Here is a 115,343-nt window from a genome sequence, read left to right as displayed (position 1 = left end):
TGGACACTTTCAAGAGCATTTAGGAAGAGGAATTTATGACGGAATTTGGGTAGGGAAAGATTCAGAGATTGATCATGTTGAGGGGATTCGTACTGATGTGCTAAAGGCCCTTCAAGCGTTACATATCCCGGTGCTTAGGTGGCCGGGTGGCTGTTTTGCAGACGAGTATCATTGGGCAAACGGCGTCGGGGATCTGAGTGAACGAAAGCCGATGGTGAATACTCATTGGGGTGGCACCGTTGAATCAAATGCGTTTGGTACACATGAATTTATGAGACTGTGTGAATTACTTGAATGTGAGCCTTATATTTGTGGAAACGTTGGAAGCGGCTCTGTGCAAGAATTAGCAGAATGGATTGAATATATCACATTTCCTAAGGGGACACCTATGTCGGATTGGCGCATTCAAAATGGAAAACAAGAACCGTGGGAGCTGACGTATGTTGGTGTAGGCAATGAAAGCTGGGGATGTGGTGGAAATATGACGCCAGAGTATTATGCAGACTTATATAAACGCTACCAAACGTATGTGAGAGAATTTGCTGGTCAGCGCATTTACAAAATCGCATGCGGTGCGAATTCAAATGATGTGAATTGGACAAAAGTATTAATGGAGCGTGCAGCGCCTTGGATGGATGGGCTCAGTTTGCATTACTATACGGTCCCAGGAACATGGGAGAAAAAAGGGTCTGCGACCGATTTTGATGAGGATGAGTGGTTTACAACGCTGAAAAAGGCGTCTGAAATGGAGCGGCTTGTCGTGGAACACGGAAAAATCATGGATCGTTATGACCCAGACAAGCGAATCGGGATGATTATTGATGAATGGGGGACATGGTATGATCCAGAACCGGGGACAAATCCAGGGTTTTTGTATCAGCAAAACACATTAAGAGATGCTCTAGTCTGTGCCTTGCATTTTCATATTTTTCATCGCCATTGCCAGCGGATTCATATGGCGAATATTGCCCAGACCGTCAATGTGCTGCAAGCGATGGTGTTAACGCAGGACGAAAAGATGCTTCTGACACCTACCTATCATGTATTTCACATGTTTCAAGTACATCAAGAAGAAGAAGCGCTTGAAGTAGAATTGAATGCGCCTTCGTATGAACGCCGGGGTGAAAAAATCCCTCAAGTCAGTGTGTCAGCCTCGCGGTCATCTGACAAGATGCATATTAGTTTCTGTCATGTGAATCCCCATGAAAAAGCAGACGTATCTCTTGCGATAGAGGGAATCGATGCAAAAACGAAGGTCACTGGCCTTGTGCTGACAGCTGATCGGATGAATGCGCACAATACGTTCGATGATCCTCAATCCGTTCAGCCTGCGGACTTTCGGCAATTTGCTGTTAAGCACGGCGAGCTGACTATTGATCTGCCGCCTATGTCGGTTGTCATGTTGACCGTCGATCTGGCTTGATCGCATATTTCAATGTTTGATGAGAAGAATGTTGGGGCATCATACATTGTAAATGAAGCGGAAAGGGAGTTATGTCATATGCTTAGAACCATTCTGATGATCATTGGTGCGATTGTTGTTATTGGTGCGATTATACGGTTTGTTTTTTAATTCATTTCATAAAAAATGATTCGTAAGCATTTCATTCGCAAGTCACTTTGGTAGATGCTATACTAAAAAGCATAATTTACATTGGAGGAATGAATAATGGCAATCGTAAAAGCTACTGACGCAACATTTTCACAAGAAACTGCAGAAGGTGTTGTTCTTGCAGATTTTTGGGCACCTTGGTGCGGACCTTGTAAAATGATTGCTCCAGTTCTTGAAGAACTTGATCAAGAAATGGGCGACAAAATGAAAATTGTAAAAATTGATGTAGACGATAACCAAGAAACTGCTGGTAAATACGGCGTTATGAGTATCCCAACACTTCTTGTTTTAAAAGACGGTGAAGTCGTCGAAACGTCTGTTGGTTTCAAACCAAAAGAAGCACTAGCTGAGCTTGTAAACAAACATCTATAAACCGATCTATGCCCGCGTGGCATGATCTCAAAAAGCGGTTCTCGTATAGAGAGCCGCTTTTCTTTCATCGTGGTATAAAACAAATGTTCGTGATACACTAGAAGGAGTGAACGAGGAAAACAAGGACGGATGAAAATATGAACAAATTGATCAAAGAAAAGCTGTCAGTCTTACCTGATCAACCAGGCTGTTACTTAATGAAAGATAGACAAAATACGATCATTTATGTGGGAAAGGCAAAGGTATTAAAAAATAGGGTCCGCTCTTATTTTACAGGATCTCATGATGCCAAAACGCAGCGGCTTGTCAGTGAAATCGAAGACTTTGAATACATTGTCACCTCTTCAAATATTGAGGCACTTATTTTAGAGCTGAATTTAATCAAAAAATATGACCCGAAATACAATGTCATGCTCAAGGATGACAAAACGTACCCTTTTATTAAAATTACGAATGAACGTCACCCTAAGCTGATTGTCACCCGCAATGTGAAAAAGGATAAAGGGAAATACTTCGGTCCATATCCGAACGTACAAGCAGCAAGAGAAACGAAAAAGCTGCTCGATCGTTTATATCCACTTAGAAAATGTGCAACACTCCCTGACCGAGTCTGTCTTTATTATCATCTTGGACAATGTCTTGCTCCGTGTGTGTATGACATTTCTGAAGAAACGAATAAACAGCTCGTCGATGAAATCACAAGATTTCTAAACGGAGGTCATCAGCAAATCAAGAAAGAATTAACAGAGAAGATGCAAGAAGCGGCCGAACAATTAGAATTTGAGCGGGCAAAAGAACTGAGAGATCAAATCGCTTATATCGACTCAACGATGGAAAAGCAAAAGATGACGATGAGTGACTTATCCGATCGCGATGTATTTGCCTATGCTTATGATAAGGGCTGGATGTGTGTCCAAGTCTTCTTCATCAGACAGGGAAAATTAATCGAACGTGATGTCAGCCTATTTCCGATGTATCAAGACCCTGAGGAGGAATTTCTCACGTTTATGGGGCAGTTTTATGAAAAAAACAACCACTTTTTGCCGAAGGAAATTTTGGTGCCAGACAGCGTCGATCAAGAGATGATTGAGCAATTGCTTGAAACGAATGTTCATCAGCCGAAAAAAGGAAAGAAGAAGGATTTGCTTTTACTTGCCCACCAAAATGCCAAAATTGCACTCAAAGAAAAATTCTCGCTCATAGAGCGCGATGAAGAACGGACAATTGGTGCAGTGAAGCAGCTTGGTGATGCACTTAATATTTATATGCCATACCGGATTGAGGCATTTGATAACTCCAATATCCAAGGAGCAGACCCCGTATCCGCTATGGTTGTCTTCCAAGACGGGAAGCCGTATAAAAAGGAATACCGAAAATACAAAATTAAAACCGTTGAGGGGCCCGATGATTATGCTTCCATGCGTGAAGTCATTAGAAGGCGGTATACCCGTGTGTTAAAGGATGAACTGCCGCTTCCTGACTTGATTTTAATCGACGGAGGAAAAGGACAAATCAACGCGGCCATAGATGTGCTCGAAAATGAATTAAATCTGTCTGTTCCTGTGGCAGGTCTAGTGAAAGATGAAAAACACAGGACATCGAATCTGATGATGGGTGATACGCTTGAAATTGTTGCGCTGGAACGGAATAGTCAGGCCTTTTATTTATTGCAGCGTATTCAAGATGAAGTGCACCGATTTGCGATTAGTTTTCACCGGCAGCTGCGCGGGAAGAATGCATTCCAGTCTATTCTAGACGATGTCCCAGGTATCGGGGAAAAGCGCAAAAAGCAGTTACTTAAACATTTTGGCTCTGTGAAAAAGATGAAAGAAGCCTCTATCCAGGATTTTCAGGACGCTGGTATTCCGAAACAAACGGCTGAACTTTTAATGGAGGCATTAAAAAAATAGATTGTACTTTTTCCAAAAGTCTGTTAAGATGTGACTAATTTAATAAATGAACGTGTTGTTTGTTGAAGATAGAGGTGCGAACTTCAAGAGTAAGCCTTCAGAGATCGAGGGGATCTAGGAAGAGGGCTGAAAGGGGAGCGTCGCCGAAGTGAATAAAATCCACTCATTTTATTCGCTGGCTGTACATTGAAGAAATGTAGGGCTGTCAAGAATGTATTTCTTGGAGGGCTATCTCATTGTTTGCATCGTTTGATGATGATTTTAAAGCAATGGGAGATTTGTTCTCTCATTGCTTTTTTATTTGCAGTGACGAGAGCAGTCTCCGCAGCCTCTTCTCTCACACGTGATCTTTTGAAAAAGGGTGGTAGACATGGGACTAATTGTACAAAAATTTGGTGGAACATCTGTTGGATCGACAGAAAAAATTCGCAATGCCGCAGAGAGAGTCATCGCTGAACGCGAGGCAGGAAATGATGTGGTCGTGGTTGTGTCTGCGATGGGAAAATCAACGGATGTTCTAGTAGACCTAGCGAAAGAACTCACAGATGATCCAAGCAAAAGAGAAATGGATATGCTACTGACAACTGGTGAGCAGGTGACCATTTCATTATTAGCGATGGCACTGCAAGCAAAAGGTTATGATGCCATTTCCTTTACAGGCTGGCAAGCTGGGATGAAAACAGAGAAGGTGCACGGAAATGCAAGAATCGTGGACATCGATGAAGCAAGAATCAAAGAAGAACTGAGTGCGGGAAAAGTCGTCGTTGTAGCAGGTTTCCAAGGAATTGCGGATGATCTACATATTACAACACTTGGGCGTGGTGGATCAGATACGACAGCAGTGGCACTAGCTGCGGCACTCAAAGCGGACAAATGTGATATTTATACGGACGTACCAGGTGTGTTTACAACAGATCCTCGTTATGTGCCGTCTGCGCGAAAACTTGCAGGAATTTCATACGATGAAATGCTTGAGTTAGCCAATTTAGGAGCAGGTGTGCTGCATCCGAGAGCGGTCGAATTTGCGAAAAATTATCAAATCCCACTAGAAGTCCGTTCTAGTATTGAAAATGAATCGGGTACGTTAATTGAGGAGGAATCATCCATGGAACAAAATTTAGTTGTAAGAGGCATTGCATTTGAAGATCAGATGACACGCGTGACGGTATGTGGCCTTTCAAGCGGTTTAACAACGCTATCGACGATTTTTACGACACTTGCAAAGCAAAATATCAATGTCGATATCATCATTCAGTCTGTCACAAGCACCAATCAGACCTCCATCTCTTTCTCTGTGAAAACGGATGATTTGTCTAAAACAGTTGAAGTATTAGAAGAATACAAAGGTGCGCTTGGTTATGAGCAGATTGAGACAGAAAGCAAATTAGCCAAAGTATCTATCGTTGGCTCTGGTATGGTTTCAAACCCAGGCGTTGCGGCTGAAATGTTCGCTGTGTTAGCTCAAAAAGACATTCAAGTGAAAATGGTCAGTACGTCTGAGATCAAAGTCTCAACAGTCGTTGATCGTGAAGATATGGTGAAAGCGGTAGAAGCCCTTCATGATGCGTTTGAATTATCAAAGGTGAGCGCCGCTGCTCATTCTTAAATCTTTAAAAGAGGTGTATCCCATGAAAAGATACACCTCTTTTTTATATTGGAAATCATCAGCATATGAAGAAAGAAAAACATGCGTAAACCGGTACGCCAACTGTGCTATGATAGAAGGGTATATAAAAAAGGCGTGACACAAAGTCCTCGCCTTTCATAAGCAGTGTTAGCTAGGGTCTCTTAAATCCCATTTAACGGTTAAAATGACTTTATCAGCACGCTTTTTTACTTGTTCATAGGATTCAGCCACGTGCTCGTTGAGAAGCTGAATCTGTTCAGCGATAAAACCTGCTTCCATTTGAAAGCATGGCTCCTTTTGATAGCTGAGTCGATTCGATACAAGTGGACCTTCGAGCTCAAACTCAATTTCCTGTTTTTTAGAATGAACCATCGTGAGAGTTCCCCATCCGGCATCATGGAAAAATTCGGGGATCTTTTCCCATGACTCTTGAGGAAATTTACGAGCAAGCAGTTTACCCGCAAAATACATCATAGATGAATGATCCTGACCAAGAATGTCAGGCAGCAGAACTTCGCGTATCAGCTCGTAGGCAAATCCATTGACTTCAATTTCTTTTAGCTGTTCTAAGTTAGATTCGAATTTATTCATTGTATGGCTCCCCTCTTTCAACAATTTATTATAGCTTATGTGGGCATATGATGACAGAGTTTTCCCTGAAGTCTAAGAAATTCTTATTGTAGTAAAACGAATTTTGATTTAAAACTTTTAAATTTCGGAAAATTTTAATTTATGTACGCGGTTTCTTGACGCTTTTTTGACATAGGAGTAAAATGAAATTGTCAATAAATTTGAATAAAGTGCTTACAATTGAAAGAAGCGGGGGTAAGACAATTTTCAAGCAATTGCACTTTTTTTACTAGGGGGTAAAGTAATGTCGGGGAACAAAGAATTTTTTTATCGGAGATTGCATTCTTTGCTTGGCGTCATTCCGGTCGGTCTATTTTTAGTACAGCACTTAGTGATTAACCACTTTGCGACGAATGGACCAGAGGCGTTTAACAAAGCTGCACACTTTATGGAACAGCTTCCATTCAGATATGCACTTGAGCTGTTCGTGATTTTCTTACCACTGATCTATCATGCTGTTTATGGGGTGTACATAGCCTTTACGGCACAAAACAACACGTCTCGCTTCAGTTACTTAAGAAACTGGTTGTTCAGACTGCAACGGATTACAGGTATCATCACATTGATTTTTGTCACTTGGCACGTATGGGAAACACGCATTCAAGCGCAGCTTGGAGCTGAAGTAAACTATGACATGATGGCGAATATTTTAAGCTCTCCATTTATGCTAGGTTTCTATATTGTCGGCGTTTTATCTACTATTTTCCACTTTGCTAATGGCTTGTGGTCATTTGCTGTCAGCTGGGGAATTACAGTTTCACCACGCTCACAAAGAATCTCCACATATGTGACATTAGGTATATTTATAGCGCTTTCATATGTAGGGCTAAGAGCAATTTTCGCTTTTGTTTAAGAGGAAATAGATTAGTAGAAGAGGGAGAGGGGCTACAATGAGTAATTCTAGCATCATCGTTGTCGGAGGCGGCTTAGCTGGTCTCATGGCAACTATCAAAGCAGCAGAAGCGGGAACAGCTGTTAAACTATTTTCAATCGTACCTGTGAAACGTTCGCATTCTGTTTGTGCACAGGGCGGAATTAACGGAGCGGTCAATACAAAAGGTGAAGGAGATTCACCTTATGAGCATTTTGATGACACGGTATATGGCGGAGACTTTTTAGCTAATCAGCCGCCAGTAAAGGCAATGTGTGAAGCAGCGCCGTCCATTATCCACTTACTTGATCGTATGGGTGTAATGTTTAACAGAACACCAGAAGGATTACTGGACTTCCGCCGTTTCGGGGGAACACAGCACCACCGTACAGCATTTGCTGGTGCGACAACAGGTCAGCAGTTATTATATGCACTAGATGAGCAGGTTCGCCGCTATGAAGTAGCAGGGCTTGTGACGAAATATGAAGGCTGGGAATTCCTTGGTGCTGTCTTAGATGACGAGGAAGTATGCCGAGGCATTGTCGCGCAGAACTTGACGACAATGGAAATCGAATCCTTCCGTTCAGATGCTGTCATCATGGCAACAGGCGGCCCTGGTATCGTATTCGGTAAATCAACGAACTCCATGATTAATACCGGATCAGCTGCATCGATCGTTTATCAGCAAGGTGCGCATTATGCTAATGGAGAATTCATTCAAATTCACCCAACAGCGATCCCAGGAGATGACAAGCTGCGTCTCATGAGTGAATCAGCTCGTGGTGAAGGTGGACGTGTTTGGACATATAAAGACGGGAAGCCTTGGTACTTCCTTGAAGAAAAGTACCCAGCATACGGGAACCTTGTACCGCGTGACATTGCAACGCGTGAAATTTTCGACGTATGTGTGGAGCAAAAGCTTGGCATCAACGGAGAGAACATGGTGTACCTAGATCTTTCTCACAAAGATCCAAAAGAGCTTGATATTAAGCTTGGTGGAATCATTGAAATCTATGAAAAATTCATGGGTGATGACCCGCGTAAGCTTCCGATGAAAATTTTCCCGGCTGTTCATTATTCAATGGGCGGATTATGGGTTGATTATGATCAAATGACGAATATCAAAGGCTTGTTTGCTGCCGGAGAATGTGATTACTCTATGCACGGCGGAAACAGACTTGGTGCAAACTCATTGCTTTCTGCGATTTACGGCGGAATGGTTGCTGGACCAAATGCTGTGAAATACATTAGCGGTCTTGAAAAATCTGCAGAAGATTTATCATCGGCAACATTCGACAGTGCCGTGAAGAAAGAGCAGGAGAAATGGGACAACATCCTTAGCATGGATGGCACAGAAAATGCATATGTGCTTCATAAAGAGCTTGGAGAATGGATGACGGACAACGTGACAGTCGTTCGTTACAACGAGAAGCTCTTAAAAACAGATCAGAAGATCGAAGAACTAATGGAGCGCTATAAGCATATTAACATCAACGATACAGCTTCATGGAGCAACCAAGGCGCTGCCTTCACGCGTCAGCTTGACAACATGCTTCAGCTGGCACGCGTGATTACGATTGGGGCTTACAACCGGAATGAAAGCCGAGGCGCACACTATAAACCGGAATTCCCAGAAAGAAACGATGAAGAATTCCTAAAAACAACGATGGCTACGTTCAAAGGGAAAAACCAAAAACCTGCATTCCACTATGAGGACGTCGATGTATCGTTAATTGCACCTCGTAAACGAGATTACTCGAAGAAAAAGGTGGAGAAATAAGATGAGTGAAAAAAACACGATTCAATTTATTATCACACGTCAAGATACAGCAGATGGCAAGCCTTATGATGAGGAATTCGAAATCCCTTACCGTCCGAATATGAACGTCATTTCCGCACTCATGGAAATCAGACGTAACCCGGTCAATAAAAAAGGTGAAAAAACAACGGCTATTAACTGGGACATGAACTGTCTTGAAGAAGTATGCGGCGCTTGTTCCATGGTCATTAATGGAACGCCCCGCCAGTCATGTACAGCACTAATTGACAAGCTAGAGCAGCCGATCCGTCTTCAGCCAATGAAAACGTTCCCGGTTGTGAGAGACTTACAGGTTGATCGAAGCCGTATGTTCAATTCATTGAAAAAAGTCAAAGCATGGGTGCCGATCGATGGCACATATGATCTTGGACCTGGACCAAGAATGCCTGAGAAAAAGCGTCAATGGGCGTATGAGCTTTCGAAGTGTATGACATGTGGTGTCTGCCTTGAAGCTTGTCCAAACGTGAATGATAAGTCTTCCTTTATGGGCCCTGCACCGCTTTCACAAGTTCGTCTATTTAACGCACATCCGACAGGTGCAATGAATAAGTCTGACCGTTTAGAAGAAATTATGGGTGATGGCGGTCTCGCAAACTGCGGGAACTCTCAAAACTGTGTGCAGGCTTGTCCGAAAGGAATCCCGCTCACAACATCAATTGCAGCACTTAACCGAGATACAACATTACAAGCTTTCCGTAACTTCTTCGGAAGCGATCACGCAGAATAACATTACATTCAGTCCTCCTTGCCAATCATGATGAGTGTTTACAAGAGGCTGGATGCAAAAACATAACAAACGCCTCTTCCAATACGGGAGAGGCGTTTTGTTTGCGAATAAGGAGTGGATCAAATGAGGCTGCCGTCATATATTGAAGAACCGTTTGAAGAGTGGAGGGCATCGTTTCGATTTTATGTGGAAACAACCGTCCGTTTTTCAGAAACGGATATGTTTGGTCACATGAACAATGTCACCCCGTTTGTGTATTTTGAAGAGGCGCGGATTGCCTTCTTTCAAAAAACGGGAATTGTAGATAAACGAATGAAGCGAGCGAGAGAGACGATTACGGTCGTGGCAAACCTTCAATGTGATTACATCAAGCAAGTGGAAATCGGTGAGAGGCTGCGTGTGTATGTAAAGCCAGAAAAGGTTGGATCAAGCTCTCTCATCCTTCATTATTTAGGAGAAAATGAACAGCAAGAACCGTGTTTTACAGGCTCAGTCACGATGGTGCAAATAAGTAAAGACACCGGTGCCCCTGTACCGTTTACAGAAGAGGAAAAAGAGACTTTTCAGGCCCAGCGACATTAAAGAATCACGGGTAGATGCTTCATTTTGTTATAATAAAAGAATCATAATGAAGAAGAAACAAAAGGAGAGCACATGAAGATTTTTCAATACGACACCATTGATAGTACAAATAATGAAGCGAAAAGGCTTATTCAGCAAGGAGAAACCCCTTCATTTGCTGTGTATGCCCGGCAGCAGACAGCAGGGAGAGGCAGGCTTGGCAGACCGTGGGAAACGCCTACAGGGAATGTAGCTGTCACGATGACAGTAAAACCGCCAGTAGATATCTCCACCCAATCAACGATTGCCCCGCTGACGGCACTCGCCATTTATGATGTACTCAAACCACTCATGAGAGCAGAGGATCAACTGGCAATCAAATGGCCAAATGATCTATTGATTAATGAAGCGAAAGTATCTGGCACATTAATTGAAGCAGACCGCAGCGCCATTTACATCGGTGTGGGCATCAATGTAGAGACAAAGCCGGAGCACGTTCCGTATAAAACCGTTTGTCTATCAGAACTCACTGAGGTGAAAGCGGACCAGCTAGTGAAAGATCTGGTAGCGGCCTTTGAAAAATACCATGCACGCTGGCAAATGGAAGGATTTGAAGCCCTCACTGCCCTTTATAACAAACGATTATATCGGCTGAATCAACCGCTTCGTATTTCATTAGATCGTGAAAAGCAAACATGGCAGGAAGGAATTTGCTGTGGTGTGAACCGTTATGGTCATATTCAGTTAAAAGATGATCAAGGACATATAAAAGCCCATTCAGCAGGAGATATTGATGCACCGCCCAAGTAGACAATTTCTCGTTCGATTAGTGTCTAGAAAACCGTTACATTCGATGTTAGAACGGAGTGCTTTAAGATCTTTACACTGAAAAAAAGACAAAGAGCTAAAATCAGTTCATTTTAGCTCTTTGTCGACAAGATGACGTCTCATTTATGCTTCTTTTTTTATTTGAGGTTGAACCATGTAGTCTTTTTTTGTAAAGACCACTCCATCTAGGATTTCTCTTGCGGTTCGAATAACTTTGACTCTGTTTTCAGAGATGTCAATTTCAGTTTGCATAATACCAGCAGGATGCCCAATACGGAGGGTGTCATCTTTTCCTTGAAACAGCTGAGCTGGAAGCGTTTGATCCATGAAACAGCTGGCTGACACACAGACAGATCCGGTAATGGCAAGTGCTTGGTGCGGTCTTTGCATCGATAGCATCCGAACGATGATGTCCATATCTGCTGCTCTTCTCAATATTCCATTTGTATCTACATAATCAGCAGGCTCGCTAATAATTGCAAGCTTAGGAACAGCTGGAGACTGTAATGTGGCCAGTTCTTTTGGTGCGAAGTGACACATTTCAGCAGCGATGGAACGAATCTCTTCTAAATCATCCAGCAATTCGTCTGTAAACTCCTCAGGCAATTCAGTTCCTTTTAATTGAATATCTTTGGCACGGACAAAGGCGATTGGATTTGCAATGTCAACGATTGAGATCGGAATCTCTCCAAACTTTGTCTGGATCGTATCCATTTTGTTTCCAGTCGGAAAGGTTTTACCTGTGACAGCGCCTTCAGGTTTCTCAAAGGATAAATAAATGGGAGAACCTGTTCCTTTCACTCCTGGAATTTCTGCCTGTCCTTCAAATTTTACTTCTCCGTTCTCGACTTCTACCTCTGCCACAATGATTTTATTCGTGTTGGTATTCAGAATACGTACCGTTGTGACAGGTTCAACTGCTTGGACAAGTCCTTTAATGATGGCATACGGTCCAACTGCTGATGAGATATTCCCACAGTTTCCTTTAAAGTCGACAAATCTTTCATTGATGCTGACTTGTGCAAACGTATAGTTCACATCCACATCTGGACGAGTGGCTTTATCGATAATGGCCACCTTACTTGTTAAAGAATTACCGCCCCCGATTCCATCAACTTGCAGCCGGTCAGGGCTGCCCATAATGTCTAATAGAAATGCTTCGAGCTCATCGTGTTCGTAAGGTGCATCATTTGCTTGAATGAAGACCCCTTTGCTTGTACCGCCTCGCATGATTGTGATTGGAACTTTTCTCATTGCTCTCACCCTCAATTGTTTAGTTACTATTTATCTAATCAAAATGGTAAAGTATAATAAGAAATAAGTTAAATACATTATTTTAAGAGAAACCGATAAAATATTTTTATAACAAGGTCAAAAGGAGGGCACACAATGGATGAGAAAGATTGGCGGTTTTTAAAGGTGCTATATGAAGAGAAGAACATCACAAAAGCGGCAGAAAAATTATTTGTATCGCAGCCTGCCTTAAGTTATCGATTGAAACAGCTTGAAGAGGAATTTGACATGAAGCTTTTCTTTAAAAGAAAACGAGGCATTGAATTTACATCAGAGGGCGAATACTTGGCTAAATACGCAAATGACATGCTCAAGCAGCTCCAGCAAACGAAAGATGGCATGCTCAATATGCAAAAAAAGGTCAAAGGAACGATCAGGTTAGGGGTGTCGAGTAACTTTGCTCAATATAAACTGCCGGAAATTTTAAGAGAGTTTTCTAAGCAATATCCACATGTTCAATTTATGGTGAACACAGGATGGAGCACAAAAGTCATGGATTTATTAGGGACATCAAGTGTACATTTAGGGATTTTAAGAGGAGATTACGACTGGAATGGAGAGCGATTTTTGCTTGATAAAGAACGGCTTTGTATCATTTCAAAATCAGAAATACAGCTAAAGGACCTTCCGAAACTGCCGCTCATTGACTATCACACGGATAGTTCATTAAAACGATTGATTAACAGATGGTGGCAGGAGACGTTCACGATGCCTCCGCTTGTGACAATGGAGACAGACAGGCAAGATACATCAAAAGAGATGGTGAAGCATGGTTTAGGTTATGCCATTGTCCCGGAAATTTGCCTCAGACCAAGTGATGAGCTATTTGTAAAAGGTCTTTCGTATAAAGATGGACAGCCTGTTTTAAGAGATACATGGCTCATGTACCAACCGGATTCGCTTCATTTGTCTGTTGTGAAAGCATTCATTGAGTTTTTAAGAAGTCAGCAAGGCTAATTATAAAAAAAATTTATTGAATAGACGAAAAAATCGATATTTTCATTATAAAAAAAGCTATTATATCCTTGAAATAGAAAGCGCTAACATTTCGGGCCGCAAGTGCAAAAGGGGCGCTTGTGGATCGTGTAAAGAAGAGGATGGAGGGATATGAAGTGCTAGCTATTTTAGGGATCTTGATGGTCGTGACTTTTACATTTCTTATTATGACAAAACGTATGCATCCGGTGGTGGCTCTAACCGTTGTGCCAATCATCTTTGCATTAATTGGTGGATTTTACAGCGGATTAGGGGACATGATGCTTGATGGACTCAAGACCGTTGCACCATCTGCTGCTTTATTGTTATTTGCCATCTTATTCTTCGGTGTCATGCTGGATGCTGGATTGTTTGACCCGTTGATCAAACTGATTTTACGCCTTGTGAAAGGCGATCCGGTCAAAATTGCTTTTGGGGTAGCGATTTTGTCTATGCTTGTTGCATTAGATGGTGATGGAACGACAACGTACATGATTACCGTATCAGCTATGCTGCCACTTTTCTTAAGAATTGGGATGAACCCACTGATTTTAGGAACGATTTCATTATTATCACTAGGCATTATGAGTGGAATGACGCCTTGGGGCGGTCCAGCTACTCGTGCGATTGCTGCACTTGGTTTAGATGCAGCGGAATTCTTCATTCCATTACTCCCGACGATGATAGGGGGCGGTCTTTTTATCCTTTTTACAGCGTATGTTCTTGGAAAAAAAGAACGGAAGCGCATTGGGGTTGCCGAGATTCAGTATAAAGAAGAGGTCTCGATCTCTCCTGAATTGGCGGCATCAATTGAAGATGGCGTTGCAGATATGAAGAGACCAAACTTGATTTGGGTCAACTTCTTCCTGACGATTGCTGTCATGGTCACACTTGTATTGGATATCGTACCGATTCCTGTACTCTTTCTCATTGGCTTTGTCATTGCGCTTATGATCAACTATCCAAAAGTGGAAGATCAGCGTGAGCGGATTTTATCGCATGCAGGAAATGCTTTAACGGTCATTACCCTTGTGTTTGCAGCAGGAATTTTCACAGGCATTTTTTCGGGAACAAAAATGGTGGAGTCCATTGCTCACTTGGTCATTTACATGATTCCAGATTCATACAGCTCATTTTTTCCACTCATTGTCGCGTTGACGAGTATGCCATTTACATTTGTTCTTTCAAATGATGCGTATTATTTCGGGGTGCTGCCAATCTTAGCTGAAGCCGGCGCAGCTTACGGAATTGATCCAGTAGAAATTGCGCGCGCTTCTATTATCGGACAGCCTGTCCATTTACTGAGTCCGCTTGTGGCTTCCACATTACTACTTGTGAGTATGCTGAATAAAGATATCGGTGATTTGCAAAAGTACGCACTGTTATGGACCGTATTAACAGCCCTGTTTACAACACTTATTGCTCTTTTAACAGGAGCCATTTCGATATTTTAAAAGCTTGTTTGATCAAGGACGATGTCTCTATAGGGGACTCGTCCTTTTTTGTGCGGTTTGAAGGGGAGGAAATTGGACGCTCATCTACGGGAATTCTCGATTTTAACGTCACCTACCTCAAGTACCCGGCATATGATATCTCGACTATACAGAATCCCATTCTATAGAGACTAGAGCTCTCACCTTAGCAAGGAGGGTTACAATACTTGAAGGAGAAAGAGTTTCAATCCAAGCCGCTATTAACCAAAAGAGAAAGAGAAGTATTCGAATTGCTCGTCCAAGATAAAACAACAAAAGAAATTGCAAGCGAGCTTTTTATTAGCGAAAAGACTGTTCGAAATCATATTTCGAATGCCATGCAAAAGCTAGGAGTCAAAGGTCGTTCACAGGCCGTAGTCGAGCTTCTGCGTATGGGTGAGCTAGAGCTCTAACGTCAGCCGGTTTTCCTTCCGCACCAGGGAGGAGCCGGTTATTTCTATATCGTTTCCATGAGTCTCTTCTTGCAATTTCTTTGAAAAACGAGGAAAATAGGAATGTACGTTTTAATCAAAGTGAGATGCTATAGTGAGGTATCAATGAAATGGAAACGAATGAGTCAGGCCATGTTGCAGAAATTGAAAAATCATTGCGCCATATTGCTGCAATCATTAAGCAAAAAGGTAGAGAAATTCTGAATCAATATACGATTACACCTCCTCAATTTGTAGGGCTTCAGTGGCTTTATGAATTCGGAGATATGACAATAGGTGAGCTATCACAAAAGATGTATTTGGCTTGCAGCACGACAACCGATTTAATTGACCGAATGGAAAAAAGTGAACTTGTTGAACGGGTGAAAGATCCGTCTGACCGCCGCGTGGTTCGCATTCATTTATTACCTGAAGGTGAGCGGATCATTCAAGAAGTGATTGTCAAACGCCAAGAATACGTCAGTGAACTTCTAGGGGCTTTCTCAGAAGAAGAAGCCATCGTTTTCAACCAATCTTTAACGAAACTACAGCAGCAAATGAAAAGAAAATGAGGCGATTTTGTTGGATCAACCCATCGGCGTGATTGATTCCGGTGTAGGCGGTTTAACCGTTGCGAAGGAAATCATGAGACAACTGCCAAAAGAAAAGATTATTTATGTAGGCGACACAAAACGATGTCCATACGGCCCTCGAGCAGAAGAAGAGGTTCTTCAATATACATGGGAAATGGCACACTACCTATTAAGACATCACCATATTAAAATGCTTGTCATTGCGTGTAACACTGCGACGGCGATAGCACTTGATGAAATTAAAGCAACACTTGATATCCCGGTCATTGGCGTAATCCAGCCCGGAGCCCGCACAGCGATCAAGGTGACAAACAATCAGCATATTGGCGTCATCGGCACAGTCAATACGATCAAAAGTGAGGCCTATAAAGAAGCACTGCTTTCTTTAAAAGCAGGACTAACTGTTCAAAGTCTGGCATGTCCATTGCTTGTGCCATTTGTGGAAAGTGGTACGTTTTTAGATCATACAGCAGATGAAGTCGTAAAAGCTTCTCTTGAACCGATGAAAGAAACAGGCATTGATACGCTTATTCTTGGTTGCACACACTACCCGATTTTAAAAGAACCGATTCAGCGCTTTATGGGCAGTGGCGTCAACATCATTTCTTCAGGAGACGAGACAGCGAGAGAAGCGAGCACCATTCTTTCATATAAAGGGCTGTTAAATAATTCGAAGGAAGAACCTGTTCATACGATTTACACAACAGGGCAGCAACAAAACTTTCAAAACATCGCTCAAGACTGGTTCGGCTACCTGCCAGGAAAGGTCGAAACGGTTTCGCTTGAACACGTATATCAGCAATAACCTACTTCTCATGGAAGTGGGTTATTTTTTTATGAAAAGGGTCTAATCCTCTGAGGGAGCTCGTATACATACTAGTACAAACCACTAGAGGAGGGTGAAGTATGCTGAAAAAAGGAACTACAGCAGCTGTTACGTGTATTGCGTCAGCCATGCTTTTATCAGGATGCGGATTGTTTCAAACAGACCAAGCGAAAACAGAGATTGATCCACCACAAAATGTCACGTTTGTGAAAGAAAATAAAGAAGAGAAACAAACAGCGAAAGAAGGAAAAGAAGAGAAGCAAGCAGATACCGTCATGAGAGAATTATATTTAATTGATAAAAATGGATATGTTGTGTCTCAATCCATTCCGCTGCCGAAAAACGAAGGAAGTGCGAAACAAACACTTGAATACCTCGTAGACGGGGGACCGATTTCTAACCTGATGCCAAATGGATTCAGAGCCGTGCTGCCGGCGGACACGAGCGTATCTGTCGATATTAAAGATGGCACCGCGGTTGTTGATTTCTCAAATGAATTCAAAAACTATAAAAAAGAAGACGAACAGCGCATTTTGCAATCAGTCACTTGGACATTAACGCAGTTTGATTCGGTAGCGAAAGTCAAATTAAAGATGAATGGCCATGAATTAAAAGAGATGCCTGTGAATGGGACACCGATTTCAGATGATTTAAGCAGAGAGGACGGCATTAATATTCAGCACGAGGCTGCGGCTGATATGACATCAACAAAGCCTGTGACCGTCTACTATTTAGCTGAATCTGATGAACAGACCTACTATGTCCCGGTGACCAAAAGAGCACCAAAAGACGAGGATGATCCAATTATAGCAGCCATTGATGAGCTCGTCTCTGGGCCAAGCAAAACAAGCCAATTGCTGACAGACTTTGATCAAGATGTGAAACTCAATGATGTTCCGAAAGTAAAAGACGGTCATGTGACCCTTGATTTCAATGAATCCATTTTTGGCAGTGCAGATGAAAAGAAAAAAGTCATTTCACAAAAAGTTCTTGATAGCATTGTGCTGACATTAACAGAGCTGCCAGATGTGAAAAGCGTGTCTGTGAAGGTAAACGGAAAGGCAGAGCTTGTGAACGAAAAAGGAGCAGAGCTCACAAAGCCAGTTTCAAGACCAGAACAAGTGAATACAGGTAGTTTTTAACGTCACACATTGATATAATGGAGAAAAAGAGGCATGCACATTCGCTGCCTCTTTTTTATTCCAAGCGATTAGAACGGATCGAGGTTGTCAAAGTTAATAGGAGAACCCCGCTGACACCCGCGCGGAATGTATATTGTAACGGAGGTAAAACATGAGATTAGATGAAAGACAATACGACGAATTAAGAAAAATTGAAATACAGGCAGGCTATATTACGCACCCAGAAGGCTCTGTCTTAATCTCAGCGGGAAATACGAAGGTGATTTGTAACGCATCTATCGAGGACCGCGTACCTCCTTTTTTAAGAGGAGAAGGAAAAGGCTGGATTACAGCAGAATATAGCATGCTTCCAAGAGCAACAGCTCAAAGAACGATAAGAGAATCATCTAAAGGAAAAGTCACAGGACGTACAATGGAGATCCAGCGTTTAATTGGACGAGCTCTGCGCGCTGTCGTTGATTTAGAAAAGCTTGGTGAACGCACCATTTGGATTGATTGTGATGTTATTCAAGCAGACGGCGGAACACGCACAGCTTCTATCACAGGTGCATTTGTGGCCATGACACTAGCGATTCAAAAGCTTCAATCAGAAGGCGTTTTGAAAGAAAATCCGATCACTGATTATTTAGCTGCGATATCCGTCGGAATTGATTCTAAACAGGGACTTCTGTTAGATTTAAATTATGAAGAAGATTCTTCAGCTGAAGTGGATATGAATGTCATTATGACAGGCGCTGGACGCTTTGTTGAACTTCAAGGCACTGGCGAAGAAGCGACATTTTCAAGAGAACAGCTAAACGGACTGCTTGATTTAGCCGAAAAAGGCATCAAAGAATTAATTGAAAAGCAAAAAGCAGTGACAGGAGAAGTTACCGAATAAAGAGAAGGGTTTGATCAAGATGAAAACTGCCATCATCGCAACGCACAATGCGGGCAAAGCGAAAGAATTCAAAGCCATTCTTGAGCCAAAAGGATTCACGGTCAAAACACTAGCGGACATCGGATTTACAGAAGAGATTGAAGAAACAGGACATACCTTTGAAGAAAATGCGATCATCAAAGCTGAGGCCATTCAAGCCAAAGCAGGTGAAATGGTCATTGCAGACGACTCGGGTCTGTCGATTGATTACCTTGGCGGAAAACCTGGCGTCTATTCAGCGAGGTATGCGGGCGAGCATAAAGACGATGCCGACAACGTGGAAAAGGTGCTGAATGAGCTAAAAGGCATCGAAAAAGAAGACCGCACTGCTAGATTTAGATGTGCCCTGGCTGTCAGTATACCGGGCAAAGAGACTCAAACGGTAGAAGGATCAGTAGAAGGCTTTATCGCCGAAGAACCGATCGGCGAAAACGGCTTCGGATACGACCCAATTTTCATCGTCAAAGACAAAGACCAGACGATGGCGGAGTTATCACCAGAGGAAAAAAACAAGATCAGCCATCGAGCGGTCGCGCTTCAAAAGCTTTCATCACTGCTAGACGCAAATGAATAAGGGGGAATGAAGCCATGAAGATACTCATCATTAGTGACAGTCATGGACTCACAGACGAACTTCAAACCATTGCCAAACGGCATGCGGCTGAAGTGGACATGATGATTCACTGCGGAGATTCAGAACTCGAAACGAACCACCCAGCACTCGAAGGATACAAAGTCGTCAAAGGAAATTGTGACTTTATGGGCGATTTTGAAGAAGAGCTCCTGCTCCCACTCGACGGAGGCGGAAAACTATTTCTCACTCACGGACATCTGCATGGCATCAAACAATCCTTGCTCCAAGTCTACTACCGTGCAGAAGAGCTAGGCGCAGACATTATCTGCTTTGGCCACTCGCACATCCCAGGCAGTGAGCTGCTAAGAGGAAAACTGCTCATTAACCCAGGCAGTGTGCACCTGCCAAGAGTGCGCAAAGAGCGCAGCTATGCTATACTGACACTAGATGGAAGCGAAGCAAACGTACAGTTTTTCACGGACGAAGGTCACGTCATACAAGACCTCGAAAACACTGTCACATTGGAAGGTATTTCATAAGGGTGCACAATTTGCCCCTTATGAAAAAACTTTCGAAAAACCGTTGACTTTAAAGAACAATAGTAATATAATAAATCTTGTCGCTGAGGTAATACGCCACAGCACACTACATAACAACATGTCCCAGTAGCTCAGCAGGATAGAGCAACGGCCTTCTAAGCCGTCGGTCGGGAGTTCGAATCTCTCCTGGGACGTACTATAAAAAACCGTTGTTGATAATTAATGTCTACGTTTAAAATAAGCGCTGACCTTAATACATCAATAGCGGTTTTTTTGTCTATTCTTTTCAACAAAATGTATTAGAAACGTGAAATTGACTGTTAATAGACCTGATGTTAGCCACCAGATCTATTGATAATTAGAATTGAAAAGACAACTCGTTATTGTTATTAAGTTTAAGGTTATCATTTGCTAATAATACATTTTGAATAGATTGGGCAACATGCCAACCTAATACAGGGGGTACAGCATTTCCTACTTGTTTATACGTATATGTTCCAGCGCCTAGAAATTCAAAACTATCAGGGAAAGATTGTATTCTTGCACATTCTCTTACAGTTAATCTTCTCCAATAGGCCATATTTTCTGGTTCATCTTCATTAGTTGTTCTATAATGCGCTTCGATATTTCCGTGATGTTCTGCGCGGATTGTAATTGAAGGTGCATCAGCTTTTATCTGGGAGTTTCCTTGCATTCTTCTTCCAGGATAAAACTTAGCTTTTGATATTTGTGAATGATTATAGATTGTTTGATCTTCTTGCTTGTCCCATAAATCGTCAATCGCTTCTTTGGCTGTGATCCACCTATCTGTATGTGTAGGACAAGGTGGAATGTAATTTGCCTCTATATCTTCCCTTATACCCACAATAAATACACGTTTTCTAATTTGAGGAACACCATAGTCTGCTGCATGTAGGAGATGATGAGTGACATTGTAGTTAACTTGTGTGTCACCATCTGATATACTACTTAAATCATTTTTGATTGTATTTAAAACAATGCCTTTTTCCATATTCACTAACCCTTCTACGTTCTCTGCAACGAAGACTTTAGGCTGTATGTGTTCAATAACTCTTTTCATTTGAAGATAAAGTTTTCCTCGTTTAACAGTAATTCCACCTCTCTTACCGGCTACACTAAAATCTTGACAAGGAAAACCGCCAATCACCACGTCGGCTTCGGAAGGAATTGTTGTTTTTTCATTATCTAAAACTTCTTCTATTTTTCCGACATGAATATGATCACCGATATTTTTAGCATAAGTTTGTGTAGCTTGTAAAAAGAAATCATTTGCCCATATGATATCGAACATATTTTTTTCATAATTATTACCTAAGAAAGTGAAATCACCTTTAAAGCCTAAATCTAGACCTCCGCATCCACTAAAAAGTGATACTACTTTATACATATTCCCACCATCTTAAATTCAAATTTTTGTTATACTATTGTGTAAAGTGTATTTAGTATGTTTATATACAAATAGGCACCATAAATATATTTTATAACTTCTGTAGTTATAAAGCAAGGGGAAAATGGATAGCACTATGATTTATTTTAAATTAGACAACTTACTTAAGCAAATAGGATGTTCTAGGAATAATTTCGCTAATACATCAGGAATAAGACCTAATACTATAAATGACATGTGTAACAATAAAACTAAGAGAATTGAAATTGAAACACTTATAGCTATTCTAAAAACTTTAAATGATATTAGCGATATACCTATCGTAATTGAAGATCTAATGGAATACAGGGAGTTGTAAAAATATGAATGTTGAGAAATTAATACATGAAACATGTAAAATTATCACAGAAGCAGATGACTTGAGTGAATACCAATCAGGTGATGAATTTGAAAATTATGTATATCACATAATGAACTCAATCTCTAGTGAATTAACTGTGGAACAGACCGGGAAGCAAACATTTCCTGATATAGTTATAAATGGATCGTACGGTGTGGAAGTAAAGTTTTCAAAAAATAAAAATTGGCAATCAGTAGGTAATAGTATCTTCGAAGGTACTTTAAAATCAAATGTGACTGATCAAATATATCTTGTTTTTGGACAGATGAATGGGAATAGAATAAATGTACGGTATAAAAAATATGAAGATGTTTTAGAGGATGTAAAGGTAACACACTCACCAAGATTCTTTATTAATATGGATATGCAAAAAGAAAATTCAATCCTACATAAAATTAATATGACCTATGATGAATTTAAGGTATTAGATTCAACTGATAAATCAAATAGAATAAAGGAATTTGTACGTTCCAACTTGAGGGAAGGTGAAGACTTATGGTGGCTGGATTCGAACGAAAATGAGGATATGGTTCCGAAGATAGTACAATTTAATTCATTAACAACAGAGGAGAAAAACAATAAAATTGCGGAATGCATGGTGCTTTTTCCAGAAATATTTATAGAAGGTAATAAAAATTATAAAAAAGGTTTCCCGAAGTATAGAAGAACCGTTTCTTATTTATTAACTAAATACCAGCTCGTTAGTCCCTCTATGAGAGATGAATTTTCAGCTGGTGGTACATCAGAAATATTAATTGATGGCCATGAATATAATTTGTCAAAGGTTCTAATGCTTCTTAATAAGAATGCAATTCTTATTAAAGAAAAACTACAAGAACTAGATATAGGATTATTATGTGAAAGTTGGGGAGTACAAAAACCTGTTACAGGAGATGAAATAGAAAGCATTTGGTTGAAAGAAATAAATAAGTATGGATATAGAAAATGTATGAACAATTCAATAAAACCTGAAGATGTATATAAGAATGGTTTAATTTAATAAATGTTTGTATAAAGCAAACCTATATGTTTTCCTTGAAAGGAATGATCACATGTATAACATAAATCCCGCACCACCTACTATATAAAGGTAAAGAGACAAACTTCTCAGAAGGTGACCAATTATTTGCAAAACAGTTAGGCTATATCGAGATCACGAGCTGTCATATCGTTGCTTGTGACCCTTTTGTTTCAGAGGGAGATCAATCTTTTTCTAGGAAAGTTCATCTAGCGAAATATCCTATTCTACTTATGGTTAAGCGGTTAGAAAGCGACGACGAACGCATAGCCTATGCAATGATCAAGTTTACAAACGAGCAAGTAGTAGAATGGGAGCTTGTCACAAGAGCGGGGCAGGAACTCAAACATTTGAAAGAAGACGAGTTTTACGGCTACGGTGTAAATACGGGTATGGGCTCTTTCATGGATGCGGAAGCAGCACTATATTTACAAGCTTATGAGGATAAGCGCTATAAAGAGGACAATGATTTCTATCTTTATGAGGAATTTGCAGAAGCGCTTGAGCAAAACTACAAGCACACTTGGGACTGGCTTGTCACCCGTTTTCATGACAAGGTGGACATTGCCATGTTTACAACAGGCTTCGATGATGGGATGTATTCAAGCTTTTGGGGGCTGGATGAAAACGGGGATCCTGCTTGTCTTGTGACGGATTTTCTTATAGTGGACTGATGAGAAACCCATGAAACTATGGGTTTTTTTATTTGTTTCTGAATATCGTGTCTTTATAGAAATCGTGAAGGAGATAAAGTTGAAATAAATAAAAGTTGAACGGAAGAAAAATAGATAAACATACAACGATTAGTGAATCGGTATTAGATAATAAAGTGTTAAATTATTAAAAATATAACAAAAGTATGAAGAAAGTCATGAAAAAACCGATAAATGTTGAGTACACAATTTTAAGGAGTGATTTTCTTGAAAAGATTAGGATTAATATTCTTCCTATTAATCTCGTCATTAATTTATCCGTTACATTCAGTAAAAGCAGACACAGTAGAATGGAAAGAACAAGCAGATTTGCCAGAGGCACGTGTTGGTGCTAGTAGTGGCGTAGTTGACGGCAAGATATATATCATAGGAGGTCAGGGGCCAACTCAACGACAAGGTGCAGATCAAACTTTTGTTTATGATCCTGAGAAAAATGAATGGTCAAGTAAAACATCAATGCCAACTCCTAGATATGGGGCTGCTACGGCAATTTTAAATGACCAAATATATGTCATAGGTGGAATGTCTACAGATGGAGTAGTAAAGACAGTAGAAGTTTATAATACTAAAAATGATTCGTGGGAAAAGCTTGAAGATATTCCGTTGGAAACAAAAGTCTCACCATATAGAATATATGCGAGCAGTGTAAAAGGGAAAATTTTAGTTGTCGCAAAAGAGGGTAACTATCAAATGAAAACATACAGCTATGACCTAGACACGAAAAAATGGGAAAAGAAAAGTTCTTTAGATTATATTGTGACTGCCGGAACGTTAAATGAGATAGATGGTAAGTTATATTTATCTGGAGGGACAGAGGCTTTAAATAAAATGATCGGTGAATACGATCCTGACACAGATACGTGGATGAAAAAGCAAGGTGGTTGGTCAGCGGGGTATTATGCGACAGCTGTTTACAATAATAAAGTTTTACTTACAGGTGGAACTGCTAGATTATCGGTACATGATGTAATTTTAGGAACAAGGTATAGCGTTCAAACACCTAAAACCTTTTATAGAAAGGGACACTCCGCTGCTATTGTCAATGATAATCTTTATATCATTGGGGGAGAAGAAAACACAAATGGTGATATGCCTCGCGCAAGAGAAAAATTTAAATCTGTCATATCACTTTCTCTAAAAGACGCATTACCTCAAGAAAACAACACAGAAACCCCAGGCGACAAAGACCCAGAACCAACCACACCACCAAAAGACGATAAAACAGATGAAGACGGCGATGCTCTTCTCATCATCACAATGGTCAATGGTTTGCAAAAAGAGTATGACCTTTCAATGAAAGAAGTCAACGCCTTTCTATCCTGGTACAAAAAACGTGATGCCGGCGAAGGTCCTGGGTTTTATGAAATTGACGAGCATGACAACAACAAAGGCCCTTTTGAAAGCAAAAAGGACTATGTGGTATTCAACAACATTCTCATGTTCGAAGTGAATAAATATAAAAAGTAAATAACATCAAAGCCATCTAGTCTAACTAGGTGGCTTTTGCGTTTGTTCGACAGCTTTCACCAATTTTAAGGCAAATTTAAGCTTCTATTTCATTTCAATTACATTAAATCTTTGTTACAATAAGACAGCTTTGCCTGAAGACACGTTCATACTTTGGACATCTTTTTTTCATCAATTCTTAAAATTTTTATGTTTTGATATGAAACTCTTTTGATGATCCATGCGTCTTTATAAGTGTCAAAAGAAAAGAGGTTATCAATATGCTATTCAAAAAGCTATCAGAAAATAAGTCTGTAAAATGGATAGGATATACAAGCTTTTACTTACTTATTTTGCTATTATTGTTCTTTATTTACGGATTCCATACAGCAAATACGGGATCATTCATTTACAACGATTTTTAATTGGAGATTAAACTATGAAACTATTACACACGATTCATGAATACCAACAAACGAAACCGACACAGCCAGCATTTGTTTCTCAACATGCTTCGATCACATATGATGAGCTTTGGCGTCTATCAGACCAAATGGCTGGTGCGATCGATGCAGTCGCAGCTGGCAGTGAACCTGTCATTGTCTACGGTCATATGGAGCCAGAGATGCTGATTTCTTTCTTAGGTACTGTGAAATCAGGCAGACCCTATATTCCGGTCGATATCTCCATACCTGTCGAGCGCATCGTCTCAATCATTGAAAGCTCAAAAGCCAGTCTATTGATATGTGCAAATGAGCAGAATGTATTAGATGTAGAAGAACATATTGAAGTGAAGAGTGCGGCATCGCTTTTAGCACTTGAAAAAGAAGCACCCCCATCCACGCAGTGGGTTCAACAAGATGATGTTTTCTACATTATTTACACGTCTGGCAGTACCGGAAAACCGAAAGGCGTTCAGGTAACAGCCAATAATTTAGAAAGTTTTACAGAGTGGATGTGCCGCGATTTCCCAATTGGTGAGGGGCGCACGTTCTTAAATCAAGCGCCGTTTTCTTTTGACTTATCAGTGATGGATCTCTATCCAACGCTTCAATCAGGCGGCACGCTTTACTGTTTAGTGAAAGATCTTGTGAATAAGCCGAAGGATATGTTTGCAGCGCTTGGTCAATCTGACGTTGAAGTGTGGACATCCACACCTTCCTTTGTGCAAATGTGCTTAATGGATCCTTCCTTTACAGGGGAGCTTTTACCAAAGCTAAACGTTTTCCTTTTCTGCGGTGAGGCACTTCCTGTCTCTGTAGCAAGTGCGCTTCTTGAGCGTTTTCCTAAGGCGCAGGTCTTTAATACGTATGGTCCAACTGAAGCAACTGTTGCGATTACATCGATTGAAGTCACGCAGGAGATTCTTGATCAGCACGATTCTTTACCAGTGGGTTATGCCAAACCGGATACAGATATCGTCATTTTAGATGAAGAAGGCAAGACACTCCCTGATGGGGAAAAAGGGGAAATTGTCATCGTGGGGCCAAGCGTCACGAGAGGCTACTTAGGTGAACAAGCCTTAACGGATAAAGTGTTCTTTGAATACGAAGGACGCCCTGCTTACCGCACAGGTGACGCAGGTGTGGCGCAGGATGGTTTGATTACGTGCCACGGTCGTCTGGACTATCAAATTAAGCTACATGGATACCGCATGGAGCTTGAAGAAATTGAATATCATGTAAGCGAGACAACCTATGTCAATGCTTGTGTGATTGTGCCGTTTCAGCCAAACGGGCATGTGGAGTACTTAATTGCAGCAATTGTCCCAACTGAGCATTCCTTTGAAAAAGAATATCAGCTGACAAGTGCGATTAAGAAAGAAATGGCGGATTCACTGCCTGCGTACATGATTCCAAGAAAGTTTGTTTATCTTGAGCAGCTGTACATGACGCCAAACGGGAAGGTTGACCGTAAAAGAATCGCGAAAGAGGTTCTTCTATGATTCCGTTTAGTTCATTCTTTTTCTTCATTCTAATTGGTATTCTTCTTTTGCCGACGATGATTCTTGGTCTTCGCGGCAAAAGAATGCAGGGCTACAACATGTTTGCAACGGTTGTGGCACTCGCGCTTATTTTCTCAAAGGATGCACATGGCGCTTTGCTGCTGTTCTTGTTTACAGTATGGCAAGTCTTGATCATCCGCCTATACCTTGCGTACCGGTTGAAGGCGAACAAGGCGTCTGTCTTCTATATGGCAGTGGTGGCATCTATTTTGCCGCTTGTGCTATCAAAGGTTTTACCGTTCTTTTTAACTCATCAGCCGCATCAACCGCCACCAATGAACTGGCTGAGCTTTTTGGGGATCTCGTACTTAACATTTAAAGGTGTTCAGTTAATTATCGAGACGAGAGACGGCTTGATTAAAAAGAAAATCCCGATTCACCGTTTGGTCTATTTCATCGTCTTTTTCCCGACGATTTCGTCAGGTCCAATTGACCGTTACCGCCGGTTTGAAAAGGATATGGATACACCGCCTGAAAAGGAAGTGTACAGTGATCTTTTATATGCAGGGATTCATAAAATTTTTATCGGGTTCTTATATAAGTTCATTATTGGTTATCTCATTCACACATATATTCTCATGAATATTCATCACATTAGCAGCAGTCACTTTGTTCAACAGTTAACGTATATGTATGCGTACAGTATGTATTTGTTCTTTGACTTTGCTGGTTATACAGCGTTCGCTGTTGGTGTGAGTTATATCATGGGCATTAAATCACCAGAAAACTTTAATAAACCGTTTATCAGCCGTAATATTAAAGACTTCTGGAATCGCTGGCACATGTCGCTATCCTTCTGGTTCAGAGATTATGTGTTTATGAGATTTGTGTTCTTTATGACAAAGAAGAAGTGGATCAAGAACCGGATGGCTGTATCAAATATTGGGTACTTTGTCCTCTTTCTATTGATGGGTGCTTGGCATGGTCTCGCCCTTCAATATATTATTTACGGACTATACCATGCAGTTGTGATGTCCGGTTACAATTTATTTGAGAAGTGGAATAAAAAGCACAAGTGGTGGCCGGATAATAAGGTCACAATGGTTGTGTCGATCATTATTACATTCCACGTCATTTGTTTCGGTTTTTATATTTTTTCAGGAAAACCATTTCATCATTAATGGATAAGGGAGTAGAAAATTATGGAATTTAAAAATCAAGTATACGGTATTATTGCAGAGGTTTGTCAGGATGACGTTGTGAAAGAAAATCCAGAGATTGCGATTTTTGAAGAAGGTCTTCTTGATTCATTTGGTACAGTTGAATTGCTCATGGCAATTGAAAGTCAGCTAGGAATTATGGTTCCAATTACAGAATTTGATCGTGATGTGTGGGATACACCGAATCACATTGCTGAGCAGCTGGCAGAGATGAAGTAATGAAAAAGCGTTTTTTTGGGCCGCTTATTTTAGCGGCTGTTCTATTCATTGGTGTTCTTCTTGTACCAAATACATGGCTCTCACATCTGATCCCAAAAGACAAATTACAAAAGTCAGCCACAGAATTAGATCCAGGGATGTTCCAAGGGCTTTATTTACAAGATGAAATGCTAAAAGATCCAACTTATTTGCCGATCTATGGGTCTTCTGAACTCTCACGTTTTGATCCATATCACCCTTCGAATTTCTTTCATGAAAATCCTCAAGGGTTTACACCTTATCTTGTTGGAAAAGGTGGATCGCAATCATTAATTCATGCCATGAACTTTGCAGCGCATATGGATGAATTAAAAGGGAAAAAGCTTGTGTTTATCGTGTCCCCGCAGTGGTTTGTCAAATGGGGATCAGACGAGAATCACTTTGCTCCTAACTATTCAGCGCTTCAGGCGCTTGATCTCGCTTATAATAAAGAAATTGATCCAGCTGTGAAAAAAGAGCTCATCAAAAGAATCATGAAGTTTAAGGCAGTAAAGAACGACATGGTCATCACAGAGCTTTTTAAAGCAGAGCTTTCTGGGAACAAATTCGCCTATGGCGCGATTTCTCCTATTGCAAAAATGTATTATGGCATGCTTCAAAAGAAAGACATGTACTATACGATCGGGTCTGGGCATGAGCGCAAGCTTCGTCCGTCTCCTTCAGTGAAAGGGAAAACATGGACTGAGCTTGAAAAAGAAGCGAGCGTATTAGGATCTGAAAAAGCAGGGGACAACCCGTTTTATATTGATCAGAGACTGTTTGACCGCAAGCTGAAGCCGATCATGAAAAAGATGAAGGATTCTCGTCGCGACAATTCTTATGCAGAATCACCTGAATATAAAGATTTCCAGATCATGCTGGATATTTTAAAACAGGCAGGGGCGAAGCCTTTATTTGTGACGATTCCCGTCAACGGAAAATGGTATGATTACACTGGTTTTCCGAAAGAGGGACGTACAGATTATTATCAAAAAATCAATCGTCAAATTCGAGATAATGGGTATGAAGTCGCAGATTTGACTTCTCATGAGTATGACCCATATTTCTTTAAGGATACGATTCATGTGTCGTATAAAGGATGGGTATACATCGATAAGGCGATCGAAAAATTTTACAAAGAGCAGTAGATTGCAGCAGCTTTCTGCTGCTTTTTGTTTGTCGAATGAGTGGATTTCTTGTATAAATAAGGTGGAAGGGCTATGCTGAATATGGAGGCGATACGATGAATCGTTCTGAGAAAAAAGAACTATTAAAGCGTTCAAAGAAGCATTTTAATGATCATGCCTTTTGGAAAAAGTTAAAAAAGACGGCACAAAAAGCTGGAGTTTCTCTTGTCTATGCTGTGTTATTACTTTATTATACATTGCAAAAACCCGAAGTACCGGTTAAAGCGAAAACCCTCATCATTGGGGCGCTAGGGTACTTTATCCTTCCGATTGATCTGATCCCTGATACATTGGTGGGGATCGGCTACACAGATGATCTAGGCGCCATCACATTTGCTCTGCTTCAAGTGGCAATGTACATTGATGACGATGTCAAAGGAAAAGCGAAAGACAGGCTTGGAAAATGGTTCGGTGAAAAAAGCGATACGTCTTTCATTGATCAAAAGCTTGAAGATGGCGGTATGCCGTCTGCTTAAAGAAAAGCCTCCTAACCGGAGGCTTTTTTCATTATCCTAAAAATTTCACGCAAACCGGATGCGGAACGGTGATGTCTGATTGTAAGACAGTGAGTCTACCGGTTTCTTTGTCACGTTTGTATAACACAAGGTTGCTAGATTCTTGGTTTGAACCAACGAGAAATTCTTCTGTTGGATCAAGGACAAAGTCTCTAGGCCAATTTCCTTCAGATGAAGCAATTTCAACGAGGCTTAGTTTGCCGTCATGATCTGCTTTGAAAATGGCAATGCTGTCATGTCCACGATTTCCTGCATACACAAATTGACCGTCAGAAGACACATGAATGGCGCTGCCTTGATTATTCTCTGTGAAGTCATTAGGAATGGTTGCGATCGTTTGGATCTCTTCGAAATGACCATCTTCAAAGTAACGAAGTACAATGACCTCTGAGCTGAGCTCTGTCATGACATAGGCCACAGGTTTCGTTGGGTGGAATGTGATATGACGAGGGCCGCTGCCTGGTTTTGTTTCAAATGTATGGGCAAGCTCAAGTTTGCCGTTTTCTTTCTTATACGTATAAATACCGTCTGTGCCAAGGTCAACAGCCACTGCAAATTGTTCATCAGGTGTCAAACCCATAAAGTGAGTGTGCGGTTTTTCTTGACGGTCTTCGTTTGGTCCAGTGCCTTCATGCTGCGCCTGTGACAGCGTGCGGATCACTGAGCCGTTTTCAGCATCAATTTCGTACATCTCTGCTGTTCCTTTATGATAGTTTGCTGTAAACGCTATTTTCGTTTGGCTGTCCACGCTGACGTGACAAGGAGAAGCCCCATCGGCAAGCTCTTGGTTGATGAATCGAAGTGCGCCGGTGTCGGCATCAATTTGATACGCAGCAAGACCGCCTTGTGCTCCTTCTTTCACAACAGCATACACAAACTTTTGAGAATCTGAGACAGTTAAATATGTAGGATTTTCAAGTTCTGCAGCCACTTCTACTTGTTCAATCTGCTGCTTGTCCGTATTTAAAGTAAAAGAATAGATTCCTTTGCTGTCTCCCTTTGTATACGTTCCGATATAACCTCTGATGTTAGCCATGTATTGCCCTCCTTCTATTAGATGCTCTCATTCTATCACAAATTCATAGGAAAACGCTTTAGAAAGGCATGCTGAAGGAAAAAACAAACGCAATAAAATCTCACAATACTCTTCAAAAACCGTGTGAAAAAATCTCACAAAAGCTTGTTCAAAAGAAAACCGTTCATGTAGAGTAAATAAATTGAAGAAAAAATACAAAAAATTTTAAGTTTTTTCATTCCTTGTCTAGCAAAGGTGTAAGCGTATACATTTTATTTTGATTAGTCTAAATTGTCTAATAATTTTAAAAATGCTGTTGACACTGTATGGAAAGCGGCGTAAGATGGGTTCAACAAAAGCAAACAGACACGCAGAGTAAGCGTGAGACACTTCAATATAAAGTGTCTGAAAATTCAACTACTTTTTGTTTGAAAGAGAGGGTGCTCACTGAAGATGGAAGACCAAAAGGAACAGTGGATCTTTTTAAACGATGAACTCGTGAAAAAAGAGGATGCGAAAATTTCAGTTTATGATCATGGCTTCTTATATGGTGACGGTGTGTTCGAAGGAATACGTGTATATAACGGAAATATCTTTCGAATGAAAGAACATTTAGACCGCCTGTATGATTCCGCTAGATCGATTATGCTGAACATTCCATATTCACTTGAGGAGCTCACTGAAAAAATGATTCATACAGTTGAAAGGAACGGCCTAAAAGATGCCTATATCCGCCTTGTTGTCTCAAGAGGAGCCGGTGATCTTGGCTTAGATCCAAACAACTGCGGGAGAGCCAACACAGTGATCATTGTAGAGCCGCTGGCCATCTTTCCAAAGCACCTATATGAAACAGGTATTGATATTGTGACAGTACCAACGAGGCGAAATCGTCCTGACGTACTAAGTCCAAAAGTGAAATCATTAAACTATTTGAATAACATCCTTGTCCGAATCGAAGCCCATATGGCCGGTGTGAGTGAAGCGCTGATGCTGAACGATCAAGGGTACGTGGCAGAAGGTTCTGCAGACAATGTGTTTATTTATAAAAAAGGTAAGCTCTATACACCGCCAGGTTATATCGGCGCTCTTGAAGGCATCACAAGAAATGCCATCATGGAGATTGCAGAAGACTTAGGCTACGAAGTGAAAGAAGAACCTTTCACAAGACATGATGTGTATACAGCTGAAGAAGTCTTCCTGACAGGAACCGCTGCCGAAGTCATTGCTGTTGTAAAAGTTGACGGTCGTATCATTGGCGAAGGAAAACCAGGGTTCCACACAAACAAACTTCTTGAACAATTCCGCGAGCGAGTCGTTGAAGAGGGAGAAAAAGTAGTCTTTACCGATGAGAACATTCACGCAAGCTAAATAGATATCGATAAACGTTGAAGAGGACTAGTAGCTTTAGAGTCAGTATCTACAGAGAGCCGGTGCTAGCTGGAAACCGGTGTTACTTTCTAAAGTGAACTCACCTCTGAGTGTCTGCTTGAAATGATAGTAGGGCAGACCGAGTGACATTGCATCACTCGTTACCAAAATGGATGAAAGATGTCCATGAGACGGCAGCATGATTTGCCGTGAACAAGGGTGGTACCGCGAAAAACAAAGCTTTTTCGCCCCTTTGACCTAGTGAAAAGTAGTGTCATTGTGGGGTGAGAAGGCTTTTTTATATGGTCTCATATCTCTATCTTGAATGGAAAAGGGTGAAAGGACTTGACTGAAGCAAGACAAAGAGGAGGAAATCAAATGGGGACAAATGTACAAATGGAGACGGAAAAATCAAATGCACCACAAACGATGAACGGTGCACTCATGTTAATTGAAGCACTCAAAAGAGAAAAAGTAGAAGTCATTTTTGGTTATCCTGGCGGAGCCGTTTTACCGATCTACGATAAAATTTACGATTCTGGTTTATTTCATGTCCTGCCAAGACATGAGCAAGGAGCGATTCACGCAGCGGAGGGATACGCAAGAGTATCTGGTAAACCAGGCGTTGTAATTGCCACATCAGGACCGGGGGCAACCAACCTAGTCACAGGAATTGCAGATGCGATGATTGATTCACTACCAATGGTTATCTTCACTGGACAGGTGGCAACTTCAGTCATTGGATCAGATGCATTCCAAGAAGCAGATGTACTTGGTATCACAATGCCAATCACAAAACACAGCTATCAAGTGAGACGTCCAGAAGAGTTACCGGGTGTCATTAAAGAGGCATTTCACATCGCAACAACCGGCAGACCTGGTCCAGTCTTGATTGATATTCCAAAAGATGTCGCTGGCATTGAAGGGACATTTGAATACGATCAGCCAATCGATTTGCCAGGTTATCAGCCGAAAATTGAGCCGAATTATTTGCAAATTCGCAAGTTAGTAGAAGCTGTAAGCAGAGCAAAGAAACCAGTTATTCTTGCAGGAGCTGGCGTTCTTCACGGCAAAGCGTCGGAAGAATTAAGGCAATATGTAGAGCAGCAACAAATCCCTGTCGCTCATACATTGCTTGGGCTTGGTGGATTCCCGGCAAAGCATCCTCTTTTCCTAGGAATGGCGGGTATGCACGGCACATATGCAGCGAACATGGCACTACATCAATGTGACTTACTCATTTCAATCGGAGCGAGATTTGATGACAGGGTAACCGGCAACCTCAATCATTTTGCAAAGCATGCGAAGGTGGCTCACATTGACATCGACCCAGCGGAAATTGGTAAAAACATTCACACCCATATCCCAGTTGTTGGTGACAGTAAGCTAGTGCTTCAAGAACTGATCAAGCAGGACGGGAAACAAGGTGAATCAGACGAGTGGAAGAGCCAGCTAAATCAGTGGAAGGAAGAATATCCACTCTGGTATGTCGAAAACGAAGCTGAAGGCTTTAAGCCTCAAAAGCTGATCGAATACATTCATCAATTTACAAAAGGTGAAGCCATTGTGGCAACCGATGTTGGGCAGCATCAAATGTGGGCTGCACAGTTCTATCCATTTGAAAATGCCGATAAATGGGTGACATCTGGTGGGCTTGGCACAATGGGATTTGGTTTACCGGCAGCGATTGGCGCGCAGCTAGCTGATCAAGAGGCAACGGTTGTAGCGATTTTAGGAGACGGAGGTTTCCAAATGACCCTGCAAGAACTTGCCGTTATCCGTGAGCTGAACCTTCCAGTGAAAGTGATTGTTCTCAATAATCACAGTCTTGGAATGGTAAGACAATGGCAAGAAATTTTTTACGAAGAACGCTACTCACATTCTAAATTTTCAGAGCAGCCAGACTTCGTGAAATTATCTGAAGCTTATGGCATTAAAGGGATCAGAATCTCATCAGACGAAGAGGCCCAAGAAAAGCTAGAAGAAGCATTAACGTCTAGAGAGCCTGTTTTCATCGATGTCAATGTAGCGAGAGATGAGAAAGTATTCCCGATGGTAGCACCGGGGAAAGGACTTCATGAGATGGTGGGGGTGAAACCTTGAAAAGAATTATTGTGTTGACTGTATTAAATCGATCAGGCGTACTGAACAGAATCACAGGCCTTTTTACGAAAAGACACTACAACATTGAAAGCATTACGGTCGGCCATTCTGAGATTCAAGATGTATCACGCATCACGTTCGTCGTCCATGTAGACCAGGAGAAAGACATCGAACAGCTGACAAAACAGCTGAACAAACAAATCGATGTTCTGAAAGTAACAGACATTACAAACCAATCAATCGTTCAGCGAGAGCTGGCTTTGATAAAAGTCGTATCTGCACCAGCATCTAGAATGGAGATCACGGGTGTCATTGAACCGTTTAGAGCTTCTATTGTAGATGTGAGCAGAGAAAGTGTCGTCATTCAGGTGACAGGTGAGTCTTCAAAAATTGAAGCACTCATTGAATTACTTAAGCCATACGGCATTAAAGAAGTCGCCAGAACTGGCACCACGGCCTTTGCGAGAGATAATCAGCAAAAGCCGCAAACAAATAAAACAATTTCAATTGTCTAAACAAAAGGAGAGAGTCAAATGGTAAAAGTATATTATAACGGTGATATTCAAGAAAACGTATTAAACGGTCAAAAGGTAGCTATCATTGGTTACGGATCACAAGGTCATGCACATGCATTGAACTTAAAAGAGAGCGGCGTAGATGTGATTGTCGGTGTGAGAAAAGGCGGATCTTATACAAAAGCACAAGAAGACGGTCATCAAGTATTCACAGTAAAAGAAGCAGCAGCACAAGCAGATGTCGTCATGGTATTACTTCCTGACGAACAGCAAAAGAAAGTATATGATGAAGAAATCAAAGATCAATTAGAAGCAGGGAATTCACTTGTATTCGCACACGGATTCAACGTTCACTTCCATCAAATTGTTCCTCCAAGTGACGTAGATGTGTATCTTGTGGCTCCAAAAGGTCCAGGACATCTTGTAAGAAGAACATATGAGCAAGGCGCTGGTGTACCTGCACTATTTGCTATCTATCAAGACGTATCTGGTCAAGCGAAAGACAAAGCACTTGCTTATGCAAAAGCAATCGGCGGAGCAAGAGCGGGCGTTCTTGAAACAACATTTAAAGAAGAAACAGAAACGGATCTATTCGGTGAGCAGGCAGTTCTTTGTGGAGGTCTTACTTCATTAGTAAAAGCAGGTTTTGAAACATTAACAGAAGCTGGTTATCAGCCAGAGCTTGCATACTTCGAGTGTCTGCATGAACTGAAATTGATCGTTGACCTTATGTATGAAGAAGGATTAGAAGGTATGAGATATTCAATCTCTGATACAGCGCAGTGGGGTGACTTCGTATCAGGACCACGCGTTGTGGATGCAAAAGTAAAAGAATCAATGAAAGCAGTCTTGACTGACATCCAAAACGGAACATTCGCGAAAGAATGGATTGTTGAAAACCAAGTGAATCGTCCACGTTTCAATGCGATCAATGCAAATGAAAATGAGCACCAAATTGAAATCGTCGGAAGAAAGCTTCGTGAAATGATGCCTTTCGTTAAACAAGGAAAGAAAAAGGAAGCGGTGAGCGTCGGTGCGAAAAATTAATTTTTTTGACACAACACTTCGAGATGGAGAGCAATCACCAGGAGTGAACTTAAATGCACAAGAAAAGCTAATCATTGCTAAGCAGCTTGAGCGCCTTGGGGTTAATATTATTGAAGCGGGTTTTCCCGCTTCATCCCGAGGGGATTTCTTAGGCGTACAAGAAATTGCAAGAACGATTAAGAACTGTTCAGTTGCAGGACTTGCACGATGTGTGAAAGGTGACATTGATGCTGCATGGGACGCATTAAAAGATGGAGCTCAACCAAGAATACACGTCTTTATTGCGACTTCTGACATTCACCTCAAGCATAAACTAAAGAAAACACGTGAAGAAGTGGTTGAACAAGCTGTTTCAATGGTGAAATATGCGAAAGAGCGCTTCCCAGTTGTTCAGTGGTCAGCAGAAGATGCATGCCGGACAGATCTTTCTTTCCTAGCAGAAATTGTAGAAAAAGTGATCGACGCAGGCGCAAGTGTCATTAACTTACCTGACACTGTTGGATACCTAGCACCAAAAGAGTACGGAAATATCTTTAAATATATGAAGGAACACGTTCCAAATATCGATCAAGTCATCTTGTCAGCACACTGTCATGATGATTTAGGAATGGCTGTAGCGAACTCACTTGCTGCCATTGAAAACGGAGCAGATCAAATTGAAACAGCTGTCAACGGTATTGGAGAGCGCGCAGGAAATGCTGCTTTAGAAGAAATTGCAGTTGCCCTTCATATTCGCAAAGACTTTTACCAAGTCGAATCAACCATTCAGTTGAATGAAATTAAGCGCACAAGTGATGTAGTGAGCAAATACTCAGGTATGATTGTACCACGTAATAAAGCAGTCGTTGGAAACAATGCATTTGCCCATGAATCAGGTATTCACCAAGATGGATTCCTCAAAGAAAAAACAACCTATGAAATTATCTCTCCAGAGCTTGTAGGCGTCACAACAGATGTGCTTGTCCTTGGTAAACACTCCGGAAGACACGCGTTTAAAGACCGCTTAAAAACACTCGGCTTTAAATTGACTGAAGAAGAAATCAATAAGTTCTTCGAGACATTTAAGAACTTAACAGAGAAGAAGAAAGAAATCACAGATGATGATTTGATCTCTATTATATTAGAAGAAAAAGTAGCAGACCGGAAAATCGGCTATGAATTTGAAAGTCTTCAAGTTCACTATGGGACAGAGCAAATGCCGACAGCAACAGTCTCTCTTAAAAATCAAGAAACGCAGGAAGTCATTCAAGAAGCAGCTACAGGTGCAGGCAGTGTAGAAGCTGTGTACAACACGCTTGAGCGCTGTATGGAGGAAAGAATTCATTTGCTAGATTATCGTATTCAATCCAATGGAAAAGGCAGAGACGCACTAGCGGAAGTATATGTCACTGTTTCAATAGAAGGAAAAGAAACAGCAGGACGCGGTGTAGCGCAAGATGTGCTGGAAGCATCGGCTAAAGCTTACGTCAATGCAGTGAATAGACATTTAATCTTTAAATCAAACCTAATAGAAATTGAGAAACATCACGCCATCTCATAAGAAAGGAGGAAGGGACTCATGAAAAAGAAAATTGCACTTTTGCCCGGCGATGGAATCGGACCGGAAGTCGTCACATCAGCCGTCGCTGTCCTGAAAGAGACAGCGGCTCAATTTCAACACGAATTTGAATTCGAAACAGCTCTCATTGGCGGTATAGCGATAGATGAAAAAAACAATCCGCTCCCTAAAGAAACAGTAGAAGTGTGCAAAAGCGCAGATGCGATTTTATTAGGAGCCGTTGGCGGACCAAAGTGGGATCAAAACCCACCAGAGCTTCGCCCAGAAAAAGGATTGCTCTCCATTCGCAAGCAGCTGGACTTATTTGCGAACATCCGCCCTGTCAAAGTATTTGATAGTTTGAGTGAGGCTTCACCGTTAAAACAAGATCACATTAGCGGAGTAGATTTTGTCATCGTTCGTGAATTAACTGGAGGCCTCTACTTTGGCGAACCAAGTGAGCGCTACACGGATGATGAAGGAAAAGAAGCTGCGGTTGATACACTTCTTTATACAAAGGAAGAAATTGTTCGTGTATTAAAAGAAGCGTTCGACATGGCGTTAACGAGACGGAAAAAAGTAACGTCTGTGGATAAAGCGAATGTTCTCGCTTCAAGTAAATTATGGCGGGATGCGGTAGAAGAAGTTGCATCCCAATATCCAGATGTCGCATATGAGCACATGCTCGTCGATAATGCCGCGATGCAACTTATTTATAAGCCCGCTCAATTTGATGTCATCGTGACAGAGAATATGTTTGGTGACATTTTAAGTGACGAAGCATCTATGATTACTGGCTCACTCGGCATGCTGCCATCTGCTAGTTTATCAAGCACCGGCCTTCATTTATATGAGCCGATTCATGGTTCAGCACCCGATATTGCGGGGCAAAATGTCGCAAACCCTCTGGCTACTATATTGTCAGCAGCCAGCTTGCTTAGAACATCCTTTGCTCTAGAAGAAGAAGCGGCTGCAATTGAAGCAGCTGTGGAAGCCGTTCTTGCCTCTGGCAAACGAACAAAGGACCTAGCATCAAAAGAGGGAACGTATGAAACGACTGATGATATCACGAAAGCCGTTGTAGATGCACTCAAACAACGTACGAAATCAATTGTATAAATAGAAATCTTGTTGAATTAGGTAGAGGGAGGAAAAGGGTTATGCCTCGAACAATCATCGAAAAAATATGGGATCAGCATGTTGTCAAAAATGGCGAGGGAAAACCAGACCTTTTATATATTGATCTGCACTTGGTGCATGAGGTGACGTCACCTCAAGCATTTGAAGGATTAAGACAAAAAGGGCGCAAGGTGCGAAGACCACAAAACACATTTGCGACGATGGATCACAACATTCCGACTGTGAATCGATTTGTGATCAAAGATGAGATTGCGAAGAAGCAAGTCAGTGCTCTAGAGCGCAACTGTGCTGAATTCGGGGTCCGTCTAGCTGACCTTCACAGTGTAGACCAAGGAATCGTTCATGTCGTTGGACCAGAGCTTGGTTTAACACTTCCGGGGAAAACAATCGTGTGTGGAGATAGTCATACATCTACTCATGGCGCATTTGGTGCACTTGCCTTTGGGATTGGCACAAGTGAGGTTGAGCATGTACTTTCCACACAAACACTTTGGCAGCAGCGTCCGAAGACACTAGAAATTAGAGTAGACGGAACGCTTCAAAAAGGGGTAACAGCCAAAGATGTCATTTTGGCAGTCATTGGCGCACACGGCGTGAAGTTCGGTTCAGGTTATGTCATTGAATACACTGGGGAAGTATTCAGAAACATGTCAATGGATGAGCGGATGACCGTTTGTAATATGTCAATTGAAGCAGGCGCAAGAGCAGGATTGATCGCACCTGATGAAGTGACCTTTGAATATTGCCGCGGACGCAAATACGCACCGCAGGGTGAAGATTTTGAAGCAGCGATCAAAGAATGGAAAGAACTAAGAACAGATCCGGGTGCGACCTATGATAAAACCATTGTTTTAGATGGAAATCATATTTCACCAATGGTCACGTGGGGAATTAACCCAGGAATGGTGCTCCCTGTGGATGCAGCCATTCCAGGACCTGAAGACTTTGCACAAGAAGATGACCAAAAAGAAGCAAAGCGTGCTTATGAATACATGGGGGTTCACCCGCATCAGCGTATTGAAGATATTACGATTGAGCATGTGTTTATTGGCTCATGTACGAACTCAAGAATGACTGATTTACGCCAAGCCGCTTCTATGATTGAAGGCCAAAAAGTAGCCGATCATGTCAGAGCGATTGTGGTTCCTGGCTCACAAAGTGTCAAACTGCAAGCAGAAGAAGAAGGTCTTCATGAAATTTTCCTAGAAGCAGGATTTGAATGGAGAGAATCTGGCTGTAGTATGTGCCTCAGCATGAATAACGATGTGGTGCCAGAAGGTGAACGTTGTGCATCTACATCAAACCGTAACTTTGAGGGACGTCAAGGGAAGGGTGCAAGAACGCATCTAGTCAGCCCGGCAATGGCTGCAATGGCTGCCATACATGGCCGATTTGTCGATGTCAGGAAGTTTAATCAAGAGAAAACAGTCGTGTAAGGAGTTGTGTCATAGATGGAGCCTTTAGTCACTCATAAAGGAAAAGCCGCTGTGCTTAACCGTATAAATGTAGATACAGATCAAATCATTCCGAAACAATTTTTGAAAAGAATCGAACGAACAGGATATGGCCGATTTGCCTTCTTCGACTGGCGATATTTAGCAGATGGCAGTCCGAATCCAGATTTTGAACTCAATCAGCCGATTTATGAAGGAGCCTCTATTTTGATCGCAGGCGAAAACTTTGGCTGCGGATCATCAAGGGAACATGCGCCTTGGGCACTTGATGATTATGGCTTCAAAATTGTCATTGCCCCATCTTTCGCCGATATTTTCCATCAAAACTGTTTTAAAAACGGGATGCTTCCGATCCGCCTTGATTATGATGTGTGGAAAACGTTTGCTGCATCATATGAAAACAAAGGATATGAGATGACAGTTGATCTGGAAAAACAACAGATTCAAGACCATGAAGGGAATGTTACTCCTTTCGATGTAGATCCACACTGGAGAGAAATGCTCCTGAATGGCTATGATGAGATTTCATTAACATTGTTACTAGAAGATGAGATTCAAGCATTTGAAGAGAAACGTAGCAGCTGGCTGCGTGCATAAACAACGAGAAGCCGTCCCCGTGGTGTGACGGCTTCTTTTTTGCATGAAAACCTCTCGTTACTTGTGTTTACTAACCTTCGTTGGTAAACTGATAAAAAATATGCGCCCGAAAGGAACGTAAGCATGAAACATGACAAGAAGAAAGATAATGTCATTTTGTTTCCTGGTCTGAAAGAAAGACTGATTGAAAAAGGAATGGCAGCATTAAAAGATAAACAGTATCAAGAGGCGCTTCACTTATTTTCAGAAGCGAAATCGTATGATGACGATGAAGAATCCGATATTCATCTCGGTATGGCGATTTGTTTTCTAGAGCTTGGTGAGCTGCAGGATGCAAAGCGAGTCTGTGAAAAGATGCTACATGAAGGATATGGACACTATTTCACTGTGCTTCAAGTATATATGACCATCTTAATTCAGCTGAAAGAGTACGAGGAAGTCAAACAAACAATTGAGGCTGTCCTTGAAGAAAATCACCTTCCAGCAGAAAGCGCGGAGCATTTTTATAAACTGCTTGAATTTAGCAGAAAGATGATTGAATCACCAGAAGAGATTTTAGACGAAGACGAGGAAGGCAGCGGAGAAATCAATATAGATGAAATGCTCGAGCGGCCAGAAGAGCAGGTGCAGTTCATCCATTCGCTGAAAGACCGAAACATCACGCCGCATATGGGTCTATTAAATACGATCCTACAAAAGCCTGATGGAAACCCTTTGGTCAAATCATTGATCCTGCAACTTCTGTCAGATCATGATGTGGCAAAGCCGGTTCATGTGACGAAGTTCGGTGATTCTTTAACGCTTGTTCCTTCTGAGGCTGTCAAGCCAGAGCAAATGCCACTGCTTCAGCAAGTCCTTCGAAAGCTCGATGACACACTCGGCAATGAGAACCCAACCCTTTACCAAGGAGTTGAAGAGTTATGGCGCCGGCACTTATTTGTGCTATATCCATTTCTTCCTAAATATACGGATCCGAATCTTTGGGCTGCGGCACTTCATAAAGTCGGCTATGAAATGCATGGGATCGAGATTGATCTCGAAGAATTGCATTTATTGTATGATTTTAACGAACGAGAGCTGAGAGAAGCTTGTACAATGCTGAAAGATATTGAAGAAATTTCTTATTTGTAATTTGTCGATTTAGTTGAAAGACGGACTTGTTATGTTATAATATAATGGTTGTATTTGTGCATATATCGTGCGGTTGTAAGATTCCAACGGTTGAAAGACGTTATGTATAATCAAGTCAAAAGTTGTATACATAAGACCGCTTCTTTAGCGGAGTGCGTGGTTTTTGATTGGACGAAGTCTTTATGATGCTTTAGAATGTAACAACGCACAATCTGAATAGATTTTTGGAGGGAAACACACATGTCAGTAAAATGGGAAAAACAAGAAGGTAACGAAGGCGTCTTAACAGTAGAAGTTGACGCTGAAACATTTAACAAAGCACTTGATGATGCATTTAAGAAAGTAGTAAAGCAAGTATCAATCCCTGGATTCCGTAAAGGGAAAGTACCACGTGGTCTTTTTGAGCAGCGTTTTGGAGTAGAATCTCTTTATCAAGATGCACTAGATATTCTTCTTCCAGTTGAATATCCGAAAGCAATCGACGAAGCTGGTATCGAGCCGGTTGACCGCCCTGAAATCGATGTTGAGAAAATCGAAAAAGGCGAAAGCTTAATCTTCACTGCAAAAGTAACAGTGAAGCCAGAAGTAAAACTTGGTGACTACAAAGGTCTTAACGTAGAAAAAGACGACACATCTGTATCTGATGAAGATGTCCAAGAAGAGTTAAAAGCTATGCAAAACCGTCAAGCTGAGCTTGTTGTCAAAGAAGAAGGCGCAATCGAAAACGGCGATACAGTTGTTCTTGATTTCGAAGGATTCGTTGATGGAGAAGCATTCGAAGGCGGAAAAGCTGAGAACTACTCTCTTGAAGTAGGTTCTGGTTCATTCATCCCTGGTTTCGAAGAGCAATTGGTTGGTCTTGAAGCAGGTGCAGAAAAAGACGTTGAAGTGACATTCCCAGAAGAATATCATGCTGAAGACCTTGCAGGTAAACCAGCTGTATTCAAAGTGAAAATTCATGAAATTAAAGCAAAAGAACTTCCAACACTTGACGATGAGTTCGCTAAAGATGTTGATGAAGAAGTTGAAACGATTGCTGAATTAACTGAAAAAACGAAGAAACGTCTTGAAGAAGCAAAAGAAAACGAAGCAGAAGGCAAACTTCGTGAAGAGCTAGTAGCAAAAGCTTCTGAAAATGCGGAAGTTGACGTTCCTCAAGCGATGGTTGACACTGAGCTAGACCGCATGATGAAAGAATTCGAACAACGTCTTCAAATGCAAGGGATGAACCTTGAGCTTTACTTCCAGTTCTCTGGACAAGATGAAGATGCGCTAAAAGAGCAAATGAAAGAAGATGCTGCTAAACGCGTAAAATCTAATCTTACTCTTGAAGCAATTGCTGCTGCAGAAGACCTACAAGTGTCTGATGAAGAAGTGGAAGAAGAACTTTCAAAAATGGCTGAAGCATACAACATGCCAGTTGAAAATATCAAACAAGCGATCGGTTCTACTGAAGCAATGAAAGAAGATTTAAAAGTTCGTAAAGCAATTGATTTTCTTGTAGAAAACCGTTAATATGGTGCATAATAATAAAACAGGGCGCGAGTGACTCGTGCCTTGTTTTGTACAATTTTTGACTTATCATCGCTTCTTTTGGAAACGATAGTGTAAGTCGCATCTTTCTGTCATACATATCTCAATGTGCAGTGTTACAAACACATCATTACCGTCTTTTAGGAAAGTATGGTAAAATGCATACATACTGGACCCAGAAGGGTAGCTGACTGTTAGCTACAGGCAAGTGAAGAAGAATAAGGGGTGAAAGAATGTTTAAATTCAACGAGGAAAAAGGTCAATTAAAATGCTCGTTTTGCGGAAAAACGCAAGATCAAGTGCGTAAACTGGTCGCAGGACCTGGCGTATATATATGTGATGAATGTATCGAGCTTTGCACGGAAATAGTTGAAGAAGAGCTCGGTACTGAGGAAGAAGTTGAATTCAAGGATGTTCCGAAACCTCATGAAATCCGGGAAATTCTTGATGAATATGTCATCGGACAAGAGAATGCGAAGAAATCCTTAGCTGTAGCGGTTTATAACCATTACAAGCGGATTAATTCCAACAGTAAGATTGATGATGTTGAGCTTTCGAAAAGTAACATTTCTATGATTGGACCTACAGGAAGCGGTAAAACATTACTTGCTCAAACACTTGCACGTATTTTAAATGTTCCATTTGCGATTGCAGATGCGACGTCTTTAACAGAAGCAGGTTACGTTGGGGAAGACGTAGAGAATATTTTACTAAAGCTGATCCAAGCAGCAGATTATGATGTAGAAAAAGCTGAAAAAGGCATTATCTACATCGATGAGATCGATAAAGTAGCAAGAAAATCAGAAAACCCTTCTATCACTCGTGATGTATCTGGGGAAGGTGTACAGCAAGCCCTTTTGAAAATTCTTGAAGGAACAGTCGCTAGTGTACCGCCTCAAGGTGGACGTAAGCATCCTCATCAAGAATTCATTCAAATTGATACAACAAATATCCTCTTCATTTGTGGTGGAGCCTTTGACGGCATTGAGCAAATCATCAAACGCCGCCTAGGTCAAAAAGTGATTGGATTCGGTGCGGAAAATAAAATTGAAGATCTTGAAAAAGAAGTCCTTCTATCAAAAGTTCTGCCAGAAGACTTACTTCGCTTCGGTTTAATCCCAGAATTCATCGGTCGTCTTCCGGTTATTGCAAGCCTAGAGCCGTTAGATGAAAAAGCACTTGTAGAAATCTTGACGAAGCCTAAAAATGCGCTCGTTAAGCAATATACAAAAATGCTTGAGCTTGATGATGTTGAGCTTGAGTTTGAAGAAGATGCTCTTAGCGAAATTGCGAAAAAAGCAATTGAGCGTAAAACAGGAGCTCGTGGTCTTCGCTCCATCATTGAAGGCATCATGCTTGATGTGATGTTTGATCTTCCATCTCGTGATGATATTGAGAAATGTGTCATTACTGGTGAAACGGTTGCTGATGGTGAGCCGCCACGTCTTGTCTTAAAAGACGGTACAGTCGTGAATAAAGATACAAAAACATCAGCATAAGCCCATTTGAATGACTCCTGAATCTTTTGATTCAGGAGTTTTTTATTTATCGTGGAAGTTGTGTTTATTCCGTCCAGCTCTAGGAAATACTAGCAGACAGAAACCAATACATAACGATAGATGAAGGAGGGAGCACCGATTGAGCTGGACAGGAATCGTATTATTCATACAACTGTTCTTTGGTATCGTCATCGGGTTGTACTTTTGGAACTTACTGAAAAATCAGCGCACACAAAAGGTGACGATCGATAAAGAATCGAAGAAAGAAATGGAAGCACTCAGAAAGATGCGATCCATTAAACTGAGTGAACCTTTATCAGAGAGAGTCCGGCCAAAGGGGTTTCAAGATATTGTAGGGCAGGAAGACGGTATACGTGCACTTAAAGCTGCCCTGTGTGGACCGAACCCGCAACATGTCATCGTCTACGGGCCGCCTGGTGTTGGAAAAACAGCTGCTGCCCGTCTAGTGATGGAAGAGGCGAAGCGTCACGCTGATTCACCATTTAAAAAAGATGCAGTATTTGTTGAGCTTGATGCCACAACGGCAAGATTTGATGAACGAGGCATCGCAGACCCATTGATTGGTTCCGTACATGATCCCATTTATCAAGGAGCAGGGGCCATGGGACAGGCAGGCATTCCGCAGCCGAAACAAGGAGCCGTCACACATGCTCATGGCGGCGTTCTCTTTATCGATGAAATTGGAGAACTGCATCCGATTCAAATGAACAAAATGCTCAAAGTGCTAGAAGATCGAAAAGTGTTTTTAGACAGTGCTTATTACAGTGAAGAAAATACGCAAATCCCGAATCACATCCATGATATTTTTCAAAATGGGTTACCCGCTGATTTTCGACTGATTGGCGCCACGACAAGAACACCAGACGAAATTCCGCCGGCTATTCGATCAAGATGTTTGGAGATTTTCTTCAAGGATTTGGATCAGCATGAGCTGAAAATTGTTGCAGCTAAAGCAGTCGAGAAAATACAGAAGGAATTAAGTGACGAAGGACTGAACCTGTTAACATCCTATGTGAAAAATGGACGTGAAGCGGTCAACATGGTACAGATCGCCGCAGGTATGGCTGTCACTGAAAACCGAAAAGATATTACGATCGCCGATGTAGAATGGGTCATTCATTCAAGCCAGCTGACACCAAGATATGAACAAAAAGTACCGGAAAAGCCAAAGGTAGGAGTAGTAAATGGTCTTGCCGTGTATGGACCGAACAGCGGGGCTCTGCTTGAAATTGAAGTGAACATTTGTAAAGCGCTTGAAAAAGGCAGTATCAATATTACAGGTATTGCGGAAGAAGAAAGCATCGGCAATCAGTCTAAATCGATCAGACGGAAAAGTATGGCGAAGGGCTCAGTTGAAAATGTCTTAACCGTGCTTCGAAACTTAGGCATACGAACAAATGAATATGATATCCACATTAATTTTCCGGCTGGTGCCCCGATTGATGGGCCGTCTGCTGGAATTGCGATGGCCACAGCCATTTTCTCAGCCATTCATCAAATCCCGATTGATCATTTAACGGCGATGACCGGTGAGATTGGATTACAAGGTCAGGTGAAGCCGATTGGCGGTGTCATACCAAAAATCAAGGCAGCCAAACAAGCGGGTGTCAAAACAGTGATCATCCCTTATGACAATCAGCAGTCGATCTTAAAAGAGATTGAAGGGGTGACGATTGTGCCTGTGAAGCATTTCCAAGAAGTGCTGGATCAGTGTTTGGTCAATCCGCCAGATGAGAAGAAAGATGGACTAGAAGAAGAAATGAAAAGGAAATCTGTTTAATCCCCATCTCATATGGGGATTTTTTAGTGAAATAGATCTTTTTTTCTTTTTCAAGATAAAAAGAAAGGGTATACTACGGTAAGATCATCATTTCTCAAGTCTTTTACATTGTACAAGACTGAAACAGGTATATTATAATGATTCATACTAGTGACGGAGGTGTCTATCAACATGGCAGATGAAATCAAAAAGAATGTTCCGCTCCTTCCACTGCGAGGCTTGCTTGTTTATCCAACAATGGTCTTGCATTTGGACGTTGGGCGCGAAAAGTCTGTTCAAGCATTAGAACAGGCCATGATGAACGATCATATGATTTTTCTAGCAACACAGCGGGAAATTTCAATAGATGAACCAGGTGAAGAGGAAATTTTCAAAGTCGGCACCTACACAAAAATTAAACAAATGCTGAAGCTGCCAAATGGAACGATCCGTGTGCTCGTCGAAGGCTTAAATCGAGCGCAGATCGAATCCTACATGGAGCTAGAAGACTATACGTCAGTCGATATTAAAGAGTTGACAGAAGAAGAATTAAAGGACGCAGAAGCAGAAGCACTCATGCGCACTTTGTTAGATCACTTTGATCAGTACATAAAAATTTCAAAAAAAATCTCAGCTGAAACATATGCAACGGTGACGGATATTGAAGAACCTGGAAGAATGGCGGATATCGTCGCTTCCCACCTACCTTTGAAATTAAAAGACAAGCAAGAAGTGCTGGAAACAGTCGATGTCAAAAAACGGTTGAATCGGGTCATCAGTCTCATTCACAATGAAAAAGAAGTGCTAGAGATTGAAAAGAAAATTGGCCAGCGTGTCAAACGTTCAATGGAGCGAACGCAAAAAGAATATTATTTGCGTGAACAAATGAAAGCTATTCAAAAAGAGCTTGGAGACAAAGAGGGGAAAACAGGCGAAGTCAGTACGCTTATGGCTAAAATTGAAGAGTCCGGCATGCCAGATTCCGTTCGTGAAACGGCTTTAAAAGAACTGAACCGTTATGAAAAAATCCCTTCAAGCTCTGCTGAGAGTTCTGTCATTCGCAATTATATTGATTGGCTGATCAATCTGCCGTGGGGCACATATACAGAAGATCGTCTAGATTTAAAGCTTGCAAGCGAAATTTTAGATGACGAGCACCACGGGCTTGAAAAAGTAAAAGAGCGGGTACTCGAATATCTTGCTGTTCAAAAACTAACAAATTCATTAAAGGGACCGATTCTTTGCTTGGCAGGACCTCCTGGGGTAGGGAAGACGTCACTTGCTAAATCCATTGCCAAATCACTCGATCGAAAGTTTATCCGTATCTCTCTTGGCGGTGTACGTGATGAATCTGAGATCCGTGGTCATCGAAGAACCTATGTAGGTGCGATGCCGGGCCGTATCATTCGCGGGATGAGCAAGGCGGGCACAATGAATCCGGTCTTTCTTTTAGATGAAATTGATAAAATGTCTTCTGACTTTAGAGGAGATCCGTCTTCTGCGATGCTTGAAGTGTTAGATCCAGAGCAAAATCATAACTTTAGCGATCACTATATTGAAGAGACATTTGATTTGTCTCAAGTGTTATTTATCGCAACTGCCAACAATTTAGCAACCATTCCGGGTCCACTTCGTGATAGAATGGAGATTATCACGATTGCAGGGTATACGGAAGTTGAAAAAGCAGAAATTGTGAAAGATCACCTTCTGCCGAAGCAGCTAAAGGAGCACGGATTAAAGAAAGGGAACTTGCAGCTTCGTGAAGCAGCGATTTACGATATGATTCGCTATTACACGAGAGAAGCAGGAGTCCGCGGGTTAGAGCGTCAGCTTGCGGCGATCTGCCGAAAAGCAGCAAGAGCAATTGTGGCTGAAGACCGCAAACGCATCACAGTGACGGAAAAGAACTTATCTGAATTCCTCGGAAAAAGACTTTACCGTTATGGTCAGGCGGAAACGACAGATCAGGTCGGCGTTGTCACAGGCCTTGCATATACCACAGTTGGCGGAGACACCTTGTCCATCGAGGTCTCACTCTCGCCGGGTAAAGGCAAGCTTTTGCTAACAGGTAAGCTCGGTGATGTCATGAGAGAATCTGCGCAGGCGGCATTCAGTTATATCCGTTCAAAAGCAGATGAACTGAACATTGATCCTCAATTTAATGAAAAGCACGATATTCATATCCATGTTCCAGAGGGGGCGGTTCCAAAGGACGGGCCATCAGCTGGTATTACCATTGCGACGGCTCTTGTATCAGCACTCACAGGACGTCCTGTTTCAAAAGAGGTTGGCATGACAGGAGAAATTACGTTAAGAGGAAGAGTGCTTCCGATTGGCGGATTAAAAGAAAAAGCATTAGGCGCACATCGTGCAGGACTGAAAACGATTATTCTTCCAAAGGACAATGAGAAGGATATTGATGATATTCCTGAAAGTGTGAGAGAAGGATTAACTTTTATTCCGGTTTCACATTTAGATGAGGTGCTTGAGAAAGCGTTAGTAGGAGAGGGAAGATGAAAGTAACAAAATCAGATATCGTCATTAGTGCGGTGAAACCAGAGCAGTACCCGAGCGGGGGACTGCCTGAGATCGCACTTGCTGGACGATCAAATGTTGGAAAGTCCTCGTTCATTAACTCATTGATTAATCGGAAAAATTTAGCGCGTACGTCTTCTAAACCAGGAAAGACCCAGACGCTTAATTTTTACATTATTAATGATATGCTCCATTTTGTGGACGTCCCCGGTTATGGCTTTGCTAAAGTATCAAAAACAGAGCGCGAAGCATGGGGGAGAATGATCGAAACGTATATTACAATGCGTGAAGAGTTAAAAGCAGTCGTCCAAATTGTGGATCTGCGTCATAAACCATCCGCAGATGATGTGAACATGTATGAATTCCTTAAATACTATGGAGTTCCTGTGATCATTATTGCGACAAAGGCCGATAAAATTCCAAAAGGCAAATGGGAAAAGCATGCGAAAGTCGTCAAACAGACACTCGACATCGATCCATCAGATGAATTAATCCTTTTCTCTTCTGAAACAAAAAAGGGAAAAGATGAAGCCTGGAATGCGATCCTTGCGAAGATTAACAGCTAAAAAAAGGCATCTGCTATGTGCAGATGCCTTTTTATTGTATAAGTTATTTCCTTTTTAAAAATAATAAGAGGAGACTGACGGCAATCAATACATATGGCCAGTACAATTCAAAACCGGAAGTAGGGATCGAAAGTGTGCTAAGTTGCTTCGTAATTTGTTGAAAGAAATAAAGGAATAGACCGAGTGCAATGAGAACAACACTTTCTATTCGATATTCCTTTTTCTGTGATGATTTCATCAAAAGTGCGAGGCCGATGATGAACACAATCATCGTAAATGTATCTGGCCAGTGTTCTAATTTCGGCTGAAGGATAAAGTGTAGCGCAAGGCCTGTCATGAGCATACCGATAAACACATGAGAGGTTTCCTGCTCCTTCTTTCCTTGATATAAGAAAGCAAGGCCAAAAAGCAGTACAAGTGTATACCATTTCTCCTGATCTTTCCAAATGTCAAATTGATCTCCTGAGAGAATGGCATATAGTGCTACAGTCAGCAAAGTGAGCGGCAGCAAAATAGATTTCTTCTTCAAAGATGTCACCTTCTTATAAGCAGATCATTTGTCCGCACGCGCCAAATCTGGTAAATTGCTTGAAGTGATGATATGGCATTCGATGTCGAACATTTTTCTACTATATCACAACATTTTTGAAATCTGTTCACAATTTTTATCCAGTTAAAAATGAATATATGTTATAATCATTATAAATAATAAATTCTATATTGTAATTATTATAAATTAGACAGGGCGTTGGGGGTGCAAGCTGAAGTTATGCATATTCTTGTTGTGGGTTTAGATTATAAAACAGCCCCTGTTGAGATACGGGAACAGCTGAGCTTTGAACCGAGCGAGCTCGGAACAGCGATGTCCAAGCTTAAAGAAGAAAAAAGCATTCTAGAGAATATCGTCATCTCAACATGTAATCGGACAGAGATCTACGCAGTTGTAGATCAGCTTCATACTGGTCGGTTTTATATAAAAAGATTTTTAGCAGATTGGTTCGGTTTAGAAAAAGAAGATGTCTCTCCATATTTGAAGTTTTATGAAAATGATGGAGCGGTTGAGCATTTATTCCGAGTTGCCTGTGGACTTGATTCTATGGTCATTGGTGAAACACAAATACTCGGTCAAGTGCGCTCAAGCTTTAAAGTCGCTCAAGAGGAGAAGACCATTGGTACCGTTTTCAATTATTTGTTTAAGCAGGCGGTAACAGTTGCGAAACGCTCTCATGCGGAAACAGATATTGCGTCTAATGCTGTATCTGTCAGCTATGCGGCAGTGGAACTTGCCAAAAAAATCTTTGGACGTCTTTCTGATAAACATGTCCTTATTCTTGGTGCGGGTAAAATGGGCGAGCTGGCGGCTCAAAACCTTCAAGGTCAAGGGATTGGTCAGGTAACAGTCATCAATCGAACGTTCGAAAAGGCCAAAGAACTGGCCGGCCGTTTTTCAGGAGAGCCTAAGAGCTTGAATCAATTAGAAAAAACTTTATCTGAAGCGGATATTTTAATTAGCTCTACTGGGGCTAAACAATTTGTGATCACAAAAGAAATGGTCGAAAAAGCGAACAAACAGAGAAAAGGCAGACCTCTATTCATGGTGGATATTGCAGTACCACGTGATTTAGATCCAGCTATTTCTGAAGTAGAAGGTGCTTTTTTGTATGACATTGATGATCTTGAGGGTATTGTGGCAGCTAACCTGAAAGAGCGACGTGCAGTAGCTGAAGAGGTGGAGCTTCTCATCGAAGCTGAAATTGTGGAATTTAAGCAATGGCTTAATACGCTCGGAGTGGTTCCTGTGATTTCTGCTTTAAGAGAAAAAGCACTCTCGATTCAAGCGGATACGATGCAAAGCATCGAACGAAAGCTTCCAAACCTCACAAATCGTGAAATGAAGCTGTTAAATAAACATACGAAAAGCATCATCAATCAAATGCTGAAAGATCCTATCTTAAAGGCCAAAGAAATTGCCGGGGAGCCGAATGCAGAGGAAAAACTTTTACTCTTTAAAGAAATCTTTGATTTACAGGTTGAAGATGAAGAGCAAAAGGCAGAGCCGATGCAGGTGGAGCAAGGGGCATTTCAGCTGTTTAAAACAAATATGGCACAAGGCCTTGCTACAGTTGCCAGTGAGTGATTAGGCGATGATGGAATCCATTGTAGCGAGACTAGGTGAAGCGACGATCTTGATCTATGCACTCAGTGTCTTGTTCTATTTCATAGATTTTCTTCAACACAACCGGAAGGCTGGAAAAATGGCTTTCTGGTTGCTTTCTATTGTCTGGCTGCTGCAAACAGTCTACATGTTTTATATTATGATGGAAACAGACCGATTCCCTGTGTTGAATGTAGCAGAGGGGTTATATTTTTATACGTGGGTGCTTGTGACATTGTCACTTGTTTTGACAAAAGTATTACGTGTTGAATTTATTGTGTTTTTTACAAATGTGATTGGTTTTTCCATGATGGCGATTCACACCTTTACACCATCCGATCTTCATTCTGCCGAACTGACGGGAAAGCTGACGAGTGAGCTGCTCGTCATTCATATTACGATGGCCATTTTATCATACGGCGCTTTTTCACTTTCATTTGCTTTTTCACTCCTCTATCTATTTCAATATCGTTTGCTGAAAAAGAAAAAGTGGGGAAAATGGCTTTTGAGAATTGAAGACTTATCAAAGCTTGATCACATGGCGTATGTCTTAAATATTATTGGCGTGCCGATGCTCTTGCTTAGTTTAATTCTTGGCATTATATGGGCATATATCTCGTATGATACGTTGTACTGGACAGATGCAAAGGTGCTCGGTTCGTTTATTATGCTGTTTTTATACGGCTTTTACTTATACATTAGACTGGTGAGAAATATGCAGGGCAAAATCGTGGCGCGATGGAATGTCGCTTCATTTCTTGTGCTGATGATCAATTATTTTCTGCTTGGTAGCTTATCAACCTTTCATTGGTTTCAATAATGATGAGTCTTAAGGGCATTGTCGGGAGGAAGACGTAATGCGTACAATTAAAGTAGGTTCTAGACGAAGCAAACTTGCGATTACACAAACAAAATGGGTCATTCAAAAGTTGTCTGAACTAAACCCTTCTTATTCTTTTGAAATTAAAGAGATTGTGACAAAGGGTGATCAAATTTTAGATGTGACCTTATCAAAGGTTGGCGGAAAAGGTCTGTTTGTTAAAGAGATTGAACAAGCAATGCTGAACCATGATATCGATATGGCAGTACACAGCATGAAAGATATGCCGGCCTCTCTTCCGGAAGGTTTAGTCATCGGCTGTATTCCTGAGCGTGAAGATGTGCGGGATGCGTTGATTTCAAAGGATCATCTCCGTCTTCATGAACTACCAAAGGGAGCGGTTGTGGGAACGAGCAGCTTACGGCGCAGTGCCCAGCTTCTTCAGAAGAGACCAGATCTTGAGATTAAATGGATCCGTGGAAACATTGATACGAGACTCGAAAAACTGAAAAATGAAGAGTATGATGCGATTATTCTAGCGGCTGCCGGATTGTCTAGAATGGGCTGGAGTCAAGAAGTCGTGTCGGAATTTTTATCTCCTGATACTTGCCTTCCTGCTGTGGGGCAGGGCGCATTGTCGATAGAATGTCGGGGAGATGACGAAGAGCTCTTGCAGCTGTTAGCTCAATTCACAAATGAGTATACAAAGAAAACGGTCCTTGCTGAAAGAGCCTTCCTTAAGCAAATGGATGGAAGCTGTCAAGTGCCGATCGCTGGTTACGCAACGATGAATGAGCGTGATGAAATTGAATTGACAGGTCTTGTGGCATCTGCGGACGGCCATACGATTATTCGAGAAACCGTAACAGGTACTGACCCTGAGGCAATCGGAACAGCATGTGCGAAGCAAATGGCGGATAAGGGAGCAAAAGATTTGATCGACAAGGTGAAAAAGGATCTGTCTTCCCAATGACGATAGCCAAATCGCTTTACGGACAGACGGTGCTTGTCACTCGAAATGAACGTCAAGCGGGTGCGTTTCAGCAGAAAATTGAAGCGCTGAACGGCCATGCTGTTTTAACCTCTCTTATCAGGTTTGAACCAACGCTGACAAAAGAAAAAGCGAAGGCATTTTTAGAAGATTTAGAAGCAAGCCATTGGCTTGTGTTTACGAGTGTAAATGGTGCGTCTTTTTTTCTTAGTTATATAGAGAAGCATCAATTACATCAAAGCTTATCCCACTTGAAAGTGGCGGCCGTAGGTGAAAAAACATCTGCCTATCTGATGCAGCACGGCCTAAAAGTGGATGTGGTTCCAGAGCGATTTATAGCAGAAGAACTGGCAGATGCTTTAATTGATCATGTACACCCAGAAGAATGTGTCTTTGTAGCAAAAGGCCATCTGTCACGAGATGTGGTGAAGAATACCCTCGTTCCGCTTGGCATTGATGTAAAAGAGTGGATTATATATGAAACAGTGAAGGATGAGGACGGAATTATCGCACTCAAGTCGGCAATGATGGAGCAATCATTTGATTTTATTACATTTACAAGCTCCTCCACTGTTCATTCTTTTATGCACGCCATGGAGGCTGATATCGATAGATTAGCTGCATCAGACACATGTTTTGTGAGCATCGGTCCTCTTACACAAGAGGCACTGCTTCAATACGGGATTTCTTCTGAAACCCCAGATACTTATACGATAGACGGGATGCTTGATTTGATGTGCCGTTTATCTGAAAGGAAGTTGAACCAATGATGAAATTTAACAGACACCGCAGATTGCGTACAAGCGCAGGAATGAGAGAATTGGTGAGAGAAACATTTTTAAGACCCTCTGATTTCATTTATCCCATCTTTTTTGTAGAGGGAGAGAATGTCCGGAAAGAAGTCCCTTCAATGCCGGGTGTCTATCACATTTCAGTTGATCTTGTGAAAGAAGAAGTCCAAGAGCTTGTTGACCTTGGGATTAAATCTATCATTGTTTTTGGGGTACCAGACCATAAAGACCATGTAGGCAGTGAAGCTTATCACGATCATGGGATTGTTCAAAGAGCAACGCTTGAAATCAAAAAGCATTTCCCTGAGCTTGTGGTCATTGCTGATACTTGCTTATGCCAATATACAGATCACGGACATTGCGGAATCGTTGAAGATGGAGAAATTTTAAATGATGAATCTCTTCAGCTCTTAGCGAAAACCGCTGTCAGTCAGGCTCGTGCAGGTGCAGATATCATTGCTCCATCAAATATGATGGATGGCTTTGTGCTTGCAATTCGTGAGGCGCTTGATGAGGCCGGCTTTGTTCATGTGCCTGTCATGTCATATGCTGTGAAATATGCAAGTGCTTTTTACGGTCCGTTTCGTGATGCGGCGCATAGCACACCGCAGTTTGGAGATCGTAAAACGTATCAAATGGACCCTGCAAACCGCTTAGAAGCACTGAGAGAAGCGCAGTCTGATGTAGAAGAAGGCGCTGACTTCCTGATTGTGAAGCCGTCACTTTCATACTTAGATATCATGCGTGATGTGAAAAATGAATTTACACTTCCTGTTGTTGCTTACAATGTGAGCGGAGAGTATGCAATGGTCAAAGCAGCAGCTCAAAATGGGTGGATTTCTGAAAAAGAGCTTGTTCTTGAAATGCTGACTAGCATGAAACGTGCAGGCGCAGAATTAATCATTACGTATCATGCAAAAGATGCAGCAAAATGGCTCTCAGAATAAAGAACGGATAGACAGGAGGACGTTGAAATGGGACGTAGCTATGAAAAGTCAAAGCAAGCATTTAAAGAAGCGCAGCAGTTAATGCCGGGTGGTGTGAACAGCCCTGTACGCGCATTTAAATCAGTCAATACAGACCCGATTTTTATGGAACGAGGCAAAGGCGCAAAAATATACGATATTGACGGAAATGAATATATTGATTACGTCTTATCATGGGGACCGCTTATTTTAGGGCATACAAATGACCGTGTGGTTGAAAGTATTCAGCGAGTAGCTGAACATGGTACAAGCTTCGGTGCTTCTACTTTAGTTGAAAATGAATTAGCTAAGCTTGTATCAGAACGAGTTCCTTCTATTGAGGTCATTCGTATGGTCAGCTCTGGAACAGAGGCGACGATGAGTGCGCTTCGTCTAGCACGTGGTTTTACAGGCAGAAACAAAATTGTGAAATTTGAAGGCTGTTATCATGGCCACGGTGATTCTTTGCTTATTAAAGCTGGTTCGGGTGTGGCAACGCTTGGACTTCCGGATAGCCCTGGTGTCCCTGAAGGTACAGCAAGCAATACGATCACCGTTCCATACAATGATTTAGAAAGCATCAAAGTCGCTTTTGAAGAATTTGGAGACGACATTGCAGGTGTCATTGTAGAACCAGTTGCAGGAAATATGGGTGTTGTCCCTCCGCAGGAAGGTTTCTTGCAAGGATTGAGAGACATCACTGAGCAATATGGCTCTTTACTCATTTTTGATGAGGTCATGACAGGCTTCCGTGTGGATTATCATTGTGCACAAGGCTATTTTGGCATTACGCCTGATCTGACATGTCTTGGTAAAGTCATCGGAGGCGGTCTGCCAGTTGGTGCCTATGGCGGTAGAGCGGACATTATGAGACAAATTGCGCCAAGCGGCCCGATTTATCAAGCAGGAACGTTATCCGGTAACCCGCTTGCGATGACAGCAGGTCTTGAAACATTAAAACAGCTGACACCTGAGTCTTATGAAGAGTTTAGACGCAAAGGAGATCGTTTGGAAGAAGGCATTTCAAAAGCGGCGATAGCACATGGGATTCCATTAACATTTAACCGTGCAGGTTCCATGATTGGATTCTTCTTTACAAACGAACAAGTCGTCAATTACGATACAGCGAAAACAGCTGACCTCGCTTTATTCGCTGAATTCTACAAGGAAATGGCTGATCACGGCATCTTCCTTCCACCTTCACAATTCGAAGGGCTGTTCCTATCAACTGCTCATACGGATGAAGACATCGAGTATACGATTGAGACAGTTGAAAAGGTATTTCAAAAATTAGCTCAGTAACCAAAAGCCGATATGGAGACATATCGGCTTAGATCGTTGACAAAGGGTTAAAATGAACTTTATTTTAGCCCTTTGTCTTTTTTTCAGCGTGAAAGAAAACCTTTGCAGTCTAGGAAGGACGAGTACTGGAGCGGAGCGAATTTGACATTCGTGAGCACCAGCGCGCAGGACTGACACCGAATGCGAGGGTTTGTCTACACGCTGAGCCGATATGGAGACATATCGGCTTTTTGCTTTGCATAAAACCAATCATATTTTCACTGCCTCCTTCATACACCTGTATTGACATCTAATTTTATTTTGAAGGATTAGATGAAAGGAGGACACCGACTTGTCTCAAAACAATCGATTACAGTTTTCGGTAGAAGAGTCCATTTATTTCAAAAACGGACAGGAAGTCAGTGAGCTGCTGTCAATTTCTCTCGATCCTGACATTCTCGTTCAAGAAGTGAATGATTATGTTTCCATTAGAGGTTCACTCGAGCTAACAGGAGAATACAACATAAATCAAGAGGAGCTAATGGGTGAATCCAGTTCCTATGCATCATACAGGCAGGCTGATGAGGTGAAGGTAAGAGAGGACGGAACGGCTGAGCTGCTGCATCAATTTCCGGTGGATATCACGATCCCCAAGAACAAAATTAGTCATTTAAATGATGTATTTGTGTTTATTGATGCATTTGATTACCAGCTGACAGAAAGTCGTTTGCTCACGATTCAGGCTGATTTGGCCATTGAAGGTCTGTTAGATGAAGGAACGCCTGAACCGCTTGTAGGAGAGCCATATGAATTTGTCCATCGTGCTGAAGAGGATTATGGCGATGTCACTTATGAATATCAGGCGCAGTCTGAATATGAAGAGCAAGAAATGCTGCCACGTGAAGAGCATGAAGAAAATGCAGAACAGCATGCCGCTTTGCAACATGAAGCGCGAACTGAACAAGAAGAGGATGAAATAGACATCGAGACGGTGATGGTGGAAGAAACAGAAGAAGAGGAGGAAAATGAGCAAGAAGAAGCCGTGGCGCTTGGGTATCGTTCCTTCCCAGAAGCTCAAGTACAAGAGCCGCCATTCTTTGACCCGCCTAAGCTGTTAGAAGAAGAGGAGCGGGATGATACGTTCTTTGAGGTGGAAGTGAGGAAAGACCCTGATGCAGAGAGCAAGGAAGAAGAAGAGCCGCCAGCTTATCCAGCCTTTGAATCACCTGCATATCAGATGGAACAGACACAGGAAGAGCGGGATGATAGCTATCATTTCGAACGATTATATGAACGTGAAGCACCAAAGGTGTATGAATCAGCTCAAGAAGCTGAGGAGTTTGAACATGACCAGAGAGAAGCGTCTGGCAGTGAGAATTCTCTTTATTTAACGAAGCTGTTCGCTAAGCAGGAGGAGGAAGATTTTTCTCGCATGAAAATATGTATAGTTCAGCAAGAAGATACGGTCGATCGTATTTGTGAGCGATATCAGTTGAATGTGCAGCAGCTCCTTCGAACGAATTCATTGTCGGTGGATGCAGAGCTTGAAGAAGGGCAGATTCTTTATATTCCTGAATATCAAAAAAGCAATGCATAGTATGAGATGATGGACCGAGAAAATGTGGTGAGAGAACGTGGATGAAATCCAATCTGTCCTATACGAATACGGGCTTGAGGCTGAATATATCGAACCTGTCAGTCCAGCAGTCGTTAGAGTGTATACAAAGCAGGGCGTATTTGCACTAAAGCGAGTAAAACCCCATCGACACATGCAGTTTACAGAGCAAATGCTTGAACTAGAATCAAAAGGCTATCGCTCGTTTGTGCCGATTTATCGCACGAAGAGCGGTTCCTTTTTCTCAAATCATCGAGAAAGCCAGTACACGTATTACCTCATGCCATGGCTAACGAATGAAAAGAGAGAAGAGCAGGACGATAAACATGAATATTTATTTCAAGAGATTGCAAGACTTCATAAACGAACAGAAGTCATGATGGACATTACTGAGCAGGAAATAGAGGCTCACTACACCCAAATGAAAAGCAAATGGGAAACAGAGAAAGACATGTATGAACGATTTATCGAGCGGGCAGAACAAACATGGTATATGTCGCCATTTGAGCTGGCTGCTGCTATGTACTTTTCAGAAGCGATGTCTGCAAGTGAATTTGCACTTGAACGTTTAGAGGATTGGCATGAGGAAATGAAAGACCAAGAGACGACACGTATTGTGTTAAACCATGGGCAATTGTCAGTCCATCACTTTTTGTACAATGATGTAGGTACAGGACATTTCACCAATTTTGAGCGGTCCAAAAAGGCTGCCCCCATATATGACCTTTTGACCTTTTACTATCGCACATTCAAAACCTACCCTACTCCTTGTCCTGAATGCACATCTTTGTTTTATACGTATCAAAAGGGAAATAAACTTCGTGAGGAAGAGATTCATTTGTTCTTGAGCTACCTCGCTTATCCGCAGGGTTTGTTTGATACGGTGAAAGCCTATGAAGCAGGCGGACAGGATGAGATGGAAAGTTGTCAGGAGCTGTTAAGGGCGTATTGGCAAATGAAAAATTCCGAGCCGACCGTCATGAAAATACACGAAATTGAGCAGGCTAGACGCCTTGAAGAAGAACAAAATGCCTCGTCATCAGAAGAGTGACGAGGTTGTTTGCTGTCAAATGTCTAACATGGGGTAATCGATACATAAGAGTGAGCCTGCAGCTTTCAGCTCTCTTAAAACCAATCAAGGTGAAAGGCGCAGGCGAGAAATATAAGAATTCCTAAGATGAGGACGTCAAATGTTGTGGGAAAAATGATCGTGCGAAAGCCTTGAAATATGGCAATCGGGAGAACGACTTGGGAGGCAACTGCCCGAATTTGTCTAAGCCATGGGGGGAGTGTGTAAGGATTGATCTTTTTCAAAATAAAACGCCCTCCTTCTTTATTTTGTTATTATCATATGGGCAAAGAGGCAAAGGGTGCCTGCCCAATTTGTATAAAGAAGAAGAAAAGCGGAAAAGATGATTGACGAAAACAAAAGGCATTTAGTAATATTAATAAAAGATGAGTATAAGCTGATGAACGTGATATATCGTAAGCGTGGATCAGGAAGAGTACGAGCAAGACCCTAAAGAGAGGGAAACCAATAGCTGAAAGGTTTTCTAGGATGCACTTGTTTGGAAGGTCGCCTGTGAGCTTAATTTCTTGAAACATGTAGTAGAGAAATTCGGGAGATCCCCGTTATCCTTTAGAGAGTACGGGACACGTCTAAGTGTTTCGTGAAAAAAGGTGGTACCGCGAAAAAGCTTTTTCGTCCTTTTATAAGGATGAGAAGGCTTTTTTTATGTTTCATCAGCCGAAAAAATGTGGAGGTAACACAAATGGAAACAAATAATCAAGAAATGCCAACAAAGTACGATCCAAATGCGATTGAAAAAGACCGCTATACGTACTGGCTTGAAGGGAAATTCTTCGAAGCACAAAATGACAAAACGAAAGATCCATATACAGTCGTCATTCCTCCACCAAACGTGACAGGAAAATTACACTTAGGGCATGCTTGGGATTCAACCCTTCAAGACATCGTGACTCGTATGAAACGGATGCAGGGCTATGATGTTTTATGGCTGCCAGGAATGGACCATGCGGGTATTGCAACACAAGCAAAGGTAGAGGCGAAGCTTCGCGAAGAAGGCGTGAGCCGCTATGATCTCGGACGTGAAAAATTTGTAGAAGAAACGTGGAAGTGGAAAGAAGAGTATGCCGATTTTATTCGCAGCCAGTGGGCGAAAATGGGTCTAGGTCTAGACTATTCGCGTGAGCGTTTTACATTAGATGAAGGCTTGAATAAAGCAGTTCGCCAAGTGTTTGTTCAATTGTATGAAAAAGGATTGATCTATCGCGGAGAATACATCATTAACTGGGACCCAGCAACAAAAACGGCCCTTTCTGATATTGAAGTCATCTACAAAGATGTGCAAGGTGCGTTTTATCACTTGAGATATCCGCTTGCAGATGGATCAGGTTCGATTGAAATTGCGACAACAAGACCTGAAACAATGCTGGGAGATACGGCAGTCGCTGTACATCCTGAAGATGAACGCTATCAGCATTTGATTGGGAAAACAGTTGTTTTACCAATTACAGGCCGAGAGATTCCAATCGTCGGGGATGACTATGTCGATATGGAATTTGGATCAGGAGCTGTAAAAATTACGCCGGCTCATGACCCGAATGACTTCGAGCTTGGAAACCGTCATAACCTAGAGCGCATTCTTGTGATGAATGAAGATGGCACAATGAATGGAAACGCACTTCAATACAAAGGAATGGACCGCTTCGAATGTCGTAAACAGCTTGTAAAAGATCTTCAAGAAGAAGGCATTTTGTTCAAAATTGAGGACCACATGCATTCAGTTGGTCACAGTGAGCGCAGTGGCGCTGTAGTGGAGCCATATTTATCAACACAATGGTTTGTGAAAATGCAGCCGCTCGCAGATGAAGCCATCAATCTGCAAAAAGGTGATGAGCAAGTTCAATTTGTTCCAGACCGATTTGAAAAGACGTATTTACACTGGATGGAAAATATCCGTGACTGGTGTATTTCTCGTCAACTATGGTGGGGACACCGTATCCCGGCTTGGTATCATAAAGAAACGAAGGAAGTATACGTGGGACTTGATGCGCCAGAAGATATTGAAAACTGGGAGCAAGATAACGATGTACTTGATACATGGTTTAGTTCAGCGCTTTGGCCTTTCTCTACAATGGGCTGGCCAGATGCAGAAAGTGAAGACTTCAAGCGCTACTACCCAACCAATCTGCTTGTAACAGGCTATGACATCATCTTCTTCTGGGTATCTCGTATGATCTTCCAAGGTCTTGAATTCACAGGAGAAAAACCATTTAAAGATGTCCTCATTCACGGTCTTATCCGCGATGAACAAGGGCGTAAAATGAGTAAGTCACTTGGCAACGGAATTGATCCAATGGAGGTTATCGACAAGTACGGAGCGGATTCATTGAGATATTTCTTAGCGACTGGAAGCTCTCCAGGTCAAGATTTACGTTTTAGCTTTGAAAAGGTTGAATCCACTTGGAACTTTGCGAACAAAATTTGGAACGCATCCCGTTTTGCTCTCATGAATATGGATGGTTTAACGTACGATGAGCTTGATTTAACAGGAGAAAAATCAGTTGCTGATCAATGGATTTTAACACGCTTAAATGAAACGATTGAAAGTGTCACACAGCTTGCTGATAAGTATGAATTTGGTGAAGTGGGCAGACATTTATACAACTTCATTTGGGATGATTTCTGTGATTGGTACATTGAAATGGCGAAACTTCCGCTTTATGGAGAAGATGAAGCAGCGAAGAAAACGACTCGTTCGATCCTTGCGTATGTATTAGATCAAACGATGAGACTTCTACATCCGTTTATGCCGTTCTTAACAGAAGAAATCTGGCAACATCTACCTCATGAAGGTGAGTCCATTACTGTAGCGGCATGGCCTGAAGTGAAGCCGGAGCTTTCCAACGAACAAGCTTCTGCTGATATGAAGCTGCTTGTTGAACTGATTCGTTCTGTTCGTAACATTCGCAGTGAAGTCAACACACCAATGAGCAAACAAGTCGAGCTATATATCAAAGCATCCACATCTGATGTACAGGAACGTTTAGAGAAGAACCGTTCATATATTGAACGCTTCACGAATCCAAGTGTGCTTGAAATTGGCACAGATGTCCCAGCTAGTGATAAAGCGATGACAGCAGTTATTTCTGGAGCAGAACTCATTCTGCCGCTTGAAGGTTTAATCAATTTAGACGAGGAAATTGCCCGTCTGCAAAAAGAGCTTGATAAACTGACAAAAGAAGTTGAACGCGTACAGAAAAAACTTGGCAATGAAGGCTTTATGAAAAAAGCGCCTGAAAGTGTCGTAGAAGAAGAGCGTGCGAAAGAACGTGATTATGTCGCAAAACGCGAAGCTGTTCAAAAGCGTATTGAAGAGCTGAAAGCATAAGAGTGAAAAGACGGCTCCTAATGAATTGGAGTCGTCTTTTTTGAAAATTTCGTATGAAATGAGAGATGACATTGTTTACAACCTATCATGAAGCCATTGAATGGATTCATAGCAGACTCGCTTTCGGTGTCAAACCGGGACTTGAACGAATGAAATGGCTGATGGACAGACTAGACCATCCTGAACAAAAAATAAAAGCGGTGCATGTAGCTGGAACAAATGGAAAAGGATCAACGATTGCATTTACTCGATCCATTTTACAGTCAGCGGGCTATTCAGTTGGAACCTTCACCTCACCATTTATTTTAACGTTCAATGAACGAATTAGTGTTAATGGGGAGCCGATTTTGGACGAAGAGTGGCTGAGTTTGGTGAACGAAATCAAGCCTTTAGTTGATGAATTAGATGATACAGAGTTTGGTGCAGCAACAGAGTTTGAGATCATTACAGCATGTGCGTTTGCTTATTTTGCCCATGTGCACCAAGTAGACTTTGTCCTCTTGGAAACAGGGCTTGGCGGAAGACTTGATTCTACAAATGTGGCAGCGCCCATCTTAACAGCAATTACGTCGATTGGTCACGATCATATGGCCATTTTAGGCGACACACTTGATCAGATTGCAGCAGAAAAAGCTGGCATTATTAAAACTGGGATTCCGATGATCACGGCCGTTCATCAAGCGGATGCTCTTACTGTGATTCAACACAAAACCGAAGAAAAGAATGCGCCGTTTATCTCGTTATATGATACTTGTACCTTTAAGGACCAGCAGCCGACAGAAACAGGTGAACGTTTCACATTCACTACCCCAAAAAGGGAGTACTCGCAGCTAGAGACAGGGTTAATCGGAACGCATCAAATGCAGAACGCCTCCCTTGCCGTTCTAATGATCGAATGGCTGGAGCAAGAAGGATATATCCATGTGCTAGATGAGCAAGTGTATGAAGGAATTCGGCAAGCGGTGTGGGCTGGAAGATTTGAAAAGATCCAAGATGAGCCTCTTGTTTATTTAGATGGTGCTCATAACGAAGAAGGAATGGACCGTTTAATCGAAACTGTACAAGCTCATTTTTCTAGTAAACAGGTTCATGTATGTTTTAGTGCGTTAAAAGATAAACCTTACAAACAAATGATCGAGAAGCTTGAAAGGATTAGTTCATCGATTCATTTTGTTTCCTTTGACTTTCCAAGAGCTGAGTCAGCGGAAAAGCTTTATGATTGCAGTCATTTAGAAGCAAAATCGTTTGATGAAGACCCTCGTGCAGTGCTTGACTTCATTCAGAAGAAAAGAGATGACCCTTCAGCAATGATTCTGGTGACAGGTTCGCTTTATTTTATCTCAGATGTACGAAGTCGTATTTTACAGTAAGGAAAAGACGCACATTGCTTCTATGCAGTGTGCGTCTTTTTTCTTTTGATATGTAGGAGAGGGGGAAAATCACTTTTTCGCAAGGTGATCAAAGGTGAATCGCTATGGTACAATCCGGTCTATTCTATTTCCGGAAGGAGTCACCTAATTTGATTGATTTTTTTATGTTTTTCACAGGCATGGTCATGGGGTCATTTTTTCATCTAGTTGGTGAGAGGCTTCCGATGAAGCGGTCCATTCTTTTTCCTCGTTCACACTGCGGAGCTTGTAAAGAGCCGCTTTCTTTTCACGACATGCTCCCGCTTGTTTCTTATATTGTATTGAAAGGGTCATGTAAGCATTGTGGAACCCGGCTCTCTTTGCTTTATCCACTGGTTGAGCTGTTGACAGGCGTCCTTTTTTTACTCGTTTATAGACATGCTGGTTTCTCTTATGAGGGCCTTTTTCTTGTGAGTCTATGTAGTTTATTCGTGATTGCTGTCGTGAGCGATCTTTTTTATATGAGAGTACCCAACGAGCTCTTTCTCTTCTTTTTTCCTCTTTTCGTCATATACCGCATGCTAGAACCACTTTTTATTTGGTGGGAAGGAGCGGCATCCCTTCTTATTTGTCTTCTTTTGTTTTATAGTTTAGAACATTTTAAGCCAAATAGTATGGGGGGAGCGGATGTCAAACTATTTGGTGTGCTTGCATTTTGCTTCGGATTTAAGCCGTTTCTGATCATTCTTTTTCTTTCGTCTGTCACGGGAATGGTTTACGCAAAGGTGTTTTCTTACAAGGCAAATGAACCCTTTCCTTTTGTTCCTGCCATCGCTTGTTCTTTCTGGTTTTATCTTTTTTGTGGTGATCTGTTAAACCCAATTCGCGATTTTTTCGGATGAGAAAATTGGCGAACACTTTTTGAACCTGCCGACAAAAGTCTTGTTCTTTTTTTTATTGGCTATGTTAAAGTGTGAAACAGAAAGAAGGACGGGTTACATTCGCGCTATTTCATTGGACAGAAAGGTCTTTCTTACAAACAATGTCAGAAAGCGGGGAATGACAGTGAAAAAAAGGCAGGCAAAAAAACAAGGGTTAAAGGTCAATATTAATGGCAAGGAAGAAATGCTGCATGGAGAAGAGCATCAACCTCAAAAACAGCAAGAGGATCAAGTGACGTTTTCGAACTGGGAGGAAAAGAGGCAGTCGGAACAGGAGACAGCCGCTTCCGAGGAGGAACCGTCCAAACCGAAAGAAGAAGATTTTCAATGGGACGATGCAGCTGATCACATTTACCATTCGGATCCAAAGGTCGTCACACCTTATCAAAAGAAAAAAGGTTCTTTTGACCAGAAGTTCAGTAAAAATCGCGGTCCCTTCAAACGAGTGATGACTACGATTGTGTTTGCAGTCGTTCTAGGGACAGGCCTCGGTGTATTTGCATTAAGTTTAAGTAAAGATGGGTCTGCCAATCCATCAGGAGGCGATCATATCAGCGTCTCAGCATCTGGAAGCGGACCTTCGGCGAAAGCTGGGGGAGATGCGCCACCGGCTGATCTTGCAGATACGTCAAAGGACAATGAAGGTGAAAAAAGTGCATCAGGTCATTTTTCAACCTTTGTGGTGCAGGCTGGAAAGTTTTCTTCTGAAAAAGGAGCAGATGACTTAGTGGACAGTTTAAAAGAGGCAGGATATGCAGGTAAAAAGGTATCAATGGATGATGGATATTATGTGATTGCCGGACTTGCCACAGAACAAGGGATGACAAGTGCCGTTGGGAAAAAATTGATCGATCAGCACTTTGAAGCATGGGGAGGAAAAGAGCTCTCGTTTCAAGTGCCGGATGAGCTGACAGGTTTAATAGAGAAGGCATCTGTCTTATCCTCTAAGATGATTGCAGGAGATGATGTGGATCAAAAAGAAGTCACTCAGCTGATTTCTGAACTCGAAAATGCCAAAACAACCGATGCACCAGCTAAAAGCAGTTTGCTGAAAGCTGTACAGCTTTTAAATGACCCATCTGCTGAAAATGGCTGGAAATCTCAGCAAGCGCTATTAGATCAACTAAATACGTAAAATCATGTTTTTAACAGCCAAACTAGTCAAAAAATGACTAGTTTTTTTCTTTTGCTTCCAACATAATGATGTAGGAACATGAAAATTGCATTTTCGTCAATTGTCGGTAAGATGTTCATTTGATAGGATGAATGGGTATCTTACTTCTTAGGCTAAACCCTGAAAGGATGAACAAACATGAACCAGTTAATACTCGCATCTCAATCACCTAGAAGAAAAGAATTGCTTGATTTAGCAGGGTTTTCTTATGACATTCAGGCAAGTGATTTAAAAGAAGAAATAAATCGAAACCTTTCTCCTGCTGAGAACGTCCAATGGTTGGCAGAACAAAAAGCAAATGATATTCAAAAAATACATCCCAAAGCTGTGATCATTGGTGCAGATACAATTGTTGCAATTGATGGCAAATGTCTTGGAAAGCCAAAAGACAAGAAAGATGCAGCCTCAATGCTTCAATTATTGTCAGGTAAGACACATCAAGTCTTGACTGGTGTCACGATTCAATCAGAGAATAGAAAAGAAACATTTTATGAACAGACAGACGTGACATTTTGGCCGCTTACACAAGATGAAATAGACCGCTATATTGAAACCAGTGAGCCTCTTGATAAAGCTGGAAGCTATGGCATTCAAGGAAAAGGTGCCCTGTTTGTACAAAAAATAGACGGTGATTATTTTTCCGTTGTAGGACTCCCTATTGCTAAAACAGTCAGAGTGCTTGAAACATTTGGTATCACCCCTTTTTGATGACGGGAAGGAATCAAAAAAGGAGTGTAGATCTTGAATCATTTCCCTATGCTGCTAAAGCATTTTCCTCATGATGAAAAGCCGCGCGAACGATTTGTCAAATATGGCCCAAGCAGCTTATCAAACCATGAACTTGTCGCGATTCTTTTGAGAACAGGTACAAAAAAGGAATCAGTTCTTCAAGTGTCCGCAAGACTTTTACAAACATTTGGTGGTCTTCGTTCTGTGAAGGAAGCTTCGATTGAAGAATTGTCAAAGATTCGAGGAGTTGGAAAAGCGAAGGCGATCTCTCTTTTAGCTGCTTTAGAACTCGGCACTAGATTACACCATCAAACGACGGACAATCGTTATGTGATCCGCACGCCGGAGGATGGTGCGAATTTTGTGATGGAAGATATGAGATTTTTGACGCAGGAGAATTTCGTTTGTCTTTATCTCAATACCAAAAATCAAGTTCTTCATAAACATACTGTGTTTATCGGAAGTCTAAATTCGTCGATTGTTCACCCGCGCGAAATTTTTAAAGAGGCCTTTAAACGTTCGGCCGCTTCATTTATATGTGTGCACAACCATCCATCTGGAGATCCGACGCCCAGCAGGGAAGATATTGAAGTCACACAGCGACTTTTTGAATGTGGGAAGCTGATTGGAATACAGCTGCTTGATCATCTAGTGATCGGTGATCAAAAATTTGTGAGTTTGAAGGAAAAAGGGTATTTGTAACACTTTTTTTTTCAATGTTTTACGATATAATAGAGTTTATGAGTTTTTCCCTAAAGGGAATTTTGGTTTAAGAAAGGAAGATACATACATATGTTTGGAATTGGTACAAAAGACCTTGGAATAGATCTTGGAACAGCGAATACGCTTGTTTTTATTAAAGGAAAAGGCATTGTTGTGAGAGAACCTTCGGTCGTAGCTTTGGAAACTGATACGAAGTCTATAGTGGCGGTTGGAAATGACGCTAGAAACATGATCGGTCGTACACCTGGTAATGTTGTGGCACTGCGCCCAATGAAAGACGGAGTCATTGCAGACTACGAGACGACAGCAACAATGATGAAATATTACATTAATCAAGCATTAAAAGGTAAAGGGCTTTTTGCTCGTAAACCTTACGTGATGGTGTGTGTACCATCTGGTATTACAGCAGTAGAAGAGCGTGCAGTCATTGATGCAACAAGACAAGCTGGTGCTCGTGACGCATACCCTATTGAAGAGCCATTTGCTGCGGCAATCGGTGCTAACCTTCCTGTATGGGAGCCAACTGGAAGCATGGTTGTAGATATTGGCGGCGGTACAACAGAAGTAGCCATTATTTCACTTGGCGGTATTGTGACATCTCAATCGATCCGTGTTGCAGGAGACGAAATGGATGATGCGATCAGCAGCTACATTCGTAAAACGTATAATCTTATGATTGGTGATCGCACGTCAGAAGCGATTAAAATGGAAATCGGTTCTGCGCAGCCTGACGTACATGATGAGATGGACATTCGCGGCCGTGACCTTTTAACAGGTCTGCCAAAAACGATCTCTATTACGGCAGAAGAAATTGCAAAAGCGCTTCGCGATACGGTGGAAACAATTGTCGATGCGGTCAAAATGACACTTGAAAAAACGCCACCTGAGCTAGCAGCAGATATTATGGACCGTGGAATTGTGTTAACAGGCGGCGGTGCATTGCTACGTAATCTTGACAAAGTCATTAGTGATGAAACAAAAATGCCGGTCATTATTGCTGAAGATCCGCTTGACTGTGTGGCGATCGGAACAGGGAAAGCACTAGAACATATTCACTTGTTCAAAGGAAAATCTAAAGATAATCGATAATTGGGCGTAAATAAAGAGGTGTAAGACATGCCGCAGTTTTTTATGAATAAAAGATTAATGTTGCTCCTTGTCTGTGTCATCGTACTGGTGGCCATGATTGGTTTTTCAGTGAAAAGCGGCAGAGGTGCTTCATGGCCGGAAAAATTAGTGGGGGATACGACAGGCTTTTTTCAAGGTGTCTTTCATAAACCATCACAATTTATTGCCGGTATTTATGGGAACGTACAAGATTTAAAGAACACATATGATGAAAACGAGCGTCTTCGAAAAAAACTTGATGGACAAACCCAATATGAGGCGAAACTTCAAGAACTAGAAGATGAGAACAAAAAGCTTCGCAAGCAGCTCGGATATGTGAACTCTATTCGTGACTACACGCCCATACTTTCAACAGTCATTGCGAGAAACCCGTCCCTTTGGGATAGTTTTGTCATGATTGATAAAGGGAAAAAACAAGGCGTTGAAAAAGATATGGCGGTCACCAATGAGAGTGGTGCGTTAATTGGGAAAATTGAAAGTGATAAGCTCAACAATTTTACGTCGACTGTAAGGTTGCTAAGCTCTACAGATCAAAATAATAGAATTTCAACGAAAATTTTTGCGAAAAAGGGCAAAGAAGAACTCAATGGAATTATTAACGGTTATGACAGCAAGAAAAAAATGCTGACAATGAACATTTTAAAATCCGATGCTGATGGGGATGTCAAAAAAGGAGATCTTGTTGAAACATCTGGAGCAGGGGGCGTATTCCCGCAGGGCTTGACGATTGGGAAGGTAAGCGAAATTGAGCCGGACCATTACGGACTGACAAAAATTATTTATGTAGAACCAGCTGCTGAACTCAATAATTTAGACCGCGTGATTGTTGTGAATCGCAGCACAAGTACGGCAGATGCATCTCAATTAACGAAGGAGGAAGGCTCGTGAAACGTGTCCTTCTTGCTTTCGTCATGTTGTTTATTTTCGTATTTGACAGTATTTTTGTCGATTTAGTGAAGCTCCCATTTGTTTCAGACAATCAAATTTTAGCACCTCATTTCATCTTACTCGCACTTGTATTTATGACAGCTTTTGTAAATCAAAAATATGGTGTGATTTATGGATTTGTCTTTGGACTTTTATATGATATTTCGTATACAGGTATTCTTGGTGTTCATATGTTTGGCTTTGGTGCGCTCTGCTATTTGTTAGCAAAAGCCTTCAAAGTCCTCCAAACGAATATGTTAGTCGTTGTCTTTCTATCGATGATTGCTGTTGCAGTGATGGAGTTTTATGTGTACGGCGTTCAAGCGACGATTCAACCAGGTATTATGCCTTTTAATACGTATGTCATCGAACGCTTTATTCCAACGATTCTTTTAAATACTGCTGCGTCTCTCATACTTGTTGTGCCGCTTAGGCTCTTTTTCATCAATGTGAAACAAGGACTGATCGACGAATAAAAGCAGGAGTTTGTCCAATTACGGCGAAATGAGTATGTTGTTGAGGTGAGCATCTTGAAAACTCAAAAACAGCAGTATGTGACAATAAAAGGTACAAAAAACGGATTAACATTACTGTTAAATGATGACTGTTCGTTTGAAGACCTTCTTTCTGGCTTGCGAGAGGTTCTTTTACTTGAGCAATATACAGACGGAAGAGAAGGACATAAAGTCAATGTGCATATTAAACTTGGTTTTCGATATTTAACAGAGGATCAAGAGGCGCGTTTAACTGAAGCGGTGTCTGAAAATGAACATCTCGTCATTCACTCTATTGAAAGTGACGTCATGTCAACTGAAGAGGCGAGACGTTTAAAAGCAGAGGCTGAGATTACTTCTGTAGCAAAAATTGTACGCTCTGGCCAGGTGCTTTATGTCGAAGGGGATCTTTTATTAATAGGAGATGTCAACCCTGGCGGAACCATTCGTGCAGGGGGGAATATTTTTGTGCTCGGTGCGTTAAAAGGTGTAGCGCATGCTGGATGTAATGGGAACAAACAAGCTGTGATTGCGGCATCTCATATGATTCCAACCCAGCTTCGCATCGCACAGGTGTTTAATCGTGCACCGGATCAAAAAGAAGATGGAAATGAAATGGAATGTGCTTATTTAGATATAGATGGCAATATGATCATTGAACGCCTGCAGCAATTGGCTCATATAAGACCTAATCTGACAAGGCTTGAGGGAGGAATGTGAAATTGGGCGAGGCTATTGTGATTACCTCAGGAAAAGGCGGCGTTGGCAAAACAACAACATCTGCAAACTTAGGCACAGCACTAGCAATTCAAGGAAAAAAAGTGTGTCTAGTTGATACCGACATCGGCCTTCGGAATTTAGATGTCGTGATGGGGCTTGAAAACCGCATTATTTATGATCTAGTCGATGTAGTAGAAGGAAGATGCAAGATTCACCAAGCGCTTGTGAAGGATAAGCGGTTCGAGGATCTTTTGTATCTTTTACCTGCTGCTCAAACAAGCGATAAAACGGCGGTAGAGCCGGAGCAGATTAAAGAATTAATTCAATCATTGAAACAAGACTTTGATTATGTTGTCATTGATTGCCCTGCTGGAATTGAGCAAGGCTTTAAAAATGCTGTATCAGGTGCTGACAAAGCGATTGTGGTCACGACACCTGAAATCTCAGCTGTGAGAGATGCAGACCGAATTATCGGCTTGCTGGAACAAGAGGATATTGAACCGCCTCGTTTGATTGTGAACCGCATTCGTACACACATGGCGAAAAATGGCGATTCGATGGATGTGGATGAAGTTGTCCATCATTTATCAATTGATCTTCTCGGCATTGTAGCCGATGATGATGACGTCATTAAGGCTTCAAACAATGGTGAACCGATTGTCATGGATGCTAAAAATAAAGTTTCCATTGCGTATCGCAATATTGCTCGCCGCGTACTAGGTGAATCTGTTCCTCTTCAATCCTTTGAAGAAGAAAACAAAGGGATGTTTGCAAAGCTGAAAGCATTTTTCGGTGTAAGAGCATAATGATTCACGTGAGATGAGACCGATTCGATGAGAATCGGTCTTTTTGTTGCATATCATATGAGGTCGCCACATAAAATGTACAAACTGTTTGTATGTAAAGGGTGATCTTATGAAAAGAGTGGACGAGTATCGAAAGAAAATAGCGCAGCGCCGCAAAATGAAGCAGCCAGCTGCTGCCCCTAAGAAGGCAGCTTTCAAGAAGAAAGATGATATTCCGCCATGGGTCATGTTAACAGAAGAAGAAAAGCATTCTGGCTCGGCTTCCTACGAGTCAACTTCTCATCAGCCGAAAAAATTTCGCCATCCGTTATTTCATTCAAATACATTTGTGCTTAAATGTTTACTTTCTGCCTCTCTTGTACTGATTGCCGCTATTTCATTTAAAGGACAGGCGGGGCCTTTTCAGCGGCTGAAGCCGATGATCAGTCAAACCTTTGAACAAGATTTTCAATTTGCCGCCGCCAACCGGTGGTTTGAGAAGACTGTCGGAAACCCACTTGCTTTTTTGACCGATAAAAAAGAAGGACAAAAAGACGTACAAGCCAATCAAGAGCTGGCTGTCCCTGCCTCTGGAAAAGTGCAGGAATCCTTTACGCAAAATGGTGCCGGAGTGAAAGTTGAAACATCTGCTGAAGCCATCGATAGTATGAAAGAAGGCTATGTCGTAGAAGTGAAAAAGAAAAGTGATACAGGGCTCACAGTCGTGGTGCAGCATGCAGATAACAGCTACAGCTGGTACGGTCAACTAAAAGAAGCTGATGTGGCTTTATACGATTTTGTCGATAAAGGGGAAAAAATTGGTCAAATTGCGCTTGATGAACAAGGCAAGGGGACATATTACTTTGCCATTAAGCAAAATGAACAGTTTATTGATCCCATTCAGGTGATGACCTTTGAATAGATGGCTGCTCATGCTGACAAAGGTCCATGTTCACCCGCTCCTTTGGATAGTCATGGCATTTGCCATGCTATCAGGTCAAATTAAGCCGCTGCTTTGTCTGCTCATTATCGTCTGTGTCCATGAGCTTGGACATGCAGCGGCTGCTTGTTATTATCACTGGCGGATTCGGCGGATTTTTTTACTGCCATTTGGCGGGGCGGTAGAAGTAGAAGAGCATGGGAACCGTCCGCTAAAAGAAGAGCTGGCGGTCATTTTATGCGGACCGCTTCAGCATGTCCCGCTCCAGCTCGTCGCCTGGCTTCTCATGGAAGCCTCACTTATCTCATATGACGTCTTTACGATGTTTACTTTTTATAATGTAGCAATTTTTCTAGTGAACCTTTTGCCCATTTGGCCGCTTGATGGCGGGAAATTATTCTTTTTGCTCTTATCTGTTTTTTACCCTTTCCAACAGGCACATGCCCTTGCAATAAAAGGATCTTTCATTTTTTTCGGTCTTTTGACAGCAGGGTTACTCTGTTTTGCTCCGCTGCAATTCAACGGCTGGATCCTGCTCACTTTTTTAGCCTACTCGCTTGTGATGGAGCACCGGCAGCGGCATTATATTAGGGTACGTTTTTTACTAGAACGTTATTACGGTAAAAAAGAGCAAAAGGTAGAGAAACTCATTCCGCTGAGAGCGGGTGCTGAGGAGAAAATATATGAAGTGATGGCGCGATTCCAAAGGGGCTGTAAGCATCCCATTATTATCGAACGGAATGGTGTGAAAATGAGCCAGCTCGATGAAAATGAATTGCTCCATGCTTATTTTTCAGATCGAAGAACCACCTCTTCCATGGAAGATCTTCTTTTGCCGTACTAATGGTGAAAATACATTGACATTCAGCGTCTAATTTGATATATTTTTTAATGTTATGGATATGTAGCACCCGTGCTACAACCGCGCGGAGCAGGTGTAAAGTGCCTATTGGCCCCCTGTATTCGGCGAGTCTGAGTTTATTAGGAGGTGCAGAGATGTACGCAATTATCGAAACTGGTGGTAAACAAGTAAAAGTTGAAGAAGGTCAAACTGTTTATGTTGAAAAACTAGCTGCTGAAGCAGGTGAAACAGTTACTTTCGAAAACGTATTGTTTGTCGGCGGAGACACTGTCAAAGTGGGTAACCCTTCAGTTGCTGGAGCAACAGTAACGGCTAAAGTTGAAAAACAAGGTCGCGGTAAAAAAATTACTGTGTTCAAGTACAAACCGAAGAAAAACAACCACAAGAAACAAGGTCATCGTCAACCTTACACTAAAGTTGTTATCGAAAAAATCAACGCTTAAGGCGTGTGAGTGATATGATCAAAGCAACCATTACTCGGTCGCCAGCAGATGAAAGCATTACGTCTTTTCAGATGACTGGACATGCCGAGTTTGCTGAAAAAGGTCAGGATCTCGTTTGTGCAGGTGTATCTGCTGTTGTTTTCGGGTCAGTCAATTCAATTATTGCACTGACAGGAATGGATCCACTACTTGATATTGGAGATGAAGGCGGGTATTTCTCTTTTGAACTGCCAGCTGATACAGATCCAGTCACCTTTGAAAAAGCCCAGTTGCTTTTAGAAGGCATGGTCGTTTCCTTAGAAACAATTGAACGAGATTATCACGATTATGTGAGAATATCTACAAAAAAATAGGAGGTGAACTTCATGCTTAGATTAGATCTTCAATTTTTCGCATCTAAAAAAGGGGTAGGTTCTACAAAGAACGGACGTGACTCTGAGTCTAAACGTTTAGGCGCTAAACGTGCTGATGGTCAATTCGTAACTGGTGGTTCTATCCTTTATCGTCAACGTGGAACGAAAATCTATCCAGGTGAAAACGTTGGACGCGGAGGCGACGACACTCTTTTCGCTAAAATCGACGGAACAGTTAAATTCGAACGTTTCGGTCGTGACCGTAAAAAAGTGAGCGTATATCCTGCGGCACAATAATTGCTAAAAACTCCGGTCATTGACTGGAGTTTTTTTCACTATTCAGGGAGCTTTTGCGCTTTTTACAAGTAGTACCGAAGATGATAAAAGAAGATGCACTCCATAAATATCAAAGAATGTTTGCTGACTTTGCCTCATTTTCTCCTATACGATCAGAAAAAACAACCTTTCCTCACATAACTAGTGTTTTTCTAAGCTGTCTTCTCTGTTATAATTCAGGGAGACATATTGATGATAAGACTCCTAAAAGAGAGACCAAACGATTGGGAGTGCGATAATGGAAGAGATACCAAGTAAACAAAACGAAAAATTAACTCACGTTGCATTAACGAATGAATTGATCCATCTGCTTAGTCGTTCAAGACACGACTGGATGAATAAATTGCAGTTAATCAAAGGCAACTTGACATTAGAAAAATATGACCGAGTGTTCGAAATAATAGAAGAAATGGTCATTGAAGCACAGCATGAATCCAAACTCTCAAATTTAAAAATTCCCCAATTGGCCTATTACTTTCTAACCTTTAATTGGGAGTCGCATTTTATCACCCTAGAATATGAAGTGCTTGGTGAAACCCGAGACTTATCAGCATATGAATCGCAGCTGCTAACGGTATCACGGGAGTTGTTTTCGATATTCGATCAATCAGTTTGCCAAAAAACTGAAAATCATTTAACGGTCACTTTCCAAACGGATCATGAAGAGAATGATGTGATCTTATATTTTGATTTCAAAGGAAAATTAACAAGTTTGGATGCGTTAAATGCGTTTCATGACGCAAACTATCCATGTATGAGTATAACGCAATTTCATGTGACGAATCATGAGTCCATGATTGAGCTTTGTTTGAGGCAAGAACGAGATATGTGATGCAGAGAAACGGAGGAAGTTATGTTTGTAGATCAGGTTAAAGTGTATGTTAAAGGCGGTGACGGCGGAAACGGTATGGTGGCGTTCCGTCGTGAAAAATATGTGCCAAAAGGCGGGCCAGCTGGCGGCGACGGCGGAAATGGTGCAGATGTAGTATTTGAAGTAGACGAAGGACTTAGAACGTTAATGGACTTTCGTTATAAGCGTCATTTCAAGGCGGACCGCGGCGAGCATGGAATGAGTAAAAACCAGCATGGCCGAAATGCGGAAGAAATGATTGTTAAAGTTCCGCCTGGTACAGTTGTGACAGATGCCGAGACGGAACAAGTGCTAGCTGACTTGACAGAGCATGGACAGCGGGCTGTGATTGCCAAAGGCGGACGTGGCGGACGTGGAAATTCACGCTTCGCAACACCAGCAAACCCTGCACCACAGCTGTCTGAAAACGGTGAGCCAGGTAAAGAACGTGACGTCATCTTAGAATTAAAAGTACTTGCAGATGTTGGACTTGTTGGTTTCCCAAGTGTCGGGAAGTCAACGCTGCTTTCGATTGTCTCTTCTGCGAAACCAAAAATTGCGGATTATCATTTTACAACGCTTGTGCCAAACCTCGGAGTTGTTGAAACAGACGATAACCGAAGCTTTGTCATGGCGGATCTGCCAGGACTGATCGAAGGAGCGCACGAAGGTGTTGGCTTAGGTCATCAATTTTTACGCCACATTGAACGTACACGTGTCATTGTCCATGTCATTGATATGTCTGGACTTGAAGGGCGTGACCCATACGAAGATTACGTGACGATTAACGAAGAGCTTGAGCAATACAATATGAGATTGACAGAGCGTCCGCAAATCATTGTAGCGAACAAAATGGACATGCCGGATGCAGCTGACAATCTAGCGGCATTTAAAGAAAAATTAACAGATGACTATAAAGTGTTCCCAATTAGTGCGATCACAAGAGAGGGGCTTCGTGAGCTCTTATTTGAAATCGCCAATCAGCTTGAAACAACACCAGAATTCCCGCTCTACAATGAAGAAGAGCTCTCTGATAACCGTGTGATGTACAAGTTTGATGAAGGAGAAGCAGCATTTGAGATCTCAAGAGATCCTGATGGTACGTTTGTCTTAACTGGTAAAGCACTTGAGCGACTGTTTAAGATGACAGATTTCTCAAGAGACGAGTCAGTGAAACGATTCTCTAGACAGCTGCGCGGAATGGGCGTTGATGATGCCCTGCGTGAACGTGGTGCAAAAGATGGAGACATCATTCGTCTGCTTGAATTTGAATTTGAATTTATCGATTGATCAAAAGGAGGGTCCAGTTCATGGGCTCTCCCGTTTTTAAAAGGGGAGAAAACAGGTGAAAGAAGAAACGTTCTATTTAGTAAGAGAGGATGTACTTCCGGATGCGATGCGAAAAACGCTTGAAGTCAAAAAGCTTCTCGATCGCAAAAAAGCGGATTCAGTTGCCGATGCTGTTCAAAAAGCGGATTTAAGCCGCAGTGCTTTTTATAAATATCGAGATGCTGTTTTTCCATTTTATACAATGGTCAAAGAGCAGATCATCACATTGTTTTTCCACCTGGAGGATCGGTCTGGGGCTTTGTCTAGGCTGCTGCAAATTGTGGCTGACTCTGGCTGTAATGTGTTATCCATTCACCAAACGATTCCGCTGCAAGGAAGAGCGAATGTCACCCTGTCGATCAGTACGGCCGGCATGGCAGATGATATCAATACAGTCATGAATCAATTAAGAAAACTTGAATTTGTCGAAAAAGTTGAAATTCTAGGTTCTGGGGCGTAAAAGGAGAGATCATAGCAGATGAAGCAATTAACGGTAGGTTACTTTGGACCAGAGGCCACATTTACTCATTTGGCTGTCTGTTCTTGTTTTCCAAAAGATGCAGAGCAGCGGGCTTATGCAACCATTCCGCAATGTATGGATGCCGTGTCAAAGGGAGAAGTAGATTTGGCGGTCGTTCCACTTGAAAATGCACTCGAAGGATCTGTGAACTTAACGATTGATTATTTAATTCATGAGGACGCTTTGTCCATTGTGGGCGAAATGACAGCACCGATTCGCCAGCACCTGCTTGTCCATCCATCGAGAGCGGAGAGCTGGGAGACATTAGATGTGATTCAGTCACATCCGCACGCCATTGCGCAGTGTCATCAATTTTTGAAGAGACAGTTTCCTAATATCCCGCATCGGCCAGTGGAATCAACAGGCTATGCAGCGAAATACATCAGTGAGCATCCAGATGAAGCTGTTGGTGCGATTGCGAATGAAATCGCCGCAAAAACGTACGGATTGACGATTGCGAAAAAAGACATTCATGATTATCCGCACAATCATACACGTTTTGTCATTTTACATAAAGAGGCGAAGGCATCGTTCCCAATGAATTCTGGTTTTTCTTCAAAGCCAAAAACGACCATTGTTGTCAGCCTGCCAAAGGATGATCAGTCAGGTGCATTGCACCGTGTGTTATCAGCTTTTTCATGGCGGAATCTCAATTTGTCCAAAATTGAATCGCGTCCGACAAAAACAGGCCTTGGACACTATTTATTTATCATTGATATCGAAAAAGAGATGGATGATGTACTTGTCCCTGGCGCCATTCAAGAATTAGAAGCAATTGGCTGTGAAGTGAAACTACTCGGCAGCTATCAAACATATGAATTAACGAATGAAAAATAGTGTCCTCTTGGGGACACTATTTTTTTAGTCTTTAATGAGAAATCCAGCGTCATCAAGCGCTTGAATGGCTTGGTCAAGCTGCTTTTGGCTGTATGAAGTAAGGGTATGTAAGTGTACGCCGTCTGTCAGCTCTGATAAGTAGGAGGCGCCCGTATTAGAAATATGATGAACGAAGTCAGCCACTTGTTTGCGCGTACTCACTCGAATAGAGGCCGTCAGCTCCCCGTAGACAGGGTGCTCAATGATCACGTCTTTCACCGTTACACCGTAGTCTACAATCAGTGTCAGCTCCTCTTCTGTACGATGAGGATCGTGCTTGCAAGCGATAATCTGTTCAATTTCAGTTTCCGGTGTATGCTGCGCCATATACACATAGCCTTGGCTTGTGGCAATAATGGGTTCGTTTTTTGCTTTGAGTAATGAAATATCTTGTACAATGACTTGTCGTGAGACAGCGGCTTTTTTAGCTAAAAAACTTCCGGTGAGTGGTGTATCAGTCTCTTGTAGCCACTTTAAAATGGCGTTTCTTCTATCTTCGCCAATGAGTTTTCTCTCTTGTTCCACGTTTTATGCTCCTTTCTTCTCCTTTTGCAAGCTCTCAAATGTATGCAAAAGCTGATCGATGTCATCCTTTGATGATCCTCGTCCAAATGATAGTCGAATGAATTGAAGGGCATCACGATCTGATACATGTAATGCCTTCACAGCAGGGGAAGGGTGGTGATAACCAGAAGCGCACGCACTTCCTGTGGATATACAAATCCCATGCCGGTTACAAGCTAACATTACATATTGTCCTTCAAACCCTTCAAAAAAACAACCAATAATATGAGGCAGCGTGCGGCGCTGGTCACTTTCTTGCAGCATGCGGACAGGCAGCTGCCTTTTTTTTAGCTGCTGAAGAAAATAATCACGAAGCTGAATATCTAGCTGTTGCTGTTGATCTATTTTCAGCATGATTTGCTCGCTTGCGGCTACAAAAGCACCGATGCATGGCACGTTCACTGTCCCTGGGCGTAGACCATTTTCCTGAACAGTATCTTGATATATAGGCTTCCAAGGGACATGTGCCCCCATATAGACAGCACCGGCGCCCTTAGGTGCATACACTTTATGACTCGAAATGGAGAGGGCATCAACCCCTAGTTCTTTAATCGACACATGCATTTTTCCGAATGTTTGCACTGCATCTGTATGAAAAAGAATGTCTCTTTCTTTTAAGAGCGTTGCTAATTCAGCTAATGGCTGAATAATCCCAGTTTCTGAGTTGGCATGCTGGATGGATACTAGTCCGGTTTCAGGCAATAGAGCCTGTTTGAGAATCTCCTTTGTGATAATTCCTTCTTGATTCGGTTCTATGACCGTCACCTTCACACCGAGACGCTGCAAGGCATTGACCGCATGATGAACAGAAGGGTGCTCTACTGATGTGGTAATGACATGCTGTTTATGTGGAGGTAGCCCATTTATGATCGATTGAATCGCAAGGATATTGGATTCAGTTCCGCCACTTGTAAAGTAAATACTATCAGGTTCGCCCCCTAGAATCGCTGCAAGTGATTGTCTGCTGTAAGCCAAGATTTCATTTGCTCTTCCTCCTGCATCATGCAGGCTGCTCGCATTTCCGTAACATTCTTTGCTCAACTGCTGAAATACATGCAGTGATTCCTCAGAAACAGGTGTAGAAGCTGCATAATCTAAATAAATCAAATCCATCCATCTCCTGTGTGAAAATTTTTTCTTGTATTTATTGTAGTGTTGTGTAATGATATGTGTCAAGACAGGTGTAAATGACAGGAGGGGCGATTGTGTCATCTATCAAAAAAGTCATTGTGGTGGGGTCGGGCATTGCGGCTCTTTCCTTTGTGAATACGATCTCAGAGAACTGCCAAGTCATCATGATGACAAAAAAACAATTTTCCTCTAGTAATTCCATGCTCGCACAAGGGGGAATCGCTGCAGCCTTTTCCGCACATGATTCTGTCGATCAGCATGTGCAAGACACTTTAGCTGCGGGGTGTGGTCACAATGATGACAAAACTGTACAGGAGATCGTCCGTCATGGAAAAGATCTTGTAAAGAAGCTCGTAGAAGAGGGCTGCCCATTTGATCGAGATGAAACGGGAATTCCGCAGTTAGGTAAAGAGGGAGCCCATACGACCCATCGTATTCTGCATGCAGGAGGAGATCAAACGGGAAAAACCCTCGTGCAGTTTTTGAAAGGGAAGCTCGGCTCACACATTCATGTATACGAAAATCATCATGTCATGGATCTATTAGTTCATGAAGGGGTATGTACCGGTGTTGTGTGGAAAGACGAAAAAGGTCATGTACATACAATGACCGCGGATGCAGTTGTATTATCCACTGGCGGCTGTGGATCCTTATATGAAACAAACACAAATGATCCGTCTGTGACAGGAGATGGTCTGATGATGGCCTATCGCGCAGGGGCACAGCTAGTAGATCTCGAATTTGTGCAATTCCATCCGACCCTTTTGACCACTTCAGGTAAAGCGATCGGTCTCGTATCAGAGGCAGTCAGGGGAGAGGGCGCCTATTTAGAAGATGAATCAGGCAGGCGGATCATGAAAGGAATCCACCCGCAGAGCGATTTAGCGCCTAGAGATGTGGTGGCAAGGACCATTTTCCATGAGCAGCAACTCGGTCATTCCATTTATCTTAACATCCGTGATATTCCGCATTTTTCTGCACGTTTTCCTGCGATTGCTTCGATGTGTCAGCGTGCGGGAGTTGATATGGCAAGCGGAAGGCTGCCAGTTTCACCCGGTATGCACTTTTTAATGGGTGGAATTAAGGTGAATGAACATGGAGAAACAACTGTTCCATCACTTTTCGCCATTGGTGAAGCAGCTTGTACAGGTTTACACGGCGCCAATCGACTGGCAAGTAATTCGCTCTTAGAAGGTCTCGTTTTAGGAAACAAGGCGGCACGGTATGTTGAGCGGTTGCAAGCCCAGCAAGATAAAAACCCTGCTCTTTCCATTCAAGAAGTATGGTCTGTCCCAACGGTGTCACAGGCTCAGCTCAGAAAATGGATGACAGCATATGCCGCAATTGTGAGAGATGAGAAAGGCTTACAGACTTTGCTCGATCATTTAGAACAAGTCTCTTTTCAGCAAATTAATGTGAAAAATATCACAAATGAACAGATCGAAATAACTAATCAATGGGCTTTAGCCATATGCCTTATCAAATCCGCATTACTCAGAACAGAAAGTAGGGGCGGTCATTATCGCATCGATTATCCAAATCGGCACGATGCTTCGTGGCGAGCAAAACAGATTGTACATGAACAGGGCCATATTTATACCGTAAAAAATGAAAGGATTGGTGCCAAATGGAACGTTTACAGTTAAAGCAAATGCTCACTCATTTTTTAAAAGAAGATATTGGGTTTGGAGATGTATCCGCTGATGCCATCTTTGGAGACAAGAAAGGAACAGCTTACATCATGGCGAAACAATCAGGCGTATTGGCCGGGACACAAGTCATTGATATGGGATACAAACTGCTGAATGAACAAGTTCAAACTGAGCTGTTTTTCCAGGAAGGTGATTGGATTCATGAAGGGGCTGTACTGGCACAAATAACAGGCCCCGTCAACGACTTGCTGAAAGGGGAGCGGGTGGTGTTGAATATCCTACAAAGAATGACAGGGATTGCTACACTAACGCATGAAGCATTAGAGCGATTAGCTGATCCATCTATTACGATTTGTGATACGAGAAAGACGACACCCGGTTTGCGCATGCTGGAGAAGTACGCAGTAAAAGTCGGAGGCGGAAAGAATCATCGTTTCGGCTTATCCGATGGTGTGATGATTAAAGATAATCATATTGCGGCTTGTGGTTCTATCAGGGAAGCTGTGGAGAAAGCAAGAGCATACGCCGGTCATATGGTGAAAATTGAAGTGGAAATTGAATCAGAAGCACAGCTGATGGAAGCCATTGATGCCAAAGCAGATGTCATCATGTTTGACAACTGCTCTCCAGACGAAGTGAAGCGCTTTAAACAAATGACCCCTGAAACCATATTGACAGAGGCATCAGGCGGCATCACGTTAGAGAATGTGGCTAACTACCGGGGGACAGGTGTAGACCTTATTTCACTTGGATTCCTTACACATTCTGCTCCATCATTCGATTTTAGTATGAATATGGAATTCAGCCATAAAGGGGGAACGACTCATGTCCATGCTTGATGTGTTAGCAGCACAGCATACAGCCATGATGCCAGATGAATATAAACAGCGCTCTTATGATGAAATGAAAGAGAGAGTATTAGAGATTAAAAGCGCTTTTGGATCAAAGCTTTTTATACCGGGTCATCATTATCAAAAAGATGAAGTCATCCAATTTGCTGATGTGACAGGTGATTCATTGCAGCTTGCACAAATTGCTGCTGACAATCACGAAGCAGAATACATTGTATTTTGCGGGGTTCATTTTATGGCAGAAACGGCCGATATGCTATCAAAAAAGAATCAGCACGTCTTTTTGCCAGATATGAGAGCAGGTTGTTCAATGGCAGATATGGCGAATATGAAACAAACAGACAGGGCGTGGGATCAGCTCACTGAGCTGTTTGGAGATACGATCCTTCCGCTGACTTATGTAAACTCAACGGCTGATATTAAAGCATTTGTCGGCAAACATGGCGGATCGACTGTCACATCTTCAAACGCTAAAAAAGTATTGGAGTGGGCGCTGACCCAAAAAGAGCGAATTCTTTTTCTTCCTGATCAGCATTTAGGGCGTAACACAGCCTATGATTTAGGGATTCCGCTAGAGGAAATGGCTGTCTGGGATCAAATAGAAGAAAAGCTCATCACCGACCAACCGCTTCATCGAATCAAAATGATTTTATGGAAAGGTCATTGCTCTGTTCATGAGAAATTTACCATTGAGAATATTGAACAAACGAGAAAACGTGACCGTGACATACAGATTCTTGTTCATCCAGAGTGTACGCATGAAGTCGTAAAGGCTTCTGATCTAGCTGGTTCAACGAAATTTATTATTGATACGATCAAGCAGGCACCAGCAGGAAGTAAGTGGGCCATTGGAACAGAAATGAATTTAGTGAAACGCATCATTGACCAGCACCCTGACAAACAAATCGAATCCCTCAATCCAGATATGTGTCCATGTTTGACAATGAACCGTATTGATCTGCCTCATCTACTATGGTCACTTGAAAGCATTGAAAAAGGGGAGCCGGTCGGTTTGATTCAAGTGAATGAAGAGACGACAAAAGAGGCATTGCTCGCTTTAAATAAGATGCTCACCATTAAATAATGAAGTGTCCCCTCCTATCAGAAAACAAGTTTTTATCATATTGGCTTGTAAATAGGCATAAATTTATGTTGAAACATATTGTACTTCTGACATAACCGCTACGTTCACGTTTTGCATAGGAGGGGAAAACGTTGAAAATTCATATTGTGCAAAAAGGAGACTCCCTTTGGAAAATTTCAAAGAAGTACGGAGTCGACTTTCAAGAATTGAAAAAATTAAATTCGCAGCTCAGTAATCCAGATTTGATTATGCCAGGAATGAAAATCAAAATTCCATCTAGTGGTGTTCCTGTCAAAACCGATCATCACAAAGCAAAAGAAATGCCAAAAGCAAAAGAAATGCCAAAAGCAAAAGAACACCCGTATGTAAAAGAAAAGCCAAAGGATGTCGTGCAAGTTCAAGATACGAAGCCGAAGGAAAAGCCGAATGAACCGGTACCTTATGTGCCACCAGTACCAAAGATTGAACAGCCAGTTTTTCCACAAGTTGATGTAAACTATTATCAGACGAATCTCTACCAGCCATTCACGCCTCCTCCCAAAAAAGAACATCATGAGAAAAAAGATCACGTTCATGATAAGAAAGATCATGTTCATGAGAAAAAGGATCATAAAGATCACAAGGACCATTTTCATCATGAAAATAAGGATCATTTCAAAGATGAAGTGGCAAAGGGATATGATCCATTCATTCATATCCCACATCAAAAAGAGGAGGGAAAAGAAATGGAGCATAGTAATTACCCAAACCTTCCTAATTTCCCGCAAATGCCGAATGTTGGAGGGGCAGCAGTAGGGGGCATGGCTGAAAATAAAGAGCATCACCACCATCATCAAGAGTCATATGATCCTTATTATGGTTATGGTCATTACATGCCAGCAATGTATCCATATCCGCAGCAAATGGTACCCGCTTCTCCTATTTTACCGGGATCAGGCCTTTGTTATCCGGTACAGCCGTATTATCACCATCACATGATGCCGTACCCTTACCCGGCGGCTCAGCCGTATTATCCTGCGTATCAAGCACCGGCTTATTATGGTGAAAATCATGAGCATCATGCAAACGACGGGCATCACTGGCACCACCATATGCATCCAAATGCAGGCGCGAATGTGAATGCCAATGTCAATCAAGGCTTTTATCCAAACGCTCCAAATGAAGCATATGGCAAGGAAGACTGCGGATGCGATGATGGTATGAAGCATCATCAACCATGGCCTGGACATTATCCAAACCCTGTTCCATATGGTCAAATGGGTGCTTATCCAGCACAGCCTTATATGCAGCAGCCTTATCAAAACCCATCTGTTTTTGCAAGACCAGAAGAAGACGAAGAAGATTAATGACACAAGGGACGATCTCAATCGTTCCTTTTTTTGTTTATAACTGACAGCTTGTTTTTGTCCTCAACTGTACATGCTAAAACAGAGCCTGTTTTGCGCTCATGAGATTCAATTTGTACAGGGGGTTTTTCGTTTGAGACAAAAATGGCAAAAAACAATCGCCTTAGTGCTTCTACCTATTGGATTAACGGCATGTGGTACAAATAACAATGCGGGTGTAGATACACGTCATAATCAATCAGGCCAGCCAGTTGGATACCACTCCAATCAACAGGCAACAGACAACAACCAAGATCATCAAGGACCGGTTTCTGAGCTTATGGAGGGAATGAACGGAAGAAATACAACGAATGTTGATTATCGTTCACGCCCTACACAGGATCAAGTGAGAATGCCACTTACTGGTGGAGATGGACGCTACAGTCATGGAGATATGAACTATCATAACCAAATGTCGTTCTCTGGCTACGATAAACAAGAGAACATCCAGCGTTCAAGAAAAATCGCCAACCGAGTGAACAAAATGAACCATGTGACAGACTCACAAGTCATGGTGACGGATGAAAATGTGTATATTGCTCTTAAAACAGATGGGCGCTTGACATCAGAGGGTGTATCACAAGTAGAAGAAGCAGCGACTCGTTATGCAGATGGAAGAGCTGTCCAAGTCATTAAAGACGAAGGCGCATTTACACGCTTCAGAGATATGAGAAAAACGCAATTTGAAACAGGTCAGACAGGCATGACCCGATAGGCTGGAATAAAAAAGGCTAAAGTTCATAACGAACTTTAGCCTTTCTTTAAAAATAAACTTTGATCCCGATATAAAATTCATAAAAGAAATAACAGCCAAATCCAAGTAATAAAATACCGGCAATAATGGAAGTCCACTTAATCATTGTTCGATTCATCACTTTTCTTGTTAGGGAAACAATCGTGAGAAGACCGATGTCATGAAGAAGAATCCCTGCCAAAATACCCGCAGCAGCCAATATAAATTCAGATGAATTTGTATTCGTATAAGCATCTGCCAGTACAGCACCAAACACAGATACCCAGAACACAAGGTTTCCAGGTGATACCGCGACGAGCAGCCCATTTCGGTATGTTTTAGCGAATGATTTATTCACTTTTTCTCCTGCTAAATGGATGTCTTGATCCGCATTTTTAATCGAATCGTAGGCAAGAATCATTAAAAAGATGGCACCGATCAGCCAGAGCGGAATTTGGATAAAGGGCAAAGATAAAAATTGAGCAAATCCAGCATATAAAGCCAAGATGAGCAATATATCGATGGTCATACCACCAGCGCCTACAGTTAATCCATGAAAGAATCCGTTTTTTAATCCCTGCTTTGTCATTTCAACCGTGATCGCTCCAACAGGTAGAGCAATTGAGAATCCAACGACGATAAATGTAAGAAATGTTTGCAATCGACTAGAACTTCCTTTGATTCATGTTTGTATAAAAATTCTCCGTTTAGATTAATTATACATACTAGGAGAAAAGGATCAATGATTATTTCTGATTTAATCGAAATGAGAGAGATAGATCGTGTATAGAAAGATGTATATCGTGAAGATCGTGTATTCATTGTAGGGGAAAGGAACTATTTTCCTGAAACTTCTTTTTTTCATTTCTCAGCTATGCTACACTGTTGTGGAAATCAATATAAGTGACTAGGGGTGCCCGGAAATGCGGGCTGAGAGAGAAGACAAGCTTCTTAACCCTTTGGACCTGATCTGGCTCGTACCAGCGTGGGGAAGTTGAAGATGATACATGTGCCATATGAATGGCATACATGTTTTTTTCTGACGACGAAACCAGGTTCTTTACATAGAATCTGGTTTTTTGCTGGTGCTGATTCCATCCTGACCGGTCACACGAAAAGAAGGAGAGAACAGCAAATGAATGAAAAGACAAATGTTCCATCAACGCAATCTTTATTATCAAACTTTGAAGGCAGTCGAAAGGTATATGAACAAGGCTCGAGACCTGACATTTTGGTGCCAAAAAGAGAAATCGTGCTCACAAATACAGTGACACAAGCAGGTGATATCGAAAATGAACCGATTCGTGTGTACGATACAAGTGGACCGTATACAGATGAGGAGGCTCATATTGATGTCACAAAGGGATTAAAGCGCCTGAGATCAGTATGGATTAAAGAAAGAGAAGATACTGAAAGCTATGAAGGGCGTCAAGTAAAGCCAGAAGATAATGGATATCGCTTGAATGGGAAAGAATCCTTTCAAGCTGCCCAGACAGATTTTCATCATATACCGCTCCGCGGGAAACAAGGTGCTTGTGTGACGCAAATGCATTATGCAAAAAAGGGGATCATTACGCCTGAAATGGAGTTTATCGCTTTGAGAGAACAGCTAAGTCCTGAGTTTGTTAGAGAGGAAGTGGCTAGTGGAAGAGCGGTCATTCCAGCGAATATCAACCATCCTGAAAGTGAGCCGATGATCATCGGAAAGAATTTTCACGTGAAAATTAATGCGAATATTGGCAATTCAGCTGTGACGTCGTCCATTGAAGAAGAGGTGGAGAAGATGACATGGGCAATTAGATGGGGGGCAGATACGATGATGGACCTGTCTACAGGAAAGGACATTCATACAACGAGAGAATGGATTATCCGCAATTGCCCAGTCCCAGTAGGAACGGTCCCAATTTATCAGGCACTTGAAAAAGTGAATGGAATCGCAGAAAATTTGACGTGGGAAGTATACCGAGACACATTAATTGAACAGGCAGAGCAAGGGGTTGACTACTTCACCATTCATGCGGGCGTCCTGTTAAGGTATATTCCGCTCACAGTCGACCGTGTCACAGGAATTGTTTCAAGAGGCGGAGCCATTATGGCAAGATGGTGTCTCGCTCATCATCAAGAGAACTTTCTGTATACCCATTTTGAAGAAATTTGTGAAATCATGAAAACGTATGACATTGCCTTTTCGCTTGGGGACGGGCTCAGACCTGGATCCATTGCGGACGCAAATGACGAAGCGCAGTTTGCAGAGCTGGAAACGTTAGGGGAATTGACAGAGATCGCTTGGAAACATGATGTACAGGTCATGATTGAAGGACCTGGTCATGTTCCAATGGATAAAATCAAAGAGAATGTCGATAAGCAGATGGAGATATGCAAAGAGGCACCTTTTTATACATTAGGTCCTCTAACAACAGATATTGCACCGGGATATGATCATATTACATCTGCGATCGGTGCGGCGATGATCGGCTGGTACGGAACAGCCATGCTGTGCTATGTGACACCAAAAGAGCATTTAGGTCTGCCGAACAAAGAAGATGTAAGAGAAGGCGTCATCGCTTATAAAATTGCTGCACATGCAGCTGATGTAGCAAAAGGACATCCTGCTGCTCAAAAGCGTGATGATGCCTTATCAAAAGCGAGATTTGAATTCAGATGGCGGGATCAATTTCACCTGTCACTTGACCCAGAACGAGCGCTGGCATTCCATGATGAAACATTGCCTGCTGAAGGTGCTAAAACTGCTCATTTTTGTTCCATGTGTGGACCAAAGTTTTGCAGTATGAAAATATCCCATGACATCCGCAACCAATCAGAAGAAGTGAAAAGAGAGATGGAGAAGAAGGCAAAAGAGTTTATCAATCAAGGCAGCCAAATCTATCAATCCTAAAAAAACCTCGCACTCCTCTAGTGCGGGGTTTTATAAAACGGCTGAAATGGCTTTTCTTACGAGGTGCAAAAATGCTCTTACTGCAATCGCCATCGTTTCAACACTTGGGATGAAGGCATCTGTTAAATGAAATAGAACTGTTTGTCTCTCTGGAGATATTCGTTTTTTCTTTTGTTTCATAAAGACAGCCTCCTTTTCATTCAATATACTTCTTTTGAAGCGTATCTAGATAGATATGTTGTGCGAATTTAAACAAAATTTAAACTTCTTGTGTTTAGAAGGAAAGAAGCAGGGGAAACGGATTGAATAGAGAATGAATGAAAAGAGCTGACCGATTCGGTTAGTGAACAAGACAGAGTGGAAGGTGATCTTATGATGAAAGTATTTAAGGTAACATTTCATATGAACAATGGGGAAGTGCTCGATTTCGAGCTGAAACGTCCAGCTACCTATGATGTGTATAAAAAAATTGAGGAAGCCAATCATTGGTTTAAGCTGAATAATGAAATCATTAACCTATTAAATGTGAATAGTATCCATGTAGAAACAGAATAAAACAGAAAGCCGCTCGAAAAGAGCGGCTTTCATTATGCAGTAAAATCATTTCGATTGTTCAGCTGACTTCGAGACAGCCAGTTTTTCTTATACAAATAGGCAATCACTTCAAGCCATAGACGCGGCGCTTTTTTAGGGAAAAAAGGTTTTTGATAATAGGTGTATGCAGCTTTTAAATCATCCCATTGATGACATGTTTTCGTTTGCGTGAAGCGGGCGACGTCAATGACCCTGACGCGGCCATCCTTTGTTAAAATTAAATTTCGCAGATGAATATCAGAAGGATTTAAACCTTTCGCGCGTGCTTCTTCTAGCGCATCATCTACTTGTTCAATCATTTGTTTTTTGATCGGAATTCCTTTTGTCAGGCATTCATAGAAAGTATAACCTTTAATATATTCCATTAAAATATATTGATCTCCAGACTCGTAAATTTCAGGATAATAGGAGGAGCCGGAAAGTTTTTCATAAATTGCAGCCTCTTTGCGGGCGATGTTTCGATAAGAAGGAAAAAAGACTTTTAACGCCATTTTTTTGCCGTCTTTTTTGTATGAAAATACATAGGCACTTCTTCCTTTGCCGCACAGCTCAAGCTCAGCCGGTTTAAAGACGAGCTTATTAAAACGCTTTTCTTCTTGATACTGAATCGATTCGGCTAATCTTTTGACATCTGACATTGACTTCACCTTCTTTGGTTTCAGTTTATGCGGCTGAAAAACGAATGATGAAAAAACCATGTGATTCGGTAGAGCAATGGATTGTATAAAACATAACATTTACGCACGAAGGATACAACGAAAGACGCTCAATATGTGTCAAGACATCGATTTGGTTAATGTTTAGCAAAATGGGTCAAACTACATATGTCATGCATCGATCTTATGTTCTAAAGAGGTGTAAATAGTGAAAGTGAAGATGAAATATTTCGTTACAGGACTTATCATGACAAGTGTACTCTTTTTCTCTGTTGATATGGAAGCAGCAGAACACTTGCAAAAAGAGTCAAAAACCATCAACGTTCAGCTTGAAAAGGTCTATCTAGACGGCGATGTAAGTATTGAAAGACAGCGGGCATCATTAGAAGACAAAGACACATTTTGGGCCCAGTATAAGGGCTGGACATTGGTAGAACAGCGAGAGGATTTTGCCCTTTTTAGAAAGCAAATTGACGATATATCGCCTTTGAGTAAAGCAAATGGATATATCGGATTATCAGAAGACGGCGTGATTTCTACGTTTCATGGAAGGCCTGACGGGTGGGCGGAGCCTATTCATCTCTTTTTTCAAATTGATACGTCCCGCTTGGAAAGTCATGTAGAGCAGCAGCTTGCACAAGGCATTCCGTTTCGAACAAAAGATGAATTTGAGCATGTGCTTGAAGTCATGAAACCTTACCGAAATGAACAATCGTTTTAATCGTATGACAGCTTGCTGGTGTGAAGACCGCAAGCTCTTTTTCATGGGTTGACGATGAAAAAAGGCTGAGCGAACGTATGTTAACTTTTATTACGGTTTTCTCTTCGATTTATGTTACAATGGAGAACAGTCAAAGAGGTGAAAACGGTGATAGAGTTTGTAAAAGGGACCATTGATTATGTGTGCCCGCAATATGTTGTCATTGAAAACGGCGGAGTGGGCTATCAAGTCTATACCCCAAATCCGTTTATCTATCGAGTAACAAAACAAGAAACGATTTATACGTATCATTACATAAAGGAAGACGCTTTTTCGTTATATGGATTCCAAACACGAGAAGAAAAAGCGTTGTTCACAAAACTGTTAAATGTCACAGGGATTGGACCGAAGGGTGCGCTTGCGATTCTTGCTTCCGGTGACCCTGGCGCTGTCATTTCAGCGATCGAACGAGAGGATGAAGCTTTCCTCATTAAATTCCCGGGTGTTGGCAAAAAAACAGCACGTCAGATCATTCTAGATCTGAAAGGGAAGCTCGCAGATGTGGTGCCTGAAATGATAGGAAACTTATTTAACCACGAGGATCATATCCAGATTGAAACGCAGCAAAGCGCTTTAGATGAAGCGGTTGAAGCCTTAAGTGTCCTTGGGTATGGTGATCGTGAAATCAAAAAGGTTCTTCCTTTATTAAAAGAAGAGAAGAATCTTACAACCGATCAATATGTGAAAAAAGCTTTACAAAAAATGTTGAAATAGGGTGATGTCTCATGGATGAACGGCTCGTCTCAACTGAAGCAGACAACCATGAATCAGCCATTGAGCAAAGTCTGCGTCCACAGACGCTTAGTCAATATATTGGCCAGCAGAAAGTAAAGGATAATCTCAGCGTATTTATTGAAGCTGCCCGAATGAGGCAGGAAACGCTGGATCACGTTCTTTTATATGGACCGCCGGGACTTGGAAAAACAACGCTTGCGTCGATCATTGCCAATGAAATGAATGTTCAGCTGCGTACAACGTCTGGACCAGCGATTGAACGCCCTGGCGATTTGGCGGCGATCTTAACATCTCTTGAACCTGGCGATGTTCTGTTTATTGATGAAATTCATCGCTTGCAGCGTTCAATAGAGGAAGTGCTATATCCAGCGATGGAGGACTTTTGTCTAGATATCGTGATTGGAAAAGGAGATACAGCACGCTCTGTGCGGCTTGATTTACCGCCATTTACGCTTGTAGGTGCTACAACCCGTGTTGGGCTTTTAACAGCGCCGCTTCGTGATAGGTTTGGGGTTCATGCAAGATTGGAATACTATGAGCAAAGAGATTTGGCTCACATTGTAGCAAGAACAGCCGAGCTGTTTGAGATTGGGATCGACATTCGTTCAGCTGAAGAGATTGCAAGAAGATCTAGAGGCACACCGAGGGTCGCCAATCGTCTGCTCAGAAGAGTGAGAGATTTTGCGCAGGTGCTTGGAAATCATGCGATCACACAAGACATTGCAGAAGATGCTCTTGAGCGTCTGCAAGTTGACAGACTCGGACTTGATCATATCGATCATAAGCTGCTTTTAAGTATGATTGAAAAATTTAGAGGCGGTCCTGTTGGACTTGATACGATCTCAGCGACAATTGGAGAAGAATCACATACGATTGAAGATGTGTACGAACCGTATTTACTGCAAATTGGTTTTCTGCAAAGAACACCAAGAGGGCGGGTCGTCACAAGAGAAGCGTATGAACATTTTCATATGGAGGTTCCGATTCGTGACTGAATTCCCTAAAATGTTGATGATTTTAGGTGGTGTCCTTTTTGCCGCAGGTTTAGTGTTTCAATTGGTTGGGAAACTTCCAGGCGATATTTTCGTGAAAAAAGGGAACGTAACGTTCTTTTTTCCTGTGATTACATGCATTGTCATTAGCATCGTCCTAACCATTTTACTCAATGTCTTCGGACGGATGAAATAACGTTAACTAGTTAACTACAGAATAGGTGAAGGAAATGAAGTTAGAACTATTTGATTTTGATTTACCAGAAAGATTGATTGCACAAGTGCCGCTTGAAAAACGAGATGCATCAAGACTGATGGTCTTAAATAAACAAACAGGTGGCATCACACATGATACATTCTCGCAAATCACAGATTACTTTCAAAAGGGTGATTGTCTCGTTTTAAACAATACACGTGTATTGCCTGCACGTCTGTTTGGAACGAAAGAGGATACGGGTGCTAAAGTGGAGCTGCTTCTTTTGAAACAAGAAGAAGGAGACAAATGGGAAACGCTCGTGAAACCAGCAAAACGTGTGAAAAACGGAACAGTCATTACATTTGGTGATGGACGATTAAAAGCGGTATGTACAGAAGAACTGGAACATGGCGGAAGAAAAGTTGAGTTTCAGTATACAGGCATTTTTTATGAAGTACTTGAATCCTTAGGTGAAATGCCGCTGCCTCCGTACATTAAAGAGCAGCTTGACGATCGTGAGCGTTATCAAACCGTTTATTCCAAAGAGGTTGGTTCGGCTGCTGCGCCTACTGCCGGTCTTCACTTTACAAATGAACTGCTGGATGCACTGAAAGCAAAAGGAGTGCATATTGCGTTTATTACGCTCCATGTAGGGCTTGGCACATTTCGACCGGTCAGTGCTGAACGCATTGAAGAACATGAAATGCACGCAGAGTTTTACGAAATGAATGAAGAAACGGCAGAAGAACTTAATCGCGTGCGCAAAGAAGGCGGACGGATTATTTCAGTCGGAACAACTTCGACAAGAACGCTTGAAACCATTGCAAGTGCTTATGATGGTGAATTCAAAGCGTCAAGCGGCTGGACGTCGATTTTTATTTATCCAGGCTACACATTTAAGGCAATTGATGGCATGATCACGAATTTCCACTTGCCAAAATCGTCTTTAATTATGCTTGTCAGTGCATTAGCTGGACGAGAACACGTCCTAAAAGCGTACAATGAGGCTGTAAAAGAGGAATACCGATTCTTCAGTTTTGGCGATGCCATGCTGATTCAATAACATCATACAACAAAGACAGGAGGGCTCATTTTTGTCGCAATTACCGATACGTTATGAGTTCATTAAATCATGCAAACAAACAGGTGCACGTCTTGGACGCGTTCATACACCGCACGGCTCCTTTGAAACACCTGTATTTATGCCAGTTGGTACACTGGCTACAGTGAAAACAATGGCGCCTGAAGAGTTAAAAGCAATGGAAGCAGGCATCATTTTAAGCAATACGTATCATCTATGGCTGCGCCCGGGGCATGACATTGTCAAAGAAGCAGGCGGCCTGCACAAATTTATGAACTGGGATCGAGCGATTCTAACAGATTCAGGCGGTTTCCAAGTGTTTTCTTTGAGTGAATTTAGAAAAATTGAAGAAGAAGGCGTTCACTTCCGTAATCACTTAAATGGAGATAAGTTGTTCCTTTCTCCTGAAAAAGCGATGGAGATTCAAAATGCGCTCGGCTCAGATATTATGATGGCATTTGACGAATGCCCTCCGTATCCAGCAGAGTACGATTATATGAAACGTTCTGTAGAGCGGACAAGCAGATGGGCAGAGCGCTGCTTAACAGCGCACCAGCGTCCAGAGGATCAAGGGCTGTTTGGCATTGTGCAGGGCGGAGAATACGAAGAGCTTCGTAAACAAAGTGCAAAAGATCTTGTTTCACTTGATTTCCCAGGCTACGCCATTGGAGGTTTATCTGTTGGTGAACCAAAAGATGTGATGAACCGTGTGCTGGAGTTCACAACGCCATTTTTACCGGATGACAAGCCAAGATACTTAATGGGTGTTGGCTCACCAGATTCATTAATTGACGGCGCGATTCGCGGTGTCGATATGTTTGACTGTGTATTGCCGACGCGAATTGCCAGAAACGGTACGCTCATGACAAGTGAAGGACGCCTTGTTGTGAAAAATGCTAAATATGAGCGTGATTTCAGACCAATCGATGAAAACTGTGACTGCTACACATGTAAAAATTACACACGCGCTTATATTAGACATTTGATCCGTACAAATGAGACGTTCGGAATTCGATTAACAACTTATCATAATCTTCATTTTCTGTTAAAATTAATGGAGCAAGTGAGAGAAGCTATCCGTGAGGATCGTTTAGGTGACTTTAGAGAAGAGTTTTTTGAGCGTTATGGCTTTAACAAACCGAATGCGAAAAACTTTTAACGCATAAACGAAAAGCTTTACAATGCTTTAGAAAGGGGTGAGATAGAATGGATGGTGGTATGGGTTCAATCATTATGATTGTTGTCATGTTTGCTGTGCTTTACTTCTTGTTAATCCGTCCACAGCAAAAGCAACAAAAAGCTGTGCGTCAGATGCAGCAATCTTTATCAAAAGGCGATAAAATCGTCACAATCGGTGGTTTACACGGTGAAATCGACTACATTGATGAATCAAAAGTGGTCATTAAAACAAGCGAAAACAACCGTTTAACTTTCGACCGACGTGCTATTAGAGAATTAGCTGACAAAGGTTAATCCTCCAATACATAGCGATAAAAAAAGAGCGATATCATTCGCTCTTTTTTTATTTGCCCCGAAGATTAACGCCAATCATTCCCCCTAGCATACAAATTCCCAAAAAGGCTGCATGATAGATGAATTGTTCTGGTGAAAAGGTTTCTCCAAACCCTAAATATTGAAATAAAAAGACAGTGAGTGAAAAGATAAAAGAGGTCATGGCGCCAATGAGCCAGCCTCGTTCCTTTGCTTTCCCTCCAGAAATCATTCCTCCTAGAAAAAGTGCCGCAAAGGACAAGATCATGATCATCCATTTAAACGATGATTCCTGCATACTTGTGAAGGTAAGCATCAGTGATACAAGTAAGCTTGTCACAATCATCACGACAAAAATAGCAATTAAGCCAGATAAAATGCCTTTTCCTATTTGTTTCGTTTCCTGCATGTGATTCGTCTCCTCTCCAATTGACCGAAGCTTGTCTTTTACTAAAATGTATTCACGGAGAAGAAAAAATAGACATGTTTCTCGTGATAAAAACCGAGGCTTTCTTTTCTACATAAATAAAGTGTTTTGACACAAGCTATGGTGGAGAAGGAGGGTTTACATCATATGCAGGACATCTTAATTATCTCCATGAGAACGATCATTTTATATTTTCTCATTTGGTTTATTTTTCGTTTAATGGGCAAAAGGGAGATTGGGGAACTGAGTATTTTAGATCTTGTTATTTTTATGATGATCGCTGAAATTGCGGTGCTCGCCATAGAAGAAGTTGAGGATCACATGTTACATACAGTATGGCCGATCCTGCTGTTAACCTTCATTCAAATCACCCTTGCCTATTTGTCATTAAAATTTCAAGGTGTCCGTCGTTTTCTCGACGGTAAGCCGGCCCTGCTCATCATCAACGGAAAAATAGACGAGGGTGCGATGAGAAAACAGCGATACAATTTTGATGATTTGCTGATTCAATTAAGAGAAAATAACATCGATAGTATCCAGGATGTCTCATATGCCATCTTAGAGCCTTCAGGAAAGCTCGCCGTTGTTGAAAAAGAAAACAAGCGCAAACATGCAGCGCTTGAGCTCCCGCTTATTGCAGACGGTGTGGTTCAGCATGATCATCTCAAGCAGATCAACCATGATGAACAGTGGCTGATAAAGGAGCTTGTCAAAAGAGGCTATCATGACATCGAGCAAATCTCTTACTGCAGCTTTAATCAGAAGGATTTTTATATTGATTTGAAAGATGAAGTGATCAAGAAAGAATGAGCTAAAGCAGCTTCCCAATAAACGGGATGCGGCGTAGCTCTTCTCGTTTCACTAGCCCAAGACAGATTAATAGAATGACATACAGCATGCACGTCAAAAAGATCATCATGACAAGCTCTAAAGGTGCGGAAAAGAGTCCGCTCGCTTGATGTTTCATCCATAAGCTGACCGCCCCAGTACCGATGATCACAAGGACGCAAAGTCCATATTCTTTTAATGGTAAATGAATAGGCAGTACTTTACCGACAGTTGCCGCATGGAGCAACGTGACAAGAACGATGCCGATGAGTATCGCAAGCGCTGCGCCCATAATGCCAAAGCTTGGCTGTGAAGCAAGAACAAAGATCATACCTGTTTTCACAACAGCTCCTATCAAACTGTTGGTCATCGCTGCCCCCGCTAAATTTAATGCTTGAAGGACAGCCTGCAGCGGCCCTTGAAAGTAATAGAGCAAAAAGAAGGGGGCCATGAATTTTACATAGACAGCGGCATGAGATGAACCATACATGAAGAGGGTTAAATTTTCTGCATACACGAAAAGGATAATACATGAAATGCCCCCGCTTAATAAACAAAGGCGCATCGCCTGCTTGAGCCGGTATTCGACCGTTTTGCGTTTGTTCTGTTCCATCCCCTCACTAATCGCTGGAACTAGTGCGGTGGAGAGAGAATACGTGATAAAACTAGGAAGTGTCAAAAGGGTGAGCGCAAGTCCTGTCAATTCTCCGTACTGCCTTGTTGCTTCCACAGCTGCATAACCGGCAATCGCAAGGCTTTGCGCGACGACAATCGGTTCTAAAAACCACGAGATATTGCCGATGAAACGGCTGCCTGTCGTTGGCAGGGCAATACTCATGAGCTGTTTAAACGTATCCTTCCCATCATGAATTGCCTTGAAAAAACGTTTTCGGATACGGATGGTCTTTTTATAACGAAAGGCAATCAGTAAGTAAGCAAGTGAAATCATTTCCCCAATGACAGATGAAATCATGGCGCCTGCTGCTGCATATTCAATTCCATAAGGCAGGAACGCTGTTGTACATACTGCCACGAGTGAAATTCTTGCGACCTGTTCTAGTACTTGTGACATCGCAAGCGGGCTCATTTGCTGTCTTCCTTGGAAATAGCCCCTTAACACACTAGAGATCGCAATAACGGGTACGACTGGTGTAATGGCAAGCAGAGGATAGACCGTTCTAGGATCTGTCAGCATATTTTCCGCCATAATAGGGGCAAACCATAAAAAGAGCGGCGTGAAAATCAGGCTGAGTGTTCCTGTTATCGCAAGGGACATCACTAGAATGCGTTTTGTTTTCTGTTTGTCACCACGGGCTTCTGCTTCTGCGACTAGCTTACTAATCGCAACAGGAAGTCCGAATTGAGTTAGCGTCACGGCGAGAAAAAAGGTAGGCGCTGCCATCATATAAAGCCCTACGCCTTCTTCACCAATGAACCTTGCAATCACAATTCGATTGACAAAACCCAATATTCTTGTAATAAAACCTGCTAAAATTAAAATAATCGTCCCTTTTAAAAACGTTTGCTTCGTCAAATCACAGATCACCTGCCTTCTCAAACGACATAGAATCATATACAATAAGATATGCGTGTATATCGTCCAAGCATGACAAGTCTCTCGATAAAAAACTGAAAAGGGGGAGCCTCACATTGACACAACATCCGGCTGCTATATACAAAGACCATTTAAAGCCTTTTCTGTTCAGTAAGCTTGAAGAATTCATCGTTTTGGGCTATAAAGATGTAGATTTAGAGGAATTATGGTCATACTTAGAGAATAAGAAGTGGAAGAAAAAACAAGAGTATCCGATTCATGAAATGGTTGCAGATATTTTATCTGTGAAAATTGGCGAATTTATGAACTATGCAACCGTTCAGTCGTTTAAAACGTCTGCTTTTTTGGACAGTGAAGATGGCAAGAATATGCTGGACGAACTGTTGAAATAAGCCATCTAAATGGATTCAGGTGTTTAAGGAGGAAATACATAATGAAAAAAGGGCGCATACTTGCGTTTTTCTTAGTGGTTCTGTTAATCGGAACTGGTGTGGGCTTATTAACGAAGCCCGTTGCGAAAGATATGACGCTAGGGCTGGACTTACAGGGTGGATTTGAAGTTCTGTATGATGTACACCCAGTGAAAAAAGAAGACAAGATCACAAATGGTGTTCTCGTCAGTACAGTAGAGGCTTTAAACCGAAGAGCCAACGTGCTTGGGGTCAGTGAGCCGAACATTTCGATTGAAGGAAACAACCGTATCCGCGTACAGCTTGCGGGTGTAAAAGATCAAAACAGAGCACGGGAGATTCTATCGACTGAAGCACAGCTTTCCTTCAGAGATACGAATGACAAAGAGCTTCTAAACGGATCTGATCTTGTTGAAAATGGTGCAAAACAAACATTCAATCAAACGAATGAGCCGATCGTGACGGTCAAACTAAAGGATGCGAAAAAGTTTGGTGACGTGACAAAAAAAGTAGCGGCGATGGCACCAAACAATCAGCTTGTCATTTGGCTTGATTATCATAAGGGAGATTCCTTCAAAAAAGAAGTCTCTAAATCAAATCATAAGTATGTATCTGCGCCGAATGTAAACCAAGAAATTAACAGCAGTGACGTACAAATCGAAGGAAACTTTACGGTTCAAGAGGCAAAAGACCTTGCGAGCATTTTAAATGCCGGCGCATTGCCAGTAAAATTAACCGAAAAATATTCAACATCTGTGAGTGCACAGTTTGGTGAGCAAGCACTAAACGAAACAGTCTTCGCAGGAATTGTAGGAATCGCATTTATCTTCTTATTCATGCTGTTTTATTACCGATTACCAGGTCTTGTTGCTGTCATTACACTGTCAGCTTATATCTATATCACACTGCAAGTCTTTGACTGGATGGGTGCGGTCATGACACTGCCTGGAATCGCTGCATTGATTCTTGGGGTAGGGATGGCTGTCGATGCCAACATTATTACGTATGAGCGGATTAAAGAAGAGCTCAAGCTCGGTAAATCTGTCCGTTCTGCTTTCAGATCGGGTAACCGCAGATCATTTGCCACGATCTTTGATGCAAACTTAACAAGTATTATTGCCGGAGGGGTTCTGTTCTTCTTTGGAACAAGCTCTGTCAAAGGATTTGCAACCATGCTTATCCTATCGATTTTGACAAGCTTTATCACGGCTGTCTTCCTATCAAGATTCCTTCTTGGATTACTTGTAGAAAGCCGTTATCTCGACCGCAGAAAAGGCTGGTTTGGGGTTCGTCAGAAAGACATTATTGATATTCATGAAACAACTGAAAATACTGAACCGAAAACACCATTTGATAAATGGGATTTCGTCAGCAAACGTAAAGGCTTTATGATTTTCTCAGCAGCCATTACCATTGCTGGAATCATTGTGCTGTCGATCTTCAAGCTCAATGCAGGTATTGACTTTGCAAGTGGTACTAGAGTTGATATTCAAAGTGACCATAAACTGTCAACAGAACAGGTGGAGCAAGATTTTAAAAAGCTAGACCTTGAGACAGACAGTGTTGTGTTATCGGGTCAAAAAGAAAATCAAGCAGCAGCTCGATTTGTCGGTGTTCCGAATAAAGAAAAAATCGCTGAAGTGAAAGATTACTTCAAAGATAAATATGGAACGGAGCCTAACGTAAGTACAGTGTCTCCGACGGTTGGAAAAGAGCTGGCACGTAACGCATTATACGCTGTCATCATTGCTTCGATCGGGATTATCTTATATGTATCTATCCGATTTGAGTATAAAATGGCGATTGCAGCGATTGTCTCTCTTCTATACGACGCATTCTTTATCGTTGCCTTCTTTAGCATTACGCGTTTAGAGGTGGATGTCACCTTCATTGCAGCGATACTCACGGTCATTGGGTACTCAATCAATGACACGATTGTCACCTTCGACAGGGTGCGTGAGCAAATGAAGAAACGCAAACCGAAAACGATCGAAGATTTATCGTACATTGTGAATTTAAGTTTACAGCAAACCTTTACGCGTTCTGTGAACACCGTGCTCACCGTACTTGTTGTGGTGATTGCACTTCTCATTTTCGGTTCAGCATCTATTACAAACTTCTCCATCGCCTTACTTGTCGGACTATTAACAGGGGTGTATTCATCCCTTTACATTGCGGCACAAATTTGGCTGATATGGAAAGGTCGTGAGCTGAAAAAGCCGGCTAAAATCGACACAGAACAAGATATTTAAACAAGAAAGACTGCCAGCTTGGCAGTCTTTTTTTCATGCATCATACTTGTCATCGTCACAACAATAAGATGATATGTAAAAACATTTCGGGTTTCATTGATCTTGAAATGGTCTTTTGCTATAATGACATACGTTTAGATCAGTATAGAAAGCAAGTGTCCGTTTGGGCATTTGGCTTTTATTCATTGGAGGGGCTGTTATGAAGGTTCGGGAAACTGAACTGCCAGGTATCGGTCACAAAGCCGAAATGATCACAAGAAATAATGAGAAGCTTGCCATTATCACACATGATGACGGCAGAAGAGAGATGTATCATTTTCAAGAAGATGATCACGAAGAATGTATTTCTGGTATCTTGCTTAGCGATGAAGAAGCAAGACAAATCTCGGCTATTTTAGGCGGCATGGTCTATAAACCAAAAGCGCTTGAGACAGTGGAGGTGGCCATTGATGAACTCATCATTGAATGGTTTAAGATTGAAAAGAACGCACCGGCTGTTAACCAGACGATCGGAGACCTGAGTGTTCGCCAAAACTATCAAGTAACAGTCATCGCCATTGTGAGAAAATCACATGAGAAAATTTTAAATCCAGGACCAGATACGGTGATTGAAGAAGGAGACACCCTTGTCATCTCTGGAGAAAGAAAAGAATTAAAGAGCCTCATTAAAGAAAAACTCAGCAGCTAAGCGCCCATGCTGATAGAAAACCTTCCGCCATGTTCTTTCGGTGTTTAAAAAGGACAAGAAAGAGGGAAGAATAAAAGAAAAAGCTTGGGGGATTTGTAGATGAATAAACAACAATGGACCATCATACTCGCATTTATTTTCGTATTAATTGTCTCAGTATTTGCTGTTATTAACGTGCGGCCTGTACAGGTAGACTACTTATTTGGAACGGCTGAATGGCCGCTGATCCTTGTCATTATCGGTTCTGTTCTTATGGGCGGACTCATTGTGGCTTTTGCGGGGATTTTCCAAATTGTGAAACTAAAACGTGAATTAAAAACATTAAAAGCTGAACATGCAGCCGCTAAAGCAAGCCCTGCTTCTTCTCATAAAAAGGCGGACAAAGACGTTCAAAAGAAAACGAATGTCACACCTTTAAAAGAACAGCCAGCGTCTTTTGACCGGAAGGAAAAATAATCTTCCAGTACAATTTCATAAAATAAAAATTGAAACCCCTCAGTCCACTCTAGTATAATAGTGTGGTTGAGGGGTGAATTTATGTTATTATCCAAAATGCGTTGGGAATATGAACATCCTAGCGAAGAAAAAGTGAAATCACTCTCTGAAAATCTGAATATTTCAGCGCTGACTGCATCACTTCTTGTACAAAGAGGGCTCGAAGAAGTAGAAGAAGCGAGGTCTTTTTTATTTGATCAAAAAGCCGAATTTCATGATCCATTCTTATTAAAAGGAATGAAAGAAGCAGTAGAGCGCATCAACAAAGCGATCGAAGAGCAGGAATCGATTGTGATCTTCGGAGATTATGATGCAGATGGTGTGACAAGTACGTCTGTACTTTTACATACACTTAAAGAACGATCTGCGAAGGTAGACTTTTATATTCCAGATCGATTTAAAGAAGGATATGGGCCAAACGAACAGGCTTTCCGATATATCAAAGAGCAAGGAGCATCGCTTGTTATCACCGTGGATACAGGGATCGCTGCTGTAAATGAAGCACGTATTGCAAAAGAAATAGGATTAGACCTGATCATCACAGATCACCATGAACCAAGCGAGGAACTGCCTGAGGCACTTGCAATTGTACATCCTAAGCAGCCTGGGTGTGAGTATCCGTTTAAAGAGCTGGCGGGTGTCGGTGTTGCGTTTAAAGTGGCACATGCACTCCTCGGTAAACTCCCAGTAGAATTATTAGATCTTGCTGCAATCGGTACAATTGCGGATCTTGTCCCGCTGCATGATGAAAATAGATGGCTTGCAAAAAAAGGCCTAATGCAGCTTCGTCAATCTAGAAGGCCTGGGTTAAAAGCGTTATTAAAAGAAGCAGGCGCCACTCTTGAAGAAGCAAATGAGGAAACGGTCGGCTTTCAAATTGCGCCAAGGCTGAATGCTGTTGGAAGAATTGAGCAGGCAGATCCGGCTGTTCATCTTCTCATGACTGAGGATATGGATGAAGCAGAAGAACTCGCTCGTTTTGTACAAGAATTGAACAAAGAACGGCAGAAAATTGTGAGTACGATCACGGAAGAAGCCATTCAAATGGTCGAAGAGACAGGCGCTGACCAGTCTGCTATCGTCGTAGCAAAAGCTGGCTGGAATCCAGGCGTTGTCGGCATTGTTGCTTCAAAATTGACGGATACATTTTCTCGTCCGGCGATTGTGCTTGGAATAGACGAAGAAACGCAGATGGCGAAAGGGTCAGCACGAAGTATTCCTGGCTTTGATTTATTTTTCCATTTGAGCAAGTGCCGTGACATCCTGCCGCATTTCGGTGGACACCCGATGGCAGCAGGAATGACACTTCAAGCGGATGATGTTCCTTTACTTAGGGAAAGATTGAATCAATATGCAAATGAAACGTTGACAGAAGAAGATTTCATTCCAATTCAACGGGTCGATGCAGTATGTAAAGTGGACGAAATGACGGTGCAAGCCATTGAAGAAGTGGGGCTACTGTCCCCGTTTGGCATGCAGAATCCTAAGCCGTTCATTATGATTGAAGACGCCCAGCTTGAAGACATCCGAACGATCGGGGCCAATCAAAATCACATTAAAATGTCACTAAAAGACGAAGACAAGCTGCTCGACTGTGTCGGTTTTCACCAAGGCAAGCTAAAAGAAGAACTTGTCCCAGGGAGTCAAATTTCTGTCGTTGGTGAGGTCTCGATTAATGAATGGAATAACCGAAAGAAACCTCAGCTCATGCTAAAAGACGCTAGAGTCGATGAATGGCAGCTGTTTGATTTGCGCGGGAAAAAAGATTGGGAAAAGAAAGTATCAACACTTGATCCAGCAAAAACGATGGTCTTCTGTTTTGACGAAGAAACAAAAAAGCAATCGGAGCTGGTGGATATTCCGATTCACCTTATTGATGCAGAAAATGTATCCACGTTTGATGTGCAGGAAAAGTATGTGATCTTTGCCGATGTTCCTGCCGATGAACACTTGCTCAAGCTGCTTTTAGAAAATCAACAACCAGCAAGAATTTATACGGTGTTTCAGCGGAAAGAAGATCACTTTATGTCCTCATTCCCGAGCCGTGATCAATTCAAATGGTTTTATGGGTTCTTGTTCAAACGGGGAAGTTTTCCTATTAAAGAACAAGGCATGGAGCTTGCCAAACATAGAGGTTGGACAAAAGATACAATCATTTTTATGACAAAGGTGTTTTTTGAACTCGGTTTTGTTAAAATAGAGAATGGTGTGCTGTCAATAGTGCGTGATGCCCCTAAAAAAGATTTAACCGCATCATCGTCTTATACAGCAAAACAACGATTGATGGAACTCGATCAAACACTAACATATTCCTCAGCCAAAGAGCTGAAGGAATGGCTGAATAGCATGATGAGCGAAGTCTCACCTGTGCTTTGACGTACGAGGAGGAAAAGGAAAAGATGGATTTAAAACAATATGTGACAGTTGTACCTGACTACCCAAAGGAAGGTGTACAATTTAAAGATATTACAACGTTAATGGATAAAGGCGAAGTGTACCGTTATGCAACGGATCAAATCGTTGAATACGCGAAGGAAAGAGACATTGATCTCATTGTTGGACCTGAAGCGCGTGGATTCATTATTGGCTGCCCTGTAGCATACGCACTTGGTGTAGGTTTTGCCCCAGTTCGTAAAGAAGGAAAGCTTCCTCGTGAAGTCATCAAAGTCGATTACGGTTTGGAATACGGTAAAGATGTATTAACGATTCATAAAGATGCAATTCGTCCGGGTCAGCGTGTACTGATCACAGATGATTTGCTTGCGACAGGTGGAACGATTGAAGCATCCATCAAGCTGGTTGAGGAATTAGGCGGCGTTGTGGCAGGGATTGCATTTTTAATTGAGCTGACGTATCTTGATGGCAGAAAGAAGCTTGACGGTTACGACATCTTGACGTTAATGCAATACTAATGGAGTTTTACGCAAAAAGCACTCAGTAAGAAGGGTGCTTTTTTCCTATCAAAAATCTTTTAGCGGACTTCTTCTCTTTACATCTATCGAATTTTTCTTGATAATAAACTACAATACAGTTTTCATTTAAAAAGGTGATTCCATGGCGAACGAACAAGTTTTAACGGCGCAGCAGGTCATTGATAAGGCAAGAGAATACCTGTCCGCTGAACATATTCAATTTATAGAGCGTGCATACGAATATGCTGAAAATGCTCACAAGGAGCAATACCGGAAATCCGGTGAGCCCTATATTATCCATCCTATTCAAGTGGCGGGAATTCTTGTTGATCTTGAAATGGACCCTTCGACCATTGCTGGCGGCTTCTTGCATGATGTTGTCGAAGACACGGATGTGACATTAGAAGATTTAAAAGAGCATTTTAACGAAGAAGTAGCCATGCTTGTTGATGGTGTGACAAAGCTCGGAAAGATTAAATATAAATCACAAGAAGAACAACAGGCTGAAAACCATCGTAAAATGTTTGTTGCAATGGCGCAGGATATTCGCGTCATCTTAATTAAGCTGGCAGACCGTCTCCACAATATGAGAACACTCAAACACCTTCCGCAGGAAAAGCAGCGAAGAATCTCAAATGAAACCCTTGAGATCTTTGCACCGCTAGCGCACAGATTAGGGATTTCAAAGATTAAGTGGGAGCTTGAAGATACAGCCCTCCGCTATTTAAATCCGCAGCAATACTACCGGATTGTGAATCTCATGAAGCGTAAACGAGCGGAACGTGAGGAATACTTGGACGAGGTTGTCAATGAAGTAAAAGACCGCGTGTCTGAGGTGAACATTAAGGCTGAATTCTCCGGCAGACCGAAACATATTTATAGTATTTATCGAAAAATGGTCATGCAAAATAAGCAATTTAATGAAATATATGATTTGCTGGCTGTTCGTATTTTGGTTGACAGCATTAAAGACTGCTATGCGGTACTTGGTATTATTCATACGTGCTGGAAGCCGATGCCAGGCAGATTTAAGGATTATATTGCGATGCCAAAGCCGAACATGTATCAGTCTCTTCATACAACGGTGATTGGTCCAAAAGGGGACCCGCTTGAAGTTCAGATTCGTACAGTGGAAATGCACGAAATTGCGGAATACGGAATTGCGGCACACTGGGCGTATAAAGAAGGCAAAGAGTCAGCAGAATCGACGGAAGAAGCCGTTTTCCAGAAGAAGCTGTCTTGGTTTAGAGAAATTCTTGAATTCCAAAATGAATCCACAGATGCGGAAGAATTTATGGAATCGTTAAAAATCGATCTCTTCTCTGATATGGTGTTTGTATTTACACCAAAAGGAGACGTCATTGAGCTACCGTCTGGTTCAGTTCCAATTGATTTCTCATACCGGATTCATTCGGAAATTGGAAATAAAACAATCGGAGCCAAAGTCAACGGTAAAATGGTCACACTTGATCATAAGTTAAAAACAGGTGACATTATTGAAATTCTGACATCTAAGCATAGCTATGGACCAAGCCAGGATTGGGTCAAACTTGCCCAAACCTCCCAAGCGAAGCACAAGATCAGACAGTTTTTCAAGAAACAGCGCCGTGAAGAAAATGTCGAAAAAGGCCGAGAACTTGTGGAGAAAGAAATCAAAAACCTTGAGTTCGATGTTAAAGACATCTTGACCGCTGAAAATCTGCAAAAAGTGGCTGATAAATTTAATTTCTCAAATGAAGAGGACATGTATGCAGCCGTTGGTTATAACGGAATTACGGCACTCCAAGTGGCGAATCGTTTAACGGAAAAAGAAAGAAAACAAAGAGATCAGGAAGAACAAGAGAAAACCGTTCAAGAAGTGTCTGTAGAGTCAAAACCATATCACGGGAAAAAACGGGAAGCTGGCGTGCGAGTGAAAGGCATTGATAACTTGCTTGTCCGTTTATCTAAGTGTTGTAATCCTGTTCCTGGTGATAGCATTGTTGGTTTTATTACAAAAGGCCGTGGCGTATCTGTTCACCGTGATGACTGTCCGAACGTGAAGACAGGAGAAGCGCAGGAACGGTTAATCCCGGTTGAGTGGGAGCATGAACAGCCTGCTCGAAACCGTAAAGAATACAATGTGGAAATTGAGATATTAGGATATGACAGGCGCGGCTTACTTAATGAAGTGCTTCAAGCAGTCAACGAAACCAAAACGAACATCTCGTCGGTTTCTGGTAAGTCTGATCGTAACAAAGTGGCGACGATCCATATGGCGATCTTTATCCAAAATATTAACCATTTGCACAAAGTGGTAGAACGCATCAAACAAATCAAAGACATTTACTCTGTTCGCCGATTCATGAATTAGAAAGGAAGTATATCGTCTATGAGGCTTGTTGTTCAGCGTGTGACGAGTGCATCTGTGAAAGTAGGAGAAGAGATCACAGGTGCCATCAATGAAGGCTATATGGTGCTCGTTGGTGTTACACATGAAGACACAGAAGAAGATGTGCATTACTTAGCTGAAAAGCTCGCACACTTGCGTATTTTTGAAGATGAAAACGGGAAAATGAATCTTTCGTTATTGGATGTAAAAGGAAGCGTGCTGTCTGTATCTCAATTTACTCTTTATGGTGATACGAGGAAAGGCAGACGGCCGAACTTTATGAAAGCTGCCAAACCGGATGTGGCGAATTCACTTTACGAATGCTTCAATGAAACGCTTAGAGAAAAGGGCATCCATGTTGAAACTGGACGTTTTGGGGCGATGATGGACGTCTCATTGACCAATTCGGGGCCTGTCACCATGTTGATGGACAGCAAAGAATAGAAAGACATTAGACTGTAGATAAACTCTTGCTGAGAGTTTGTTTAGAGTCTTTTTCTTTTGCGATCAAACAAAAAAGAGGCGCAGCGGCCTCTTTTTTCTATCGGAAATATTGTTTTAATCCTTCTGTCATTCCTTCTGTCACTCGTTCTTGGTAAGAGGCGCTATAAATGATCGCTTCTTCTTGAGGATTGCTTAAATAGCCGAGTTCATATAAAAGGGAAGGGCGCTTGTTTTCTCTTAAAACAAAATAATCTCCAAATTTGACTCCTTTATCAGGGATCTGTGATCGTTTTGCGACTTCCGTATGAACGCTTGTCGCCAGGCTTTGATCTTTGGATGCCTGATAATAATATGCGGTGCTCCCTCTGATACTTGGGTCCATAAAACTATCATAATGAAGACTAATAAATGCATCTGCATTTCGGTAATGTGAAGTGGCAACCCTCGATTGAAGGCTGATGAATGTATCATCACTTCGTGTTAAATAGACATTTGCTCCAGAAGCTCTTAACTTACCCGCCAGCAAATGAGCGGTTTTGATCGTGATATTCTTTTCAAATGCACCGTCTGCGCCGATCGTGCCGCTGTCTTTTCCGCCATGCCCAGGATCAAGAACAATTGTTTTGCCTTTTAAAGATCCAGTGCCAGACGATGAATCCTGCTGAGGTCTTGGTGCTTCGCTGCTATTTTTCTTTGTTTGAACGACCCAGCTCGCCACGTAGCCTGTTCCGCCGTTTGATAATGTCACCTCGTACCAGTCACCTTGTGTACGAACAATTTGATAAGCAGCTCCTTTTGTTGCTCTTTCTGCAATTCCAGCAGAGGTAGAAGCGCTTTTTCTAATATTCGTTCCATCATAAACGATGTACGCTTTCTGATGAGATGACGAAGAGGAAGAATTCTTTTCAGGTGCTGCACTTGTTCCTTGGTTTGAGACAATATAATAACTTGCAACCCAGCCTTTAACGCCTTTTGCTTCGATTTCATACCAGCCATTTTGCTCCCGTAAAATGGTGACTTGAGTGTTGCGGGAAAGTGAAGCGGCCACTTGTGCATTTGGTGCCGCCGATTTTCGAACATTCAAGCTTGATACGCCAACTGTGCCGGACTGTTTAGAACGAGCGGGCTCAGCTGAACTGGATGAAGAAGCGTTTTGTCCGCCAGAAATATAATCAGAGTGGACCCAGCCTTCCGCTTGTTTGTACGATATTTTTGTCCATTCGCCGCTTGTGTCCAGCTTTTTAGCGGAAGCGCCTTGCGGGAAAGTGCCAATGACTTGATAGGAAGTCCCTGGGCCTGTCCGAATGCGAAGGTCAGAGGCTGTTGACGTAATCGAACTGCTTCCTTGCGTACTTTGACCTTGCGTCTTTTGCTTAGCAGGCTTTTGTGCATCAGATGACTTGGTAATCAGCCATGAGACGACCCAGCCTTTTTGTCCGTTCGATAGCCCGATCTGTACCCATTCTCCTTGTTCAGTGAGAATGGGATAGCTTTCTCCTCGTTTCACAACTGCTGCGATCCCGTAGCTTAAACCAGGTCCGGTTCGCACATTGATTTCATCTGTTGCAACGACAGCTTGATCTGTTTGAGCCGTCGCATGTGTCATTGGCCAAGTGCTGGCAATGAGGACAAAACAGGTGAGCAGCAACATGATGTGATGGTGTGTTTTTAGATTCAAAACGGTGTTTTCCCCTCCCTTGTAAAACCGATGAATGTTAATTCGTTATGTAATGGATGAATTCCTTGCAGTTTCCCTAATAAAAATGAATCAATCTGTTTATACTAGATAAAAATGTGATAAAAGGATGTACAAACATGAGATTAAGCAGAAAATTAGGACGAGTGCAATATAATGGACATCGTGATATCGATCGCTGGCAGCACGACGAAATGGATCAACCAGGCTTCCTTGAAGAAACGGCATCTGAATACGGATGCACGTCAAAAGAAGAGCTGGAAAAGAAAAAGAGGCACGGCAAGGGTTGACAGAGTGGCAGCACCGACCTTATTATAATATAAATCAACACACTTGAAAATTTAAAATGTGGAACTGATGATAGAGAATAGTAGGGTAAATTGCGTGAGCAGAGAGGAATCGCCTTAGGCTGAAAGCGAATCCGCATGGCATTTATCACGAAAGAACACTCTGTAGGTTTCCTGCTGAACACTCAAAAAATGAGTCATTAGGCGGAGAACGTGAATCTGCGTTAAGGATTTGAGCGGGAACATGGCAAGATCATGTTCCAACTAGGGTGGCACCACGGGTATAACTCTCGTCCCTACTATACACATAGTAGAGGCGGGGGTTTTTTATATGTCCACATAAAAAATGAATGATGGTCGTAGGAGGACGAAAAATGAGTTTTAATATTCCAAGAGGCACACAGGATATTTTACCGGGAGAATCAGAACGCTGGCAGTATGTTGAACAAATTGCGAGAGATACATGTGCAGCCTTTCAATACAAAGAGATTCGCACACCGATTTTTGAGCATACGGAACTGTTTGCACGAGGAGTAGGCGAGTCAACAGATATCGTTCAAAAAGAGATGTACACATTTGAAGACAAAAAAGGACGTAGCATCACACTTCGCCCAGAAGGAACAGCTTCAACTGTCCGTTCTTATGTTGAAAATAAACTGTTTGCACAGCCTGCACAGCCTACAAAGCTGTACTACATTGGACCAATGTTCCGCTATGAGCGTCCGCAAACGGGAAGATATCGTCAATTTTATCAATTCGGAATTGAAGCGATCGGTTCAAAAGATCCTGCCATTGATGCAGAGGTCATTTCATTAGCGATGAGTGTGTATGAGAAAGCGGGTCTTTCCAACTTAAAACTCGTCATTAACAGCCTTGGTGACAAAGAAAGCCGTGCAGATTACCGTCAAGCACTTGTCGAGCACTTTGAACCAAGAATTGATGAATTCTGTCACGACTGCCAAATTCGTTTACATCAAAATCCATTGCGTATTCTTGATTGTAAAAAGGACCGCGATCACGAACTGATGGCAACGGCACCATCCATTCAAGATTACTTAAATGAAGAATCACGGACTTATTTTGAAAAAGTAAAACAATACTTAACCGATCTAGGCATTGAATATGTCGTCGATCCGAACTTAGTGCGCGGTCTTGATTATTACAATCACACTGCCTTTGAGATTATGAGTAATGCAGAAGGCTTTGGCGCGATCACAACATTAGCCGGTGGCGGCCGTTATGATGGACTTGTTGAAGGAATTGGCGGTCCTGAATCACCAGGTATCGGCTTTGCGATGAGTATTGAACGTTTCCTATCAGCGATTGATGCAGAGAAGATTGAGCTTCCTGTTCAAGACGGCATTGATTTATATATTGCGGCATTAGGAGATCAAGCAAAAGATTATGCTGTTGGCTTATTGAATCGCCTAAGAAAAGAAGGCATTTCAAGTGAAATGGACTATACAGGGAAAAAGCTAAAAGCACAATTTAAAGCCGCAGACCGCTCGAAAGCCAAGTTTATTGCAGTTCTTGGTGAAGATGAGCTGGCGCAGCAAATTGTAAATGTAAAAGATACGACAACGGGTGAACAAATTGAAGTGAAGCTTGATGAGCTGATTCAAATGATGAAAGCCCACCAGAAAGCGTAAAGAAGGAGTGGAATGTTTGTGTTTGGTAGAACTTTTTATTGTGGAGAAGTAACAGAAGACCAAATCGGTCAAACAGTTGTATTAAAAGGATGGGTACAAAAACGTCGTGACCTTGGTGGATTAATCTTTATTGACCTGCGTGATCGTACAGGCATTGTGCAAGTTGTCTTTCATCCAGACCAATCAAAAGAGGCTCTTGAGACAGCAGAATCGATTCGTAATGAATATGTCCTTGATATTAAAGGGACAGTGGTCGCAAGAGAAGAAGCCACGATCAACCCAAATTTAAAAACAGGCAAAATTGAAATTCAAGTCGACACGGTCACTGTTTTAAATGAAGCCAAGACGCCTCCATTTGTGATTTCTGATCAAGCAGATGAGGTATCAGAAGATGTGCGCTTAAAATACCGCTACCTAGATCTTCGCCGTCCTGCGATGTTTGAAACGATGAAAATGCGACATGAAGTCACAAAAGCATTCCGCCATTTCTTAGATGATCACGGCTTTCTAGACATTGAAACGCCAATTTTAACAAAAAGTACGCCAGAAGGTGCACGTGACTATCTTGTGCCAAGCCGTGTACACGAAGGAGAATTCTATGCGCTGCCGCAGTCTCCGCAATTATTTAAGCAATTGCTCATGGTGTCTGGGATGGACCGCTACTATCAAATCGCTCGCTGCTTTAGAGATGAAGACTTACGTGCTGACCGTCAGCCGGAATTTACACAAGTCGATATTGAAATGTCCTTTATGAGTCAAGAAGACATCATGACGCTTGCTGAAGAGATGATGGCAAAGGTGATGAAAGATGTCAAAGGTGTTGACCTGACATTGCCATTACCTCGTATGACGTATGATGAAGCGATGAATTCCTATGGTTCTGACAAGCCAGATACCCGATTTGACATGAAGCTTGTCAACATTTCAGACACGGTAAAAGACTCAGATTTCAAAGTCTTCAGCGGTGCTGTAAACAATGGCGGAGCTGTCAAAGCGATTAATGTCAAAGGGGCTGCAGCAAACTACTCAAGAAAAGACATCGATGCACTTGGTGCATTTGCAGCGAACTATGGTGCAAAAGGTCTTGCTTGGCTAAAAGCTGAAGGGACAGAGTTAAAAGGACCAATCGCTAAATTCTTTGATGAGTCAAAACAAGCAGAATTAAAAGAACAGCTTCAAGTTGAAGAAGGCGACCTTTTACTCTTTGTTGCAGATAAGACGTCTGTTGTCCATGATGCGCTTGGCGCACTTCGCTTAAAACTTGGCAAAGAGCTTAAACTCATCGATGAATCTGTCTTCAATTTCTTATGGGTTGTCGATTGGCCGCTGCTTGAAAAAGATGAAGAAGAAGGCCGCTTCTATGCTGCCCACCATCCTTTCACAATGCCAGTTCGGGATGATCTTGAATTAATTGAAACAAGTCCAGAAGATATGAAAGCTCAAGCGTATGATCTTGTGCTGAACGGCTATGAGCTTGGCGGAGGTTCTATTCGTATTTTTGAAAAGGACATTCAAGAGAAAATGTTTGGTTTACTTGGCTTTTCTAAAGAAGAAGCGTACGATCAGTTCGGCTTCCTTCTTGATGCATTTGAGCATGGTGTGCCTCCGCACGGCGGAATTGCGCTTGGACTTGACCGCTTAGTGATGCTGCTTGCCGGCCGATCTAACCTAAGAGATACCATTGCGTTTCCGAAAACGGCAAGTGCAAGCTGTGTTCTCACAGATGCTCCTGGCACTGTAAGCGCAGCGCAGCTAGATGAACTGAGTTTGGCTATTAAAACAAAAGTAAAACAGTAAAATAGGCGCATGTTTATAGGCATGTAAACGCTTGAAAAAGGGACATGCCTATGATATGCTTTCATCAACCAATAAATAAAGTCCTGATACGTACGGTGGTTACCTAGTTTTGACCGAACATTTTTTTCTACGGGAGCTTGCCTTTCCTTTCTGCATAAATGCCTCTTCTGAGGACTTATAAAGTGAGGAAGAAAGCACCCACCTGCATGGTGCGGGGTTCAAAACGAAGGAAAAGCTGGCGGCGTGATCGGGACTTTTTTGTGTTTTTTTTCTATTTGAGAAGGATGACGGAGAACGCTGAATATGATATGATTCTTTCGATTCATTTTAAATAAAGGTGGAGTGAGGCACTTGTTACATCAGTTTTCAAGAAACGAGCTTGCCATTGGCAAGGAAGGCTTAAATATATTAAAAAACAGTACAGTTGCAGTGCTTGGAGTAGGCGGCGTAGGTTCTTTTGCAGTAGAAGCCCTTGCTCGTTCAGGTGTTGGCCGTATTGTTCTTGTTGATAAAGATGATATTGATATTACAAATGTAAATAGGCAGCTGCCAGCTTTGCTATCAACGGTTGGTCAGCCTAAAGTTGACTTAATGCAGGCAAGAATTGCTGACATTAACCCAGAATGTGAAGTTGTTGCGCTCAAAATGTTCTATACAGAAGAAACATATGAACAATTCTTTGAGTATCCGCTCGATTATGTCATTGATGCATCAGATACAATTCATTATAAAATTCATTTAATGAAAGAGTGCCTGAAACGCGATGTGAACATTATTTCGAGTATGGGTGCTGCAAATAAAACAGATCCGACACGTTTTAAAATTGATGACATCTCGAAAACACATACAGACCCAATTGCGAAAGTCGTCAGAACACGCCTGCGGAAGGAAGGCATTCGTAAGGGGATTGAAGTTATTTTCTCTGATGAAAGTCCGATTGTCATTCGTGAAGATGTGAGAAAAGAAGTTGGAAATGATGAAGCGAAAATTCGTAAGGCACAAATGCCGCCATCATCCAATGCGTTTGTTCCATCTGTGGCTGGACTGATCATGGGTGGTCATGTCATTATGAAACTGTTAAAAGATATTCCGATTACACGTGTGAAAGATAAATAAACAGCCCGCCTGCATAGAGCAGGGGGCTTTTTTTATTTTTGCCGTCTTAAATTTTCATACACTTGCTTTAGCGCACCTTCAAATTTTCCAGTTTGCTTTGGTTCATAATATTGCTTGTTTTTCAGCGGGTCAGGTAAATATTGCTGCTTCACCCAGCCATTTTCATAATCGTGCGGATATAAGTAATCGGCGCCCCTTCCAAGTGCAGCTGCCCCTTTATAATGGGCATCTTTTAAATGAACGGGAACTTCACCCATTTTCCCCGTGCGAATATCATGCAATGCCGCATCAATCGCTTGGTAAGCGGAGTTTGACTTTGGAGAAAGACACAGTTCAATCACGGCATTAGCGAGTGGAATTCGTGCTTCTGGGAAACCAACTCTCTCAGCTGTTTGAACAGCGCTTAACACACGTGGCCCTGCCTGCGGACTGGCTAGGCCAATATCTTCATAAGCCATCACAAGTAATCGTCTCGAAATGCTTTCAAGGTCTCCCGCTTCAATGAGTCTTGCAAGGTAATGAAGCGCAGCATCTGCGTCAGATCCTCTAATGGATTTTTGAAAAGCCGAGAGGACATCATAATGGGCATCACCGTTTTTATCATGCGAGAAGCTCTTTTTTTGTAAACATTCTTCTGCTGCAGCTAGAGTGATCGTGATCTGTCCAGATTCATCCGCTTTTGTCGATAAGACGGCTAGTTCAAGCGCATTTAAAGCGGAACGCACATCTCCTCCGCATCCATTTGCAAAATGATTCATTGCCTCCTCATCAACTTTGACCGAATAACCGCCAAGCCCGCGATGTTCATCCTGTAAAGCTCGAGATAATGCAGCTTTGATTTGTTCTGTTTCCAGCGGCTTCAGCTCAAATATTTGTGTCCGGCTACGGATGGCTGGGTTAATCGCATGATACGGATTAGCTGTTGTCGCGCCAATTAAAATAATCATGCCATTTTCTAAATACGGAAGAAGGAAATCCTGCTTCCCTTTATCGAGTCTGTGGACTTCGTCTAAAATCAAGATGACCTGACCACTCATTTTCGCTTCAGCGGCGACAGCTTCCATATCTTTTTTGTTATGAATCACCGCATTCAATGTACGGAAGGCAATGCTTGTACTGCCAGCGATTGCAGTGGCAATGGATGTTTTGCCGATTCCCGGCGGTCCGTATAAAATCATCGAGGACAAATGTTTTGCCTCGACCATTCGTCTAATAATTTGACCTTCTCCAACGAGATGCTCCTGCCCAATAATGTCTCCAATATGACTTGGGCGCATCCGATACGCTAAAGGTTTCATGATTATCTCTCCTAAAGCAATGTCTTGTTTGTATAGAGTACCGAAATTTCTTCAAATAGAAAAGGGATGCGTCCTCGTTTTGAGCTCAGAACCCGCAAATGAAAGTTGGCTAAAAGTATGATATAATTGCTTTTGGTCTATATAAGCGTATATGAAATCAGAAAAATAATTGATG

111 protein-coding genes, 1 tRNA gene, 1 other RNA gene, 2 riboswitches and 4 other annotated features (1 of these 119 running past the window's edge) are annotated in these 115,343 nt (G+C 41.9%); of the genes, 98 read left to right on the top strand and 15 right to left on the bottom strand.

The window, feature by feature from the left end:
• From NST09_RS13085 to NST09_RS13070, 4 genes are all read left to right on the top strand, one after another.
• Positions 1-1,423, top strand: partial view of an alpha-N-arabinofuranosidase gene (locus tag NST09_RS13085; RefSeq protein WP_058213897.1) — the 3' portion only. It extends 56 nt beyond the left edge of the window; the window shows 1,423 of its 1,479 coding nt (coding positions 57-1,479); its start codon lies beyond the left edge, outside the window; the stop codon is at positions 1,421-1,423.
• A 246-nt stretch (positions 1,424-1,669) separates the two neighbouring features.
• On the top strand, positions 1,670-1,984 hold the full coding sequence (gene trxA / locus NST09_RS13080) for a thioredoxin (RefSeq protein WP_007501629.1): 315 nt from the start codon (positions 1,670-1,672) through the stop codon (positions 1,982-1,984).
• A 137-nt stretch (positions 1,985-2,121) separates the two neighbouring features.
• The gene (gene uvrC / locus NST09_RS13075; RefSeq protein ID WP_007501627.1) at positions 2,122-3,894 is read left to right on the top strand and encodes an excinuclease ABC subunit UvrC; all 1,773 of its coding nucleotides are present in this window, start codon (positions 2,122-2,124) and stop codon (positions 3,892-3,894) included.
• 61 nt (positions 3,895-3,955) lie between these two features.
• Positions 3,956-4,133, top strand: a riboswitch (Lysine riboswitch).
• Positions 4,134-4,264: 131 nt separating this feature from the next.
• The gene (locus tag NST09_RS13070) at positions 4,265-5,500 is read left to right on the top strand and encodes an aspartate kinase (protein ID WP_007501626.1); all 1,236 of its coding nucleotides are present in this window, start codon (positions 4,265-4,267) and stop codon (positions 5,498-5,500) included.
• A 168-nt stretch (positions 5,501-5,668) separates the two neighbouring features.
• Here NST09_RS13070 and NST09_RS13065 read toward each other — a convergent pair whose 3' ends face one another.
• Entirely contained in the window at positions 5,669-6,112 is a 444-nt protein-coding gene (locus NST09_RS13065; protein WP_008345974.1) for a YslB family protein, read from the bottom strand.
• Between the two features lie 283 nt (positions 6,113-6,395).
• Here NST09_RS13065 and NST09_RS13060 point away from each other — a divergent pair, with 283 nt between their 5' ends.
• From NST09_RS13060 to NST09_RS13040, 5 genes are all read left to right on the top strand, one after another.
• Entirely contained in the window at positions 6,396-7,004 is a 609-nt protein-coding gene (locus tag NST09_RS13060; protein ID WP_007501622.1) for a succinate dehydrogenase cytochrome b558 subunit, read from the top strand.
• 37 nt (positions 7,005-7,041) lie between these two features.
• Positions 7,042-8,802: a succinate dehydrogenase flavoprotein subunit gene (sdhA, locus tag NST09_RS13055; protein ID WP_008345971.1), complete on the top strand. Its 1,761-nt coding sequence runs from the start codon at positions 7,042-7,044 to the stop codon at positions 8,800-8,802.
• A 1-nt stretch (position 8,803) separates the two neighbouring features.
• Positions 8,804-9,568: a succinate dehydrogenase iron-sulfur subunit gene (sdhB, locus tag NST09_RS13050; protein ID WP_008345969.1), complete on the top strand. Its 765-nt coding sequence runs from the start codon at positions 8,804-8,806 to the stop codon at positions 9,566-9,568.
• Positions 9,569-9,691: 123 nt separating this feature from the next.
• Positions 9,692-10,150 carry a thioesterase family protein gene (locus tag NST09_RS13045; protein ID WP_007501614.1) on the top strand — a complete coding sequence of 153 codons (459 nt, stop codon included), beginning with the start codon at positions 9,692-9,694 and terminating at the stop codon, positions 10,148-10,150.
• A 72-nt stretch (positions 10,151-10,222) separates the two neighbouring features.
• Complete coding sequence (locus NST09_RS13040; RefSeq protein WP_019744098.1) at positions 10,223-10,939, top strand: biotin--[acetyl-CoA-carboxylase] ligase; 717 nt, start codon at positions 10,223-10,225, stop codon at positions 10,937-10,939.
• A gap of 141 nt (positions 10,940-11,080) precedes the next feature.
• On the opposite strand, the gene NST09_RS13035 is transcribed toward NST09_RS13040, so the two are convergent.
• Positions 11,081-12,211 carry a PrpF domain-containing protein gene (locus NST09_RS13035; RefSeq protein WP_058336561.1) on the bottom strand — a complete coding sequence of 377 codons (1,131 nt, stop codon included), beginning with the start codon at positions 12,209-12,211 and terminating at the stop codon, positions 11,081-11,083.
• A 135-nt stretch (positions 12,212-12,346) separates the two neighbouring features.
• On the opposite strand from NST09_RS13035, the gene NST09_RS13030 reads away from it, so the two are divergent.
• From NST09_RS13030 to NST09_RS12985, 10 genes are all read left to right on the top strand, one after another.
• Positions 12,347-13,207: a LysR family transcriptional regulator gene (locus tag NST09_RS13030; protein WP_007501609.1), complete on the top strand. Its 861-nt coding sequence runs from the start codon at positions 12,347-12,349 to the stop codon at positions 13,205-13,207.
• Positions 13,208-13,362: 155 nt separating this feature from the next.
• Positions 13,363-14,679 carry a citrate:proton symporter gene (locus tag NST09_RS13025; RefSeq protein ID WP_025207747.1) on the top strand — a complete coding sequence of 439 codons (1,317 nt, stop codon included), beginning with the start codon at positions 13,363-13,365 and terminating at the stop codon, positions 14,677-14,679.
• Between the two features lie 206 nt (positions 14,680-14,885).
• A complete protein-coding gene (gene gerE / locus NST09_RS13020) occupies positions 14,886-15,110 on the top strand; it encodes a spore germination transcription factor GerE (protein WP_003184172.1) in 225 nt (74 codons plus the stop codon).
• Between the two features lie 149 nt (positions 15,111-15,259).
• Positions 15,260-15,700 carry a MarR family transcriptional regulator gene (locus tag NST09_RS13015; RefSeq protein WP_007501606.1) on the top strand — a complete coding sequence of 147 codons (441 nt, stop codon included), beginning with the start codon at positions 15,260-15,262 and terminating at the stop codon, positions 15,698-15,700.
• Between the two features lie 7 nt (positions 15,701-15,707).
• On the top strand, positions 15,708-16,526 hold the full coding sequence (gene racE, locus NST09_RS13010) for a glutamate racemase (RefSeq protein ID WP_342493049.1): 819 nt from the start codon (positions 15,708-15,710) through the stop codon (positions 16,524-16,526).
• A 101-nt stretch (positions 16,527-16,627) separates the two neighbouring features.
• Complete coding sequence (locus tag NST09_RS13005; RefSeq protein ID WP_056705936.1) at positions 16,628-17,689, top strand: GerMN domain-containing protein; 1,062 nt, start codon at positions 16,628-16,630, stop codon at positions 17,687-17,689.
• A gap of 151 nt (positions 17,690-17,840) precedes the next feature.
• Complete coding sequence (gene rph, locus NST09_RS13000; RefSeq protein WP_060781252.1) at positions 17,841-18,569, top strand: ribonuclease PH; 729 nt, start codon at positions 17,841-17,843, stop codon at positions 18,567-18,569.
• A gap of 10 nt (positions 18,570-18,579) precedes the next feature.
• Complete coding sequence (locus NST09_RS12995; protein WP_123796452.1) at positions 18,580-19,182, top strand: XTP/dITP diphosphatase; 603 nt, start codon at positions 18,580-18,582, stop codon at positions 19,180-19,182.
• Between the two features lie 14 nt (positions 19,183-19,196).
• Positions 19,197-19,721: a metallophosphoesterase gene (locus NST09_RS12990; protein WP_008345914.1), complete on the top strand. Its 525-nt coding sequence runs from the start codon at positions 19,197-19,199 to the stop codon at positions 19,719-19,721.
• 120 nt (positions 19,722-19,841) lie between these two features.
• Positions 19,842-19,915: transfer RNA gene (locus tag NST09_RS12985), tRNA-Arg, on the top strand.
• A gap of 164 nt (positions 19,916-20,079) precedes the next feature.
• Here the strand turns inward: NST09_RS12985 and NST09_RS12980 are convergent.
• A complete protein-coding gene (locus NST09_RS12980; RefSeq protein ID WP_116307247.1) occupies positions 20,080-21,129 on the bottom strand; it encodes a DNA cytosine methyltransferase in 1,050 nt (349 codons plus the stop codon).
• Positions 21,130-21,491: 362 nt separating this feature from the next.
• On the opposite strand from NST09_RS12980, the gene NST09_RS12975 reads away from it, so the two are divergent.
• The 9 genes from NST09_RS12975 to NST09_RS12935 all read left to right on the top strand — a co-directional run bounded on the left by NST09_RS12975 (position 21,492) and on the right by NST09_RS12935 (position 29,771).
• Positions 21,492-22,529 carry a hypothetical protein gene (locus NST09_RS12975; RefSeq protein WP_116307245.1) on the top strand — a complete coding sequence of 346 codons (1,038 nt, stop codon included), beginning with the start codon at positions 21,492-21,494 and terminating at the stop codon, positions 22,527-22,529.
• 65 nt (positions 22,530-22,594) lie between these two features.
• Positions 22,595-23,221, top strand: coding sequence for a DUF4241 domain-containing protein (locus NST09_RS12970; RefSeq protein WP_216943175.1), 627 nt, complete (start codon positions 22,595-22,597; stop codon positions 23,219-23,221).
• Between the two features lie 246 nt (positions 23,222-23,467).
• Positions 23,468-24,727 (top strand): DUF1668 domain-containing protein, encoded by a 1,260-nt coding sequence (locus NST09_RS12965; RefSeq protein WP_116307241.1) that lies wholly within the window; start codon positions 23,468-23,470, stop codon positions 24,725-24,727.
• 254 nt (positions 24,728-24,981) lie between these two features.
• Complete coding sequence (locus tag NST09_RS12960) at positions 24,982-25,131, top strand: teichoic acid D-Ala incorporation-associated protein DltX (protein ID WP_024427820.1); 150 nt, start codon at positions 24,982-24,984, stop codon at positions 25,129-25,131.
• A gap of 14 nt (positions 25,132-25,145) precedes the next feature.
• Positions 25,146-26,651, top strand: a complete 1,506-nt coding sequence (dltA, locus tag NST09_RS12955) for a D-alanine--poly(phosphoribitol) ligase subunit DltA (protein ID WP_058213893.1) — start codon at positions 25,146-25,148, stop codon at positions 26,649-26,651.
• On the top strand, positions 26,648-27,832 hold the full coding sequence (gene dltB / locus NST09_RS12950; protein ID WP_025207735.1) for a D-alanyl-lipoteichoic acid biosynthesis protein DltB: 1,185 nt from the start codon (positions 26,648-26,650) through the stop codon (positions 27,830-27,832). Before dltA ends, dltB begins: the two co-directional genes overlap by 4 nt.
• A gap of 21 nt (positions 27,833-27,853) precedes the next feature.
• Positions 27,854-28,090: a D-alanine--poly(phosphoribitol) ligase subunit 2 gene (dltC, locus tag NST09_RS12945; RefSeq protein WP_017367737.1), complete on the top strand. Its 237-nt coding sequence runs from the start codon at positions 27,854-27,856 to the stop codon at positions 28,088-28,090.
• Positions 28,090-29,256, top strand: a complete 1,167-nt coding sequence (gene dltD, locus NST09_RS12940; RefSeq protein WP_017367736.1) for a D-alanyl-lipoteichoic acid biosynthesis protein DltD — start codon at positions 28,090-28,092, stop codon at positions 29,254-29,256. Before dltC ends, dltD begins: the two co-directional genes overlap by 1 nt.
• 95 nt (positions 29,257-29,351) lie before the next feature.
• Complete coding sequence (locus NST09_RS12935; protein ID WP_058213892.1) at positions 29,352-29,771, top strand: YkvA family protein; 420 nt, start codon at positions 29,352-29,354, stop codon at positions 29,769-29,771.
• A 31-nt stretch (positions 29,772-29,802) separates the two neighbouring features.
• Here NST09_RS12935 and NST09_RS12930 read toward each other — a convergent pair whose 3' ends face one another.
• The gene (locus NST09_RS12930; protein WP_060832486.1) at positions 29,803-30,846 is read right to left on the bottom strand and encodes a lactonase family protein; all 1,044 of its coding nucleotides are present in this window, start codon (positions 30,844-30,846) and stop codon (positions 29,803-29,805) included.
• 432 nt (positions 30,847-31,278) lie between these two features.
• On the opposite strand from NST09_RS12930, the gene ilvE reads away from it, so the two are divergent.
• The 14 genes from ilvE (at position 31,279) to yihA (ending at position 49,630) form a co-directional block, all read left to right on the top strand.
• The gene (gene ilvE, locus NST09_RS12925) at positions 31,279-32,193 is read left to right on the top strand and encodes a branched-chain-amino-acid transaminase (protein ID WP_144610602.1); all 915 of its coding nucleotides are present in this window, start codon (positions 31,279-31,281) and stop codon (positions 32,191-32,193) included.
• 8 nt (positions 32,194-32,201) lie between these two features.
• Positions 32,202-32,449: a binding site (T-box leader), on the top strand.
• 122 nt (positions 32,450-32,571) lie between these two features.
• Positions 32,572-34,296: an acetolactate synthase large subunit gene (gene ilvB / locus NST09_RS12920; protein WP_008342854.1), complete on the top strand. Its 1,725-nt coding sequence runs from the start codon at positions 32,572-32,574 to the stop codon at positions 34,294-34,296.
• The gene (gene ilvN, locus NST09_RS12915; RefSeq protein ID WP_007501584.1) at positions 34,293-34,811 is read left to right on the top strand and encodes an acetolactate synthase small subunit; all 519 of its coding nucleotides are present in this window, start codon (positions 34,293-34,295) and stop codon (positions 34,809-34,811) included. Before ilvB ends, ilvN begins: the two co-directional genes overlap by 4 nt.
• Positions 34,812-34,829: 18 nt before the next feature.
• The gene (gene ilvC / locus NST09_RS12910) at positions 34,830-35,858 is read left to right on the top strand and encodes a ketol-acid reductoisomerase (protein ID WP_007501581.1); all 1,029 of its coding nucleotides are present in this window, start codon (positions 34,830-34,832) and stop codon (positions 35,856-35,858) included.
• The gene (locus NST09_RS12905) at positions 35,845-37,398 is read left to right on the top strand and encodes a 2-isopropylmalate synthase (protein ID WP_008342850.1); all 1,554 of its coding nucleotides are present in this window, start codon (positions 35,845-35,847) and stop codon (positions 37,396-37,398) included. Before ilvC ends, NST09_RS12905 begins: the two co-directional genes overlap by 14 nt.
• 18 nt (positions 37,399-37,416) lie before the next feature.
• Entirely contained in the window at positions 37,417-38,514 is a 1,098-nt protein-coding gene (gene leuB / locus NST09_RS12900; RefSeq protein ID WP_046344144.1) for a 3-isopropylmalate dehydrogenase, read from the top strand.
• Positions 38,515-38,555: 41 nt separating this feature from the next.
• Entirely contained in the window at positions 38,556-39,971 is a 1,416-nt protein-coding gene (gene leuC, locus NST09_RS12895) for a 3-isopropylmalate dehydratase large subunit (RefSeq protein WP_007501575.1), read from the top strand.
• Positions 39,972-39,986: 15 nt separating this feature from the next.
• Positions 39,987-40,586, top strand: coding sequence for a 3-isopropylmalate dehydratase small subunit (gene leuD / locus NST09_RS12890; protein ID WP_008342843.1), 600 nt, complete (start codon positions 39,987-39,989; stop codon positions 40,584-40,586).
• A gap of 123 nt (positions 40,587-40,709) precedes the next feature.
• A complete protein-coding gene (gene ddcA / locus NST09_RS12885) occupies positions 40,710-41,717 on the top strand; it encodes a DNA damage checkpoint antagonist DdcA (protein WP_008342841.1) in 1,008 nt (335 codons plus the stop codon).
• A 240-nt stretch (positions 41,718-41,957) separates the two neighbouring features.
• Entirely contained in the window at positions 41,958-43,232 is a 1,275-nt protein-coding gene (gene tig / locus NST09_RS12880) for a trigger factor (protein ID WP_025207732.1), read from the top strand.
• 251 nt (positions 43,233-43,483) lie between these two features.
• The gene (gene clpX, locus NST09_RS12875) at positions 43,484-44,749 is read left to right on the top strand and encodes an ATP-dependent protease ATP-binding subunit ClpX (RefSeq protein WP_017358145.1); all 1,266 of its coding nucleotides are present in this window, start codon (positions 43,484-43,486) and stop codon (positions 44,747-44,749) included.
• A 139-nt stretch (positions 44,750-44,888) separates the two neighbouring features.
• Positions 44,889-46,550 (top strand): ATP-dependent protease LonB, encoded by a 1,662-nt coding sequence (gene lonB, locus NST09_RS12870; RefSeq protein WP_007501566.1) that lies wholly within the window; start codon positions 44,889-44,891, stop codon positions 46,548-46,550.
• Positions 46,551-46,721: 171 nt separating this feature from the next.
• Positions 46,722-49,046 carry an endopeptidase La gene (gene lon, locus NST09_RS12865; protein WP_007501564.1) on the top strand — a complete coding sequence of 775 codons (2,325 nt, stop codon included), beginning with the start codon at positions 46,722-46,724 and terminating at the stop codon, positions 49,044-49,046.
• A complete protein-coding gene (gene yihA, locus NST09_RS12860; protein WP_007501562.1) occupies positions 49,043-49,630 on the top strand; it encodes a ribosome biogenesis GTP-binding protein YihA/YsxC in 588 nt (195 codons plus the stop codon). Before lon ends, yihA begins: the two co-directional genes overlap by 4 nt.
• A 43-nt stretch (positions 49,631-49,673) precedes the next feature.
• On the opposite strand, the gene NST09_RS12855 is transcribed toward yihA, so the two are convergent.
• Positions 49,674-50,159 carry a hypothetical protein gene (locus NST09_RS12855; RefSeq protein ID WP_342493048.1) on the bottom strand — a complete coding sequence of 162 codons (486 nt, stop codon included), beginning with the start codon at positions 50,157-50,159 and terminating at the stop codon, positions 49,674-49,676.
• A gap of 240 nt (positions 50,160-50,399) precedes the next feature.
• Between NST09_RS12855 and hemA the strand changes: the two genes are divergently transcribed.
• From hemA to ysxE, 8 genes are all read left to right on the top strand, one after another.
• On the top strand, positions 50,400-51,767 hold the full coding sequence (gene hemA / locus NST09_RS12850) for a glutamyl-tRNA reductase (RefSeq protein ID WP_024718410.1): 1,368 nt from the start codon (positions 50,400-50,402) through the stop codon (positions 51,765-51,767).
• A 7-nt stretch (positions 51,768-51,774) separates the two neighbouring features.
• Positions 51,775-52,605: a cytochrome c biogenesis protein gene (locus NST09_RS12845; RefSeq protein WP_008342830.1), complete on the top strand. Its 831-nt coding sequence runs from the start codon at positions 51,775-51,777 to the stop codon at positions 52,603-52,605.
• A gap of 37 nt (positions 52,606-52,642) precedes the next feature.
• Positions 52,643-53,578 (top strand): hydroxymethylbilane synthase, encoded by a 936-nt coding sequence (gene hemC / locus NST09_RS12840; RefSeq protein WP_025207728.1) that lies wholly within the window; start codon positions 52,643-52,645, stop codon positions 53,576-53,578.
• Positions 53,575-54,366, top strand: coding sequence for a uroporphyrinogen-III synthase (locus NST09_RS12835; protein ID WP_007501556.1), 792 nt, complete (start codon positions 53,575-53,577; stop codon positions 54,364-54,366). The genes hemC and NST09_RS12835 overlap by 4 nt, the downstream gene beginning before the upstream one ends.
• The gene (gene hemB / locus NST09_RS12830) at positions 54,363-55,334 is read left to right on the top strand and encodes a porphobilinogen synthase (protein WP_050827525.1); all 972 of its coding nucleotides are present in this window, start codon (positions 54,363-54,365) and stop codon (positions 55,332-55,334) included. Before NST09_RS12835 ends, hemB begins: the two co-directional genes overlap by 4 nt.
• Positions 55,335-55,361: 27 nt before the next feature.
• Entirely contained in the window at positions 55,362-56,654 is a 1,293-nt protein-coding gene (gene hemL / locus NST09_RS12825) for a glutamate-1-semialdehyde 2,1-aminomutase (RefSeq protein WP_017358142.1), read from the top strand.
• Between the two features lie 331 nt (positions 56,655-56,985).
• Entirely contained in the window at positions 56,986-58,230 is a 1,245-nt protein-coding gene (locus NST09_RS12820; RefSeq protein ID WP_050827524.1) for a LysM peptidoglycan-binding domain-containing protein, read from the top strand.
• 37 nt (positions 58,231-58,267) lie between these two features.
• Positions 58,268-59,299, top strand: coding sequence for a spore coat protein YsxE (ysxE, locus tag NST09_RS12815; protein WP_017367730.1), 1,032 nt, complete (start codon positions 58,268-58,270; stop codon positions 59,297-59,299).
• 74 nt (positions 59,300-59,373) lie between these two features.
• On the opposite strand, the gene NST09_RS12810 is transcribed toward ysxE, so the two are convergent.
• Positions 59,374-59,565, bottom strand: coding sequence for a hypothetical protein (locus NST09_RS12810; protein ID WP_024718406.1), 192 nt, complete (start codon positions 59,563-59,565; stop codon positions 59,374-59,376).
• A 166-nt stretch (positions 59,566-59,731) separates the two neighbouring features.
• Positions 59,732-59,961: a binding site (T-box leader), on the top strand.
• Positions 59,962-60,020: 59 nt separating this feature from the next.
• Between NST09_RS12810 and NST09_RS12805 the strand changes: the two genes are divergently transcribed.
• The 20 genes from NST09_RS12805 to pheA all read left to right on the top strand — a co-directional run bounded on the left by NST09_RS12805 (position 60,021) and on the right by pheA (position 78,103).
• The gene (locus NST09_RS12805; protein ID WP_008342812.1) at positions 60,021-62,663 is read left to right on the top strand and encodes a valine--tRNA ligase; all 2,643 of its coding nucleotides are present in this window, start codon (positions 60,021-60,023) and stop codon (positions 62,661-62,663) included.
• A 65-nt stretch (positions 62,664-62,728) separates the two neighbouring features.
• Positions 62,729-64,033 carry a folylpolyglutamate synthase/dihydrofolate synthase family protein gene (locus tag NST09_RS12800; protein ID WP_342493047.1) on the top strand — a complete coding sequence of 435 codons (1,305 nt, stop codon included), beginning with the start codon at positions 62,729-62,731 and terminating at the stop codon, positions 64,031-64,033.
• Between the two features lie 149 nt (positions 64,034-64,182).
• Positions 64,183-64,914 carry an A24 family peptidase gene (locus NST09_RS12795; RefSeq protein ID WP_025207723.1) on the top strand — a complete coding sequence of 244 codons (732 nt, stop codon included), beginning with the start codon at positions 64,183-64,185 and terminating at the stop codon, positions 64,912-64,914.
• Positions 64,915-65,071: 157 nt separating this feature from the next.
• Positions 65,072-66,088 carry an SPOR domain-containing protein gene (locus tag NST09_RS12790; RefSeq protein WP_076822503.1) on the top strand — a complete coding sequence of 339 codons (1,017 nt, stop codon included), beginning with the start codon at positions 65,072-65,074 and terminating at the stop codon, positions 66,086-66,088.
• Positions 66,089-66,265: 177 nt separating this feature from the next.
• Complete coding sequence (locus NST09_RS12785) at positions 66,266-66,835, top strand: Maf family protein (protein WP_017358136.1); 570 nt, start codon at positions 66,266-66,268, stop codon at positions 66,833-66,835.
• 48 nt (positions 66,836-66,883) lie between these two features.
• Positions 66,884-67,558, top strand: coding sequence for a DNA repair protein RadC (radC, locus tag NST09_RS12780; RefSeq protein ID WP_026050121.1), 675 nt, complete (start codon positions 66,884-66,886; stop codon positions 67,556-67,558).
• Between the two features lie 90 nt (positions 67,559-67,648).
• Entirely contained in the window at positions 67,649-68,668 is a 1,020-nt protein-coding gene (locus tag NST09_RS12775; RefSeq protein ID WP_007501538.1) for a rod shape-determining protein, read from the top strand.
• A gap of 27 nt (positions 68,669-68,695) precedes the next feature.
• Positions 68,696-69,595 (top strand): rod shape-determining protein MreC, encoded by a 900-nt coding sequence (gene mreC, locus NST09_RS12770; RefSeq protein ID WP_007501536.1) that lies wholly within the window; start codon positions 68,696-68,698, stop codon positions 69,593-69,595.
• Entirely contained in the window at positions 69,592-70,110 is a 519-nt protein-coding gene (gene mreD, locus NST09_RS12765) for a rod shape-determining protein MreD (RefSeq protein WP_025207721.1), read from the top strand. The genes mreC and mreD overlap by 4 nt, the downstream gene beginning before the upstream one ends.
• Positions 70,111-70,164: 54 nt before the next feature.
• Complete coding sequence (minC, locus tag NST09_RS12760; protein ID WP_076822353.1) at positions 70,165-70,848, top strand: septum site-determining protein MinC; 684 nt, start codon at positions 70,165-70,167, stop codon at positions 70,846-70,848.
• Positions 70,849-70,850: 2 nt separating this feature from the next.
• Positions 70,851-71,654: a septum site-determining protein MinD gene (gene minD, locus NST09_RS12755; protein WP_017358134.1), complete on the top strand. Its 804-nt coding sequence runs from the start codon at positions 70,851-70,853 to the stop codon at positions 71,652-71,654.
• Between the two features lie 109 nt (positions 71,655-71,763).
• Positions 71,764-72,555 (top strand): M23 family metallopeptidase, encoded by a 792-nt coding sequence (locus tag NST09_RS12750; RefSeq protein ID WP_217815990.1) that lies wholly within the window; start codon positions 71,764-71,766, stop codon positions 72,553-72,555.
• Positions 72,548-73,417, top strand: a complete 870-nt coding sequence (locus NST09_RS12745) for a M50 family metallopeptidase (protein ID WP_217815989.1) — start codon at positions 72,548-72,550, stop codon at positions 73,415-73,417. The genes NST09_RS12750 and NST09_RS12745 overlap by 8 nt, the downstream gene beginning before the upstream one ends.
• A 66-nt stretch (positions 73,418-73,483) precedes the next feature.
• Positions 73,484-73,557, top strand: a sequence feature (ribosomal protein L21 leader region).
• Positions 73,558-73,569: 12 nt separating this feature from the next.
• Positions 73,570-73,878: a 50S ribosomal protein L21 gene (rplU, locus tag NST09_RS12740; RefSeq protein WP_003216781.1), complete on the top strand. Its 309-nt coding sequence runs from the start codon at positions 73,570-73,572 to the stop codon at positions 73,876-73,878.
• Positions 73,879-73,892: 14 nt separating this feature from the next.
• Complete coding sequence (locus NST09_RS12735) at positions 73,893-74,231, top strand: ribosomal-processing cysteine protease Prp (protein WP_007501524.1); 339 nt, start codon at positions 73,893-73,895, stop codon at positions 74,229-74,231.
• A 12-nt stretch (positions 74,232-74,243) separates the two neighbouring features.
• On the top strand, positions 74,244-74,528 hold the full coding sequence (gene rpmA, locus NST09_RS12730) for a 50S ribosomal protein L27 (RefSeq protein WP_003216586.1): 285 nt from the start codon (positions 74,244-74,246) through the stop codon (positions 74,526-74,528).
• Positions 74,529-74,805: 277 nt separating this feature from the next.
• Positions 74,806-75,399, top strand: coding sequence for a sporulation initiation phosphotransferase B (locus NST09_RS12725; protein WP_007501522.1), 594 nt, complete (start codon positions 74,806-74,808; stop codon positions 75,397-75,399).
• Positions 75,400-75,420: 21 nt separating this feature from the next.
• Entirely contained in the window at positions 75,421-76,707 is a 1,287-nt protein-coding gene (obgE, locus tag NST09_RS12720) for a GTPase ObgE (RefSeq protein ID WP_007501521.1), read from the top strand.
• Between the two features lie 55 nt (positions 76,708-76,762).
• Positions 76,763-77,206 carry an ACT domain-containing protein gene (locus NST09_RS12715; protein WP_008342790.1) on the top strand — a complete coding sequence of 148 codons (444 nt, stop codon included), beginning with the start codon at positions 76,763-76,765 and terminating at the stop codon, positions 77,204-77,206.
• 18 nt (positions 77,207-77,224) lie between these two features.
• Complete coding sequence (pheA, locus tag NST09_RS12710; protein ID WP_017358133.1) at positions 77,225-78,103, top strand: prephenate dehydratase; 879 nt, start codon at positions 77,225-77,227, stop codon at positions 78,101-78,103.
• 24 nt (positions 78,104-78,127) lie between these two features.
• Here the strand turns inward: pheA and NST09_RS12705 are convergent, their stop codons facing one another.
• Complete coding sequence (locus NST09_RS12705; RefSeq protein ID WP_048001815.1) at positions 78,128-78,667, bottom strand: transcription repressor NadR; 540 nt, start codon at positions 78,665-78,667, stop codon at positions 78,128-78,130.
• A gap of 3 nt (positions 78,668-78,670) precedes the next feature.
• The gene (locus NST09_RS12700; RefSeq protein ID WP_048001814.1) at positions 78,671-79,819 is read right to left on the bottom strand and encodes an IscS subfamily cysteine desulfurase; all 1,149 of its coding nucleotides are present in this window, start codon (positions 79,817-79,819) and stop codon (positions 78,671-78,673) included.
• 92 nt (positions 79,820-79,911) lie between these two features.
• Between NST09_RS12700 and nadB the strand changes: the two genes are divergently transcribed.
• The 5 genes from nadB to NST09_RS12675 all read left to right on the top strand — a co-directional run bounded on the left by nadB (position 79,912) and on the right by NST09_RS12675 (position 85,524).
• On the top strand, positions 79,912-81,483 hold the full coding sequence (nadB, locus tag NST09_RS12695; protein ID WP_080987806.1) for an L-aspartate oxidase: 1,572 nt from the start codon (positions 79,912-79,914) through the stop codon (positions 81,481-81,483).
• On the top strand, positions 81,465-82,328 hold the full coding sequence (nadC, locus tag NST09_RS12690) for a carboxylating nicotinate-nucleotide diphosphorylase (protein ID WP_129547746.1): 864 nt from the start codon (positions 81,465-81,467) through the stop codon (positions 82,326-82,328). The genes nadB and nadC overlap by 19 nt, the downstream gene beginning before the upstream one ends.
• Positions 82,315-83,424 (top strand): quinolinate synthase NadA, encoded by a 1,110-nt coding sequence (nadA, locus tag NST09_RS12685; protein WP_017367719.1) that lies wholly within the window; start codon positions 82,315-82,317, stop codon positions 83,422-83,424. The genes nadC and nadA overlap by 14 nt, the downstream gene beginning before the upstream one ends.
• Positions 83,425-83,555: 131 nt before the next feature.
• On the top strand, positions 83,556-84,770 hold the full coding sequence (gene safA, locus NST09_RS12680; protein WP_046344121.1) for a SafA/ExsA family spore coat assembly protein: 1,215 nt from the start codon (positions 83,556-83,558) through the stop codon (positions 84,768-84,770).
• Positions 84,771-84,903: 133 nt separating this feature from the next.
• Entirely contained in the window at positions 84,904-85,524 is a 621-nt protein-coding gene (locus NST09_RS12675; RefSeq protein WP_017367717.1) for a YhcN/YlaJ family sporulation lipoprotein, read from the top strand.
• Between the two features lie 46 nt (positions 85,525-85,570).
• Here the strand turns inward: NST09_RS12675 and NST09_RS12670 are convergent, their stop codons facing one another.
• On the bottom strand, positions 85,571-86,203 hold the full coding sequence (locus NST09_RS12670; protein ID WP_008342767.1) for a LysE family transporter: 633 nt from the start codon (positions 86,201-86,203) through the stop codon (positions 85,571-85,573).
• 238 nt (positions 86,204-86,441) lie between these two features.
• Positions 86,442-86,551, top strand: a riboswitch (TPP riboswitch).
• 126 nt (positions 86,552-86,677) lie between these two features.
• Here NST09_RS12670 and thiC point away from each other — a divergent pair.
• Positions 86,678-88,438, top strand: a complete 1,761-nt coding sequence (thiC, locus tag NST09_RS12665; RefSeq protein WP_046527136.1) for a phosphomethylpyrimidine synthase ThiC — start codon at positions 86,678-86,680, stop codon at positions 88,436-88,438.
• 30 nt (positions 88,439-88,468) lie between these two features.
• Here thiC and NST09_RS12660 read toward each other — a convergent pair whose 3' ends face one another.
• A complete protein-coding gene (locus tag NST09_RS12660; RefSeq protein ID WP_164704278.1) occupies positions 88,469-88,618 on the bottom strand; it encodes a hypothetical protein in 150 nt (49 codons plus the stop codon).
• Positions 88,619-88,810: 192 nt separating this feature from the next.
• Between NST09_RS12660 and NST09_RS12655 the strand changes: the two genes are divergently transcribed.
• A complete protein-coding gene (locus NST09_RS12655) occupies positions 88,811-88,993 on the top strand; it encodes a hypothetical protein (protein WP_008342761.1) in 183 nt (60 codons plus the stop codon).
• A 32-nt stretch (positions 88,994-89,025) separates the two neighbouring features.
• Here the strand turns inward: NST09_RS12655 and NST09_RS12650 are convergent, their stop codons facing one another.
• Entirely contained in the window at positions 89,026-89,670 is a 645-nt protein-coding gene (locus tag NST09_RS12650) for a serine/threonine protein kinase (RefSeq protein ID WP_048001811.1), read from the bottom strand.
• A 238-nt stretch (positions 89,671-89,908) separates the two neighbouring features.
• Here NST09_RS12650 and NST09_RS12645 point away from each other — a divergent pair, with 238 nt between their 5' ends.
• From NST09_RS12645 to yajC, 7 genes are all read left to right on the top strand, one after another.
• A complete protein-coding gene (locus tag NST09_RS12645; RefSeq protein ID WP_272754185.1) occupies positions 89,909-90,409 on the top strand; it encodes an intercompartmental signaling factor BofC in 501 nt (166 codons plus the stop codon).
• Between the two features lie 147 nt (positions 90,410-90,556).
• Positions 90,557-91,162 (top strand): Holliday junction branch migration protein RuvA, encoded by a 606-nt coding sequence (gene ruvA / locus NST09_RS12640; RefSeq protein WP_017358123.1) that lies wholly within the window; start codon positions 90,557-90,559, stop codon positions 91,160-91,162.
• 11 nt (positions 91,163-91,173) lie between these two features.
• Positions 91,174-92,178, top strand: a complete 1,005-nt coding sequence (gene ruvB / locus NST09_RS12635) for a Holliday junction branch migration DNA helicase RuvB (RefSeq protein ID WP_007501501.1) — start codon at positions 91,174-91,176, stop codon at positions 92,176-92,178.
• Positions 92,171-92,371, top strand: coding sequence for a DUF2905 domain-containing protein (locus tag NST09_RS12630; protein WP_008342752.1), 201 nt, complete (start codon positions 92,171-92,173; stop codon positions 92,369-92,371). Before ruvB ends, NST09_RS12630 begins: the two co-directional genes overlap by 8 nt.
• A gap of 34 nt (positions 92,372-92,405) precedes the next feature.
• Positions 92,406-93,434, top strand: coding sequence for a tRNA preQ1(34) S-adenosylmethionine ribosyltransferase-isomerase QueA (queA, locus tag NST09_RS12625; protein WP_046344118.1), 1,029 nt, complete (start codon positions 92,406-92,408; stop codon positions 93,432-93,434).
• Positions 93,435-93,465: 31 nt separating this feature from the next.
• On the top strand, positions 93,466-94,611 hold the full coding sequence (tgt, locus tag NST09_RS12620) for a tRNA guanosine(34) transglycosylase Tgt (RefSeq protein WP_008342748.1): 1,146 nt from the start codon (positions 93,466-93,468) through the stop codon (positions 94,609-94,611).
• A 47-nt stretch (positions 94,612-94,658) separates the two neighbouring features.
• A complete protein-coding gene (gene yajC / locus NST09_RS12615) occupies positions 94,659-94,925 on the top strand; it encodes a preprotein translocase subunit YajC (RefSeq protein ID WP_003216659.1) in 267 nt (88 codons plus the stop codon).
• Between the two features lie 49 nt (positions 94,926-94,974).
• Here the strand turns inward: yajC and NST09_RS12610 are convergent, their stop codons facing one another.
• Positions 94,975-95,352: a TIGR04086 family membrane protein gene (locus NST09_RS12610; protein ID WP_007501492.1), complete on the bottom strand. Its 378-nt coding sequence runs from the start codon at positions 95,350-95,352 to the stop codon at positions 94,975-94,977.
• Between the two features lie 165 nt (positions 95,353-95,517).
• Between NST09_RS12610 and NST09_RS12605 the strand changes: the two genes are divergently transcribed.
• Positions 95,518-96,180 carry a DUF421 domain-containing protein gene (locus NST09_RS12605; RefSeq protein WP_056705838.1) on the top strand — a complete coding sequence of 221 codons (663 nt, stop codon included), beginning with the start codon at positions 95,518-95,520 and terminating at the stop codon, positions 96,178-96,180.
• Between the two features lies 1 nt (position 96,181).
• Here the strand turns inward: NST09_RS12605 and spoVB are convergent, their stop codons facing one another.
• Entirely contained in the window at positions 96,182-97,732 is a 1,551-nt protein-coding gene (gene spoVB / locus NST09_RS12600; protein WP_056705836.1) for a stage V sporulation protein B, read from the bottom strand.
• A 116-nt stretch (positions 97,733-97,848) separates the two neighbouring features.
• Here spoVB and NST09_RS12595 point away from each other — a divergent pair, with 116 nt between their 5' ends.
• The 8 genes from NST09_RS12595 (at position 97,849) to dtd (ending at position 107,325) form a co-directional block, all read left to right on the top strand.
• A complete protein-coding gene (locus NST09_RS12595; protein WP_003216788.1) occupies positions 97,849-98,145 on the top strand; it encodes a post-transcriptional regulator in 297 nt (98 codons plus the stop codon).
• Between the two features lie 41 nt (positions 98,146-98,186).
• A complete protein-coding gene (gene secDF / locus NST09_RS12590; RefSeq protein WP_081114279.1) occupies positions 98,187-100,415 on the top strand; it encodes a protein translocase subunit SecDF in 2,229 nt (742 codons plus the stop codon).
• A gap of 199 nt (positions 100,416-100,614) precedes the next feature.
• Positions 100,615-101,103, top strand: a complete 489-nt coding sequence (locus tag NST09_RS12585) for a cation:proton antiporter regulatory subunit (protein WP_008342734.1) — start codon at positions 100,615-100,617, stop codon at positions 101,101-101,103.
• A gap of 99 nt (positions 101,104-101,202) precedes the next feature.
• Positions 101,203-101,559 carry a lipopolysaccharide assembly LapA domain-containing protein gene (locus NST09_RS12580; protein WP_017367707.1) on the top strand — a complete coding sequence of 119 codons (357 nt, stop codon included), beginning with the start codon at positions 101,203-101,205 and terminating at the stop codon, positions 101,557-101,559.
• Between the two features lie 81 nt (positions 101,560-101,640).
• Positions 101,641-103,974, top strand: coding sequence for a single-stranded-DNA-specific exonuclease RecJ (gene recJ, locus NST09_RS12575; protein WP_039167070.1), 2,334 nt, complete (start codon positions 101,641-101,643; stop codon positions 103,972-103,974).
• Positions 103,975-103,997: 23 nt separating this feature from the next.
• On the top strand, positions 103,998-104,510 hold the full coding sequence (locus NST09_RS12570; protein WP_008342729.1) for an adenine phosphoribosyltransferase: 513 nt from the start codon (positions 103,998-104,000) through the stop codon (positions 104,508-104,510).
• A 142-nt stretch (positions 104,511-104,652) separates the two neighbouring features.
• Positions 104,653-106,863 (top strand): bifunctional (p)ppGpp synthetase/guanosine-3',5'-bis(diphosphate) 3'-pyrophosphohydrolase, encoded by a 2,211-nt coding sequence (locus NST09_RS12565; RefSeq protein ID WP_008342726.1) that lies wholly within the window; start codon positions 104,653-104,655, stop codon positions 106,861-106,863.
• An 18-nt stretch (positions 106,864-106,881) separates the two neighbouring features.
• The gene (gene dtd / locus NST09_RS12560) at positions 106,882-107,325 is read left to right on the top strand and encodes a D-aminoacyl-tRNA deacylase (protein ID WP_048003401.1); all 444 of its coding nucleotides are present in this window, start codon (positions 106,882-106,884) and stop codon (positions 107,323-107,325) included.
• A 97-nt stretch (positions 107,326-107,422) separates the two neighbouring features.
• On the opposite strand, the gene NST09_RS12555 is transcribed toward dtd, so the two are convergent.
• Positions 107,423-109,003: an SH3 domain-containing protein gene (locus NST09_RS12555; protein ID WP_144739860.1), complete on the bottom strand. Its 1,581-nt coding sequence runs from the start codon at positions 109,001-109,003 to the stop codon at positions 107,423-107,425.
• A gap of 137 nt (positions 109,004-109,140) precedes the next feature.
• Between NST09_RS12555 and NST09_RS12550 the strand changes: the two genes are divergently transcribed.
• The 5 genes from NST09_RS12550 (at position 109,141) to NST09_RS12530 (ending at position 113,870) form a co-directional block, all read left to right on the top strand.
• Positions 109,141-109,311 (top strand): YrzK family protein, encoded by a 171-nt coding sequence (locus NST09_RS12550; RefSeq protein WP_003216250.1) that lies wholly within the window; start codon positions 109,141-109,143, stop codon positions 109,309-109,311.
• Positions 109,312-109,369: 58 nt separating this feature from the next.
• Positions 109,370-109,609: a binding site (T-box leader), on the top strand.
• Positions 109,610-109,682: 73 nt separating this feature from the next.
• Positions 109,683-110,957: a histidine--tRNA ligase gene (gene hisS / locus NST09_RS12545; RefSeq protein ID WP_017358112.1), complete on the top strand. Its 1,275-nt coding sequence runs from the start codon at positions 109,683-109,685 to the stop codon at positions 110,955-110,957.
• Positions 110,958-110,975: 18 nt separating this feature from the next.
• Positions 110,976-112,754, top strand: a complete 1,779-nt coding sequence (aspS, locus tag NST09_RS12540) for an aspartate--tRNA ligase (protein WP_026050119.1) — start codon at positions 110,976-110,978, stop codon at positions 112,752-112,754.
• Positions 112,755-112,831: 77 nt separating this feature from the next.
• Positions 112,832-113,012: non-coding RNA, 6S RNA (ssrS, locus tag NST09_RS12535), on the top strand.
• 93 nt (positions 113,013-113,105) lie between these two features.
• A complete protein-coding gene (locus tag NST09_RS12530) occupies positions 113,106-113,870 on the top strand; it encodes a tRNA threonylcarbamoyladenosine dehydratase (protein ID WP_008342718.1) in 765 nt (254 codons plus the stop codon).
• Positions 113,871-113,902: 32 nt separating this feature from the next.
• On the opposite strand, the gene NST09_RS12525 is transcribed toward NST09_RS12530, so the two are convergent.
• Positions 113,903-115,168, bottom strand: a complete 1,266-nt coding sequence (locus NST09_RS12525) for a replication-associated recombination protein A (protein WP_017358110.1) — start codon at positions 115,166-115,168, stop codon at positions 113,903-113,905.
• Positions 115,169-115,343: the final 175 nt, after the last annotated feature.

Origin of the sequence: Bacillus sp. FSL W7-1346, from assembly GCF_038593335.1 — a bacterium.
Taxonomy (GTDB): Bacteria; Bacillota; Bacilli; order Bacillales; family Bacillaceae; genus Bacillus; species Bacillus altitudinis.
The sequence above is the reverse complement of the archived record's forward strand: the minus strand, read 5'-3'. Positions and strand labels throughout refer to the sequence as shown.

Excerpts from the sequence above, each read along its gene's own strand:
- trxA (WP_007501629.1), top strand. The coding sequence starts at position 1,670 with ATGGCAATCGTAAAAGCTACTGACGCAACATTTTCACAAGAAACTGCA.
- uvrC (WP_007501627.1), top strand. The coding sequence starts at position 2,122 with ATGAACAAATTGATCAAAGAAAAGCTGTCAGTCTTACCTGATCAACCA.
- NST09_RS13070 (WP_007501626.1), top strand. The coding sequence starts at position 4,265 with ATGGGACTAATTGTACAAAAATTTGGTGGAACATCTGTTGGATCGACA.
- NST09_RS13065 (WP_008345974.1), bottom strand. The coding sequence starts at position 6,112 with ATGAATAAATTCGAATCTAACTTAGAACAGCTAAAAGAAATTGAAGTC.
- NST09_RS13060 (WP_007501622.1), top strand. The coding sequence starts at position 6,396 with ATGTCGGGGAACAAAGAATTTTTTTATCGGAGATTGCATTCTTTGCTT.
- sdhA (WP_008345971.1), top strand. The coding sequence starts at position 7,042 with ATGAGTAATTCTAGCATCATCGTTGTCGGAGGCGGCTTAGCTGGTCTC.
- sdhB (WP_008345969.1), top strand. The coding sequence starts at position 8,804 with ATGAGTGAAAAAAACACGATTCAATTTATTATCACACGTCAAGATACA.
- NST09_RS13045 (WP_007501614.1), top strand. The coding sequence starts at position 9,692 with ATGAGGCTGCCGTCATATATTGAAGAACCGTTTGAAGAGTGGAGGGCA.
- NST09_RS13040 (WP_019744098.1), top strand. The coding sequence starts at position 10,223 with ATGAAGATTTTTCAATACGACACCATTGATAGTACAAATAATGAAGCG.
- NST09_RS13035 (WP_058336561.1), bottom strand. The coding sequence starts at position 12,211 with ATGAGAAAAGTTCCAATCACAATCATGCGAGGCGGTACAAGCAAAGGG.
- NST09_RS13030 (WP_007501609.1), top strand. The coding sequence starts at position 12,347 with ATGGATGAGAAAGATTGGCGGTTTTTAAAGGTGCTATATGAAGAGAAG.
- NST09_RS13015 (WP_007501606.1), top strand. The coding sequence starts at position 15,260 with ATGGAAACGAATGAGTCAGGCCATGTTGCAGAAATTGAAAAATCATTG.
- NST09_RS13005 (WP_056705936.1), top strand. The coding sequence starts at position 16,628 with ATGCTGAAAAAAGGAACTACAGCAGCTGTTACGTGTATTGCGTCAGCC.
- rph (WP_060781252.1), top strand. The coding sequence starts at position 17,841 with ATGAGATTAGATGAAAGACAATACGACGAATTAAGAAAAATTGAAATA.
- NST09_RS12990 (WP_008345914.1), top strand. The coding sequence starts at position 19,197 with ATGAAGATACTCATCATTAGTGACAGTCATGGACTCACAGACGAACTT.
- NST09_RS12980 (WP_116307247.1), bottom strand. The coding sequence starts at position 21,129 with ATGTATAAAGTAGTATCACTTTTTAGTGGATGCGGAGGTCTAGATTTA.
- NST09_RS12975 (WP_116307245.1), top strand. The coding sequence starts at position 21,492 with ATGAATGTTGAGAAATTAATACATGAAACATGTAAAATTATCACAGAA.
- dltA (WP_058213893.1), top strand. The coding sequence starts at position 25,146 with ATGAAACTATTACACACGATTCATGAATACCAACAAACGAAACCGACA.
- dltB (WP_025207735.1), top strand. The coding sequence starts at position 26,648 with ATGATTCCGTTTAGTTCATTCTTTTTCTTCATTCTAATTGGTATTCTT.
- dltC (WP_017367737.1), top strand. The coding sequence starts at position 27,854 with ATGGAATTTAAAAATCAAGTATACGGTATTATTGCAGAGGTTTGTCAG.
- dltD (WP_017367736.1), top strand. The coding sequence starts at position 28,090 with ATGAAAAAGCGTTTTTTTGGGCCGCTTATTTTAGCGGCTGTTCTATTC.
- NST09_RS12935 (WP_058213892.1), top strand. The coding sequence starts at position 29,352 with ATGAATCGTTCTGAGAAAAAAGAACTATTAAAGCGTTCAAAGAAGCAT.
- NST09_RS12930 (WP_060832486.1), bottom strand. The coding sequence starts at position 30,846 with ATGGCTAACATCAGAGGTTATATCGGAACGTATACAAAGGGAGACAGC.
- ilvE (WP_144610602.1), top strand. The coding sequence starts at position 31,279 with ATGGAAGACCAAAAGGAACAGTGGATCTTTTTAAACGATGAACTCGTG.
- ilvB (WP_008342854.1), top strand. The coding sequence starts at position 32,572 with ATGGGGACAAATGTACAAATGGAGACGGAAAAATCAAATGCACCACAA.
- ilvC (WP_007501581.1), top strand. The coding sequence starts at position 34,830 with ATGGTAAAAGTATATTATAACGGTGATATTCAAGAAAACGTATTAAAC.
- leuB (WP_046344144.1), top strand. The coding sequence starts at position 37,417 with ATGAAAAAGAAAATTGCACTTTTGCCCGGCGATGGAATCGGACCGGAA.
- leuC (WP_007501575.1), top strand. The coding sequence starts at position 38,556 with ATGCCTCGAACAATCATCGAAAAAATATGGGATCAGCATGTTGTCAAA.
- leuD (WP_008342843.1), top strand. The coding sequence starts at position 39,987 with ATGGAGCCTTTAGTCACTCATAAAGGAAAAGCCGCTGTGCTTAACCGT.
- ddcA (WP_008342841.1), top strand. The coding sequence starts at position 40,710 with ATGAAACATGACAAGAAGAAAGATAATGTCATTTTGTTTCCTGGTCTG.
- tig (WP_025207732.1), top strand. The coding sequence starts at position 41,958 with ATGTCAGTAAAATGGGAAAAACAAGAAGGTAACGAAGGCGTCTTAACA.
- clpX (WP_017358145.1), top strand. The coding sequence starts at position 43,484 with ATGTTTAAATTCAACGAGGAAAAAGGTCAATTAAAATGCTCGTTTTGC.
- lon (WP_007501564.1), top strand. The coding sequence starts at position 46,722 with ATGGCAGATGAAATCAAAAAGAATGTTCCGCTCCTTCCACTGCGAGGC.
- yihA (WP_007501562.1), top strand. The coding sequence starts at position 49,043 with ATGAAAGTAACAAAATCAGATATCGTCATTAGTGCGGTGAAACCAGAG.
- hemA (WP_024718410.1), top strand. The coding sequence starts at position 50,400 with ATGCATATTCTTGTTGTGGGTTTAGATTATAAAACAGCCCCTGTTGAG.
- NST09_RS12845 (WP_008342830.1), top strand. The coding sequence starts at position 51,775 with ATGATGGAATCCATTGTAGCGAGACTAGGTGAAGCGACGATCTTGATC.
- hemC (WP_025207728.1), top strand. The coding sequence starts at position 52,643 with ATGCGTACAATTAAAGTAGGTTCTAGACGAAGCAAACTTGCGATTACA.
- NST09_RS12835 (WP_007501556.1), top strand. The coding sequence starts at position 53,575 with ATGACGATAGCCAAATCGCTTTACGGACAGACGGTGCTTGTCACTCGA.
- hemB (WP_050827525.1), top strand. The coding sequence starts at position 54,363 with ATGATGAAATTTAACAGACACCGCAGATTGCGTACAAGCGCAGGAATG.
- hemL (WP_017358142.1), top strand. The coding sequence starts at position 55,362 with ATGGGACGTAGCTATGAAAAGTCAAAGCAAGCATTTAAAGAAGCGCAG.
- NST09_RS12805 (WP_008342812.1), top strand. The coding sequence starts at position 60,021 with ATGGAAACAAATAATCAAGAAATGCCAACAAAGTACGATCCAAATGCG.
- NST09_RS12800 (WP_342493047.1), top strand. The coding sequence starts at position 62,729 with ATGACATTGTTTACAACCTATCATGAAGCCATTGAATGGATTCATAGC.
- NST09_RS12790 (WP_076822503.1), top strand. The coding sequence starts at position 65,072 with ATGACAGTGAAAAAAAGGCAGGCAAAAAAACAAGGGTTAAAGGTCAAT.
- NST09_RS12785 (WP_017358136.1), top strand. The coding sequence starts at position 66,266 with ATGAACCAGTTAATACTCGCATCTCAATCACCTAGAAGAAAAGAATTG.
- radC (WP_026050121.1), top strand. The coding sequence starts at position 66,884 with ATGCTGCTAAAGCATTTTCCTCATGATGAAAAGCCGCGCGAACGATTT.
- NST09_RS12775 (WP_007501538.1), top strand. The coding sequence starts at position 67,649 with ATGTTTGGAATTGGTACAAAAGACCTTGGAATAGATCTTGGAACAGCG.
- mreC (WP_007501536.1), top strand. The coding sequence starts at position 68,696 with ATGCCGCAGTTTTTTATGAATAAAAGATTAATGTTGCTCCTTGTCTGT.
- NST09_RS12750 (WP_217815990.1), top strand. The coding sequence starts at position 71,764 with ATGAAAAGAGTGGACGAGTATCGAAAGAAAATAGCGCAGCGCCGCAAA.
- rplU (WP_003216781.1), top strand. The coding sequence starts at position 73,570 with ATGTACGCAATTATCGAAACTGGTGGTAAACAAGTAAAAGTTGAAGAA.
- NST09_RS12735 (WP_007501524.1), top strand. The coding sequence starts at position 73,893 with ATGATCAAAGCAACCATTACTCGGTCGCCAGCAGATGAAAGCATTACG.
- rpmA (WP_003216586.1), top strand. The coding sequence starts at position 74,244 with ATGCTTAGATTAGATCTTCAATTTTTCGCATCTAAAAAAGGGGTAGGT.
- NST09_RS12725 (WP_007501522.1), top strand. The coding sequence starts at position 74,806 with ATGGAAGAGATACCAAGTAAACAAAACGAAAAATTAACTCACGTTGCA.
- obgE (WP_007501521.1), top strand. The coding sequence starts at position 75,421 with ATGTTTGTAGATCAGGTTAAAGTGTATGTTAAAGGCGGTGACGGCGGA.
- pheA (WP_017358133.1), top strand. The coding sequence starts at position 77,225 with ATGAAGCAATTAACGGTAGGTTACTTTGGACCAGAGGCCACATTTACT.
- NST09_RS12700 (WP_048001814.1), bottom strand. The coding sequence starts at position 79,819 with ATGGATTTGATTTATTTAGATTATGCAGCTTCTACACCTGTTTCTGAG.
- nadC (WP_129547746.1), top strand. The coding sequence starts at position 81,465 with ATGGAACGTTTACAGTTAAAGCAAATGCTCACTCATTTTTTAAAAGAA.
- nadA (WP_017367719.1), top strand. The coding sequence starts at position 82,315 with ATGTCCATGCTTGATGTGTTAGCAGCACAGCATACAGCCATGATGCCA.
- thiC (WP_046527136.1), top strand. The coding sequence starts at position 86,678 with ATGAATGAAAAGACAAATGTTCCATCAACGCAATCTTTATTATCAAAC.
- NST09_RS12660 (WP_164704278.1), bottom strand. The coding sequence starts at position 88,618 with ATGAAACAAAAGAAAAAACGAATATCTCCAGAGAGACAAACAGTTCTA.
- NST09_RS12655 (WP_008342761.1), top strand. The coding sequence starts at position 88,811 with ATGATGAAAGTATTTAAGGTAACATTTCATATGAACAATGGGGAAGTG.
- NST09_RS12650 (WP_048001811.1), bottom strand. The coding sequence starts at position 89,670 with ATGTCAGATGTCAAAAGATTAGCCGAATCGATTCAGTATCAAGAAGAA.
- NST09_RS12645 (WP_272754185.1), top strand. The coding sequence starts at position 89,909 with ATGAAATATTTCGTTACAGGACTTATCATGACAAGTGTACTCTTTTTC.
- ruvB (WP_007501501.1), top strand. The coding sequence starts at position 91,174 with ATGGATGAACGGCTCGTCTCAACTGAAGCAGACAACCATGAATCAGCC.
- queA (WP_046344118.1), top strand. The coding sequence starts at position 92,406 with ATGAAGTTAGAACTATTTGATTTTGATTTACCAGAAAGATTGATTGCA.
- yajC (WP_003216659.1), top strand. The coding sequence starts at position 94,659 with ATGGATGGTGGTATGGGTTCAATCATTATGATTGTTGTCATGTTTGCT.
- NST09_RS12610 (WP_007501492.1), bottom strand. The coding sequence starts at position 95,352 with ATGCAGGAAACGAAACAAATAGGAAAAGGCATTTTATCTGGCTTAATT.
- NST09_RS12605 (WP_056705838.1), top strand. The coding sequence starts at position 95,518 with ATGCAGGACATCTTAATTATCTCCATGAGAACGATCATTTTATATTTT.
- secDF (WP_081114279.1), top strand. The coding sequence starts at position 98,187 with ATGAAAAAAGGGCGCATACTTGCGTTTTTCTTAGTGGTTCTGTTAATC.
- NST09_RS12585 (WP_008342734.1), top strand. The coding sequence starts at position 100,615 with ATGAAGGTTCGGGAAACTGAACTGCCAGGTATCGGTCACAAAGCCGAA.
- NST09_RS12580 (WP_017367707.1), top strand. The coding sequence starts at position 101,203 with ATGAATAAACAACAATGGACCATCATACTCGCATTTATTTTCGTATTA.
- recJ (WP_039167070.1), top strand. The coding sequence starts at position 101,641 with ATGTTATTATCCAAAATGCGTTGGGAATATGAACATCCTAGCGAAGAA.
- NST09_RS12570 (WP_008342729.1), top strand. The coding sequence starts at position 103,998 with ATGGATTTAAAACAATATGTGACAGTTGTACCTGACTACCCAAAGGAA.
- NST09_RS12565 (WP_008342726.1), top strand. The coding sequence starts at position 104,653 with ATGGCGAACGAACAAGTTTTAACGGCGCAGCAGGTCATTGATAAGGCA.
- dtd (WP_048003401.1), top strand. The coding sequence starts at position 106,882 with ATGAGGCTTGTTGTTCAGCGTGTGACGAGTGCATCTGTGAAAGTAGGA.
- NST09_RS12550 (WP_003216250.1), top strand. The coding sequence starts at position 109,141 with ATGAGATTAAGCAGAAAATTAGGACGAGTGCAATATAATGGACATCGT.
- hisS (WP_017358112.1), top strand. The coding sequence starts at position 109,683 with ATGAGTTTTAATATTCCAAGAGGCACACAGGATATTTTACCGGGAGAA.
- NST09_RS12525 (WP_017358110.1), bottom strand. The coding sequence starts at position 115,168 with ATGAAACCTTTAGCGTATCGGATGCGCCCAAGTCATATTGGAGACATT.